We start from the raw sequence: 98,776 nt of genomic DNA, 5'->3' as shown, positions 1-98,776 counted from the left end.
TTGGGCCAGGTGCCCTCGTAGCCGAGCTTGAGCAGCGACCAGCCGTCCTTGGCGTAGTACGTCTCGTCGAATATCACCGCCCGCGGCTTGCCCAGATTCCAGAACCGGATGAAACCGGCCAACAGCGTCACCAGGAGGCACGGCAACCAGCCACCGCCGGTGTACGCGCTGTTGTCGGTGTACGAGGGCACCAACCGCTCGCGCAGCGACGTCGGCGGCCGGTCCCGATGCGGTATTCGGGCCGGCGGCCAGGTCCACCCCCGAACCTCGGCCTCGGCATGTGCGGCACCGGGGGTGCCGGGGGTGCCGGGTAACTCCACATCCCCCTCCGTTGGTTGCTTGCGGGTCGGCTGACCGGTCGCCACGTCACTCGTCACCGGAGCATCGTATTTGCGTACGAACCAGCCGGGGGTGAAGACGAGTTGGCGCGCCTTGCTTCGATAGCCGCTGTCGACCCGGGCCTTGGTGACGCGGAGGCGGGCGGCAGGCGATCGCCGCAGAGTGAATGGAAAACCCGGCGACCCCGCAGGCCGCAGAGGTGCAGCATGCGGCGATGGAACGCGCCGCGTACTGCGTGTCGATCTCGATCTCGACCTCCGGCGGGCACCGCCGGCTCGGGCGGTCGCCCACACCGAACGTGCCCGTGCGGCGTGCCCCACGCACGCCTCACGGGCATGTGTGGCGTTCGGCCTTCACGTTCCGGTCGAAACGCACACGCACGGGCGGCCCCTGCGGCGGTTCGTACTCCAGGGTGCGCGCCGGGCCGGCGGCCCCGGTGGTGGGACGGAGGCCGATCAGGTCGTCGTCCAGCCGGCCCAGGTCATCGTCCAGCCGCTCCAACCGTTCTCCGGGGCGATTACTTCACTGGGCGAGTGGATCACCTCGATCACGTCACCGATCAGCGAGTTCGCGAAGAACCACGCGGCCGGCATCTTGGCGTCGCCGCCGCCCACGACGTCCTTGAGGCCGACGCAGCCGTGGCTGGTGTTCTCCCGCCCGAACGGCGGATTGGCCTTGTCCTTGTACCAGTGGTTGCCGTGCACGTAGGTGCCGGTGTTGCTCAGGCGCATGCTGTGCGGGACGTCCGGGATGTCGTACGAGTCGGCGCCGTAGCCCACGCTCTGGCCGGACATCCGGATCGTGCCCTCCTTGGACATGATCGTCATCTTGCCGTTCCAGGTGGTGAATTCGCTGCTGCCCAGGCTGGCCGGCACCTTGTCCACAACCTTGCCGTCGCGGGTGATGGTCAGCGTGTGCGCGGTGCTGTCGGCGACGCTGGTCTGCGCGCGGCCGACGGTGAAGGTGACGTCTTTCTTCTGCTTGCCGTAGACACCCGGGGAGGTCTGCTTGCCGTCCAGGTTCAGGTGCAGCGTGACCTTCGTGCCGGGTTTCCAGTACTTCTCCGGGCGGAAGTCCAGCCGCTGGTTGCCGAACCAGTGGCCCTTGACGTCGACGGCGGGCTCGGAGGTGACGGTGACCGACTGGTTCACCACCGCCTTGTCGGTAACCGGCTTGGTGAAGTCCAGCGAGACGATCATGCCGACGCCGTACGTCTCGTTCGCGTCGATGTTGAACACGCCGTAGTTGGTGTTCGCCGGGGTGAGCGTGGTGAACGAGGACTGCAGCGCCGAGACCAGCCCGGCGGCGTCGGTCGCGGTCGCCGACACCGCGTACTTGGTACCGGTCTGCAACGCCGCCGACGGCACCCAACTGGCCCCGTCCGCAGACGCCTTGCCTTCGACGGCCTTGCCCTCGGAGGTCTTCACGGTGACCTCGGTCAGCTTGCCGGCGGCCACGCTCACCTTCAGCGCGCCGTCGGTGGCCACCCCGATCGCGCCGTCCTGCGGGGCGATGGTAACCACGGCCTTGGACGTCTTCGGCGCGTTGTCGCCGGCGCCGGGGCCCTTGCTCTGCGCGGTGGCGTCGGCCTTGCCGTCCTGCTTGTCCTTCGTGTCGCCGTCGCTGCTGCACGCGCCCATGCCGAGCAGCGCGACACACAGCGCGAGTACCGGCAGGACCCTGCGTGCCCGCCGCGAAGGGCGTCTCCCGTCGACCGCGCCGGCCGTGGTGCCTCGGGCCATGTTCGCCATGCGTCCCCCTAGATCGCGTTCTCAACGGAATGACAACCTTGTCCACCGCCCAGGTCACGACCTGCGGGCATGATCTGAATCACGACCCGAATCCGGAACCGATCCCGCTCCAACGGAAGTGTCTGCCGAAGGCAGCTCGGCAGGCCGCAGACTTCCGATCGTCTCGGCAGGGGCCACGACACACACGACGGAAACCATCGTCCCGGCCGGATCGCGTTGCGCGGGGCCAGGGCATTTCGAGGGTCGGGCGGTCAGGTTCGAGCGATCAGGGCATAGCGTTCATCCGTTACCGGCCGGGCGCAGTGGCCCCACCCACGGCACCGACACGCTGGAGGAAACGGCCTGCCTCGCCGATCCCGTCCGGCCGCACGAGCAGCCGCTGGTGTTCCCCGGCGCGAGGCGCGATCCCACCCTCGCCGGCCCGGACCGCCCGGCGCACCTGCTTGCCGCCGCGCGAGTGGCCTCGGCGCCAATGTCCCGCGTTGCGGACCGGCGGCGGCACCGGTGCACGCTGAAGGCCGCTGGATTCGGCGCAGCGTCTGACGCTCACGTTCCGGGGTTTCCAGGGCGTTGAACACCGGGCGCGCGGTGCGCAGTCCGCCGTGGCCCGACGCGTACGGGGAGCGGGGGTTCGGATCGGTGTCCTGTCGTGTTCCATGTCGGGTCCATGTGGATTCCAAGAGGGAGGGACGAGTCTTCTCGCAACGACACCGCAGTACTTGGGAGGACACACCATGTCGCTCATCGTTCCCGGCTTCGACGACTCCGTCCTGCTCCGTTCCACCGATGCGGAGGTGATCGGTCGCGCCCCGACCACCATCCGGCTCCTGGCGGACAGCAGTTCCACCGGGGGCGCGCTGTCCACCCAGCGCGTCACCCTCGCCGACGGCGCGAACGGCGCCACGCCGCACCGGCATTCGCGGTCGGCCGAATTGTTCTACCTGCTCGACGGGACGGCGCAACTCCTGTCCGGCGACCAAGTGGTCACCGCCGAGAAGGGCGACGTGGTCATCGTGCCGCCGGGCCTCGACCACGCGTTCGCCGCCGCACCGGGGGAGGACGCGGACATCCTGATCGTGATCACCCCGGGCGTCGAACGCTTCGAGTATTTCCGGCACTTGGAGCGCATCGCCTACGGCAAGGTGCCGCCGGAGAGCCTCCTCGACGTCCAGGAGCTCTACGACACCCACTTCACCACCAGCGAGAACTGGAACCGGTCGCGGAGCCGGGGCTGAGACCGAACGGCGCGCGCCGGCCGGGGTCAACCGCCCACCGCCTCGGCGATGGGCGGTTCCGGTCGGTCCCGGTGCGAGGAACTGCCGGGCGGCGTCGAGCCGGGGACGGAGACCGCGGTCGTGGCGGGCTGCGCGGTCTCCTCCCACCCCACCGGGGCGCAGGCGAACCGCCATCCGTCGACGCACCACGTCACCGACGCTCGACGACCACGGGTGCGGTGCCGGGGCAGCACTCGGTCACCGCGCTGCGCCCATACGACCATCGGCCGGCCGTCCGCGACGCCCTCCCGTCAGGGCCGGCGGGCGCCTAGGCGTACGCCCACCACACCCAACCCTTGACCCCACTGGCGTTGTGCTTCACGTAGTACCACCAGTTGGCCTCCCCGGCGTCCTTCTGGCAGTAGACGGTGACGTCGGCACCTTTCTGCAGCAACCGAAGCACCGTGGAGTTGCCGCTCGGCTTGGATCGCAACCGGACGTTGCTGCCGGAGATCTCCACGACGTGGTCCCTGAAGTCCAGGTCGCACGACGGATGCGACGCGGCCGTCGCGCTGGGAGCCACGACGACCGCGCCACCGGTGAGGAGCAACGCGGCCGCGGCCGCCATGCCGAGTCGACGTCGAAGCGTCGTGGATTGCCCCCGGAGCTCATGGTTTGCCGTACTGGATTTCATCGAATGCCCGTTCCTGCCCGCAGACGTGCGGACGACCTGGGTCGGCGGCACATCGGCCACCGCGTGATCACAGCCGGCGGTTCACGCTAGGTCCACACCCCATGGCCGGCTATCCGTATTGCGCAACCCGAGTACGCGAGGGACAGCGCTCCGCGCATGAACAGCACTGCCCGAGCTTCCGGGCCGACCCCGACCCCTACGGGGTGCCACCCGACATCTCGGCAAAGACGGGCCGGGGTCGGTACTCGTGTCCGTGACGACGAACAACCGCGTCAGCCCAGGCCTGACGGGTCGCCGGAGACTCCGATTCGCCAAGTAGTCGCCAATCAGCGCACCAGACGGGCCTTGCCGGCAGCGACGGACGTTCGACAACGACCGACCTGGACATTCAATCCGAACTGGACGTACAGTCCAAGTATGGGAATCGAGCCGGACCAGGACCCGCGAGTGCGGACATGGGCCCCGGTCTGTCAGGCCGTCGCACTGCTGCTGGGCCCGTACACCGAGGCGGTCCTCCACGACCCGGACACCGACCGACCCCGCTGGAACAGGCCGCATCGGTCCTGGCCGCTTTCGGTGCGCCCACCGTGCGGCGACCGGAGCCGTTGTTCGAGCACGACCGGGCCGACCACGTGCAGCACATCTTCGGCACCTACGTCCGCGAGGCCGGCAAGCCCGCCGAGCGCCTCAGCCGCAGCGACCGCCGGGAGGTCGTCGGCCGGCTGGACGACGCCGGGGTCTTCGCCGTACGTCGTGCCGTCCCGCTGGTCGCCGGCGCCCTGAAGGCTTCACGCTCCACCCTCTACACGCTGCTCGCCGAACACAGAGCTCAAAGGACTTCGTCATGACGCGCCTGCCGGACTTCCGCCTGGAACGATACTTCTCCCGCTGGGAATTCACCGCTCGCCATCACCTGACCGCCTCCGACGCGCAGACGATGACGCTGAGCGAGTTGCTGGCGCTGGCCGACGACGCCGATCGCAAGGATTTCGAGGATCTTTCGCTGGGCTACACCGAGACCTTCGGCGACCCCGCCCTGCGGGAAGCGATCGCGCAGACCTACACCCAAGCGGACGCGGACGACGTCATCTGCTTCGCCGGGGCCGAGGAAGCCCTCTACCTCGCCATGAACGTCCTGCTCGGCGCGGGCGACCATGCGGTGGTCGTGACCCCGAACTACCAGGCGGCGGAAACCGTTCCCCTCGCCCTGTGCGACGTCACGGGGGTGGCCCTCGACGCGGACCGGGACTGGGCCCTGGACCTGGACGCGGTGGCCGCCGCGATCCGTCCCGACACCCGTGTCGTCTCGGTCAACTTCCCCAACAACCCCACCGGCAAGGTCATCGACGCGGCCGACTTCACGGCGCTGGCCCGTCTGTGCGACGAACGCGGCATCCACCTCTTCAGCGACGAGGTCTACCGGGGCCTCGAGCGCGACACCCGGCGCACCCTGCCCAACGCCGCCGACCTGTCCCCGCGCGCCCTGTCTCTGAACGTCACTTCGAAATCCCTGGGTCTACCCGGACTGCGCATCGGCTGGATCACCTGCCGTGACGCCGACCTGCGCTCGCGCCTGGAGCGGGCCAAGCACTACACCACCATCTGCAACGCCGCGCCCAGCGAGGTCCTGGCCCGCATCGCCCTCAAGTCCCGCACCGTCATCCTCGAACGCAACCGGGCCCTGATCGCCGCGAACCTCCCCGCGTTCGACGCGTTCTTCGCCCGGTTCCCCGAGCACTTCGACTGGCAGGCCCCCGACGGCGGTTGCGTCGCCTACCCCCGTTACCTGGGAGCCGAAGGCGTCGAGACCTTCTGCACCCGCCTGGTCGAGGAAGCCGGCGTTCTCCTGCTGCCCGCAAGCATCTACCGCTCCGACCTCACCCCGACGCCCATCGATCGGTTCCGCATCGGTATCGGCCGTGCCCACCCCGAACGGGGCCTGGATGCCTTCGCCTCATGGATGGGCGATCACCGGTGAGCCTCCCCCTCTTCGACAGACCAGCCATCGCCGAGGCCGCACCGCCCCATCTCGTCATGGACACCGTCCGCGAGGCCCTGATCGCCCACGCCGAAGGCCGCACCACCGTCCCCTCGCCCCTGCACCTGGACTTCCCCGACGCCGAAGGGGACTGCCACGTCAAAGCCGGATGGATCACCGGCTCCGACACCTTCACCGTCAAGATCGCCACCGGGTTCTACCGGAACAACCGCAACGGGCTCCCCTCCAACCACGGCCTGGTCTGCGCACTCGACGCCCGCACCGGCCAGGTCCGCGCCCTCCTGAACGACGGCGGACTGCTGACCGCCCTACGCACCGCGGCCGCCGGCGCACTGATCACCCACGCCCTGGCCCGTCCCGACGCCACCACCCTGGCCGTGTTCGGCACCGGCGAACAGGCCCGTCTCCAAGTAACGTGGCTGGCCCGGCTCCGGCCCCTCGCTCGCGTCCTGGTTCACAGCCGCGCCCTGCACCGGGCACAGAACCTCTGCACCTGGCTGGACACGCAAGGACTCCACGCCCGCCCCGCCACCGCCCGCACGGCGGCCGAAGCCGACATCATCGTCACCACTACCCCCGCCACCTCCCCCGTCCTTGAGGCGCAGGCCGTCGGCGAAGGCACGCACGTCACAGGCATCGGCGCCGACATGCCCCACAAGAACGAACTACCCGCAGCCCTCTTCGGCCGCGCACAGCTGATAGCCACCGACGACCACGAGCAGTGCATCGACCACGGCGATTTCGGCCACGCGGTCCGCAGCGGCACCGCAGGCCGGCACACCGACCACCCCGCGGGTCTGCTCCTGAAGAACCCACCCCACCGACCGCTCAACGCGATCACCATCGCCGACCTCACCGGCGTCGGCGCGCTCGACGCCGCCCTCGCCTCCGTCGTCCTGCGCAACCTGCTGCCCTGAGCCAACCCCCTCCTACCTGTGGCGGGTCGCCGAGGGTCACCGTGGCTCGCCGCACCGCGCTCGGCGACCCGATCGCTCGGACCACGTGGCGGTTAGACTTGGGGCGCCCTCGTCCGCTTGGGCGGGGTCTCGGGGACGATGTTGGCGGTACGCCATGACAACACGCAAGAACCCTGCCGAGAAGTCCCGCAACGAGAGCGCCGCCGGCCGCGTCGACGCCGACAACCGCGGCTGGTCCCCCTCCGTGAACGCCAGGCGCCAAGGTGACAACGACAGCGCGCACCGGTCGTTCCATCCGGACGAATTCGCCCCACCTCCGGGACCCGGACGGACCGAGTCGAAGGAGGAGACCGAGGAGGTGCCCGGCGACACGGTGGAAAGCTTGGGACGCCGAGGCGAAGAACAAGGCGCTACATCCGGCGGCAAGGGCACACACGACCGAGGCCCCAAGGGGCCCTCCCGTCGTCCCAGTGGAGGCGAGGACGCCACCGCGACCACCGGCGTCGATCCCCAGGACGCGGACTCCTCCAACCCGCGCTCTCCGCGCCGCGCCTGAGGCCCCGCCACGACAGTGCGCCGACCGGCGGTGTCGGCCGCGCCTCACGCTCGGCACGGACACAGCCGTCGGGCGCCCGGTCAGCGGACGACGTCGAACACGTTCTTCTGTAGGCCGTTGGCGTACGCCTGGTGTTCGACGAGCTTCAGCTTCTGGGTGTCCTTGTCCGTGGCGCTGAACAGCCGCTTGCCCGCGCCGAGCAGGAGCGGGAAGACCAGCAGGTGGTAGCGGTCGATCAGGCCGGCGTCCGAGAGGGCCTGGTTCAAGGAGGCACTGCCGTGCAGGATGATCGGACCGCCCTCGGTCTCCTTCAGCGCGGCGACGTCGTCGAGCGAACGCAGGATCGTCGTCTCGCCCCAGTTCGACACCAGGTCGTTCTCGGTGAGAGTGGTGGAAACGACGAACTTCGGCATCACCTTGTAGTCGGCGAAGTCCGCCATGTCCGGCCACACCGCGCTGAACGCCCGGTAGCTGACCCGGCCCATCATCATCGCGGCGGCCTCCTTCTGCTCCCGGCCCTTGATCTCGAACGCCTCCGGGAGGAACTCGACGTCCTTGAACGTCCATCCGGAGTTCCGGTAGCCGGGCTCCCCGCCCGGGCCCTCCACGACGCCGTCCAGCGAGATGAAGGCGGTGCTGATCAAAGTACGCATCAAAGGTTCCTCGGTGTCTCGTGTCGGGTTCTCGGCTGATTCGGCCAGAGCGCGCTCATGTCGCGCCGCACCAGCCATGATCTTGGACTGCGGATCGCGGGGAAACTCATCGGCCCCCGCCCGACTTCTTCGAACGGCCCGCCGGCCGGCCGGGCGATGATGCCGCGGAGCCCGTCGACGAGGCGCCCGCGCGGTCGGTCAGCGGTGGAGCACGAGGCAGTCGTCGGGCTCCGGGCCCACCTCGGTCCCGAACGGGCGGCCGGCCCGGGTCAGCGTTGTCGCCAGCCACTCGACATCAACGCGTGGGGCGCGCCGGAGACGCATCCTCACGGCCCGCAGGGGCGCCATGCGCAGAGCGGCCAGCTCTCCCGTATCGCGCGCCACGGTGGCGATGTACAGGAGTCGCAGGTCGTCGCGGTAGGACTCGTAGCCACGGATGCCTTCGTAGTCGTCGACGCAGTCGCCGCAGCCGTACAAAATCAGTTTGTTCCGGTACACGTGGATCGCCCGAGGATGGTGCGAGGAGTGGCCGTGCACGACGTCGACGCCACCGTCGATCAGGCGGCGCGCGTACCGAGTCTGCGACCGCTCGATGTCGTAGCCCCAATTCGGGCCCCAGTGGACGGAAGCGACCACGATGTCCCCCGGGAGCTTCGCCCGACCCACCCGTGCGACGAGCTCCGCAGCACCCCGCTCCGACGCGTCGTGGGTGAAGTCGACGCCGGAGCGGTTCTCGGTCGCGGCCCAATCGGGCGGTACCCCGCTGGACGGCATCCCCTGGGAGAAGACCACCACCCGCCCGCCTTCCCCGACGGGCACCACCGCGGGGCGCCGGGCCTCCGCGATGCCGCCCCCCGCGCCGGCGGTGCGCAGCCCGGCCCCGCGTAGCACGTCGAGGGTTTCCGCCAGACCCGCACGGCCGAAGTCGAGGACGTGGTTGTTCGCCAGGACGCAGACATCCGGACGGACCGCCTCCAGGCACGGAATGTTGTCGGGGTGCATCCGGTAGTGCACGGCCTTGAACGGTTCGAAGTCGTCACTCGTGGTGATGCCGGTCTCCAGATTCACGATCCGGACGTCCGGTGCCTCGGCGTCGAGGACGTCCAGTGCGTCGCCCCAGGGCCAACGGAAGCCCACCGGTCGGGGAATGGGCCCGTTGGCCTCCTCCGCCAATCGCACGTAGTCACGCGCGTCGCCGACGAAACCCTCGCGCAGAGACGGATCACCCGGGTGCGGAAGAATCTGGTCGATGCCGCGGCCCAGCATCACGTCTCCGCACAGACACAGCGTCACGTGACGGTTCTTCATACTCCCAGGGTTCCACTGCCGGGCACGGTGGCGCATGTGGCACCCGAGTGACCGGGACGACGGGACATCCGCGAGCCGGACAAAGTCGGCGCAGGCGGGCGGGGCGCGTAAGGACCTTCCTGTCGAGGACCCCTGGCGGGCAAGCCGAAAAATTGTGCCGCTCTTCCGCTTTCACACGGTTCGTTCGGTGAAATTCGGCAATCGGGCGTGGAGGAGGTCGTCCATGACGTGGTCGAGGAGGCCGGCGAGGTCCAGCTTCCGGACCGAAGCATGTGGGCGGTCCCAAGATCCGCCGGCCGTAGTCGCATGTAGCCGATGTCGTGCCGGCGTTGAAGTCGAGGGCCCTCTTCGACGTCTGCGATCCTCGCCGTCGCGGTACGGCTGTTGGCGCCCGACAACCTTCCGGCGAGCTGTGCGGCCACCCCCATGTTGCCCCGACCCGCTGGTGGCCACGGCCGGTAGACACCGGTCGACGGGACCAATGGCCCATGCGGTCACAGGCAGGTTCGACGAATCTGGTGGCTGGGAGCCGCCGAGGCGGTGTCGGGACCGCAGCGTCCCGCATTCGGGTGGCGCTCTCGTCACGACTCGACCGAGAGGTACACGATGCGCGCGCCTGACGACACCGCCGACACGGCACCGGCGCCGGCAGGGGGCCCGGGCGGTCGCGCGTGGATGATGCTCACGCTGGCGACGCTGGGATTCGCGGTCAACTTCTGGGCGTGGGCACTGTTGAGCCCGCTGGGCCCGCGGTTCAAGGAGTCCCTGGCGCTCGGTTCGTTCGAGCAGTCCCTGCTGGTGGCGGTGCCCGTCGTGGTCGGCTCCCTCGGACGGGTTCCGGTAGGGGCGCTGACCGACCGGTTCGGCGGCCGAGTGATGTTCCCTCTGGTGTCGGCCGCGACGATCGTGCCCGTGCTCTACCTGGGCGTTGCCGGACACTCCTCGCTGATCGCCCTGCTCGCGGGCGGCTTTTTCCTCGGCATCGGGGGGACTGCCTTCGCTGTCGGAGTGCCGTTCGTCAGCGCCTGGTTCCCACCGGAGCGACGCGGGTCGGCCATCGGCATCTTCGGAGCCGGGATGGGAGGCACGGCGATCAGCGCGCTGACGACCGTCAAGCTCGTCGACGCTCACGGTATGGCCAATCCCTTCCTCATCACCGCCGCAACGCTCGCCCTGTACGCCGTGCTCGCAGCGGTACTGCTGCGCGACGCACCCGGCCGCACCGTCCCGAGCGAACCGCTCTCCCGGCGGCTGGCAGACACCATGCGGCTGCCCCTCACCTGGCAGGCATCCGCCCTGTACGCGGTCGCGTTCGGCGGCTACGTCGCCTTCTCGGTCTACCTGCCGACCTACCTCAAGACCGGCTACGGACTCGGCCAGGCGGACGCGGCGAACCGGATGGCCGGTTTCGTCCTGCTGGCCGTGGCCATGCGCCCGGTCGGCGGGTGGCTCTCGGACCGAATGGGCCCCACCCGGGTCCTGGCGGGCGCCTTGGCCGTCGTAATCGTGGGCGCGGCCGTCCAGTCGGCCACCCCGCCCCTCGCCCCGGTGGGCACCGTCGCCTTCCTCGCCATGGCCGCAGCTCTCGGCGCGAGCAGCGGCGCCACCTTCGCCCTCGTCGCCCTCCTCGCGCCTGCGAACAAGGTCGGCTCGATCACCGGCGTCGTCGGCGCCGCAGGCGGCCTGGGCGGTTTCGTCCCGCCCCTGGTCATGGGGGTCATCTTCAGCGCCACCGGGAGCTATGCCCTGGGTTTGCTTTTGCTGGTTCTGGTTGCGGTCGCCGCACTCGTGTTCACCGTCACCGGGGTGCGACGGGCCGCCGCCGGCGCCCGGCCCGGCCTCACCCGAACGCCCGCATGATCGCCCCCACATCTCCACGAGGACTCGGCTATGTGTGAATACCGCAGCTGCCGGACGGTGCCTCCATCGAAGAACCCACCCGCGAACACGACACCGTCGTCGATCCGATCGGCCGGGTACACGCCGCCCGCCGCGACGGCGACACACCCCGGAGGGCAAAACCGGGCCGGCGGATCGCCGCCGTGCCGGCCCCACCCACCCGAGTGGAGGAGCACGGTCTCCGTCCCACGACGGCAACGGAGTTCCCCGACCGGATCGTGGTCCTGGAGTCGCCTGCGCCAGGACCGATCACATTCGAACGGGCAGGCGCGCCCGGAAGCGGAGTGGCACGGTGAGTAGCAACCCCGGATCGGGGCAACGAGCGGGTATCGACGGCCGGCTCACGGACGCGCTGGTGCGCAGCCGACGGTTCTTCACCCGAGCCGAAGTGTCGGACGACGGGCGGACTTTGCACCGGATCGGCGGACGCGCGGCGGACGACTTCTACCGAGACCGGTGGTCGCACGACAAGGTGGTGCGCTCCACCCACGGGGTCAACTGCACCGGCTCCTGCTCGTGGAAGGTGTACGTCAAGGACGGCATCATCACCTGGGAGGCGCAGCAGACCGACTATCCCTCGGTCGGGCCCGACCGCCCCGAATACGAGCCGCGTGGCTGCCCGCGCGGGGCGGCCTTCTCCTGGTACACGTACTCACCCACCCGAGTGCGTTACCCGTATGTGCATGGGGTCCTGCTGCAGATGTACCGGGAGGCCAGGCAGCGTCTGGGCGACCCGGTCCTGGCCTGGGCCGACATCGTCTCCGATCCCGAGCGCTCGCGCCGCTACAAGTCGGTGCGCGGCAAGGGCGGTCTGGTGCGGGCCACTTGGGACGAGGCGGCCGAGATGATCGCCGCCGCACACGTGCACACCATCAAGGAGTACGGCCCGGACCGGTTGGCGGGCTTCTCTCCGATCCCGGCCATGTCGATGGTCTCCCACGCCGCCGGTGCCCGCTTCTACTCGCTGCTCGGCGGGGCGATGCTGTCGTTCTACGACTGGTACGCCGACCTGCCCGTCGCCTCACCGCAGGTCTTCGGTGACCAGACGGACGTCCCCGAGTCCGGCGACTGGTGGGATGCCGGGTACCTGATCATGTGGGGCTCGAATCTCCCGGTGACCCGCACCCCCGATGCGCACTGGATGGCCGAGGCCCGCTACCGGGGGCAGAAGGTCGTCGCGGTCGCACCGGACTACGCGGACAACGTGAAGTTCGCCGACGAGTGGCTGGCCGCCCAGCCCGGCACCGACGGCGCCCTGGCCATGGCCATGGGCCACGTGCTGCTCAAGGAGTTCTTCGTCGACCGGCAGGTCGACTACTTCATCGACTACGTCAAGCGCTACACCGATCTGCCCTTCCTGGTCACTCTGGAACAGCGAGACCAAGGCGACGGGGACACAACCTGGGTGCCGGGGAAGTTCCTGACCGCCGCCGACCTCGGCGGCGAGGAAGCCACCGCCGAGAACGCCGAATTCAGGACCGTGCTGCTGGACTCCGCCGGCCGGCCGGTGGTACCCAACGGCACACTCGGCCACCGCTACGGCGAATCCGGTGTCGGCAAGTGGAACCTCGACCTCGGCGACATCGACCCGCTGCTGAGCGCGGACGGCGGCGCCCAGGCGCCCGTCGCCGTCGAACTGCCCCGCTTCGACACCCCCGACGGCAAAGCCGGGCTGCTGTCGCGCGGCGTGCCCGTCCGCCGCATCGGCGACCGGATGGTGACCACGGTCTTCGATCTGCTGCTGGCACAGTACGGCGTGGCCCGCTCGGGCCTGCCCGGCCGATGGCCCGCCGGCTACAGCGACCCGCAGCAGCCCTACACCCCCGCCTGGCAGGAGACGATCACCGGTGTCCCTGCGGAGAAGGCGGCCCGCATCGCGCGGGAGTTCGCCGACAACGCCGAGGAATCGGGAGGCCGCTCCATGATCATCATGGGAGCGGGCACCAACCACTGGTTCCACTCCGACACCATCTACCGGGCCTTTCTCACCCTGACCACGCTCACCGGCTGCCAGGGCGTCAACGGCGGCGGCTGGGCCCACTACGTCGGCCAGGAGAAGGTCCGCCCCATCACCGGCTATTCGGCGCTGGCCACGGCCGCCGACTGGAACCGACCCGCCCGGCAGATGATCCAGACCGCGTACTGGTATCTGCACACCGACCAGTTCCGCTACGACCCGTTCAGTGCCGACACCCTCGCCGCCGCCTCCGCCGGCGGCACGTTCGCCGGCAGGGCGACGGCCGACGTCATCGCGCAGTCCGCCCGCCTGGGCTGGATGCCCTCCTATCCCACCTTCGACCGCAATCCGCTCGCTCTCGCCGCCGACGCCGAGGCCGCCGGGCGGGAGGTGGGTCCGTACGTCGTGGACGAGTTGAAGGCGGGACGGCTGCGCTTCGCCGTCGAGGATCCCGACGCCCCGGAGAACTTCCCCCGGGTGCTGACCGTGTGGCGGGCCAACCTGCTGGGCTCCTCGGCCAAGGGCAACGAGTACTTCCTCAAGCACCTGCTGGGCACCGACTCCTCCGTCCGCGCCACCGAAGCACCCGAGGGCGCCCGTCCCCGCGACGTCGTGTGGCGCGAGCACGCCCCCACGGGCAAGCTCGACCTGTTGCTGTCGCTGGACTTTCGGATGACCAGCACCACCCTCTACTCCGACGTGGTGCTGCCGGCCGCGACCTGGTACGAGAAGCACGATCTCAACACCACCGACATGCACCCCTTCGTCAACTCGTTCAACCCGGCCATCGCTCCGCCCTGGCAGACCCGCACCGACTGGGACGCCTTCAACACCATCGCCAAGACCTTCAGCCGCCTGGCCGTCGACCACTTGGGCACGGTCACCGATGTGGTGGCCGCCCCACTGCTCCACGACACCCCCGACGCCATGGCCACCCCGCACGGCCGCGTCAAGGACTGGAAGACGGGCGAGTGCGAACCCGTTCCCGGCCGCACCATGCCCAAACTCGTCACCGTCGAGCGCGACTACGCGGCCGTGGCCGAGAAGATGACCGCGCTGGGGCCGCTACTGGACACCCTGGGCGCCACCACCAAGGGCGTCACGTTCAAGGTGGACCGCGAGTTGGAGTACCTGCGGCACAAGAACGGGACCGTCCACGGCGGTGTGGCCGACGGGCGGCCCTCGATCGCCCGCGACGTCCAGGCGTGTGAGGCGATCCTCGCCCTGTCCGGCACGACCAACGGACATCTGGCGACCCAAGGTTTCCGCACTCTCGAGGTCCGCACGGGCACACAACTGGCGGATCTGGCAGCCGAACACGAGGGCAAGCAGGTCACCTTCGCCGACACGCAGGCGGCGCCCGTTCCTGTGATCACCTCTCCCGAATGGTCGGGGTCCGAGGCCGGCGGACGCCGCTACTCGCCGTTCACCATCAACGTCGAACGCCTCAAGCCCTGGCACACCCTCACCGGACGGCAGCACTTCTTCCTCGACCACGACTGGATGGCGGAACTGGGCGAGTGGATGCCGGTCTACCGGCCACCGCTGAACATGCACGCCCTGTTCAACGAACCCGAGGTGGGCGACCTGGGCGAGTTGGGCATCGCTGTGCGCTATCTGACACCGCACAACAAGTGGTCCATCCACTCCGAGTACCAGGACAACCTGTTCATGCTCTCCCTCTCCCGCGGCGGGCCGACGGTGTGGATGAGCGACCAGGACGCGGCGAAGATCGGCGTCGCGGACAACGACTGGATCGAGGCGGTCAACCGCAACGGCGTCGTCGTCGCCCGCGCGGTCGTCTCCCACCGCATGCCGGAGGGCACCGTCTACATGCACCACGCGCAGGACCGGCTCATCGACGTCCCCCGCACCGAGACCACCGGCCGGCGCGGCGGCATCCACAATTCCCTGACCCGGCTGCTGATCAAACCCAGCCACCTCATCGGCGGCTACGCCCAGCTGTCCTATGCCTTCAACTACCTCGGCCCGACCGGCAACCAGCGCGACGAGGTCACCGTGATCCGCCGCCGGTCCCAGGAGGTGACGTACTGATGAAGGTCATGGCCCAGATGGCGATGGTGATGAACCTCGACAAGTGCATCGGCTGCCACACGTGCTCCGTCACCTGCAAACAGGCGTGGACCAACCGCAGCGGAGTCGAGTACGTCTGGTTCAACAACGTCGAAACACGGCCCGGCCAGGGATACCCGCGCCGCTACGAAGACCAGGAGACCTGGAAGGGCGGTTGGAAACTCAACGAGCGAGGACGCCTCACGCTCAAGGCGGGCGGCCGGTTCAAGAAGCTGATCACCATCTTCTCCAACCCGAAACTGCCCTCCCTCGACGACTACTACCAGCCCTGGACCTACGACTACGAGAACCTGATCAACGCCCCGCTCCAGGAGCACACTCCCGTCGCCCGGCCCAAGTCGCTGATCACCGGCAAGGACATGAAGATCAACTGGTCGGCGAACTGGGACGACAACCTCGGCGGGGCGCCGGAACACGGACACAAGGACGTCCTGCTCGCCGAGATCTCGCAGAAGGTCAAGTTCGAGTTCGAGCAGACCTTCATGTTCTACCTGCCCAGGATCTGTGAACACTGCCTCAACCCCTCATGCGCCGCCTCCTGCCCTTCGGGCGCGATCTACAAGCGCACCGAGGACGGCATCGTCCTGGTCGACCAGGACCGCTGCCGCGGGTGGCGGATGTGCGTCACCGGCTGCCCATACAAGAAGGTCTACTTCAACCACCGCACCGGCAAGGCCGAGAAGTGCACCTTCTGCTTCCCTCGCGTCGAGGTCGGACTGCCCACCGTGTGCGCCGAAACCTGCGTGGGACGCCTGCGCTACATCGGCCTGGTGCTGTACGACGCCGACCGGGTCCTGGAGGCCGCCGCCACGCCCGACGACAAAGACCTGTACGAGGCCCAGCGCGGCGTCCTGCTCGACCCGCACGACCCCGAAGTCATCCGAGCGGCCGAGCGCGAGGGCATCCCTCGGGACTGGATCGAGGCGGCGCAACGCTCGCCGGTCCACGCCCTGATCAACACCTACAAGGTCGCGCTGCCTCTGCATCCGGAGTACCGCACCATGCCGATGGTCTGGTACATCCCGCCGCTCTCGCCGGTCGTGGACGCGGTCGGCGGCACCGGTCACGACGCCGAGAACCGCCACAACCTGTTCGCCGCCATCGACGCCATGCGCATCCCCGTCGAATACCTCGCCGAGTTGTTCACCGCCGGCGACCCGGCACCCGTCGACGCCGTGCTGCGGCGACTGGCCGCCATGCGCAGCTACATGCGCGACATCAACCTCGGCCGCGAACCCGACGCCTCGGTCCCCGCGGCGGTCGGCATGGGCGAAGAGGACCTGTATGAGATGTACCGGCTCCTGGCATTGGCGAAGTACGACGAGCGCTACGTCATCCCGCCCGCACACGCCGAGCAGGCGCACGGTCTGGAGGAATTGGGCACCGAGTGCAGCCTCGACTACGAGGGCGGACCCGGCATGGGCGGCTCCGGACCCTTCGGAGAGTCCTCCGGCGGCGCCTCCCCGGTCGCGGTGGAGAACTTCCGCATGCTGCATGCCCGCCAGACCACCGACTCCGTCACCGACCCGGCGGACAAGGCAAGCCGCGTCAACCTCCTCGACTGGGACGGCAAGGGCACCCCCAAGGGCCTGTTTCCACACCGTCCCGGCAGCGAGGATGATCCGCCGGCGCAGCTGACGGAAGGCACCGATCCCAACGCCGAGAGCGAGCCGACGCCATGACCCGCCGCACCCCCGTCACGCTGTACGTATCGGCCTGGCAGGTCCAGTCGCTGCTGCTGGCCTACCCCGGCGAGCACCTTCGCGGGCACGCCCGCCTGGCCCGCGAGGCGGCAGCGGCCCTGCCCGGGCCGATCGCGACCCCACTGCACCGGTTCCTCGACCACGTCGAGGCCACCGGTGTCGACGACCTGGCCGCCGAGTACGTCGCCGTCTTCGACCACCGCAGGCGCTGCTGCCCATTCCTGACCTACTACGCCCACGGCGACACGCGTAAACGCGGGATCGCGCTGCTGAGCATGAAGCAGACCTACGCCGCCGCCGGCCTGCGGCTCTCGGACGACGAACTCCCCGACCACCTGGCGGTCGTTCTGGAATTCGCCGCAACCGAACCGGAAGTCGGTCGGAAGCTGCTGCTGGAGCACCGGGCCGGTGTGGAGTTGCTGCGCTTGGCCCTGCGCGACGTGTCCGCCCCATGGGCGGACGTCCTGGAGTCGGTGTCGGCGACCCTGCCGCCGCTGGTCGGGGACGAGCGGGAGGCCGTCGCCCGGCTTGCCGCGGAGGGGCCGCCCGAAGAACAGGTGGGACTGGCCCCCTTCGCGCCGCCCTCGTACATGCCCGACCCGGTGGGAAACCGCCGATGAACGCCATGACGACCACGCCGACGAATCCGGTCCTCCAGCACGCCGCAGCCGCCGAACCGGGCACGCAGGGCGTCCTGTTGTGGGTGATCCTGCCGTATGTGGCCCTGGTGCTGTTCATCGGCGGTCACCTCTGGCGCTACCGCTACGACAAGTTCGGCTGGACCACCCGCTCCTCCCAGCTGCACGAGAGCAGACTGCTGCGCATCGGCAGCCCGCTGTTCCACTTCGGCATCCTGGTGGTGCTCATCGGCCACATCGGGGGCCTGCTGATCCCGCACGGCTGGACCGATGCCGTCGGGATCACCGAACACACCTACCACGTCACCGCCGTCGTCCTGGGAACCATGGCCGGGGTGAGCACGCTCGGCGGACTGGCCATCCTCGTCTACCGGCGCCGCATCGTCGGACCCGTTTTCAGCGCGACCACCCGCAACGACAAACTCATGTACGTCATGCTCACCCTCGCCTTGATGCTGGGCCTGGCAGCCACCGTGGCCGCCAACATCATCGGCGACGGTTACGACTATCGGACCACCATCTCCCCCTGGTTCCGGTCGATCTTCCAACTACGGCCCGACCCCGCGCTGATGACCGGCGTACCTCTGCTGTTCCAGCTCCACGCGCTCAGCGCGCTGGCGTTGTTCGCGGTCTGGCCCTTCACCAGGCTGGTCCACATGCTCACCGCTCCGCTGGGCTACGTCACTCGCCCCTACATCGTCTACCGCAGCCGGGATGCGCGGTTGGGCTCGCGGGCTCCCCGGCGAGGATGGGAGCGCACCCGATGAACGACCACACGGCGTCGTCCCCGCCACCAGGAAGGACCTCGCATAGCCCCCGTGTCATGCCGGGCAGCCAAGCGGCCCCGACCGTCCGACCCCGCACCGCCACCACTCGCGAGAAGCGCTGTTCGCCCTCGCCGGGTCGCCCGCGCAGCGGTGCGCCGACGCGGCGGCGTACCGATCGGCGCAGCGTGCCCTGAGCGCCGACACCCCGGTGGGCGTATACGTCGAGGTGGGGATACGGCGGCGGGGCGGCGTCCGCTCCCGTCCCGATCCGGTACGGGACCCGCGAGCCGTGTACACCGTGGCCGACCTCCAGGTGTGCACCTCGCCCTACGGTGAGGCCCCGGGCTGGCGACCTGGGGCCATCTCTTCGAAGGAGTGCGGCATGGGGGACACGGGGACGACAGACACAGCGGCGGACGGACTGGAGGCGTACCGGGGGGAGCTGACCGGCTACTGCTATCGGATGCTGGGGGCGTACGCCGAGGCCGAGGACGCCGTACAGGAGACCATGGTGCGGGCCTGGCGGAACATCGAGCGGTTCGAGGGCAGGTCGGCGCTGCGGTCGTGGATGTACCGCATCGCCACCAACGTGTGCCTGGATGCCCTTGCCTCCGGCAAGCGGCGGGCGCTGCCGATGGACCTGTCCGGCCCGAGTGAGGGCGGCACGCCGCCTGGGGCTCCATCGAGCGCGACCCTGTGGGTGGAGCCCTGCCCTACCGGCGATCCGGAGGTGAGCGCGACGGCCGGCGAGTCCGTGCGGCTCGCCTTCGTCGCCGCGCTTCAGCACCTACCGCCCAAGCAGCGGGCCACGCTGATCCTCCGAGAGGTCCTGGGTTTCTCGGCCCGGGAGGTCGCCGACCTGCACGGCACCAGCATCGCCTCGGTCAACAGCGCCCTGCAGCGGGCCCGAGCCACCCTGGCCGACCGCCGCGAGAACTCCGGGGGGAGGGCTTGATGTCGCGGTTGACCAGGCCCGCGTGATGGGCGACGGCCAAGGCTTGCGCGACGCCCACGCCGCGGGTCGGTCCGATAAATATTGGTCTCTGAGGCTACGGCGTGCGTCCCTGTGCGCCGCGGGGCGGCCGCTGGTTGGGCGCGGCATGAGCGGGCTGACGGCGCAACAGGCCCTCGAAGGAGAACCGGCCGTGCCTCCAGGCGCGGATCTCGCCGGCCGAGACGGTGCCTAGCGCGAGCCGGTCTTCGACGAACTCGCGGAGCAGCGGGATCCGCAGGGCCGGATCGTTTCCCGCGAGCGGCAGTACGCCTTTTGTCCCGCAACGCACGCGGAGTTCTCGGCGTTCGGGTCTTGCTTCGGCATGTGGGGGCGAAGGGTGGGTAGGGACCCGGGCATTGTCGGGACCGAGCCGGGGAGATTGCATGACGGCACTACCGCGCCGAATACGGCGTCCCCTTCCACGCAGCGGCGGCATCCTCGACGGTCGCTATCGCCTGGGGCAGCTGCTGGGTGCGGGCGGTACCGCCGACGTCTTCCGGGCCGTCGATCTGCGACTGCGGCGGGAGGTCGCGGTCAAGATCTTCCGACCCGGCGCGTGCGCGGTGACGGCGGAACGCTTCTGCCAGGAGGCGGTGTTGCTGGGCCGATTGACGCATCCTGCCCTGGTCACGGTGCACGATGTCGGTTGGCACGAGAGTTGCACGTATGTGGTGATGCGCCTGATCAGGGGCGTCACCCTACGGGAGCACCTACTCGACGGCCCCCTGACGGGTGACCGGGTGGCGAGGCTCGGCGCGCGGCTGGCCTCGGCGTTGGGACACGTACACGCGGCCGGCATCGTGCATCGGGACGTGAAGCCGTCCAACGTCCTGATCGGTCCCGGCGACGCCCCGTACTTGGCGGACTTCGGAATCTCGCGTCTCGTCGACGAACCCACCCGCTCCACACCCGGCACGATCGTCGGCACCATCCCCTACCTCGCGCCCGAACAGATCCTCGGTCAGGGCTCCGGGCCCGCGTGCGACGTCCACGCCCTCGGCCTGGTCCTGCTGGAGGCGCTGAAAGGCGAACGCGAATATCCGGGAGCCTCCCTCGATGCCGCCCTGGCTCGCTCGCTGCGCTCGCCGCACATCCCGTCCTACGTGCCCGGCGAACTCGCCTGCGTGATCGAGGCGATGACGCGAACCGATCCCGCCGCCAGGCCCGGCGCCGCCGAGTGCGTGCGCCTGCTCGAAGCCGCCGCGTCGTCGTCCACGCCCACGTCCGGCGCGCCACCCGAATCGGAAGTCACGACCCACAAGACGCCCGTCGGTGAGATCCCTCCGTCGACCTCGGCCTCGGCTGCATCCGGTACGAAGGTGGTGCGGCGGAGACGACATCGCCTGCCGGCCGCGGGTGTGGTCGCCGGCATCATCCTGGGTGCGACCGGGGCAACCGTGGCGGTCCTCGACAACCACGCCGCCCCGGACGCGGACAACAGCCGCCCCGCACCGACCACCGCGCCCCTCCCGCCTGCCACGCAGCCCTCGACCCCACCCACCGCGCCCTTGACGACGCCTTCCACCCCGACGTCCCCGGCGCTACCCACGCGCGCGACCGCTCCCACTCTGCCCCGGGGAACAACCGCCGCCGCCGACAACCAGGTCTCCTCCCCCGCCGGCGACGAGCCCCCGACCCGAGGCTCGAACAAGGTGCCGAGAAGCGACACCAAGACCAAGGAAAAGAAATCCAAACCCGGCGAACCTCCCAGCAAGCCGGCGAAGTAGACCCATACGCCACCGGACCAAGGTCGTCCGGCCCGCCACGGCGGCTCACCTCGTGGGCACCGTCCGTTACTTCCGTGCCTCGAAGAGAGGCTGGAGATCGGTGCGCAGGTGGTCGAGTGCGCTGCGGTACAGCTGGGGCCCCACGGAGACCCGGGCCACACCGATTGCACGAAGCTCGTCCAGCGACCCGCGTTTCAGTGGAAGACCAGCGTTCACCGGCGCGCCGACCTCGGCGACGATGGCCCGGAGGTCGTCCGGCCCGGCTCCGGGAGGGAACACACAATCAGCGCCGGCCGACCAGTACGCCTCAGCCCTGCTGATCGCATCGGCACGCTTGTGATTCTCGGCCAGAGGCGAGGTGGGGAAGAAGGAGTCGATCCGGGCATTGATGATCAGCGGCACCCCGATACGGTCGGCGGCTGCGCGCATCCGCGCGATGTAGGTGGCGCGGACATCGACGTCGATCAGGCCGCCGTTGGCGTGATCACTGTCCTCGATGTTGCAGCCGACGACTCCCATCCCGCTCAGCAGTTCGACCAGTTCCTCCGGCGCCATCCCGTAGCCGGCCTCGGCGTCGACGGTGACCGGCACGTCGACCGAGGCTGCGATGCGTTGGGCGACGAACATCATCTCCTTGCTCGGGGCGCCCTCACCGTCCTCGTAGCCCAGAGCGGCGGCGATCGCGTTGCTCGCGGTCGCGACCACCGGGAAGCCCGCGTCGACGACGGCGCGGGCGCTGCCCACGTCCCAGGCGTTCGGCAGCACCAGCGGAGCGCCCGGGACGTGCAGGGAACGAAGCAGCTTGGCCTTGTCGGCCTGATCTGACATGGCGGCCTCAGTCGACAAGTGCGCCGGCGGACAGATTGACGATCGTTCCGGTCATGGCTCCGGCTCGATCCGAAGCCAGGAACGCGGCCGTCTCGGCGATTTCAGAGAGCGTGGGCAGCCTCTTGAGAAGAGTCCCCTCCACCATCCCGCCGCCTTCGAGCAATTCCTGGACCGACTGCCCGGCCGCTGCCGCAGTTTGCTTGAAGAGGTCCTTGGTATAGGAACCCGCTGCCGGCGCATCGACGACGGCGTGTGGACGGATGCCGACCACCCGGATATTGCCGGGTGCCAGCTCCGCGGCCAGAACCCGCGAGAAGGCCTCCTTGCCGGCCGCGCTCACACTGTGCCCCAGGATGCCGCCCACAGCCAGTTTGGAACCGGGCTCGGACAACGTCAGGATGACGCCAGGACGCTCGCGACCCATGTGCCGTGCCACGGCCTTGCTGGTGATGAACAGCGTCCGCAGAAAGCCGTCGATCGGCCGCATGAACTCCTCCAGCGAGAGGTCCGCCAGCAGAGTTCCCTGGTCGTGCATGACACTCACCGCGTTGAGGGCGATGTCGATGCTGCCGGCTGTCGCCGCGATCGCATCGGCGTGCTTTTCGACCGCCTGTTGATCGAGAACGTCAACTTCCGCGGTCTCGACTGTTCCGCCCGTGGCGGCGATGTCACGCGCCACCGCGTCGAGCTTCGCCTGCGTCCGCCCGGCGATGAAGACCCTTGCGCCTTCCCGGGCGAATACCCGTGCGATCGCGCCGCCGATGGCACCCCCGCCTCCATAGATCACAGCGTTCTTGTCGCCGAGCAGCAATCCACTCATATGCGTCCTCCGAAGGTGATTTTTGATTCTTCCAAATGATTACGCGCTCGATGGTCCAATCGTCGCCGCCACGAGTTCCGTCGCGTCCGCGATTACCAAGGCTTCAGGAAGCCTGCGGCTCAGGCGATCGGGATGCCGACAACGGTCGACGAGGTCGCCAGGGATCTCTTCCGGCGCCGTGCCTGTTGGTCAGTCTTGTTTCTGACGCTGGATCTGTTCCGCGATGCGCTTGATGCGGTTCAGTCGCGCATCCCAGGTCTTGCCGACCTCGTTCAGTTGCCGGACGGCGCGGGAGAGTTGCGTCTCGTCGACTTCGTAGCGTCGCTCGCGGCCCATCGGTGTCGCGTGCACGAGGCCTGCGCGATCGAGGACGCCCAGGTGCTTGGTGACCGCTTGGCGCGAGATCGGGAGACGATCGCTCAGGCTGGTCGGCGTACCGACCCCTTCCGCGAGCAGCAGGTCGAGCAGGCGGCGCCTGATCGGGTCGCCGATCGCCGACCAGAGTTCGTCGTCGACGGCGACGGTCATTGCGCCACCGCAAAAGGGCCGGAAGGGGCGTAGCTCCGCAGCCTGGGCAGGAACGTGTCCCAGCCGCGCTCGTGGTCGTGGAAGGCCTCCTCCAACACAGCGGCTTCCCAACCCTTCTCCCGCCAGCCGCTCTCGGTCAGGCGCAGAATCGTGCCGTCGCCGGAGGGCTCGAGCTCGAAGGTGATCAGGAGAGAGTTGTCCGCGTCGGGCAGCTGACCATCCGGAGCGATCCAACGGATCGCGAACTTGCGGGGCGGATCCACGTCGACCACCGTGATCGGCTCAACTCCGGCGCGGTCGCCCCACACCAGTTCGCCGACCGCGCCCGGCGCAGGCTCGAACGACGCGTCATCGGACCACCACATCTTGATGTGCTCGGGACGACTCACCACATCGAACACGATCTCCGGTGACGCGTCGATGCGGATCTCGCGTTCCAACTTTCCGAACTCCACAACGACCTCCAATAAGCAACCATCGGTTGCGCATTACGTTAGCCGCGGTGCCCGCGATCCGCAACCTTGTGTTGCGTAATGACCGTGGCGTCGAGTTCGAGGTCGCCCGTCGCCGACGGACCGTTGGCGGTCGGGGCGGGTCAGTGGGCGCGGCGCGCGGCCAACCGCCGTGCGGCGGCGTCCCATGCCCGCGTGCCATGCGGCAGGTAGGTGCGCAGGTGCTGGGTATGGCGGATCAGCGAGCGCAGTTCACCGAGTGTGCCTCCGACGGCTCCGTGCGACCTGGCCTGCACCAGGAGGTTGCCGAGCGCGGCGGCCTCCACCGGTCCCGCGACCACCGGCAGCCCGCACGCGTCGGCGGTGGCCTGGCACAGCAGCGCGTTGCGCGCACCGCCGCCCACGATGTGCACCGTGTCGACGCCGCGTCCGGACAGGCGTTGCGCGTCGATGATCGCCTCGCGGTGGGCCAGTGCCAGGCTGTCGAAGACGCACCGGGCGAGTTCGGCGGGGGTGTTCGGCTCGGGATCGCCCGCGGCCGTGCACGCGTCCGCGATGCGCCGGGGCATGTCGCCGGGGGCAAGGAAGCTCGGGTGGCCGGCGTCGACGATCGATCCGAGTGGCGGCACGTCGGCCGCCGCGGCGAGCAGGGTGGTCAGCTCTTGTGGTCGTCCCTCGTGGGTCCACTGGCGCATGCATTCCTGGAGCAGCCAGTGGCCCATGATGTTGCGCAGATACCGGATCGTGCCGTCGACGCCGAGTTCGTTGGTGAAGTTGGCGCGGCGGCTGTCCTCGGTACGGACCGGAGCATCGAGTTCGAGACCGACGAGCGACCAGGTGCCGCTGGAGATGTAGGCGAAGCGCGTGTCCTCGGCCGGTACGCCGACGACGGCGGACGCGGTGTCGTGCGAGGCGACCGCCGTCACCGAGACCGGCCCGGTCAGGCCGGTCTCGGCCAGCACGTCGTCGCGCAGGAAGCCGGCGTGGTCGCCGGGTTTGCGCAGCGGCGGGAACAGCGAAGTGTCGATGCCCAGGCGCTTGGCCATGTCGTCGGCCCACTGCCCCGCAACCGGGTCGAGAAGCTGGGTGGTGGAGGCGTTGGTGAGTTCGGTCCCGGCTTGGCCGGTCAGCCAGTACGCGAGCAGGTCCGGGATCAGCAACACGCGGCGCGCGGCGGCGAACTGGGCGGTGCCGCGGACGGCGACGAGCTGATGGACGGTGTTGAACGGGGCGTGCTGGATGCCTGTCCTGGCGTAGAGCTCGTCGGGTCGCACCGTCTCGTACACCCTTTCCGGGATGCGGTCGGTGCGTGCGTCGCGGTAGTGCACGGGGTTGCCAAGGAGCGCGCCGGAGGCGTCCAGTAGCCCGAAGTCCACGGCCCACGAGTCGATGCCGACGCCGGCTATCCGCCCGGCCGTCCGTCCGGCCGCGCACAGTCCGTGGAGCACCCCCGCGTACAGATCGAGAATGTCCCAGTGCAGCACGCCGCCGACGCTCACCGGCGTGTTGGGGAACCGGTGGACCTCGGTCAGGTCGACGGTGTCGTGCCCGATCCGGCCGACGATCACCCGCCCACTGGACGCGCCGAGGTCCACCGCCGCGAAGGCGGCGGGCTGATCGGGCTTGGACATGGCGGACCTCGGCAATCGTCTGGGTTCCGGTTTTCCGTGTTGTTCAGCCGTACCGCCGACCGGCGAACCCTCACTCGCCGGGCAGCGGCAGCGACGGCCTTGCGTGTCGCTGGTGCGACTCAGCGCAGGAAGGCCGCGGCAACTCCCGCGTCCACGGGGATGTGCAGCCCCGTGGTGTGGGAGAGATCGCCTCCGGTCAGGGCGAAGACCGCGTTGGCGACGTGTTCGGGGAGCACTTCGCGCTTGAGGAGGGTGCGTTGGGCGTAGAACTCGCCGAGTTTGTCCTCTTCGACGCCGTAGACAGCGGCGCGCCGGGCGCCCCAGCCGGCGGCGAAGATGCCGGATCCGCGCACGACGCCGTCCGGGTTGACGCCGTTGACGCGGATGCCGTGCGCGCCGAGTTCCGCGGCCAACAGGCGTACCTGGTGGGCCTGGTCGGCCTTGGTGGCGCTGTAGGCGATGTTGTTCGGGCCCGCGAACACGGCGTTCTTGGAGGCGACGTAGACGATGTCGCCGCCGAGGCGCTGGTCGATCATCAGCCGGGCGGCCTCGCGCGAGACGAGGAACGAGCCGCGGGCCATGATGTCGTGCTGGAGGTCCCAGTCGCGGGCGGTGGTCTCCAACAGCGGCTTGGAGATCGAGATCCCGGCGTTGTTGACGACCAGGTCCACACCGCCGTAGGCGAGAGCGGCCTCGGTGAACGCGGCCTTGATCTGCTCCTCGTCGGTCACGTCGACGGTGACCGCCACCGCCCGGTCCGCTCCGCCCAGTTCCGCGGCGACGGCGGCCGCGTTCTCGGCGTTCAGGTCCGCGACCACGACGCACGCGCCCTCGGCGGCGAGGCGTTCCGCGATGGCCCTACCGATGCCGGAGCCGGCGCCGGTGACCAGGGCCACCCGGGTCGCGAGCGGCCGCGGTTCGGGCAGCCGGGCGAGCTTGGCCTCTTCCAGTGCCCAGTACTCGATGCGGAACTTCTCGGCCTCCTCGATGGGGGCGTACGTCGAGACGGTCTCGGCGCCACGCATCACGTCGATCGCGTTGACGTAGAACTCTCCGGCCACCCGGGCGGTCTGCTTGTCCTTGCCGTACGAGAACATCCCGATGCCGGGCACCAGCACGATCGCCGGGTCGGCGCCGCGCATCGCGGGCGAGTGCGAGGTCGCGTGCCGGGTGTAGTACGCGCCGTACTCCTCGCGATAGGACGCGTGCAGCTCACGCAGACGCGCGATCACCTTCTCCAGCGGCGCTTCGGGCGCGGTGTCCAGGACGAGCGGACGGATCTTGGTGCGCAGGAAGTGGTCGGGGCACGAGGTGCCCAGGGCGGCGAGGCGGGGGTGTTCCGCGCGGGCGAGAAAGTCCAGCACCACGTCGGTGTCGGTGAAGTGCCCCACCTGAGGCCGGTCGGTGCAGGCCAACCCGCGTAGCAGCGGCGCGAGTTCCGCGGCTCGGGCGCGACGCCGCGACTGGGCCGGCGGCGCGTGCCGCGGCAGCAGCTCTCCGAACGGGTGCCGGGCGGCGTCGAACCGCTCCGCGATGAACGCCTCGGCGGCGCGGATGATGTGCAGCGAGTTGTGCCGGCACTCCTCGGAGGTGTCGCCCCAGGCGGTGATGCCGTGGCCGCCGAGGACACAGCCGATCGCCCGCGGGTTGGCCGCCTTGATCGCCGCGATGTCCAGGCCCAGTTGGAAGCCGGGGCGCCGCCAGGGCACCCACACCACCGCGTCGCCGAAGCACTCGGCGGTCAACTTCTCCCCGTCCGCCGCGGTCGCCAACGCGATCCCGGAGTCGGGGTGCAGGTGGTCGACGTGCGCGGCGTCGACCAGGCCGTGCATCGCGGTGTCGATCGAGGGCGCGGCGCCCCCGGTGCCGTGCGCGCAGAAGTCGAACGCGGCGACCATTTCGTCCTCGCGGTCCACGCCCGGGTAGACGTCGACGAGCGTGCGCAACCGGTCCAGCCGCAAGACGGCCAGGCCACTCTCCGTCAGAGTGCCCAGGTCGCCGCCCGAGCCCTTGACCCACATCAGTTCGACGGCGTGGCCGGTGACCGGGTCGAGTGCGGTGCCCTTGGCCGAGGTGTTGCCCCCGGCGTAGTTGGTATTGCGCGAGTCGGCGCCCAGGGTGTGGGAGCGGTGCAGCAACGCTTCCACCGCCGGGTTCGTCGGTGGCTTCATGAGGCGTGTCCCTTGGGTCGGTACGGAAGTGGTCGGTCGGTCGCGGCGGTCAGGCCCCCCAGCCGGCCGGGGCACCGCCGACCCGCTCGGCGCGGATGCGCTCGGCGTAGCCGGATGCCGCGTAGGCGGCCATCGGGTCCGGCGCCAGGCCCAGTTCGCCGCGCAGGTCGGCGAGCAGCGGGCGGACGTCGGTGTTGTACGCGTCCATCAGCACCGCGTTCGCGCCGAGCACGTCGCCGGATTGCTGCGCCGCCTCCAGCGCCTCGGCGTCGACGAGCAGCGCCTTGGCGGTCGCTTCCTGGACGTTCATCACCGAGCGGATCTGGCCGGGGATCTTCGGCTCGATGTTGTGGCACTGGTCGAGCATGAACGCGACCTCGGCGTCCGCGTCGAGCCCGCCACCGCGCACGACCTCGTGCATGATGCGGAACAGCTGGAACGGGTCGGCCGCCCCCACCATCAGGTCGTCGTCGGCGTAGAACCGCGAGTTGAAGTCGAACGCACCGAGCTTGCCCTCGCGCAGCAGCAGCGCGACGATGAACTCGATGTTGGTGCCCGGCGCGTGGTGCCCGGTGTCGACGACGACCTTGGCCCGGTCGCCCAGCTTGAGGCAGTGCGCGTACGCCGTGCCCCAATCCGGCACATCGGTCGTGTAGAACGCGGGCTCGAAGAGCTTGTACTCCAGAATCATCCGCTGGTCGCCACTCAACCGCGCGTACACCTGCGCCAGGGCCTCCGCCAGCCGATCCTGACGTGCTCGAATGTCGTCCTGGCCCGGGTAGTTCGTGCCGTCCGAGAACCACAGCTTCAGGTCCCGGGAGCCCGTCGCGTCCATGATGTCGACGCATTCCAGCAGGTGATCGGTCGCCTTTCGGCGGATGCGCGGGTCCGGGTTGGTCACCGACCCCAGCATGTAGTCGTCGTCCTGGAACACGTTGCTGTTGATCGCCCCGACGGTCACCCCGTGGTCGCCGGCGTGCCCGGCCAGGGCCGGGTAGTCGTCGACCCTGTCCCAGGGAATGTGCAGCGACACCGACGGGGCGATTCCGGTGAACGCGTGCACCTGGGCCGCGTCGGCCAGCTTCTCGAAGGGATCCCGCGGCACCCCCTGCCGAGCGAACACCTTGAACCGCGTCCCGGAGTTCCCGTACGCCCACGAGGGCGTCTCGATCCGCTGGGTCTTCAGCGCGGCACGCACCGCGGTCGTGGACGCCATCTCGACTCCATGTCCTGAGCAGCCCTGAAACGATCGAATGAAACGTTTCAATTGCGCGCGCAAGCTATCCACGAATCAGCCCGCTGTCAACGGGCGTGTTGCGGGCGGCGGGCGGCGGGCGGCGGGCGGCCACAGGGACCGCCGCGCGGTGGCGACCGGGTCTGCACCTACCATGAACGAACGGTCGGGTACCGACTTGAAACGATGCGGAGGCGGCGCGCGTGAGCGGCAAAGCGGGTATCAAGGACGTCGCGCGTCTGGCCGGAGTCTCCGTCGGGACCGTCTCGAACGTCATCAACAACCCCGAACTCGTCTCCGACGACACCCGGGTCCGGGTACGCGCGGCCATCGAGCAGTTGGGCTACGTCCGCAGCGAGACCGCGCGTCAGCTCCGCGCCGGGCGCAGCCGCATCGTCGCCATGCTCGTCCTGGACTTGGCCAACCCGTTCTTCGCCGAAATGGCCAAGGGCGCCGAACGCGCGCTGCGCGACGTCGGTCTCGGCGTCATGGTCTGCAACAGCGCGGGTAGCCCGGCCGAGGAAACCGACTATCTGTCCCTCTTCGCCGAGCAGCGGGTGCGCGGCGTGCTGGTGACCCCCGCGGACACCAGTGGACGTTCCGTCGAACTCCTGCGGGCCAGGGGCATTCCCTTCGTCCTGGTCGACCGTTCCCTGCCCGCCGATCAAGGCTGTTCCGTCTCGGTCGACGACGTCCTCGGCGGGGCCATGGCGGTTCGCCACCTCGTCTCCTCCGGGCACCGGCGAATCGCCTACGTCGGCGGCCCCACTCACCTTGCCCAGGTCCGCGACCGGTTCGCCGGCGGACTCGATGCCATCCGCGAGAGCGGGCTCGCCGACGACGCGCTGATGTCGATCGACTCCGACCGCACGGACGTGGCCGCCGGCCGCGACGCCGGCGCCCGACTCCTGGGCATGTCACCGCGTCCGACGGCCGTGTTCTGCGCGAACGACCTGCTGGCTCTCGGCATGCTGCAATCCCTGTACGCCGCCGGCGTGCGGGTGCCCCACGACATCGCCCTGGTCGGCTACGACGATATCGAGTTCGCGGCGGCGGCCGCCGTCCCGCTGACCTCGGTACGCCGGCCCGCGGCCCGCATCGGCCGCACGGCCGCCGAGTTGCTGCTCGCCGAGACCGACGGAAACGCCGACGACGACCACATCCATCAGCGCATCGTGCTGCGGCCGGAACTGGTCGTCCGCGACTCCAGCCGCTCCGCAGCCCTCGTCGTCGACCGATGAGCGGCTCTACGACGACGTCATCGAGCAAACCGTGGAGGCCGTCGCGGGGCTCGCTCCCCGACCTCCGCGCCCCGGGCCCCGGACCCGTGTGGTTCTCCGATCCCGGCGCCTGATCGGCAACCGAATCGCCCCTCGGCCATGGGCGCGTAACGCGTCGATCCGGCCGGCGACGTGGTCGATCATGAGGCCGTGGTTGCAGGAGATCGGCATTCCGCGCCCCATCACCCGGTCGGCGCTGGACGGCAGCCGCAGCCCGAAGTGGTACGTGCACTGGGGATGGGTGAAGAAGTGCCCGCCCCGATCCGGCACGCGGCGTCCCAGCAGTTCGAGCAGGCGCCGGGCCTGGGCGCGCTCGCCGGGGGCGGTGGAGCAGTTCCGGGTGGGTGATCCGGCGTGAGGCCGGGTTGTCGTCGGGCACGGCCACACCGAACTCCTCGTCCGCAGGAGCGTTGACGCAGGCCAGAATCTGATGCTTCGTCAGTTCGTATGATGGCTATCATGGTTATGATGACATTCACAAGACGAGGATCCGGCCCGCCATCTGATTTCGTGTAGATGTCACACATAAGTAGGCGGCCGCCATATGTTGCGGGAGCGTCGTGAAAGAACCCCCATGCGCCGGCCGCTACCCGGTCATCTCATCCGGCTGCCATGCCGGCGCCGCACATCGACGACCGCTCGTGTGGCGGCGCGTGTCCCGTACCGACTCCCCCACAGCTTTCGAGGTTTCGATGCGCTACAGCTTCAACACCTTCAACCATTCGACCTACTACGGGCTGCCGCCCACCCTCCCGCAGCAGATTGACGCGGCGGCGTCCGCCGGCTACGACCTCATCGGGCTCGACGTCCTCTCCGTCCTCGCACACGAGCGCGCCGGCCTTTCCACGCGCGACCTCGCCGCGCTTTTGAAGCACCATGGCCTGCCCTGCTACGAACTGGTCTCGCTGTCGATCTCCGCAGACCAGGCGAGCACGCTGCACAGCCTGGAACAGGTGCTTCGGATGGCGACGGTGCTGCGCCCGTCGCAGGTTCTGTGCGTGGTCACCGGCGGGATCGACGACGCCGTGGTGGCGAACACCACCGAGTGCGCCCGGTCTTTGGCCGAAGAGCGGATCGGTCTGTCCCTGGAGTTCCTGCCCACCCGGCACGTCGACTCGATCCCCGAGGCCCTGCGCCTGCTGGATCGGGTAGCGCACCCCAACCTGCGTCTGGTCGTGGAGAGTTGGCACTTCTTCCGCGGCCCGAGCACGTGGGTGGACCTGGCCGCACTGCCGTTGGATCGCGTCGGCTTCGTGCAGTTCGCGGACGCACCCGAGCCGATTTCGGACGACGTGCACCACGAGTCCATGCACCGACGCGTCCTGCCGGGCCGAGGGGTCCTGGACCTCGACCGATTCTGCGCGACGCTCCTGGCGAAGGGTTACGACGGGGTGGACGGGGTGGACGGGGTGGTCAGCGTGGAACTCCTCTCCGAGGCGTGGCGCACCGCCGACCTCCGAGAGTTCGCCGACGCCACACTCGCGTCGTCGCGCTCGGTCTGGGAATCGGCGGCGATGCGCTTCGGGTAGCTGGAGCGAGGTTCTTCGCGCAGCGCACCGGAGTCGGTCCGTGGTCAGGAAAGTGGAAGCAATGGAAGCAGAGGAATCGCACATGTCACCCGTACAGGCAAACCCCCGAACCGGTGCATCCCCCAGCGACGGGCCGGGCACCTTCGACGTCGTCGTCATCGGTGCGGGCTCGGCCGGGTGCGTCCTGGCCGCCCGGTTGTCGGAGCGGGCGGACCGCTCGGTTCTGCTGGTCGAGGCCGGCCCCGATCACGACGCCGACGCGTTGCCGGACGAACTGCGGCACCTGTCACGGCCGGTGGCCTGGCCGTACAACTGGGGCGACAAGGTCGCCTCCACGGGCGGGCGCATCCTCAACTACGCACGCGGGCGCGGCATCGGGGGCTCGTCCGCGACCAACGGCGCGGTGGCGATGCGGCCGGAGCCCGAGGACTTCGCGTCGTGGCCGGAGGGGATGCGCTGGGAGCGGATGCTGCCGTACCTCAACCGGATCGAGCACGACCTGGACTTCGGCGACGAACCCCACCACGGGGATGCCGGGCCGATCCCGATCCTGCGACACCCGAAGGCGGACTGGACACCGTTGCAACGCGGTTTCGTCGACGGATGCGTGGCCGCGGGACTGCCGTACTGCCCCGACCACAGCCTCCCCGGGTCCACCGGTGTGGGCCCGATCCCGATGAACCGGCGCGGCACGGAGCGGGTGTCGAACACCGTCGCCTACCTCGACGCCGCGCGCGGACGGCCGAACCTGACCGTACGCGGCGACGCCCACGTGCACCGCGTCCTGCTGGCCGACGGCCGGGTGGTGGGCATCGAACTGGTCGACGGCGAGCGCGTGTACGCGAACCGTGTCGTGCTGTCCGCAGGCGTCGTGCAGAACCCGTTGCTGCTGTGGCGCTCCGGCGTGGGACCGGCGCGCGACATCGCCGCGCTGGGCCTCGAACCGGTCCACGAACTGCCCGCGGTGGGGCGCAATTTGAGCGACCACATGGTCGTGTCGTACCGGGCGGCGGTCCACCCGGACGCGGTGCCCGACGGCGGGCCGACACTCCAGACGATCGCGCGCACCACGGCCTGTCCCGGCCGGGGGCGCACGCACGACCTCCAGCTCACCCCCGTCGCGCGGCGCAATCCGGACGGTACGCGCGAGATCGAGATCAGCGTCGCCCTGCAACTGCCCGAGGGCTGCGGATCGGTCGTCCCCACGGGCGCCGCGCCAGACGCGCCGGCCCGGATCTCCTGGCCGTTCACTGCCGACGGCGACAACCTGGCGCGCCTGGCGATCGGCGTGCGCCTGGCCGCGCGCGTGGTGGCCGCCTCCGGCCTCGCCCTCGACCCGGACGCCGCCCGGGCCGTCCTGGCCATATCCGACGACGTCCTGTGCGCCTCGTTCGCCGAGTCCCACTACGCCTTCTACCATGGCGTCGGCACGTGTCGGATCGGCACCGACTCGGCGTCGAGCGTCGTCGACGCGAACCTGCGGGTGCACGGACTGCGCGGCCTGCACATCGTGGACGCCTCCGTCGTGCCGACCGTGCCGCGCGCCAACACCCACCTGCTCGCGACCGCCCTGGGCGAACTGGGCGCGGAGCTGATCGCGGCGGCCGAGTAGCCGACGGCTCCCGGTGCTCGAATGGCTCCGGTCGCGGTCGGCCGGCCTCCGGTGTCGGTCACCCGCGTTCCGGACGCGGATGTCGCGCACCTACAGCCCCCCGACCCGCATGCCCCCTGCCCGCCCGAGCGAAGATGTCTGACGCAGCGTCAAACTCCGTGAGCCGGCAAGGAGATGACCAACAGGTTGCCGGCTGCCCCTGATGTGATGGCCAACGCGCCCAAAGTGCTATCCCCCACTCCATTGTGATGCCTCGGCCGCGATGACACCTTGCATGCAACGCCACATTTGGCATGTGACATTGCATTAGGGAGTCCTGCTTATGCGTCATCTCTTGTCCCGATCACTCGCCGTGGGTGCCGTCGCCCTGGCCACCGTCACCGGAGTGATCTCACTGCCCAGTGCCGCCGCGCAGACGGCCGAAAGAACCGCGTCGACCGTCTCGACCCCGCCGACCAGACCGGACCCGGATGGCGTGACCGACCCACGCTCCGATCGCGCGGACGTGCGCAGAACGCCACTCAAGAAAGTCCGGCCCCAGAGCCCGTCGCCGGACACGAAGCGGGCCCCCGTCGCCCCCAAGGCTCTGGCCGCACAGTCCTGTACCACCGCGGACTTCGCGTCCCGCTCCGGCTCGGCGCTGGTGTCGTTCGTGAAGGCGTCCGAAACCGGCGCCTGCCTGTACACCCTGTTCAACCTCTCGGCCACCGACGGGAAGTCCGTCTTCACCGAGGCCCACATGTCCACGATCGCCGACGCGATCCGAAGCGCCGCGACGGCCCACCCCGGCGACAACTCCACCAAACTGCTGCAACTGCTGCTGTTCGAGCGGGCCGGGTTCTTCGTCCAGTACAAGAACCCGTCGGCGATGCCCGCTTGGAGCACTGCTCTGGTGTCGGGCGTCTACTCCGCGCTCGACACCCTTGTCGCAAGTCCGCGCTTCCTCGACGTCAACGACGACAACGGCAAGATCGGCCACGAGGCGCTGTTGCTCACCGAGTACGACCTGCAGCATCACTACCTCGGTGCCTACCAGAAGGTGCTCAACGCGTACAACAGCGCCTGGGAAGACTCCTGGGACATGCGCAACTTCGTCAACTCGGTGTTCGACGCGCTCTACCTCTCCGACAGCGACCCGAACTGGCTGCCCGCGCTCACCGCCGACCCGAGCCTGCTCGACACCCTGCACGACTTCACGGTCGATCACCTCGCCCTGGCGGCCGGGGACAACTCCTTCCTGCCCGCCAACTCCGCCACGGAGATGAGCCGCTCCGTCCAGTACCCGGCGCTCCGGGCCAAGGTCCGACCGCTGATGCGCGACCTGCTCGACCGCTCGAACATCCCCGGCCCGACGGCGCCGGTCTGGGTCGGCGTGGCAGGCATGGTCGACACCCACGACAAGGCCGACTGCTCCACCTACAACGCCTGCGACTTCGTGAACAAGCTCAAGGCGGCCGGCCAGTCCGTCACCTACAACTGCGACGCGACCCACAGGATCGTCTCGCAGAAGATGACCGCCGCCGAGAACGCCGCCGCGTGCGCCGGCATTCTCAACCAGGACGCCTACTTCCACAGCCTGGTCAAAGACAACGGCCCGATCCCCGGCGATTACAAGGGCTCGATCGAACTCGACATCTTCGGCACCCGCAGCGAGTACAAGACGTACTCCTCGTGGATCTACGGCAACAGCACCGACAACGGCGGCGAGTTCCTGGACGGCAACCCCGCCGACCCGAACAACCACCCGCGCTTCATCACCTTCCAGGAGCTCAACCAGCCCGACGGACCATGGGCCGCCGACATCCGCAACCTCAACCACGAGTACACGCACTACCTCGACTCCCGCTACGACACCAAGGGCGACTTCACCACCCAGATCTCCGTCCCGGACGTGTGGTGGCTGGAGGGTCTGGGCGAGTACGTGTCCTACGGCTACCGCAACGTCACCGACGCCTCCGCGATGGCCGAGGCCGCCAAGCACACCTACCGGCTGAGCACCCTGTGGGAGACCACCTACGACAACTCGAACACGACCCGAACCTACCCGTGGGGCCACCTCGCGGTGCGGTACATGTTCGAGAAGCACCCCTCGGACGTCCACGCGATCCTCGCCAAGTTCCGGGCCGGTGACTACCAGGGCGCGTACGCGTACTACAGCACCGGCATCGGCACCCGCTACGACGCCGACTTCGACACCTGGCTGGACGCCTGCGCGGCCGGCGCCTGCGAGGCCGGGGGCGGCACCGGCGCGCTGCCTACCTGCACGGGCAGTTCCCATGTGATGGGCCAGAACTGCTCCCGCGCCAACCTCTCGGGCGCGGCGAACGACCTGAACTACCTGACCGTCTACGTCCCGGCCGGGGCCACCCTCACGGCCACCATCTCCGGCGGTACCGGCGACGCGAACCTGTACTACAACCCGGACACCTGGGCGACCAACACCGCCTACACGGCGTCCTCGACCCGGAGCGGCAATTCCGACGGGATCACCGTCTCCAACGCGACCGCGGGCTGGCGCTACATCAGCCTGTACGGCGCCGGCGCCTACGGCGGCGTGACGATCAGCACCCGGTTCTGACGAACTCGGCACACCGGCGGACCGAACAGGCGGGCGGCCCGGACCCATCCGGGCCGCCCGTCCCGAGGGCCTGCCGAGGGCCGTAGGGTGCGATGTTCGCAAGCGCCGTCGACATCGCCGCCACTGACGCCCGAAGGAACCCCCTCGGGCGCGCCTACCGTCCGTACGAGACGGAGGGCGCGCCCGTGCGGGCTCGCCGATCATCCATCAACGTGCCGACAGGGAGTATCGGGAGTCGACGGAGGATCAGCCGATGGTCCAGTGCTGGAAGGCCGAGCCCGTATCCGGCTGCTGGGTGACCAGGGCACCGTCCGTACCGGAAGCGGCGGTCAGCAGCAGACCGCTGAGTTGGGACTTGATCGTGTAACTCCCGTCGGAGCGGCGGGTGAGCAGCCAGCGCTGGTTGCTGCCGCTGCCACAGGCCCACTGGATGACCTTGCCGCCGGGTGCGGTGGAGTGGTCGGCGACGTCCGCGCACAGCTGCGAGTGGCCGTTCGCGATCCGGTAGCTGCCGTCGGACTGGCGGGTGAGGACCCAATTCTGGTTGGTACCGCCGTTGGGGGCCCAGGTGATGAGCTGGGTGCCCTCGGCGGTGGAGAGGTTCGGGTCGTCGAGGGCCTTGCCCGAGGCCACCAGGGTATGGGTGCCCTCCACCGGGTCTCCGGGAACCGACCCGCTCGCGGTCAGGATCAGGGTCTGTTCACCCACGCCGCGAAGGCTTCCGGCCTGGCTGTTGGTGGTGTCGCTCCAACTGCGGGTCGGGGTCGTCTCGGCGAGCCGCCCGGACTCCCCGGACATGCCGATGACCAGGCCGCTGTAGCGGTTGACCAGACGGAAGGTGCCGGTGGCCGTGTTGTCGGAATTCTTCGTCGCGACGACGAACCACTGCTGTCCGACCGTGGGCCCGCCCGGGCCCGCCGCGACGGCGGTGGGCCTGGCGCCCCAGGCGCGCCCGGCTTTCGTGCTCGAATCGACGCCCAGGAGGTGGCCGGTGGCGGCGTTGGCGATCCGGTAGGAACCGTCGCCGTTGGCGGTGAAAACCCAGGATTCCAGGCCGTTTGCGGTGGTCGAGGCCACCGAGGTGGTCGCCGACGTGCCGGAGATCTGGGCCAGCGCCCGGCCGCCCGCGCTGCTGATCCGGTACGCCTTCGTGACATCCACCGGCGGGGCGGCGGGCTTGGCGGAGGCGATGGTGAGGTCGACGTATTCGCCGGAGGCGTTGTTCTGGCACTCGAACGCGCAGTAGGAGCGGAACGTCTTGCCGACGATCGTCGAGTTGGTCCGGTTCGCGCCGTCGAGGAACCATCGGTACCAGGACCGGTTGGTGTAGCTGCCGGTGTCGCCGATCAGATGCCACTTCTGGGTGGTCAGGTCGTCGGTGACGTACAGCCGCTGCGGGGCCGCGGGCCCGACTGCCTCGGGGGTGCCGAGATACAGCCCGAGGTAGGCGTTGTAGGTGATGTTCATGACGAACAGCGGGGACTTCGGCGGGAGTTTCCCGGCCGCGATCTGCCGGCTCACCGAGCCGCTGTTGGCCGGGTTGTAGTCGTTGGCGATGGGCGTCCAGCCGCTCTGGTCGGCGCTGTCCACCGGCACCGTGTTGCTCTCCCGGCCGCCCACGCCCGGCTGCGACCAGGCGCCGCCGTACCACTTCTGCCACGAACCGCGCGCCATCTTCTGTGCGATCGGCGCGCGGGCCACGTGCGCGAGGCTGTCCTCCCAGTTACCGTCCTTCGCCACGATCCGCGAACCGTAGTAGACGTAGAAGTAGCCGGAGGCGGTGTCGACGAACAATCGCTGGTCGCCGTTGCCGTAGTTGTACGTCTCGTTCGGGAACTGGGCCACGTCACCGCGCTTGGTGCTCCACGGCGAGGTGATGACATGGTCCTTGATGGTCCACGTCCGGCCCTGGTCCTTGGAGACCGCGTAGTCGATCGCGTCGTAGTGGATGCCGTCGCCGAACGGCTGGGGCGTGAACTCGTTGTGGACCAGGCCGTACCAGTCACCGCTGTCCGGGTCGACCCAAACCCCGGACAAATCGCAGTAGTTGCGCTGCGAGTAGCCCGAACCGGAAGGCGCGTACGTCGCCTCGACGCCGGTCGGGCTGTTGTTGCAGCGCGAGGTGGTGTCGTTGTTGCGGTCCCGGGAGTCGGCGGGGTTCACCGCGTCACTGATCGCGCTCGACCTGGTGGCGGTGTCGAAGTCGGTACCGGTGAAGAAATCCCAGTAGCGCACGTCGTTGGCGCCGTACAGCGCGGCGGACTGCTGGAAGTAGAAGGTGCCGTCCTTGTCGATGTACGTCGAGGCCGGAGTGTCCGTCGGATGCGCGTACCGCACCGGGGATCCCACGGTGACGGTGTATGTGGCGGCCGGCGGCGCGGCCGAAGCCGGAACCGGTGCGGTACCGGCCAGCGCGAGCAGGAGCGCGGACACCAGCGCGGCGGAAACCGCTCCCGGTTTCCGCCTCGGTCGTGGGAAGGGCATGGACTCTCCTTCTGTGACAACGCACATTCGTGGGGGTGGTGGGGCCGCGCACGTTCCCTGCCCTGCGCCGGCACGAGGCCCGGCCCTGGGAGCGGTCTGGGAGTGCGGGAGCACGGAACACCTGCAAGAAGGGGCGTGCCGCTCGGGCGCACACCGGACCGCACTTCATTGCGGGTATCGCTCTTCGCTCTTGACCCGAGTGTGCCCACCGGCCTCCCGGCGGGTCCACGACAAAGCGTCGGCCGGGCTTGGACTTTTATGCCGCGCCGACCGCTTCGCCGGCCGCAGGTTCGGCCGAGGGTCTGCCCGCCCCCGCCTGGCAGGCGGCCGGCCGAGCAGGCGTCCGACCAGGTGTTGAAGTCGGCGTCGTATCGGGTGCCGATGCCGGTGCCCGACCCGTGCGCCGCACCGGTCAGGGCGAGGTGTAGGTACGCGACATCCAGGTTTGGAAGTGCGGGGCGCGTGCGATGAGTTCGCGGTAGGCGTCCACCGCCGAGAGGTACAGTGTCTCGGCGATGTCACCGGCCCGCCCCTCACGGCGCCACACCAGCAGGTACCGGGCCCACAGCGGGGTACCGGTCAGCGGTTTGACGACCACTCCTGGGATCGGCTGGATCGTGGCCTGCACGACGGAGACACCGATACCCTCGGCGATCATCCGCTGCAACTGGGCCTGGTCACCCAGGAATTCGTGTACCGCCGCAGGCGCGAACCCGGCCGTTTGGCAGGCTGCGTGGAAGACGCCCGGCCAGCCGGCTCCGTCGTCGGGGGTCAGAAACCAGGCCTCGCCCGCGAGTTCGGCGAGCGCGATATCGGTGCGGTGCCGGAGCCGGTGACCGGTGGGCAGGGCCAGGAAGACCGGCTCGACGATGATCCCACGGTGCTCCAACGCGTCGGAGTGCGCAAGCTCCCGGCCGGGGTAGTCCACTCCGATGGCAACGTCGATCTCGTCGCGCTCCAGCAGTTCGACGATGTCCGAGGATGCGTAGACACTGCTCACGGTCAGCGTGAGCGCGGGCAGGACATCACGCAGCCGTCTGACCAGTCCGGGCAGGATGGGCGTGTTTGTGGCGGCCAGCCGCAGCGCACAATCGGGCTCGGTGCCGTCCACCGCCGTCGACCCCCCGATCCGCTCCGCCGCGGACAGCACCTCACGCGCCTGGGCCAGCACCTGCGCCCCGAACGGCGTCGGCCGGACACCGGCGGCAGTGCGCTGGAACAGTTGTCTGCTGAAGTGCCGCTCCAGGCGACCCAGTTGAGTACTCACCGCAGGCTGGCTCCGGCCGAGCATCACCGCCGCCCGGCCCAAGCTGCCGGCCTCGGCTATGCAACAGAGGGTCCGCAGATGGCGAAGTTCCAATTCCATGCGTGCACCTCGGCGTTGCTCGGATCGACCGCCGTGCGGCCCGGACAAAATCCCGATGCCCGGCGGCGGTAGCCGACGGCGTATCCGGCGGACCGCCGAACGCATCCGGCCTCCGTCGAGCCACCTGCAGGGAACGACCCGGGAAACATCGGACCTCCAGCCCGGAGGCTATGGGAGATTCGCCGCGTCGCCAAGAGGCGCACGTGCCCTTTCCGGACCGGGCCGGCCCGCCACCGCGCCCTCCGAACCCGAATAGAAAATTCCTGTTATCCACCCGCACCGGCCGGATCTCCGACAGGGGTAGGTCTGTACCAAAGAGATCCAAGGGTTGCCGAGCGGCCGGGACACACCGCCCGGAACTCAAGCCACAGCCGGTGAGGTTGGGGGGCGGGGCAGGGTGACCACTGCACGCACGGCGCGGACCCTTCCCTTCGACCTCGCTCGATCGTGATCGGCGCCGGCGCAGGAAGGGGCCACCGGGGCCCGGTCTCGGGGTCGCCCGCCCAGACAGACGGGCGTTGACGCCGTCCGCGTCCACGCTCGTGTCGAACAGCACGTCCGGCAGCGCCAGGCACCGCACCCGTGACACCCAACCTCCCTGCGGTTGTTCGGGCTTGGGCTCGCCGAAGGCCCAGCGGCGTGCCCGGTTGCCGAGTTGCCGGACGAGCGGTTCGAGTTCCCTACCGGCGGGCGTCAGCCGGTGCGCGGAAGGCCACCGGTGTCCCTGCGACACTCCGCTCGCGTGGATGGTCGGGCGGAAAGCCCCGCCCGCCGGGCACCAAGTAGCCCACACCCCAAATGCTCACACACAGTGATGCGACCTTATGTGACCGTCCGATTGCGCAATGTCATGAGCCGGGTGACGGTTGTGGAACCCCCGTTCATTTCGATGGAAGGCATGTCTGTCATGCGCAAGACTCGGATCATCGCCATTCTGACCAGCGCCGCGCTCGCGAGCGGAGCCGGTACCGCAGTCGCCATCGGCGAAGCCGGCACATCCCCGGCGGCTGCCGGCGCCCACGTCGCGTCTCCGGCACAGCCCGCCGCGCTCTCGATGGAGGCCGCGACGAAGCAGATCGAACAGCTCGGATCGATGGGGGCGCTGGCCAAGGCGTCCGCCGACCTGCTCGCGGCAGCGCAGCCGCAGGAGGGAACCGTCGCGGACACCTCCAAGGTCAAGGAGCACCTGACGGCCGTACAGAACGCGGGCAAGGATCTGCTTGCCAAGGCTCCGACGGACAAGACCTCCACCTCCGCGACCTCGGCGGCGCCCTCGGCCACCATGACCCAGGCGGTGTCCACGGTCGTCTCGAACGCCGAGGCACTGGCGGCGGCGATCACGAGCCCGGACAGCAAGCCGGTCACCCCGCCGGCTGCCAAGGGCAGCAGCGACGTTCCCGACATCGCGAACCTGGTGAACGCACTCGCCAAGAGTCTCCTCGACCTGATCGGCTCCCTCGTCGGTACCCTCACGGGCCCCGGCGGTTCCGCGATCTGAGTCGGCCACCGGCCCGGGTCGGTGTACATGCCGACCCGGGCAGGCGTGCCACCGGTGGCACGTCACGTGTAGTCGCACCGTCGCGGCAAGGCACGGTGTGACGGGCGGGCCCCCTCCTCGACCATGAGGAGGTGGCCCGCTTTCGTGCACACGCACACGCGAGGCGGTCCCATCACGCCCAGGCGCGGGATCCTGCCGTGCGAACAACAGGTGCGGGAGCGCGTCGGTATCACCCGGCCGGCATTCCGCGCTCCCAGGACCTCATCAGCCCACGGGCAAAGACCACGCCCCGGGGCTCGGGCGGAACGTCTCCGCGACACCAAGGACTACCGCCCCGCGCGCTCGATAGGCGTAGGCCACCGGTGTCGTGTGGGACGTCGGGGTGGGGACCCCGGTGCGTCTGAACGATTGTCGGTGCGGGTACACGCCGTCGTCCGGCGGCCGGGAGCGTGTCGGGTACTGGCGCGATCCGGCCGCGTTTCCGCGTTTCCGCGTTTCCACCATGCAGGGAGAAAGTCGTGACCTTCGCATCCGATCCCGAACCACCGACGACGGCGCATTACAAGCCCGCGGCGCCGGCCGCGCGTACCGAAATGTGGGCGGCCCCGCCGGGGGCGCCCGCCCAGCCTCCGCAGCCCGCCTCGCCTGCGACCCGCCTGGGGTGGGATGCGGCGCCTTCGCTGCCCGCCTCCGCGTCGGCCGCCGCACGTTCCGCGCCTCGGGCGCATCCGGCACCGGACACACTGGAGTCGCCTGCGCCGGGCAGGCCGATCGACCCGATCGGGGAACGCTTCGACGACGCAGCGCAGGCGCCGGCGGACGACGCGGCGAAAAGCCTGTTGCGTCTGGCGGCCGCACATCGGCCGATCCCGGACGTCGCGCGGATGATCGCGATCCTGCGGGACTCTTCGCAAAAGGCCGCCGACGACGTGTTGCAGGCGGCGGCCATGACGCGACCGGTCAGCGACCTCGTGCTGTTGGCGGAACTGTTGAGAGAACCCACACATCCCGCGCACCGCAGGCGCACCGCCGCGGAGCCCGACGCGCCGCAGTAGGCCGACCGACCCACCGCAGTGAGCCGACCGGCCCGGCGGGCAGGGCGCCGCCCGCGAGGAACCGTCGGCCCGCCCCGCAGGCGGGGGCGGGCCTGCGGTGGGCCACGGCGGTGACCCGGGCGGTGTCCGGATCGGCGTGGGGCAATGCCTTCCCGCGAGGTTGCGGGCGTACCCGCTGGTCTGGACGTCGTCGTCCTTGCGTGTCCGCACCCCACGCGCCCCGCCCGCGACAACCCGCACATCCGACCGGGTGAACCACGAACCGCAGATTGTTCGGCGGCACTGCGATGAGATCGACTATGCCGAAGTGGTGGCTCTGATCGCCAACGCGGACGCCACCGAGGCTGAGGATCTCGCCTGCAAACAGGCACACCACCCGGCCGCTCCCGAAAGTCGCGAGAATCCGGCCAAGGACGTGGCGGCGTTCGCCGACACGTGTAATTGCCTTGTCGAGACCTTCAGGGCGTCAGTAGTACGGCGCGGGCGTCGACGTTGAGAACGTGCCCGCCGGTCGATGTGACGACGGGGGCGTTCCAGTGGACGTGTCCGCAGATCGTCAGGGCGGGTGGTCCGAGCCGGACCGGGCGCCGATCTCGGCCCGCCCTAGGCGGTCGTCGGCGCCCGGTCCGGGGGCCCCTCGTGCAGGATCAGCACCGAGGGATCCTCGCCCAACACCCGGCCGAGCAGGTCGAGTTGGGCGCGCTCGGTGCGGCGGCCGGGTCGGGCCGGGTCGCCGATGATGCGGCCCACCCCGCCGAAGCGGACCCCGCCCAGGTCCACACAGTCTCCGTCGAGCAGCGTCACGTGCCCACCGGCCTCGGCCAGTTCCGCCGCCGACACCAGGTCGTGATTGCCGGCCACGCCGACCACGAACGGACAGCCGGCCGCCGCGAACGCCCACCACACGTCCCCCCACCACCTCACCCACAGCCCCACGCCACTGGGCCTCGACGTCGGCTGTCGTCGGGGACCGAGCCAACGGCTCGGCGGCACGCCGCGTCGCACCTGCTGCCCGGCCGCCGGTCGGCTGCTCAGGAGGCGGCGGGATCGACCACGACGAGTTCTTCGATGTGCTCGCTCAGTTGGTCGCGCGCTTCCTGGGGCAGGCCCGTGTCCATGATCAGCGTGTCCGCGTCGCCGAGTTGTGCGATCGTGCTGATCCCGATCAGGCCCCACTTGGTGTTGTCGGCGACCACGACCAAGCGGCGGGCGGCTTGTACGAGGGCATGATTGGTCTCCGCCTCCAGCAGGTTGGGAGTGGTGAATCCGACGCGCGGGCTGATGCCGTGCACGCCCAGCATGAGCATGTCGACGTTGAGACTCCGCAACGCCGCGACCGCGACGGGACCCACCAACGCGTCCGACGGCGTGCGCACGCCACCGACGATCACCACGGTCTGGTCGGAACGGCCGGATTGGTGGAACACGTCCGCGACCGGGATCGAGTTGGTGACCACCGTGAGCCCGGGGACGTCGACGAGTTGCCGGGCCAGTGTCCATGTCGTCGTCCCCGCCGACAACGCGATGGCACTGTTCGGCGCGACCATCGCCGCCGCACGTCGGGCGATCGCCTCCTTCTCCGCGGCCTGGAGCCCGGACTTGGTCACGAACCCCGGCTCCTCGGTCGAGCTGCCGTCCCTGGAAGTGGCCCCACCGTGCACCTTGGCGATCAGCCCCTGCCCGGCCAGCACTTCGAGGTCGCGTCGAATGGTCATGTCCGAGACCCCGAATTTCCGCACCAGCGTCGCGACACGGACGGACCCCTGATCGGCGATCATTTCCAAGATCGTGTTTTGGCGCTGACGTGCCAGCATTCCCGATCCTCTCGCCCGTAGGTAACCAACATATTCCAACATAGCAGTGTTCGTTTTCCCGCACCGCGCTTTGCCACCGGGAAAGATCCTTATGCACGCGGCCTTTCCGGCCCGGACGAAGGCGCTGCGGCAGGAGTGTTACCAAACCGAGTCTTGTTGGTTAATGTTGGAACTGCTAGATATGTGAGTCGCATTACGAGCGAATACCGCGCATCCATGTTCGATTTCAAGATCGTCCTTTCTCGTGCGCAAGGAGATTCCGATTACGCAAATCCGGCCCTCCCGCAGGTCGGAGCGCTTTCGTCGACGGGAGCGAAACATGACGGCCGGGCATGTCGACGCATCGACCATCGAACACACGCGGTCCTCCCGGGCCGCCGACATTCACAGGGGCTGACCATGACGCACCGCAGACGCACCCGGCAAAGGGCCGCGATGGTGGCGGCGTTCGCACTCGCCGTGGCGCTCACGGCCTGTTCGTCCGGCAAGGATGAGAACAAGTCCGGAGCGCCCTCGGGCGCACCGGTTTCCTTATCCGGCACGATCAAGATCGCGTATCTGCAGAAGCAGGGAGACCAGCAGTACTTCGTGGACGAGGCGGACGGCGCCCGCGCGAAAGCCAAGGAACTCGGAGTCGATCTCAAGGTCGTGAACCTGGGCAACGACACCAACAAGGCCGTCAGCGAGGTCCAGGCGGCAGTGGCACAGAAGTACAACGGTGTCGTGATCGTCGTACCCGACCCCGCCGTGGGACCGCAGGTCGTCGACATCGCCACGGGTGGTGGCGCACCGCTTCTCGCGTCCGACGACCAGATCTGCGTCGGCGGGGCCGACCCGACCAAATGCGCCAAGGACAAGCTGGTCCCGCGCGTGGGCTTCAGCGGCCCCCAGATGGGCACGCAGGTGGGCCAACGTGCGGCCGAGGAATTCAAGAAGGCGGGCTGGGTTCCCGCCGACACCGCGATCATCGCCGCCTGGAAGCAGGACGTGACGGTCTGCACCGATCGGGTCGAGGCCGCCCACGAGGCGTTCAAACAAGCGACCGGCGTGGACGTCAAGGTACTCAAGGTCGGCACCGACAACACGCCGCCCGACGCCCAGAACAAGACAGCGGCCACGATGAGCGGCAACCGATCGGTGAAGCACTGGATCGTGTGGGGCTGCAACGACGAGAACGTGAGTGGCGCGGTCACGGCGCTGCAGAACGGCGGCTACGGATCCAACGACGTGATCGGCGTCGGACTGGGCGCCTATCTGGCGTGCAAGGACTGGGGTTCCGGCAAGCCGACCGGGATGAAGGCCGCGTTGTTCATCAACGGCCACGAGGTCGGCGGTCTCGCCGTGCAGACCATGGTCGACCGGCTCAGGAACGGCAAGCCCTTCCCCGCCGAGGCGTTCGCGACCACGAAGATGGTCGACCCGTCGAACTGGCAACAATCCGGCCTCAAGTGCACATGACCCGGCCGGGCCCGCGGCCGCGTCGACCCGCCCGCCGGCGCCCTTGACCGCACCGTCCGGCACGAGTCGCGGCGACCCGGGCGCCCGCATGGGTCGCCGCGACCTCCCGAACCGCCCTGGAGGTCCAGCCATGACGAAAAGCCCACCTCTCGACCTCCCGGGCCCCGCGCTCGCCGTCGAGAACATCCACAAGGACTTCGCCGGAGTCCACGCACTGCGCGGCATCACGCTGGACTTCCCCCGCGGCACCGTCACCGCGCTCATGGGGGAGAACGGCGCCGGCAAGTCGACCCTCATCAAGATCATCAACGGCGACCATCGACCCGGCGACGGCCGTGTCCTCGTCGCCGGCACACCGCGCGAACTCCACAGCCCCGCCGACGCACGCAGGCACGGGATCCGGGTGATCGCGCAGGAGCCCGAGATTGTCCCCCATGTCAGCGTGGCCGAGAACGTCTACATCGGCGCACTGCCGCGCAGGAGTGGCCGCCTGCTCGACCGAGGCACGCTGTATCAGCGCATGCGCTCCGACCTCGAACGCCTGGGATTCGCACACGCCATCGCCCCCGAGGCGCTCGGATCCCAACTCTCGCCCGCGCAGCGCCAGCTTGTGGAGATCCTGCGCGCCCTCACCACCGAGGCCGCCGTCCTGGCCTTCGACGAACCGACCTCGTCGCTGTCCGAACACGAGGTGGAAGCGCTCTTCGACCTCATCCGGCGGCTCCGCGACCAAGGCCTCGCCATCATCTACGTCTCGCACCGCATGCAGGAGATCTTCCGCCTCGCCGACCGCATCGCGGTGCTGCGCGACGGAGAGCTTGCCGGCGTACGCGACGCCTCACAGGCCGACGAAGGCGAGGTCGTGCGACTGATGGTCGGACGCGACCTGTCGGCGCTGTTCGCGCGCGGACGCAGCGCCGGCGACCGCGTCGTCCTCGACGTACGCGACCTCACCACCGAACACGTGTCCAACGTGCACCTCGATGTACACGAGGGAGAGGTCGTCGCCCTGGCCGGCCTGGTCGGCGCCGGGCGATCCGAACTGGCCGCCGCCCTCGTGGGAGATCTGCCGATCCGCTCCGGCGAGGTGCGCGTCGAGGGCCGGCCGCTTCGGCTGCGCATCCCCCGGGACGCCGTTCGGGCGGGCATCGGCTACGCGCCCGAGGAACGCAAGGCCCAGGCGTTGTTCATGACCGGCTCGGTCCGTCACAACATCAGCGTCGCCGTCCTCGACCGCCTGCGTCGCTTTCGATTCGTCAGCTCGCGTCGCGAACGACGCCTCGCCCACGAGTTCGTCGACCGCCTCGAAGTGCGCACCCCGTCGATCGACCACGAGGTGCGCAAGCTGTCCGGCGGCAACCAGCAAAAGGTCGTCCTCGCTCGCTGGCTCGCCCGTCGACCCAAGATCCTGATTCTGGACGAACCCACCCGCGGCATCGACATCGGCGCCAAGGCGGAGATCTACCGCCTCATCGACGAGTTGGCCGAAACCGGTGTCGCCATCCTCGTCATCTCCTCCGAACTGCCCGAGGTGCTCGGTCTCGCGGATCGGATCGTCGTGATGCAAAACGGCAGAATCACCGGCGAACTCGACCGCGCGGACGCCGACGAGGAGGGCATCCTCGCCCTCGCCATGGCTTACGACCTCGCCGAACCGACCCAGGGGAACCCGTCATGACCACCACGACCAACGCGCCGCCACCGATACCCGCCACCACCGCCGGCGCCCACGCCCGGACGTTACCCCGTCGCGTAGCCACGGCTGTCGGCGCGCAGAACACCAGCCTCATCGGTGCGCTCATCGTCGTCGTCGGCACCTTCGCCTGGCTCGACGACGGCTATCTCACCACCGCCAACATGACCGTGATCGGCGACACGGTCGCGGTGACCGGCCTCCTCGCGGTCGTACAGACCGTCGTCATCATCTGCGGCGCGCTCGACATCTCCGTCGGCTCGCAAGCGGGCATCGCCTCCGTCGTCAGCGCCATGGCGTTCACCTCGACCGACGGCAACGCGGCCCTCGGCGTTCTCGCCGCGATCGGCGTCGGCATCGCGGCGGGCGTGGTCAACGGCATCGTCATCGTGTACGGGCGGGTCAACCCCGTCATCGCCACACTGGCCACCCTCGCCGCGTACAAGGGTGTCGCCCAACTGCTGGCGGGCGGGCGCGCACAGGGCTACGTCCTCGGCGACGACTTCTTCATCTTCGTGGCACGCGGCAAGATCCTCGGACTGTCCGTCCAGATCTGGACGTTGTTCGTGGTCGCCGTCGCCGTACACATCCTGCTCAAGTACACCGACATCGGCCGCAACATATACGCCATCGGCGGCAACGACACCGCGGCCCGCCTGGCCGGCATCAACATCAACAAGTACCTCGTATCCGTGTACGCTCTCGCCGGCGTCGTAGCGGCGATCGCCGGAGTCATCCTGACCGCGCGCACCGGCTCCGGCCAGCCGACCTCCGGCAGCGAAGGCCTGGAGCTCAAGGCCATCACCGCGGCCGCACTCGGCGGCTGCGCCCTCAAGGGCGGCAAGGGCGGCATCGGCGGCACACTCCTCGCCGTCTTCCTGCTCGGCGCCCTCGAAAACGGCCTCAACGTCGTCGGCGTCAATTCCTTCTGGCAAAACGTCGCCCAAGGGGCGCTCCTCGTCGTCGCCGTCGTCATCCAACAACGGCGCAACGGGGAACGCGCCGTCGGATTGCCCACGTAGGAAGCGGCGTTCACGATCGAGCAGTCGGTCCGGGGGCCTCGGCGCCCCGAACAACCCGACATATATCAACATCCCAACATCCCGAGCGTTTGCAGCAAGTGCCGTGCATTGCCGCGATTTGCCCTCTTGACACACTCGCTGTCGCAACGATGGGATGTTACTTCCCGTTGAAATACGTTCGAACTTGATGATTTCACGGGTCCGGAAGTACCCATCGCACCACTCTGCACCTGCGCTCTCTCGAATCCCCGAGCTCTGGAGCCGTCCGTGCATACGGTACGAACCACCCTCGCCCGCCGCCTTGCGGCCACTCTCACCGCGCTGCCACTCCTGATCCCGACGGTGGGCACGGTCGCACTGGCCGGTGCGTCCGTCGTCGCCGCCCCGTCGGCCGCCGCGGCGCCCGACGGCCAGGCGGCGCTCCCCCCGATGGGGTTCAACAACTGGAACTCGACCCACTGCCGGGCCGATTTCAACGAGGCGATGATCAAGGGCATCGCCGACCTCTTCGTGTCGAAGGGGCTCAAGGACGCCGGCTACCGGTACGTCAACCTCGACGACTGCTGGGCGTTACCGAACCGGGATGCCTCGGGCAATCTGGTCGCCGACCCGGTCCGCTTCCCACACGGCATCAAGGCCGTCGCGGACTACGTGCACGGAAAGGGTCTCAAGTTCGGCATCTACACCAGCGCCGGTACCAAGACCTGCAACCCCGCCGGATTTCCCGGCGGCCTCGGCCACGAACGGCAGGACGCGAACCTGTTCGCCTCCTTCGGTGTCGACTACCTCAAATACGACAACTGCAACAACCAGGGCGTGGACGCCAGAAAACGCTACACGGACATGGCGAACGCCCTGCGCGACACCGGCCGGCCCATCGTCTTCTCCCTCTGCGATTGGGGCGAAAGCAAGCCCTGGGAGTGGGCAGCCCCGGTCGGTCACCTGTGGCGCACCACGGGCGACATCGGGGACAACTGGTCGTCGATGATCGGCATCGCACACCGGAACCAGCCGCTCGCCCCGTACGCCGGCCCCGGCCACTGGAACGACCCGGACATGCTGGAGGTCGGCAACGGCGGTATGACGGGCGCCGAGTACCGCACCCACTTCACTCTCTGGTCGATGATGTCCGCGCCACTGTTGATCGGGACCGATCTGCGCACGGCGAGCGCCGACACCTTCGGGATCCTCTCCAACGCCGATGTGATCGCCGTCGACCAGGACCCCCTGGGCAAGCAGGGCACAGTGGTCGCGAACAGCGGAGGTCTGGTGATCATGGCCAAGGAGTTGGCGAACGGAGACCTGGCCGTCTCACTGACCAATGAGACCGGGGCCACCGCCACCGTCTCCACCACCACGGACGCCCTGGGCATCGCCAACCGCGGCCCTTACCAACTGAAAGACCTGTGGACCAAGGCCGTCTCCACGAACACGACCGGCACGATCAGCGCCTCCGTACCCTCCCACGCCACCGTCGCCTACCGGATCACACCCGGTTCGCTCCCACTGCCCCCCTCCGGCACGTCCCACCTGTCCGACGTCCCCTGGACGGGCATGGCCAACGGCTGGGGACCGGTGGAGAAGGACCGGAGCAACGGTGAGCGAGCAGCCGGCGACGGCAGGGCCCTGACGATCAACGGCGCCGTGTACGCCAAGGGCCTCGGCGCGCACGCCGCCGGCAGGATCACCTACCACCTCGGTGCCCGGTGTACCGGCCTGACGGTGGATGTGGGCGTCGACGACGAGAGCGCCTACATCGGGGCGGTCGCCTTCCAGATCTATCGGGACACCACGAAGGTGGCGGACAGCGGCGTGATGACCACGTCGGACCCGTCCAGGAGACTCACCGCCGATCTGACCGGTGGCCGGACGCTGACCCTCGTCGTCACCGACGGGGGCAACGGCATCGACTACGACCACGCCGATTGGACGACCCCCAGGCTCACCTGCAACTGACCCACCGACGGCCCGATCGGCCGGCTTCCGGAACGCTTCCCGCGTCATGATCGACCTCACCGCGACGGGGATTCGACACTTTCCGGAAGTCGGCCGTCCCCCCGCCCGCCCCGGTGCCCGCCCCCATGCACCGCCGCGAGCCGACCGACCCGGCGACCTCGACCCCCGGCAGGCCGCCCCTCGTCGCCCCGCGCTCAGCGGCCGGCGGTCCCGACCCGGCACAGGTCGGTCATGCCGCCATTGCGGAGGTGGATGGCGGGCTCGTCCGCGTCGACCACGGGGAAGGCCAGATTCGGATTCTCGCCCGGTTCGAGGCCTACCTTGATCGGCCAGGTGGTGATGCCGACCTCGGCGAGCGCGCGTTCGGCCCGGGCACGGGCATAGGCGAAGGTCATGCATCGGGTGCTCCCCAACCCGGGGCCGTTGAGCATCGCATTCAACCGACGAACCTGCTCGACGGTGGCTCCCCCATACAGCGCGCTCTCGTCGGGGCGGGTCATGCCCAGTGCGGAACACGCCTCCTGTGGCGTGGTGCCGGCCGGCTGCGGCATGACGAACACGTCGTGGTTCCCCGCTTTCTGTGCACAGGCGACCAGCGGTGGCGTCGCCGGGTGCGCGACGGTCCGGTCCGGGCTGTCGGCGGGCAACTGGGTGCGGGCCGTGTCGGTCATCGCGTCCCAGTACACCGCGCACGCCGCTTCCGGCGTCTGCCCCGGCCCGATGTGCGCCGCGTACAGGAACTTCGGGGTCTTCGTGTACTCATAGGAACACGAGGCCGCTTCGGGGAAGGACACGCGCGCGGGCGAGTCGTCCACGAGGATCGCCGCCGCGGTGGCGCCGGCCACGACCAGGACCGCGGCCGGCACGCCGATCCGCCGGATCAGCCGCCGGCGCCGGGGCCGGGGGGCCGTCCCGGCCTCGGCGTCATTCGCGTCCCGGAAGGCCCGGTCCAGGGCCGAGCGCATCTGCAGAGCCCGCTCGGGCGGGAGCTCCCGCTCCGCAGGTACCGGCATCAGCGCGGCGAGGTCCGCGATCGTCGCGTCGTCGACCTCGATTGTCCGGTTGTTCATCGGGCTTCCTTCCTGGTGCGCAAGGGGGCGTGGATTCGGGCGACGGTCTCGGGGCGTCGGGGTTCGCCGGCGTGGTCGAACGGCACCCGCGCTTCCGCACTCGGCGGCTGCTCGCGTTCGGCGAGCCTCCTGAGCTTGGCGCGGGCCCTGGACAACCTGGACCGGACCGTGCCGACCGGTATGCCGAGTGCTTCGGCGGCGGCGGCCGAATCCAGGCCGGCCCACACGCACAAGGCGATGACGTCGCGTTCATGGCGGCGCAGCTCGCCGAGCAGCGACTGGACCCGTGCGATGGTGCGGGTGTCGTCGATCCGTTCGACCAACAGGTCGGCGAAGTCGGGTACCACCTGCTCGCGCGGCATTTTGGCGAGCACCGCCTGATGCCGTCTGGTCGTCCGGCGGCTGTTGTGGGTGACGTTGGTGGCCACGCCGAGCAGCCACGGCCGCAGCGACCCGCCGTCCTCGGCGACCCTGCCGCGCAATTGCCACGCCTCCAGGAAGGTCAGGGCCACCACGTCCTCGGCAGCCGCCCAGTCGCCGATCAGACGAAAAGCGTGGTTGTAGACGGATCCGGAGTGCTCGACGAACAACTCCTCGAAGGCGCGCGGGTCTCCGGCTCTTATCCGCGCTCTCATACTTGTTTTCACACCCTTAGCTGTCCGGCAACGCCGTGCGCGCTCCCGCCACATGACGCGGCTCACATCCATACTGTCGGCGCGGATCAGCCGTGGGCGGGATCGACCGTCGACGGCGCCCCCCGCCGGTCTTGGAACGGGCCCGTCCGGTGGGGGTGATGGTGCGTCGGACTGGACGGCCCGGCAACCGGGCCGGCGTAGCGACACGGTGCCGATCGCCGGGGCTCGATGTCGCGCAACCGCCGTCGCCTCGAAGCGGGCGTCAACTGCCCTGACGCTTGGGTGGTCGTCCAGGACAGCGTGGCCGCGAGCCGACCGCCGGCACGGTCTCCGGTGCCCTTCTTCGGCTCCGCGCACGTGTTCCAGGTGGCTTCCGTGCAGTTGCCGAACCCTGATCGGCTGCTGCCGCCGAGGTCGTAGGCGAGGATCACGAGCGTCCCCTCGACGACGGGGCGACCTGTCCCTCGACGCACTCGGGGATTCGGGCGTCGTGGCGGAGAAGCCGTGCGGGGCGGGCGACGAGGGACAGCGGGCGCTTCGGCCGTGGACATCGGAGAATCGAAGGAGCGGGGGAGACGGATTCGACAGTCGGTTCCCGGCCGTTTCGGCAGTCGGTTCCGCGCCGCCCGTACGTCCGGATCCAAGCCGCTGCGCCGATGGGAGCCGATGCGCACGGTGGGCCGAATGCCGTGGCCCGCCTGTCGCAGGCCGATATCCCGGGCGGCGCCGGCAGGAGACCAGGTCGTGCCCGGAAGGGAAAAAGTCGTGCTTTTCACCGATCGTGTCGACGCGGGACGAAAACTGGCCGAGCGCCTGGCGCCCTTCGAGGACCAGGACGTGATCGTGCTCGGCCTGGCCCGGGGAGGAGTGCCGGTGGCCGCCGAGGTGGCCGATGCGCTCCGCGCCCCGCTGGACGTGTGCCTGGTGCGGAAACTGGGCGTTCCCTTCCAACCGGAGCTGGGAATGGGCGCCGTCGCCGAAGAGGGAGTCACCGTCCTCAACGACCACGTCGTGCAGGCCTCGGGCATCTCCCGGACCGAATTGGAAGCGATCGAACGGCGGGAACGGGAGCTGCTGGAACGGCGTGCCCGCCGCTACCGGGGCGAACGGCCACCGTTGGAACTCGGCGGCCGAACCGTCGTGGTCGTCGACGACGGCATCGCGACCGGATCCACCGCCCGCGCGGCCTGTCGCACCGTCCGCGATCGAGGTGCGGCGCGCGTGGTGCTCGCCGTACCGGTGGCGCCCGCCGGCTGGGGGCAGGGACCGGATCCGAACGCCGACGAGGTGGTCTGCCTACACAACCCTGTCGGTTTCATGGCGGTGGGGCAGTTCTACGCGGACTTCTCCCAGACCACCGACGAGGAGGTCGTCGAGCGCCTCGATCGGGCCGTCGCTCGCCGCCCGGAGTCGTCGTCGGAGGCGGAAGCGGGGGCGGGGGCAGGTGCGAGGACGGGTAGCGGATCGACCCGGTCTTCGGGATCCGCGCCCACGGACAGGGACATCGAACTGTCACTCGAAACCGTGCGGCTTCCGGGGCACCTGATCGTGCCCGCAGGAGCCGAACGGATCGTCGTCTTCGCGCACGGCAGCGGCAGCAGTCGACACAGCCCGCGCAACCGCTTCGTGGCAACCGCGCTGAACCGAGCCGGCCTCGGCACGTTGCTGTTCGATCTCCTCACCGAGCCCGAGGAACACGCCCGATCGAACGTCTTCGACATCGAACTGCTGGCCCGACGCCTGATCGACGTCACACGCGAGCTCCGGGAGCGGCCCGAAACCCGAGGGCGGGCGGTGGACTACTTCGGAGCGAGCACCGGCGCGGCCGCCGCACTGTGGGCGGCGGCCGAACTCGGTGACGACGTGGGCGCGGTCGTCTCCCGGGGCGGCAGGCCCGACCTGGCGGAAGCACATCTGCCCGCCGTCACGGCCCGGACATTGCTCATCGTCGGCGGCAACGACCACGTGGTCCTGGAACTCAACAACCGCGCGCGTACCTTCCTCCGCTGCGAAAGCCGCCTGGAGGTCGTCCCCGGCGCCGGCCACCTGTTCGAGGAACCGGGCACCCTCGACGCGGTGGCCGACCTGGCCCGAGACTGGTTCCTCGGCCGACCGACCGCCGGCGCGAAGGCGCATTGAGCGCGGGCGACGATGTCGTCGCGAGCCCGAGGGTCCGCACGCGGGCTGCCCTCGCCGCAGGGCACGAGACGCTGAAACCTCCTCGCGTGCGACACGGCCCCGCACCCCGGCGACCGCCTCGCACCCCCGCGCTCGACCGGCCCCCGGCGCATGGCGATCCTCGAAGGTGACTCGACAGCCACATAGAGTGACTGTGGGTGTCATTTCGTGGGTCGCGACGACGCCGTCCCGCGCTCGGCATGCGCCGGTGTGCCCGCAGCCGAAGATGGGTGGAACCGCAGCGACCGGGTGAATCCGAGGCGACATCCAGGTTCGTTGAGAGCGGGTTCAGCGGTGAGCGTAGAGACTGGCGCGGACACCGACCGGCAATCGGCGGGAGGGCCACGGCGGCATCGCCCCGAGTCGGAAGGCGCCCACATCGCCGCCACCGTGCAGATGCCCGGTGGCCTCCCGCTGGTCGGTGTGGCCGTCCGCGTCATCCTCGGGGATCCTCGGTCGCCGCGCGGAACCCTCCGCTTCCCGACGGCGGCCCGGCGCCAGGGGAGGCGAACGCCGACGAGCGGACGGCGAGGGATGCGGGGCCGTCGACCCGGCCGGCCATCCACGGCTCGTCGTCCCCACCAGTCGTGCATACGAATGACCCCGGTGTTGCCGAGGTCGCGATACGGAGGAGCCAATGGGCATGTCGGCCGATACACCCGCCGCAGCACCGGCAGCGCCGCAGGATCCCTTCCGCCTCGTCCGCAGCCCCGAGTACCTGAAGCTCCTGGTGGTGGCGGCGATTCTCGGGGTTCCCGTCTCCGCGGCGGCGTACGGATTCCTGGCCCTGGTCGGCGAGCTCCAATCGTGGACCTACACCGACCTGCCCGAGGAGATCGGCTTCCAGCGGACACCGCCTTGGTGGCCGCTGCCCCTGCTCGTGGTGGCCGGCCTGCTGGTCGGGACGACCATCCGCCGTCTGCCCGGCGAAGGCGGCCACAAGCCGGCCGAAGGTCTGAAGGCCACGGGCGTCGCCCGTCCGATCGACCTTCCCGGAATCTTCATCGCAGCGTTGGCGACCCTCAGCCTCGGGGCGGTGCTCGGCCCCGAGGCACCGCTCATCGCGCTCGGCGGCGGGCTGGCCGCCGGTGCGCTGCGCTTGATGAAGCGGAACACCCCGCCCAACGCCGTGGCGGTCGTCGGCTCCGCCGGGAGTTTCGCGGCCATCAGCACCCTGCTGGGGTCCCCGCTCCTGGGCGCATTCCTCCTGATGGAAGCCTCGGGACTCGGCGGCCCACTGCTCGGGATGGTCCTGGTGCCGGGCCTGCTCGCCTCGGGTGTCGGCACGCTGGTCTTCATCGGTCTGGACGCATGGGGAGGGCTGGGTACGTACTCCTTGACCCTCATCAACGTCCCGCCCGTCTCTCGTCCCGACACCGCCGAGTTCGGCTGGGCCCTGGTCATCGGCGTCGCGGCGGCGGTGTTCGGTGCCGGAATCCATCGGCTCTCGCTGTGGCTGCAAGCCCGTGTCGAATTGCGGACCGTGCCGGCGACCGTGCTGATGGGCCTGGTGGTGGGCGGGTTGGCGATCGCCTACGCGGAAAGCTCCGGTAAGGAGGCGGCCGACGTGCTGTACTCGGGCCAGGACGCGCTCAACCCCCTGCTCGCCGGCCGTGCCTCGTACTCCGTGGGCGTGCTGGTGTTGCTGCTGGCCTGCAAGGGGTTGGCGTACTGCGCGTCGCTGAGCAGCTTTCGCGGAGGCCCGATCTTCCCCGCGATGTTCCTCGGAGGAGTCGGCGGCATCGTGCTCTCCCACTGTCCCGGGTTGCCGGTGACCTACGGGTTTGCGATGGGCATCGGAGCGATGAGCGTGGCGATGCTCAAACTCCCGATGGTCTCCGTGTTGCTGGCCACGCTGCTGCTCGGATCGCCGGGCCTCACCGTCATGCCGGTCGTCATCGTCGCGGTCGTGGTCTCGTACGTGGTGTCCCTGCGACTCGCCCCGACACCCCCCGGCTCCCCTCCTCCGCCACCCGAGGCACCCGAGGCACCCAAAGCACCCAAGGCACCTGACCGGACGACGTGAGGGCCCGAGCGGGGCCGGGATCCAGGAAAATTGCCCCTGATCGTAACGTTCCGCCCGACTCGCACTCCTGCCTGCCGCACTGTCGGCCGCAGCGCCGAGCCGACCGGCCTGAGATGCTCCTGCGGCCCGGCAGGCCTAGGGTCGAAAGGGGGCCCGGTGAGCCGGGCGGCGACAGTGGCGCCCGGCAACCACGAGACTCGTGAGGAAGCTGATCATGACCACATCGCAAGACACACCCGTGTTGGACACCCTGGCTGCCATGACCCTCGACTCGCTGGAACGATGCGGCATGGCCCCGGACACCCTGGTCCTCACCCGCATTGCCGCGCTCGTCGCCATGGACGCACCTCCGGTCTCCTATCTGGCCCATTTCAGGGCGGGTTCGGCGACCGATCTGACGCCGGAGCAGATCCAAGACGTCCTCGTCGCCATCGCGCCGGTCGTCGGCACCGCGCGAGTCATGGCCGCGGCCAATCACATCGCCAAGGCTCTCGGTATCGAGATCGCCGCCGCCGAACTGACGCCCGACGCCTGAGGTACCGGCGTCGACGCAGTCCGGTTCAGGGTGCGGGCCTTCAGCCGCCCCGGCGCGTGGCCGGCGGCACTGGGCGCCCGTACCCGGCTGATGCGGGCGGCGGATGACGGAGCAGTACATCGCGGCCGCACGGAGGCCGGCGGCCCGAGCCCGGCGGGGTCTTGGTCCGGCCCTGCGGCGCCGGGTTCAGTCGCCGGAGGGGAACAGCGCTGAAGCGATTCAGGCAGCCGGCATGGTCGGCGCCATCCAGGCGGTCCGCTGCGGCCAGGGGCGGGAGGTGGGCATCGGCGGTTCCACCGGCGTCGCCGCGGTCACCCCGACGATCGGTATCGCGGATGCCTTCGATCGGCGTGGCCGGGAGGCTCGGCGGCGCCGGGGGCCGCGCGGCAAGGGCAAGGCCTATGTCTGGCAGGCCACCGAGCCTGCCGCCGCGAACACCTGCGATGTGGACGGTGCTTGCGGTGCCGAGGGGCGGCGGTGACGGACGGCAAAACGGCCGGGGCCGCCCCGGCCCGGGCCGCCGCGCCCGAAAGTGACCCCATTGACGTCAGCGGCGTCGCGGAGCGGGCGCGCGTCATCCGCGGCCGCTGGGCCATCGCGGCGGTGTTCGCCGTGCACGGCGCGGTGACCGGCAACTTCGCCACCCGCGTGCCGTGGATCCAGGACCACGCGGGCATCGGCCCGGGGCAGTTGGGCGTCGCGCTGGCGTTCCCGGCGATCGGCGCCTCGCTCGCGATGCCGCTCGCCGCCGCGATCAGCCACCGGCTCGGCGCACGCCTCGCGCTGCGGATCCTGTTGTCGCTGTGGACACTCGCCCTCGCGCTGCCGTCGCTCGCGCCGAACCTCGTCGTGTTGTGCGTGACGCTCAGGCCATCACGGGCGTCGCGACGGTCACGTACACCTCGGGCCTGGTCGCCCCGTCGCTGATCGGGGGGTTGGCGCACGCGACGTCGCCGGTGGCCTCGTTCGGCGTGGTGACGGCGCTGTCGTTCGGCCTGATCGCGGGCGCGAACGTGCTCCGGGCAAAGACGAAGAGCTAGCGCCACTCCCGGCAATTCACCTGGTCCTCGTGCAGCTACAGGCGAGCGACGTCCTCGACATCGCGCTGCCCGCCCCGACCACGCTGTCGAGCGGGCAGGCCGTCGAGCTTCCCGTCGAGTCCGGCTCCGTCACGCGCACGGCTCTGCTCTTCACCAAGAGCCGCGGAGTCACCTGTGTCATCGCGGCCGGTAACGCCGGGACCGACCCGGACACCGTGGGCTCCTTCCCCGATTCCGGCGCAGTGGTCGTCGGCGGGATCATCCGCGACCAGCCGCCGGCGCCCGTTTCCTTCCACGTGGGTTCCCCCTCCAACACCGGGTCGCGCGTGGACTGTTGCGCCTGCGCCGGCGAGACGACCATGCTCCCCCGCCTGGCACCGGCCACCGTGCGGACGGTCGGCGAAGCCGACGCCGGGACATCGGTCGCCACCTCGATCGTCAGCGGCGTGGTCGCAGCGATCCAAGGCCGCACATGAAGCCCGTCAGGTCCGCGGATCGGCGGCCCTCGGCGCCATGGCATCGACGCGCTTCGGCGGGCGCAGTGCGACCATGCGGCGGGTGCCCCACAGCCGGTCATAGGCGTACGTCACGTGGATACCGGCCTTCAGCGCCAGTCGCCGGCCGCGCGACCAGCCGAGGAGGCGACCCATACAGTCCATTACCGCGAGGCTCACGTCGCGGTTCACCTTGATCTCGGCGCGGGCAGTCTTGTGCAGGGCTCGTCGGATGTCGATCCGCCAGCCGCGCGCGGACAGACGCAGCAGCTCCTCGTGGCAATACGCGAGGTGGTTCTCCTCGTCGTCGCAGATCATCCGAAGGCTGCGGCCGATGTCGGGCTCGTCGCCGAGGTATCGGCGCAGCATCCGCATGTCCTCGGCGGCGCGCTGCTCGGTTACCCGGCTGTGCACCAGGTATTCGACGATGTCGGCCTCGGTCATCGGCTCGTCGCGGCGCAGCCGGTCGTGGGCGAGGCCGATGCCTTGGCGTTCGAGCAGCATGCAGTAGTCCGTCTCGGGTGGGACGTCGACTGGATCGAGCCCGCGACGGTGCAGCATGGCGTTGAAGATGCGCCCGTGCTTGTCCTCGTCGGCGCCGTGCCGCGCGACCTTGGGCGCCAGTTCCGGGTCGGAGACCAAGGCGGCGATCCGCCCGTTCTCCCACCCTCCCTGGCTCTCGCCTTTTGCGGCGATGCTACAGAACAGGCGGAACGCCTCGTCGTTTCGGTGGATCTCCTGAAGAATGCCACGGGGGCTGAGCATGACCGGGCCTTCCTTTTCCGCAGGCACCGCGTATGCCGCTGAACTCGGTCACTGGACCAGGTACCGGAACGATCGTCGGATAAGCACGGGTACCACCTCTCGGTGAAGCGAAACCGGGTGATCGATCTACAGCAGTTCGGGAACGGCCGCAGCGTCACCGTGTGGTGCGAACGACTGGGTCCGGTGGCCTCGGGCGCTACGGGAATCCGCGACGGCTCTCCGAGGGGTAGGGCGTATGCGGGATCGCCGGGGTGACGCGAAGGGGGTTGCCGTGCCTCGGCCCGCCGGCCGGCCGGGGCAGCGACCTTGAGAGTGTCGCGGGCGCGAGCCGCCGGGCCCGGGCATGGGACGCCGTACCTCGCGCAAGGCGCGACGAGGGCGGCCCATGCCCGGGATGCGGCGGCCCCTGAGCCGCCACGCACCGGAACGGGTCTCGCGGATGAAGGCGGGTGATCGACTGCGCGAGGCTCGCCTACTGCTGTCCGAGCCACAAGTCGGGGCCGAAGACCTCGTAGTGGATCGCCGCAGCGGGCAAGCCGCGGCGCAGAAGATCGCCGCGAACGGCGCGCATGAAGGGCATCGGTCCGCACAGATAGGCGGTCAGGCCGTCCGGAAGCGCGAGGGCGCCGATGTCGACTCGGCCGATGGATGCGGAGCCGTCACCGTCGCCGAGGATGTCGATCCCCGCGTCCTCGTACCACAGATGCAGGGTGGCATCCGGCAACGCGTCGACCAGCGACCGTTGTTCGTCACGGTGGGGGTGGTCGGTTCGGCTGCGGTCGGCGTGCACCACGGTCACCCGGCGGGTGGATGCGGTGGTCGCCAGGTGGGCGAGCATGGCCAGCATGGGCGTGACACCGATACCGGCGGACGCCAGGAGCAGCGGGCCGTCGCCGTCGGGGAGAACCAGGTCACCGAAGGGCGCGGACACGGTCAGCAGGTCACCCACTGCGGCGTGCCGGTGGAGCCATGTCGAGACTTCGCCGTCCGGAGCGCCGCCGTCGCTGACGCGTTTGACGGTGATCCGCCAGTGCGGACGGCCCGGCGCGGAGGACAGGCTGTACTGGCGGATCTGGTGTGCGCTGTCGGGCAGTTCGGTCTGCACACTGATGTACTGCCCGGGTCGGAACGCCCCGGCGGGGCTGCCGTCGGCCGGTCGCAGGCTGAACGAGACCACGTCGGGGGTCTCCTCGTGTCGTTCGATGATCTCCATCCGTTGCCATGTCCGGCCGTCGGGGAATCCGGCTTGCCGGTAGAGCGCGGCCTCGGCGGCGATCAGGGTGTTGGCCATCAGCCAGTAGACCTCCTCCCAGGCGGCGGCGACCTGGGGGGTGACCGCGTCGCCGAGTACTTCGGCGATCGCCGCGAAGAGGTGATCGTGAACGATCTTGTACTGGTCCGGTGTGATGCCCAGGGCTGCGTGCTTGTTGGCGATCCGGGAGAACATCGCGTCCGGTCGGGCGTCCGGCCGCTCCACAAGCATGCTCGCGAACGCGGCGATGGATCCGGCCAGTGCCTGTCGCTGCTCTCCGTTCGCCTGGTTGCCTCGGTTGAACAGGTCGCGCAGCAACTCGGGGTGGGCGTCGAACATCCCGGCGTAGAACCGCCCGGTGATCTCGTCGAGGGCGGCGCCGACGGCGGGCAGGGTGGCACGGATGACCGGTATGGATCGCTCGGACAGCATGAATCCTCCAAATTGGTAGATGATCTTCATATTTAAGCGTGGACGTCGACCCCCTTCCCCTGCTGGGAAGGGTTTTCAGCCCTGGTCGCGCAGACCGAGTTGAATCAGCAGCGGACCGGTCGGCCGTGACACCAGGTCGGCCACGGTCAGCGAGTCGAGCGAGGAGTAGAAGGCGTCCTGCGCCTGGCGCAGCGCGCGCCGCAACCGGCACGCACCGCGCAACGGGCACGGCGACTCGCCGTCGCACACTACGACTTCACCCTCCCCCTCAAGCTCACGCACCAGCCAACCCACCGAAGCCCGGTGCCCGAGGACGGTCAACTCCAGGCCGCCACCGCGCCCACGCCGCGCGTGCACGACACCGAGTTCGCCAAGACGCGAGACCGCCTTGGCCATGTGGGTGTACGGCACCTCGACCGCCTCCGCGACTTCGCGCGTGGTCAGCGCCTGGTTCTTCTCGGCGACCGCCAAGCGCATGACGGCGCGTAGCGCCAGATCGGTGAATCTCGTCAGCTGCACGAGGGTGACGCTATCAAATACGCATCTGAGATGAGTATTCAGGTCACCTCGCAGGGCCGAGCGGGTCGGCGGCGGCCAAACCCCGGCGACGCGCGGGGGAACGGACACGCGAGGGGGGTCGACACATGTCGACCCCCCTCCGCGCACAGCTCTCAGCCGGACGTGATGGCCGCCTCGGTGTCGCGCGACTGCGGCACCGGCGCGCCGACCGTCTCGTCCGCCTCGCCGAGGTCGACCAGGTCGCGGCCGCGCGTCTCCTTGGCGGCCAGGAGGGCGATGGCCGTGACCACCGCAGCCAGGGTGATGTACAGGGAGATCGGCGTCGAGTCACCGTACGAATCGAGCAGCGCGACGGCGATCAGCGGAGCGGGCGCCCCGGCCGCCACCGAGGCGAACTGCGCACCGATGGATGCCCCCGAGTAGCGCATCCGGGTGGCGAACATCTCGGAGAAGAAGGCGGCCTGCGGGGCGTACATGGCGCTGTGGAAGACCAGACCGACGGTGACGGCCAGCACCAGCGCCGGGAAGGACCGGGTGTCGAGGAGCCCGAAGAACACCCACGCCCACGCTCCGACACCGACCGCTCCGGCGAGGTAGAGCGGTTTGCGCCCGATGCGGTCGGACAGGGCGCCGAAGAGCGGTATCAGGCACAACTGCACGGCGGACGCGATGAGGACGGCGTTCAGCGCCTCCTGCTTGCGGATGTCGAGATGGCCGACGCAGTAGGTCAGGACGAATGTGGTGATCACGTAGTAGGAGATGTTCTCCGCCATCCGGGCGCCCATGGCGACGAGGATGTCGCGCCAGTGGTGGCGCAGCACGGCCGGCAGCGGGGGCTGCTCGGCGTCGCCCGCGGCCCTGCGCTGTTCGGCCTTGGCCAGGGCGTCCCGGAACACCGGCGACTCGTCGACGGACAGGCGGATCCACAGGCCGACCATGACCAGCGCCGCCGACAGCAGGAACGGGATGCGCCAGCCCCAGGCGACGAACGCCGCGTCGCTTTGCACGGTCGTCATCAAGGACAACACGCCGACCGCGAGCAGGTTCCCGGCGGGTGCCCCCGCCTGCGGCCAGGATGCCCAGAAGCCACGCCGTTTCGGGTCGCCGTGTTCGGAGACGAGCAGGACCGCGCCGCCCCACTCGCCGCCCAGGGCGAAACCCTGGACCAGACGCAGGGTGGTCAGCAGGATCGGCGCCGCGATGCCAATGCTGTTGTAGCCGGGGACACACCCGATCAGGGCGGTCGCGCCGCCATCAGCAGCAGACTGACCACGAGCAGCCGTTTGCGGCCGAGCCGGTCGCCGAAGTGGCCGAAGACCAGGGCGCCCACCGGGCGCGCGGCGAAGCCGATCGCGTAGGTGAGGAATGCGAGCAGGGTGCCGGTGAGCGGGTCGGACTTCGGGAAGAAGACCTTGCCGAAGACCAGGGCGGCGGCGGAGCCGTACAGGAAGTAGTCGTACCACTCGATGGTCGTGCCGATGAGGCCGGCCGCGACCACCTTCCGCACGACCCGGGGGTGCTGGGGCTGGGTTTGGGGTTCGCGGTGGTGCGGGGGTCGGCCATGAGGATCACCGTCTCGGTGGGGGCGGGAAGGAGGAGCCCGCGTGGGGCAGCGGCCGGCTCACATCGACCCGCCCCCGCGCCGCCGCCAAGGCGGCACGCAGGTCGAGGCGCGTGCCCGGTGTCACGGCGCCGATGCGCCCAACGGGCATCGACGCGGCGTGCGGCTCGGCCTCGTGCGCGGCTTGTCCGAGGCGCCGACCATTGATCCTGGAAATCGACAGGTCGGCGAACCCCCCGCGCCGCTCCGATAACATGATCGACTCACGACGATCGCCCGAGTGTCGTTCCCCACCCAGAAAACAATGCAATATAGCGCAAAGGGTGATCTATCTACTAAAATCTAACAAATCGGCCAAGTAATTGATATCAATAACATTGCGAATATTTTCGCGAATAAGTCGCAAAATCATGGTTTCCGTACGACCTCGGTCGCGGGCGATTCTGTGGGCCACTACGGGTGTGGCAGCCCTCGGATTTCTCATCACCTTGGAAATCGCCGCACGTCGCTACGGCCTACCGGGGCCGATCACCAACCAGGCGCGGGAGGTGATACTCGCTCCCGCTTCGGGGCCGCTGCTGTATGCCGGTTTGGCATTGATGATGGTTGTGCTCACCTGGCGGGAACGGTTTATCGCGGCCGGTGCCGCGATCGGCATCGATGTCGCATTCTGGCTGGCGCGGTGGGTGGTCGACGCCAGAATGAACTTCGGTAACGGCGCGTTGTGGGTGGTTTTGGGCTGCGCGGTCATTGCCGTCACGCGCCGTACCGGCCGGGAACGTGTCCTGCTGCTGAAAGGCGCCGGGCTGGGACTGCTGCTGGTGGCAGGCCACAAGACGGGCGATACCTGGCTGCTCATCACGTCGATGACCCGCCCGGCTGTGCTCGACCAGTACGTGGCGACCGCCGATCACGCGCTGGGTGACCCGTCGTGGCTGGCCGGCCGAATGGTCGAGGCCACCGGTCCGATCGGCGCCCACATTCTCGGCGGCGTCTATGGTCAGCTCCCGCTGGCAGCGGCCATCGTCGCGCTGTACCAACTGCGTGGCGTGGCGGTCGAGCGCCGCTTCCCGGGCCATCACCTGGTGCGCACCTTTCTGGTCATCGGTCTGCTCGGGCCGGGCATCTACATGATCTTCCCGGTGGTCGGGCCGATCTTCGCCTACGGCGCCGACGGCGGGCATTGGGCGGCGGCCAACCTGTGGCCGGATACGCCGCCGTCGATCGATACCCCGCATCCGATACGATTCGACGAGATCACCCCTCGCAACTGCATGCCCAGCTTGCACACGGCGTGGGCTACCACGATCTTCATTCATTCCCGCCGGGGCCCGCGGTTCTTCCGCTTCGCGGGAGCGTTCTGGCTGATTGCCACGCTCGGGGCCACGCTGGGATTCGGCTACCACTACGGCGTGGATCTCGTGGCCGGTGTGGTGTTCGCGCTCACGATCGAGGCAGCGATGCGCTCGCTCGACCGCGGCTGGGACCGGTCGGGAATCCGACTGGTCACCTACGGCGCGACGGTTTTCGCCGTGCTCTTGGTGTCGTATCGATATCTGCCGACGGAGATGGCCAGATATCCCTGGGTGTTTGGACCACTGCTTATTCTGGCGATGACCTCGGTCATCTACAGCTACGTGCGGACGACCAGGCTGTGGGACCCCGAGGCCGCGCCGGCGGAGCAACTGGAATCGCGACTCCTGCCGGCGTGATCGCCGTGCGCCCACGACCGCCCGATACGACCCGACCCGACCCGCTCTTCTTGCCGGCTCAGCGCCCAGGAGCCGCTCACCTCGGCGGTGGTCGAGGCGCCGCGGGGATTCGTCCCCGAGGCGCGCCGGCCGCCCGCACAGCCTGCCCAGGGCCGGGCGGAAGGCAGTCGCGGTCGTCACCGTGTCGACGCCGAGTGGTGAAGTCCCGCCGTCCCCGAAGGCGGCGCCGGTGACGGTCACGCGCGCCGGCTTCGCGGCGTGCCGACGAACTCGCGGTGCACGGCGCGGCCGGTGGGTCCCACACACCCGGTCGTCGGTCCGTGCACCGCTCGGGCCCTGTCGCCGGCCGCGCGGCGTCGAAGCCTTTCCAAATGTTTGGTCGATCCGGCGGCGGGCTACTCGAGTGCAGGCGCAGTGGGCGCGACAAGAGGAGGCCCTCATGGATCGCCCCGGCCGAGAGGCCCTCGCCGTGATCGGCACGGCCTGTCGTCTGCCCGGTGGCCTTTGCGAACCGGTGGCCGAACCGATCCGAATCCGCCGAGGGAGTGGGAGATGCCCGTCGAGACGACGCTGTCGTCGAAAGACGACCCGCCCAAGCTCGATGTCCGAAATCGCCTGTCCCCCACTCCCTTCGCCGTCCGCCACCGTGTTCTGGTCTCGGCTCTCGCCCTGCTCGTGACGGTCCTGGCCGGCTTCGTCGGTCACGATGTCGCGAGTCTCACCTCCTCGGGCGGACTCGTGCCGCCGGACGCCGAGTCCCTGCGCGCGGAGGAACTCCTGAACCGGGGCTTCGGCGCCGGCACCCCCGATCTGATCGCCCTGGCCCGGGTGCGGGCACCGGGCCGGGACGTGGACGCGCCCGAAGCGGCGGCAGCCGCGCGTCTCGTCGAGGAACGACTGGGCTCCGACCGCGAAGTGACCCGGGTGAGTTCATACTGGAGCACCGCCTCGGCGAACCTGCGCTCGGCGGACGGGCGCGCCGCGCTGATCCTCGCCTGGTTTCGCGGCGACGAGGCCGAGACGGCCCGAATCGCCGACCGGCTGACACCGCGCATCGCAGGGCGGACGGGACCACTGACGGTGTCGGTCGGCGGCGAAGCCGCCGTCCGGGCAATGGTCGACCGTCAATCGGCCCGGGACACCCGCACGAGCGAACTCGTCGCGCTGCCGGTGACCGCCACACTCCTGCTGCTGGTGTTCGGCTCGATGGTGGCCGCCGCGCTCCCGGTGGCCGTCGGCGTCTTCGCCGTCCTGGGCACCACCGCGGTGCTGCGCGCACTCTCCGACCACACCCACGTGTCCGTCTACGCACTGAGTATCAGTGCCGCGCTCGCCTTCGCGCTCACGATCGACTACAGCCTCTTCCTGGTCAGCCGTTTCCGCGAGGAGCGCCGCAAGGGGCAGGATTCGACACGGGCCCTGCACACCACCATGCACACCGCCGGACGAGCCGTGGCCTTCTCCGCCGCCACCGTCGCGTGCGGCATGGCCACCCTTCTGGTCTTTCCCCATCCGATGCTCCGCTCGATCGCGTGCGGCGGCGTCGTCGTAACCGCGATGGCCGCCCTCGGCAGCCTGGTGGTGCTGCCCGCCGCGCTCGCGCTGCTCGGTGACCGCCTCGAACGCTTCGACGTGTTCGCGCGTCGCCGCCGCGCGTCCGCGACCACGCGACCCCAGGACCGCGAGCCGTTGGGCGCCTGGGGTCGGATCGCCATGGTGATGATGCGCCACCCCCTGGCGGCGGGCATCCCCGTCGTCTGCGTCGTCCTCCTTCTGGCCGCCCCATTCACCCAGGCACGCTTCAGCGCGTTCGACGACCGCGTGCTGCCGGTCGGTGCCGACTCCGGACGCGTCGGCGACGCACTTCGCGAGGACTTCCCCGACGGGGCGCTTCGCGCGACCACCGTCGTGCTCCCTCAGCTCGACGGCCGAACCCGCGCCGGGGAACTCGACGACTACGCGCGCCGGATCTCCCTCCTGGGACGGGTGGCCCGGGTGCACACCGCGACCGGCGTCTACCGCGCCGGGAGCAACGTCGCCGCTCCGACCCCCGAATCGGCCCGGTTCCTCGCGACACCCGGCGCGTACCTGTCCGTCGTCACCCGAGGCGACCCGACCGACCCGGAGGTGGCCCAGGCGATCCGGAAGCTTCCCTCACCCGCCCTGATCCGGGTGGGCGGCCCCGGCGCCAGGGTCGCCGACGTGCGAGGTCCGATCGCGGCTCGACTACCCCTGGCCCTGACCCTCGTGGCGCTGACGATGTTCGTTCTGGTCCTGGCACTCACCCGCCGGCCGGTCCTCGCGATCAAGGCCCTGGCGCTGAACACGCTCAGCCTGTGCGCGACGTTCGGCGCGCTGGTGCTCGTCTTCCAACAGGGGCATCTCCGGTGGCTGGTGGGCGACTTCCCGGTCACCGGCACGATGGACGTGCTGCTCCCGATCGTGGTGTTCTGCATCGCCTTCGGGCTTTCCATGGACTACGAGTGCATCCTGCTGTCCCGCATCGTCGAGGAACACCGGACGGGCGCCGACACGGTGACCGCCGTCGCCCGCGGAGTCGACCGCACGGGCCGCCTGTTCACCTGGTCCGCCACCATCCTCGCCGCGGTCATGGTCGCCTTGGCAACCTCCGGCCTGATCTTCCTCAAGGCGGTCGGTGTCGGGCTGGCCCTGGCCGCACTCCTCGACGCGACCGTCGTCCGCGGCCTGCTGGTCCCGGCGGTCATGCGCCTGGCCGGTCGCGCCAATTGGTGGACGCCCACCCGTCCGCGCAAGGCAAAGACCGCCGGTAGCGTGCGCGACCGCCGGTGGTGGATCGGGCGCGTGATGGGGTCGGACATGGCGGCGAGGAGCGCACTTGTGAAGTCGACGGCCACGCGACTCGGACGCGCGAACCGCAGGAGCTCCGCATAGGGCGGTTCGGCGAGTCACTCCCCTCGGGTGGTGCGCCAGGCTCACCGGCCGCGGGACAACAGCGGCTTGGGCGGGTGCAGGTGCTCGGGCAACAGGTCGAGATGCTGCCTGGCCTGCTCGGCAACGGGGCTGCGGGGAAAATGCTCGACGATGTGCTGCCAGATGTCCCGGGCGTGGTCGGTGTCCCGGCGCCGATGTCGGAGTCGGAGGGACCGCGCTTCCAGTGCGCACGCGAGGTGTGCCCATTCCTGAGCGTCACCCCCGGAATCCTTCACGGCCTTCTCCAACAAATCGACGGCCTCGCCGATCCGGCCCTCCCGGTAGGCGACCCACCCACCGGCGTCCTCGCACACCGCCTGTCCGCCGAGGTCCAGGACGCCCGGCGCGCTCGCCAGGGACTCGTCCGCGAGTTCGTGCGCTCTGGCAAGGTTGATGCCATGCTCCGCGTAGAACATCGCGAGGCCTGCCGTCAGGCTGACCAGCGCGGCGTGCAGCGTGTACTCCTCGTCCGCGCCGTGTGACCCCTTCAGCCGGGCCGAGCAGGCCTCCCGAGCCTCGATCAGCTCCTGCTCCACCTCCCGCGGCTGCTCACTTCCGGCCATCAGGTGAGCGATCCGCTCGTGGTGCTGCGAGGTATTCGGCTGCTCGGTCGTGCCACCAATGGCGCGCAGGGCGACGATGGCCTCGTCCGAACGGCCCAGGAGATCCAGCACGGTGGCCAGCTCCTCGTGCATCCACGCCTCCAGGTCCGCGCTCAGCGACGCCTCGCGCGTGGCTTTGACCAACTCCTCCCGGGCCCGGTCGAGGAGCCTTTCGCTGTCGCCGTCCGGCGACGTCTCAGCCTGTTTGCGGTAGGTACGCACCAGCTCCAGCCGGGCGAGGTCCCGTTGCTCCCCGGCGGGCAGGAGCTCGATCAGCCGGAGCAGCGTCTGATTCGCCAGGTCGTACTGGGCCCGCTGGTCCCGGTACAGCAGAGCCAGTGTGAAACGCGGATAGGCGTACAACGGGGCCAGTTTCAGGGAATCACGACAGTCCCGTACGGCATCGCCGACGCGGCCCTGACGCGCGTACACCGCCGCCCGCCCCGCGATCGCACGCGCACGCGTGGGCAGGTCCGGCGGTTCGGCGGACAGTTCCGCCAGCCGCTCCCAGCCCTGGAGTCCGGTGCCGTATCGGGGGCGGACGGTCTTGGGTGACGTGTTGATGGCCACGCTGTAGCTCCTGACGGCCTGTCCGTAGTTGTCCAAGGCGTCGTCTCGCGCCCCGCTTCGGACTGTGAGTCGGCGAGAGCAGCGCGTGCGTCGGCGAGTTCCACGTACCACAGCGGGGGATTCTCCAACGTCGAGGACGGCTCGTGTCCGACGGCCTTCGTGAGGTGATCGACCGCTTTCCGCCAATGGGCGCGCTGTTCGTCGGAGGGACGGATCATCGACGCCATCGATGCGTACAGCAGTCCGATCTCCCTGGCGACGAAGGACACTTCGGGCCGCGTTCCGCCGCGCTCGCCGCGCAGCTCCTCGACGGCGTCCAAGCCCTCACGCAGATGTACCCCATTGCCTGCTTGTTGCGCCTCGCGGGCATCGTTCCACGCCTGCGCCCAGCGCAGAGTGAAGCGCTTCTCCCAGCCGGGGGCGCCAGGAGCGGGGCTTTCGGGCGACGGCCACTGCTCGTCGACGATCCGGCGCACGTCCTCCCTACCCGGTTCCAGGGCCAACGCCTTGCCCGCGAGCGACCGGGCGGCGGTCGCGTCGGGTGCGACCAAAGCGAGCAGGAGCCAGGCCACGGCGTCGTCGGGATGCTGGTGCGCCGCCAGGATGAAGAGGTCGGCGGCCTGTTCCCGGGCCTCGCCGTCGGTCCCTGTGATGGCGGTGAACAACACACCGATGTCCTTGGCCGTGCGTGATGGTTCTGGGGATCCCGCTGCACGGCCTCCAAATACGCGAGCCGCGCGGCGTCGTTGTCGCCGTACTTCAACAGCATGCGGCCCCGAAGCACATGGAACTCCGGCACGTCAGGGGCCCAACGGATCGCCATATGGATGAGGCGCTCGGCCTCTTCGACACAGTCCCACCGGGTCCGGCCGCACGCGCCGCCCGCGAACTCGAACCAGCACTCGGACTCCAAGCCGACGACGTGGGCGATCCGCTCGGTCAGCGGCCGCACCGCGGTCGTGTCCCCCTCGCGCACCAGCCTTCGGGCCCGCTCGTCGATCAGATCCTGTTCCGCGCGGCGGAAGAGCCGCAGCGCCTCGCGCACCATGTGGTTCGGCTTCCCCCCGCGCGTCGTGCGTTGCCGCTGCCGGCGGCCCTGCTTCAGTAGCGCGACCCCGAGCCAGTACGAGGCGAGGGCGCTCTCCATCGGATGTGTGCCGGAAGGCTGCTTGAGCGCGCTACCGGCTGACTGGATCGCCTGCTTCAGGAGGTCGGACCGCTTGTTCGCGTCGACATCCGGACGGTCGGCCTGCTCGATGAACGCTCTGGCCAGTTGCACGCGGGCCGGCGCCATCGTCGGGTCGAGGGCGATCGCCTTCTGCCACATGAGCGGCGGCCCGCACCACACCGCCTCCGACATCTCAAGGCCGATGTCCGTACGGACGCGCCGCTGCTCGCGGTAGACCAGGCCGAGGTTGTGGTAGGCGGCGGCGTACCCCGGACTGTGCGCCAGGGCCGCGCGAAAATGGTCCTCCGCCTCGTCGAGGTGTTGCAGTACGCCTTCCTGCTGGAAGGTCTTGTGACTGTCCAGGCCGTCCACCAACCGCTGGAAACTGTCGACGTCGGCACCCGACGCCGAAGCCCCCGGCCGCTCCAGTTCGATGCGATGGGCCAGTTGCCACGCAAGGCGCCCGCCGGCTCGGCGGGCGTCGCCGTCGGTCGTCACCTGCGCCGTCCAGGTACGCCCGCGCAGCCCGGACTGGGACGCGACGACCCGCAATACCCCATCCGCCTCCACCAGCGATCCCTGAAGCGTTCGGCCGGGCCCTCTCGAGCCAGGTCAGCACGGTACCCACCTGAAGTTGCAGCGGGCCCAGGGTGACCGTGCCGACCTCCGTGGTCCTGGCGTCCCCGTGCAATCCGGTGGCCACCACCCCGGTCTTGAACAGAGCCCTGGCCGAGGACCGCCGAACCATGTCGCCCCGCTGCCCGGCCGGGTTGAGCACATCGGCAGCCGTCATGAACGGCTCCTGCCGGACCAGTTCCGCAATCCGCTCGATCTCGCCGTCCAGGAGTTCGGCGAACCCCGCCGCGACCCGGTCCGCCTGCCCGGTACCGTCCTCGTCGACCAGGTTCTTGAAGGGGAGGATCCGCACCGGCCGGGCGTCTCGGCGGACAGCCGGCAGCAGGATCACGGCCAAGCCGACAGCGACCCACATGCTCAGGGACATGTTCCGGGACAGGAATCCCACGGCTCCTGTCACCGTCAGCGCGACGAGCACGGCGGCGATCACCAGGATGCATACGTTGGTGCTGCGCGCCGCCCACAGCAGCCGCGCTATCCGCCGTCCCCGACGCGCTCCGGTCAGCGGCCGGGACCCTGCGATGCGGAAGGACTCCCTGACGAGATGCTTGACCGAGGGCATGATCATGCCCCCTCTCCCGCTGCCCACTCTTCGTCAATGCTCCTTCTCTTCCAGCGTGCACCGGGAACGTGTCGGGAGCAATTCCGGCACCACGGGCGACGCGCAACTCGCGGTCGACGTAGCCGACTTCGAGACGTGGCAGGCGTTCCGCACGGGTGTTGTAGTGGCCCGCGCGACCCCTGGCCGCCGCCAACGCGCCGATGACGCGTCCGCCGTGACAGTCCGCGATGCGCGGCGGGCGCGGCGGATTCCATCCGACTGGCCACGTAGAGTGCCCGTAAGTGTTCAGTGGGCGATCGGGTGCGGCCTCCTTGTCGATACCCGCCGGGCAGGCGGGAGTCGGGCACTGGTTGACTGGGGTGCGTGAGTACAGACCTTTGGCAGATAGGTGGACTCGACCTCGACGGCTACCTCGCGCGGCTCGGCCTCCCGGCGCGGCCGCCGGGGCGGGAGGCATTGGACGAGTTGCACGAAGCGCACGTCCGGGCATTCACGTTCGACAACATCGACGTCTTCCTCGGGCAGCCCGGCGAAGTGGAACTGGGGGCTGTGCAAGAGAAGTTCGTGGGCCGGGGTCGGGGCGGCTACTGCTTCGAGCACTCGACGCTCTTCGCGGCCGTGCTGGAGCGGCTGGGCTACGACGTACGCCGCCATCTCGGGCGCGTCGGCGACCCGGCCGACGGCGGCCTGCAGGGCCGGACCCACATGGTCGTCGAAGCAGTGCTGGACGGGCAGCGGCTGCTGTGCGACCCGGGATTCGGGATGAGCGTGCTGCGCCCGATCCCGCTGGCGGACGGCACGCAGGACGACCACCTCGGCTGGCGCTACCGCATCGACCACTCCGACGGCGGGTGGGAAATGCGCCGCCTGCGCGACGACGGCTGGCTGATGATGCACTCCACCGACGAACTGGCCGTGCTGCCCGTCGACGTCGAGATCGGCCACTACTACACGAGCACCCATCCGACGTCGCACTTCAAGCGCACGCTGATGGTCACCCGCCACCTGCCCGACCGGCACGTCACCGTCACTCACGCCACGCTCACGGTGCGCCGGGTGGACGCGCCCACCGAGCACCGCCCGCTCCGCGACGGCGAACTCGCCGACTGGCTGCGCGTCCTGGAGGTCCCGCTCACGACGGACGAGGAACAGCGCCTCCTCGAGCGAGCCGCCGAGGCGGCCGCGCCAACGCCGTGAGCGCACGCCTGCCCGCGCCGACGTGGCCGCGCTCGGATAGCCGGAAGCTGTCGGCCGTGTAGCCGATCCGCGCGCATCGCCGACGGCATCGCCACGTCCCGCGGCAACATCGCGACGTCCACCGCCGTGTCCGAGACCAGGGTGAGCCGGAACGGGCAGGCTGCCTCCCTATTCGGAGTGCGGAGGGCTCAGCCGGCGCGCACGCTTGAGACAGGGCAACACGATGCCGACCCGGGGCAGGAAGACGCCCAGGTACGTGCGGGCTGTCGCGGGACCGGGAAAGAGGTCGGGAAGCCCCGATGGCCCCCCGCTGAGGCGGCCTGCGGTACGACGTCGAGGCACCGACCCCCGCCGGCAGGCCGCAAGAGGCGCAATACGCCTTCGTCAGGATGCCGACCTACGCCAACCGCGTAGGCCCGTTCGCCGAGGAGATCGGCCCGCCGGGCGAGCAACCGGGCAGCTGCCCCTGAGGTGTTCACACCTCGTATTGACCGCCGCGGCCATCGCCCCCGGCAGGCAGCTCGACAAGGCAGAAGGAGGCGACACGGGTGACTGAAGCGGACGCCGCAGGACGAACGTCCAGTACGCTGCGCGGCGTACTGGTCCCGCTCGCCCTCGCGCAGTTCATCTGCAGCTTCGCCGGTTCGAACATGAACGTGATGATCAACGACATCAGCACGGACCTGGACACGAGCGTGCAGGGAGTGCAGGTCGCGATCACGATCTTTCTTCTGGTCATGGCGGCGCTGATGATCCCGGGCGGCAAGCTGACCGACCGCTACGGCCGCAAGCGGTGCTTCCTGGTCGGTCTCGTCGTGTACGGCGTCGGCGCCTTGCTGAGCGCGGCCGCCCCGAACCTGGGTGTCCTCATCCTCGGCAACTCGATTCTCGAAGGTGTCGGCACGGCGCTGCTCATCCCGCCCGTCTACATCCTCGCGACGCTTCTTTTCACGGAAATGGCCTCACGCGCCCGCGCGTTCGGGGCCATCATGGCGCTGGGAGGCATCGGCGCCGCCGCAGGACCGCTGATCGGGGGACTCATCACCTCGGGCATCAGCTGGCGGGCCGCCTTCGTGTTCCAGGCGCTGGTGATCGCATTGATCATCATGCTGAGCCGCCGGATCAAGGACCCTCTGCCGCCTGATCCCACGCGCCGCTTCGACACCCTCGGAGCGATCCTTTCGGCCGTCGGCCTGATCCTCATCGTCATGGGGATCCTGGCAGCCGACAACAACGCCTGGTTGATGGTCGGTCTCCTCGTCCTGGGCGCACTCGTACTGCTGTTGTTCTTCCGCTCGGTCCGGGCCAAGGAGCAGGCCGGTGAGGAGCCGCTTCTGTCGACGAGCGTGTTCCGTAACCACACCTCCAACCTCGGGCTCATCACACAGAACATCCAGTGGTTGCTGCTCATGGGCACGTCGTTCGTCGTCGCGGCCTATCTCCAGGTCGTGCGCGAATACAACGCGATCCAGACCGGTGTGATCTTCACGGCGGCCACGCTCGGCCTGCTCGTGTCGTCACTGGCCGCCGAACGTCTGGCGAAACGGTACGCACAGCGCACCCTCATCATGACGGGCTTCGTCGTGACGATCGCCGGGATCGGGGTCCTGCTGGCCACGGTGAGCGGCTCTCCGAGCGCCTGGGCCTTCGCGCCCGGGCTGCTGCTGATCGGCCTGGGTCTCGGTGTGATGCTGACCCCGTCGGTCAACGTCGTGCAGTCGAGCTTCTCCGAGGAGCGGCAGGGCGAGATCTCCGGGCTCTCACGCAGCGTGTCCAACCTCGGGTCATCGCTCGGAACCGCGGTCGCCGGCACCATCCTCGTCTCCGGCCTCACCGCCCATGCCTACGCCGCCGCGATGATCACACTGGCAGTCCTGGGGCTCGCCGGGCTCGCCGCCGCGGTGTTCCTCCCGCACGGCCCGATCGCGAGTGCCACTGCTCCTACGCCGCACGAACCCGCCTGAACCGTCTTCGCATCCGACACGCATGGCGGCACCGGCGGGAACCAGGACGGAGGGGGCGGGTCGTGGAGGTGTAGCCGGCCGTGGCGACGGGGCGGGGAGTCGGCACGACGTTCGCGGCGCCGGATCCGGTCCGCGATCGTCTCGATCCGCCGGTCGACCAGCGCACCCCGGTCGCCGGAACCCCCTACTCCAGCGGTTGCGGAGCAGCGCGGGCCGGGGTGCACTGGCAGAAAGGACAAGATCGTGGGGCCGCGCGTGGCCCGGGCCGAGCGCGCATGTCCTGTGCGTCCCCCGGTCGTAGCCCTGCACGATAGGAGTCACCCGAATGGACGACTACCCGCTCCTCAACGCCTTCCTGACGATGTTGTGGCTGTTCCTGTGGATCCTGTGGTTCTTCCTGCTGTTCCGGATCATCACGGACGTTCTCCGCGACGACAGCCTGAGCGGCTGGGCCAAGACCGGGTGGATGGTCTTCGTGATCCTGCTGCCGTTCCTGGGTGTGTTCGTGTACGTCATCGCCCGCGGTACGGGCATGGGCAAGCGCGACGTCGCCCACGCCAAGCAGCAGAACGAGGCGTTCCAGGCGTACGTTCGCGAAGCCGCCGGCACCAATCAGGGGAACAGCCGCGTCGAGGAACTCTCGAAGTTGGCGCAACTCAAGAGCAACGGCGACATCTCCGCCGAGGAGTTCGAACGGGCCAAGCAGAAACTGCTTGCCTGACCCGCCCCGGGGATTGCGAGTCACGAGATGCCGCCTCTCCGACAGGCGGCGGCCCCTCCGGCCTTCTACCGTGGGATGGTGTCCCATCTCACCGGCTCGTCCGACAGATCGCGGGGCCGCGGCGCGCCCCGCACGTCCCGGACCGACTACGCCGGTGCTGTGTACGGGTCTTTGCTCGCGGCCTCCGTCGTGGCCACCGCCGGGACCCTGGGCCAGTACCCGCGACTCCAGCTCGTCCTCCTGCTCATCGTCACGGGTCTGGTGTTCTGGGCCGCGCACGTCTACGCGCACCTGGTGGGTGAGCGGCTGGTCGGTGAAAGCTGGACCTGGACGGAGGTACGCCGCGTCGCGGGCCACGAGTGGTCCATCGTCGAAGCCTCCGCCCTGCCTGCCGCGGCAGTGGCCGTCAGCCCCCTTTTCGGGCTGGGCCTGAGCAGCACCGCGTGGCTCGCCCTCGGCGTCGCCGTGCTCCAGCAGGTCCTGTGGGCGTCCCTGGGGGCCGCCGCGGCCGGCGCCGGTCGCGGCCAGGTGGCAGCCGAGGGCGCGGTGAATCTCGTACTCGGTCTGATCATCGTCGTCGCCAAAGCGGCGCTGGGGCACTGACCACGACGGTGTGGGGCGGCGGGGCGGGCGCGGTCGCCACTACGGCTTTGCCGAGCGGGGCTGGGTTGTCGGGATCCGCCCGGTGAAGAACATGGCGAGAAGCGCGACAAGGGCGAGGACGGCGAGTGCGGCGCGCAGGCCGTCGAGCCTGGCCGCGGTATTCGCCTCGACGGCAGCCCGCGCCACCTCCGGCGTCGTGCCGGCCTTGTCGAGGGCAGAGGTGAGCTGGTCGTCCGACAGAAACGGCAAGCCGCCCTCGAGTTCCACGGTCGCCCGGCTCGTGACCGCGGCGGGGATCGCCTGGTTCTGCTCGATGCTGGTCAGAAACGACGTCGTCATGGCGGCGATCAGGATCGACCCGGCGAGTGCCGTGCCGATCGAGGCGCCGAGGTTGGTGACGGCGTTCTGGACGCCGCCGACCTCCGTACTCTGTTCGTCCGACACCGCGGACACGGTGACCGATCCGAGCTGCGACGCCAACGCGCCCATGCCGAATCCGATCAGCAGCAGGGGCACGGTGACGATCTCGGCGCCCGCGTCCGCGTCGAGCGCGGCCATCAAGGCCACCGCGCCGGCGAGCAGCGCAAGGATTCCGATCCGCACCACGCGCCGCGGCGAGACGTTCGGAAGGAACCGCGGGATCAGGATCGCGGCAGCCAGCAGCGTGAGCGACAGAGGCAGAATGCGTGCTCCGGTCGCCAGCGCGGACAGGCCCAAGGCGATCGACAAGTAGAGCGGTACGACGAAGAACACGCCCATCTGCACGAGGTATTGGAAGAAGAACATCGTCAAGCCGCCGGTGAACTGCCGATTGCGCAGCACGGACGGATCCACGAGCGGCTCCCCGCCCCGTGCCGTCAGACGGGCCTCCCAGGACAGGAAGAGCCGGATGAGGGCCAGGCCGGACAGCATCAGCCAGACGACCATCGAGATCCCGAGCCAGGCCGGCGCGTCGGGCTTCGGCTGGAACCATCCCCATTCGGCCGACCGGAGCACGCCGAAGACGAAGGTTCCGAGCCCACCGGCGGACAGCACCGCCCCGACGACGTCGATGCGCGCGCGTCCCCCGGTCGGCGCATCGGCGATCCGGCCGCCGAGCACCAGGATCACCAACACGATGACGACCTCGCCGGCGAAGACCCAGCGCCAGGAGAAGTACGTCGTCGCCACACCACCGATCAGCGGCCCCACCGCAATCGCCGCAGCCCCCGCAGCCGCGACGAGCCCGTATGCGAAGGGGCGGCGCTCCACCGGGAAGTTGCCGGCCACCAGCGCCACGATCGCGGGCAGGATGAGCGCCGCCCCGACTCCCTCCAGGAGTGCCCACCCGAGCAGGAGCACCGGCAGGTTCGGGGCGACCGCCGTCGTCAGGGAACCACAGCCGTAGATGCCGCAGCCGATCATGAACGCGCGCCGACGGCCGATGAGCCCGCCGACCTTGCCTCCGGGAATCATGAGCATCGCCATCACGAGCGTGTAGGCCGTGATCGCGCCTTGGATCCCGGTCACTGTCGTGCCCACGTCCTCGGCCACCGTGGCGATCGAGACATTCATGACGGAGCTGTCGAGTGCCATCAGGAACTGCCCCAGGACAAGCGGCAGCAGAACCAGTCCCGGCCCCGTCGGAGGCCCCGGTTTCCCCGCGTCGGCTGCCATGAACAGATCGTCCCAACGGCACGCGCGAGCACAGGCCTGCCCCGCCGCAATGTCAACCGGATGGAGGCGCCGTCACCGCCGGGCACGGTGGCGGCGCCCGATTCGCGGTCGAACGATGGTTTCGTCGCTCCCCGGGGCCGATCGGCGGCCGAGATGCGCCCCCACCCATCCGCTGGTGCAATGGCGGAGGCGACGGTCACCGGTCGACCCCGACCCCCGAACCATCCCGCGCACCTCGCAAGCGCAGGGGCGAATGGAACCGGCACACCGCTCCCATGAGCCGACCAGACGAGGAGCCGACGTGAGCGACGAACCCATCGAGCCCGGACCGATCGACTACCTGGTGATCGAGTTCCCGGGAAGTCGGATGACCGGCGAGGGGCTGCCCCTCCTGATCGATCTGGTCGACCGGGGCATCATCCGAATCCTGGACCTGATCTTCGTCACGAAGGGCTTGGACGGATCGGTCCGAGGCGTCGAACTCGCCGATCTGGCCGGAGACAACCACCTCGACCTCGCCGCCTTCGATGGGGTCTCCTCGGGCCTGCTCGGCCAGGACGAGATCGAGGACGTGAGCGCGGTCCTGGAACCCGGCAGCTCGGCGGCCATCCTCGTCTACGAGAACGTGTGGGCAGGCCCGCTCGCGGCCGCCCTGCGCCGCAGCGGAGCCCGGCTCGTCGCCGACGGGCGTATCCCGGTCCAGGAGATCCTGGCCTCGCTCGACGCCACCGAGTCCAAGGCCTGAATCGTCGCCGAGCACCTCCCCCAAGCCGGTCAAGGAGATAAACCATGCCAGGGCTTCTTCGCGGCGTCGCCCGCACCGCCGTCGTCGCCGGGACCGCCACCGCGGTCTCCAACCGAGTCTCCCGGCGGCAGGCCGGGCGCTGGTCCCAGCAGGAGCCACAGCCTGCCGCACCCCAGCCCGCCTACCAGGCCGAACCCGCCCCGCCCCCACCCGCGCCGGCAGACGACATGAGCAGCAGGATCGCCCAGCTCAAGGAGCTGGGCGAGCTCAAGGACCAAGGCGTGCTCAGCGAAAGCGAGTTCGAGGCCCAAAAGGCCAGGGTCCTCGGCTCCTGACCATCCAGATGGACCCAGCTCGACGTGCGCACTTCATCACACTGTGTACTCATTGAACTCATATGGCAGTTTCGTCGTAGCCACCCGGGAGTGATATGAGCACGCAGGCCAAGCCGCCCGACGACGCGTCCGCAGGGGCTCCCCGCACACGGGCCGGGAGGGGCGGCTCGCGTGCGGGACGGATTGCGATGAGCACGATTTCGGCCGTACTGATCACGCTCACCTGCATCCTGGTACCGGTCTCGCTGCTCACGGTGTGGGTGCACGACATCGTGCTGGACACGGACCGATACGTCGAGACGGTCGCCCCGCTCGCGTCGAACCCCGCGATCGAAGCGGCCGCGGCAAAGCGCATCACCGAGGCGGTCGACGTCCGGGTCGACGGCGTCCAGGTCACCTCCGACGTCGCGACCTGGCTCGACTCCCAGGGTCTGCCGCCGCGAGTGGGACAAGCCGTCAAGGGGTTGGCGCCGCAGTTGAACGACGCGGTCACTCAAGTCGCCGACAAGGCGGCGACCCGCTTCGTGCAAAGCAACCGGTTCGAGACGGTCTGGACGGATGCCAACCGGGCCGCCCACTCGGCCCTCGTACACGTGCTCACCGGTAAGGGTCGGGGCGCGGTCGAGGTCGACCAGGGCACGGTCACCCTCGACGTCGGCACCGCCGTGGAGAGGGTCAAGCAGGATCTCGTGTCCGCCGGGGTCAGCCCGGCCGACAAGATTCCCGACGTCAACAAGCAGATGGTGCTCATCCACTCCGACAAACTGCGGAAGATCCGGGGCGCGGCACATGCGCTCGACGTGCTGGGCAACTGGTTGCCGATCATCGCCGTGCTGCTCGGCGCGATCGGAGTATTCCTGGCCCGGCGCCGCCGCCGCGCCCTGGTCACCACCGCCTTGGGCGCCGCCGCCGCCTGCCTGATCATGGCCATCGCCCTGGCGATCGCGCGCCGCTTCTATCTCGACCACCTGCCCGCGCAGGTACAGTCCCCCGCGGCGGCCTCGGCGATCTTCGACACGCTGCTGCGCTTTTTGAAGAACAGCGTCCGCACCGGGATCGTCCTGGGCCTGGTCGTGGCCATCGGCGCATACCTGTCCGGCGGGGGCCGACTGCCACGGGCCCTGCGCGGGTCGATGGAGCGGGCCGCCGACTCCGTCGCGCGCTGGGCCGGCGGCCACGGGCTCGACACGGGCAGGGTGGGCACCTGGGTGGCCGCCTACCGGCGGTGGCTCGCCACCGGCGTACTCCTGATCATCGCCCTGTGGTTCGCCCTGTGGAACAACCCGACCGCACTGACGATCCTGCTGCTCGTGGCCGTGCTCCTCGTCCTGCTCGCAGTCATCGCACTGTTGGCCGCGACCGGACGAACGACACCGTCGAGCGACCACGCCCCAGCGGGACGGCCGGGCCCGGTCAATGGCAGTGCGCCATGATCCATTCGGCGCCGCGATCGGCGGCCACGCAGCGGCGTCGGACCCGCTCCGACCTCGGATGCGGTGTGTCCTCGGGCGGGTAGCCCGCCGCCTCGGTCAATGCGTGGGCACGGTTGCGGAGTGCGAGCAGCAGGCGCGAATCCGGTCGCGGGGACGCCATCAGCTGCTCGTATGCCCTCTCCACCGCCACCAGCGCCGCGCACAGTTCCTGCTCCCTCCGCGGCTGCTTCGGCTGCGGTCGAACAAGCGTGGCCATGTCTCCTCCTCAGGTGGGTCGGTCCGGCAACTGCCGCATTTCGATCACACTCAGGCCCAGGGACTGGAAACGCATCAACAGCCCGTACAGATGAGCCTCGTCCGTCACGCCGCCGTAGAACAGCGTGTGCTCGGGCATCGGAGTTCGGTCGAGTTCGGGAAAGGCCTCGCCGAGTGGCTCCGAAACGGCGCCGGCGACGCGAAACTCGTAGCGCATGCGGCACTCCTCCGGGCCGGAAACCGAGGACTGCCGCCGCTTTCGCGTCTCGGCGCGCATGCCGAACACCCCGGAATCCTCGACCGGCAACATCGGCTTCCGCTGCGCGGGTCCCGCGGATCAGCTGACGAGTCCGTAGGTGCTCGACCCGACGAGCCACAGCCCGATCAGCAGTGACAGAACGACGATGGCCTGGTCCTGGTGTTCGTCGATCCCCACGCGAATCCGCTCGAGCCCCACCTCTGCCTTGGCCGGTGCGAACGTCGCGTACAGCTCCATCACGAGCAGGCTCGCGCTGGCCAGCAGGAAGTAGCTCACCAGAGCCACGAACGTGACGGCGGAGGACAGATCCGCCTTCACCACGGTGGCGCCACCGGCGGCGACCATCGCCCACGGCTGCAGCAGGACGGCGAGACCGGCAGCCGTCCATCCGGAGACCCGATCCAGCCGTGCCATCCACTTGGGCTTTCCCCGGGGGCGGGTAGGCCCCCGGCGCCGTCTGCGCTCGCCGTAGAACACCAGCGCGACACCCAGGGTCAGCTTCACCGCCAAGGCCGCCGTCGAGGGTGTGCTCTGGCGCGAAGGAGGGTCGCCACCGGTCAACAGCAGCACGACCGCGACCACTACGACCAGTTCGGCGAGCCAGGTGAGGAGGAAGACGATTCCCTTCAACAACCCCCTGTTCGCGGAAAGCAACAGGATGAACGCGGAGTTGTGCAACGGCCCCAAGGTGATGGCCGTGCCGATGACGACCAGATCAAGAACCATGGCTGCCACTCACGACGGTGCCGATCCGCCGGTCACTCGACAGCGTGCTCACGTGCCCTCGCCTTCACACACCAGGAGGCCGTCCTCGGTGTCACCTCGTGCCCTGTCGACCGCCCAACGCGGCCGGATCGACCCTGCGGCGTCGTGAGCGCCACGCTTCCGTTCTTCTCGGGGGGCGGCAACTCGACCCACGATGAGTTGCGCCGGACGTGTCGATCGGGGCGCCGGCGTCCGGCGCAGGCGACCGGGCCCGCCATGCTCGGGCCGAGAGACGACGACGAGCGCGAAGTGATCGACCATATGAAAACCTGCTATTGACCCAAATGCGGAGCCGACGACAAACCTTGATGCAAGACTCGGGACACCCGACCGGAGAATGTCGCCGGCGTCTCCGGCGGGCAGCCTGAAGACGCGCAGCGCTGCCCATCACCTCTGCATGAACCGCGCGTCGTTCGGGCTCTCCAACAGTCTCATCGGCGAGAAACCCGGAGAACACGTATGTCCTTACGGCGGAGTCTGTTCGCGCTCGTCACCGCGGTGTCGGCGATGCTGGCCGTCACCGTGGCCGGTTCGCCCGCGCAGGCGGCAGGTTTCAGTCCGATCAACGTCTGGAATTCGAGCCACTGTCTCGATAACGCCACCGAGAACGCCGCGAAGCTCCAGATGTGGTCGTGCAGTGGTGCTTCCGAGCAGAAGTGGCTCGAAGGGTTCAACACCCAGACCGGCCTGTTCACCTTCACCAACCAGCGCACGGGGCGGTGCATCACCGCGCCGGCCTCCGGAGCGGGCACGGTCACGATGGCGTTCTGCAACGCGGCCGCGACGACGCAGCAGTGGCGCGTCTACTACGCGGACAATCCCTCGGGGCCGCCCTCGGGCTGGTACGACGTCTGGCAGAACGTGTCGAGCGGCCTGTGCCTGTCGACGCCCAGCGTGGCCAACGGAACCCTCGTGAAGACGACGCCCTGCGACCCCTCCGACCTCTACGACAGGTGGCACCAGCAGTAACGCCGCACGCCAGGGCCGGGCACACACACGGCCCCGCGGCCACCGCGCCGGGGGCGGGTGCGCGGTCGGCCCAGCCGGCCGCGCACCCTGATCCACCGCGAAACCCGCGGACGACACGCGCCGTCGACGCACCCGGGGCGGTACAAAGGAACATCGAGTCGATCGTTACGACGAGAGGACAACCACATAGGGGAGCCGGGAAGTCTGGTCGGCAACCGGCACAACCATGCCGGGACGCGAAAGCACGCCACCCCGGGGGCCTCATGTCCGACCGTCACGACGACTCGCCCGCAGGCCCCCGCATGCCGGCGGCCACCGGCGAGTGCCACACGATCTCGCCCGCGACCGCCGCCACCCGCTCGATCGACTTCACCGGCGCCGCAGGGACGGCTGCGGCCGCCCGCCGCGCCGCGCGGGCCTTCGCCACGACCCATTCGCCGGCAGATCACCGTGCCCTGGTCGACGCGGTCGAACTGGTCGTGAGCGAACTCGTCACCAACGCCGTGCGCCACGCCCCCGGTCCCTGCGTACTCGATCTCGAACACACCGGCACCGAGGTGCGCGTGGCCGTCCACGACACCAGCCGCGCCCACCCGACTCCGCGCACCCGCGACCCCCACCGGCCGGCCGGCCACGGCCTCGAACTCGTGCGTTCACTCAGCGTCCGCTTCACCGTCACCGCCACCCATACGGGCAAGACGGTCACGGCTCACATCCGCCTCCCCGAGCGCCCCACGCACCCCACACGGGAGTGAGAGACCTCGCGCCGTTTCCCGCGACGCGCGACGCGCGACGTCACCCGAACGAGACCGGGATGGTCGAAGTCGACATCCGTCCTCGGGGATCAGTCGGGCAACATCCTCGAATGCCGGACGCCTTGGTCTCCGTGGTCCTCCCGAGTCTGGTACAAGTCCACCAGGACTCCCAGCAGATCGTGGTCGGTCAGTACGCCGACGGCGCGGTCCGTCGCGTCCACGACGAGGAGGGCGTCGATACCGGCCTCGAGAAGGCGCCTACTCGCGCCGATCACGTCGATGTCGGGGTCGACGAACGGGGGTTCGGGTCCGATCACGTCGCGCGCCGTGCGGTGCTTCAACCCGAGCGGGTCGAGGGCCCAGACCGATGCGAGATCGCGGTCGCCGAGCAGACCCACGGCGCGACCGCCTTCGGTGACGGCGACGTGGCGCAGGTGGGCTGTGAGCATGCGATCCATCGCCTGCCACAACGTGTCGTGGGCGGCGACCGCGACGACCGGGCCGTGCATCACCTCGCGAGCCGTCGGAATGTGCGTCGATTTCCCTGGGCGTGCGTTTGTCGTAAACATGGTTCACCGGCTCTGGTCGGGTGCGGTCGTGCGCATGATCCCCGGATGGGCCGAACACATTCGCTCCGGGTGAGGCGTATGCCTTCGGGCGCTGGCGGGCTCGCGTTGCCCGGCTGTCGGCTCCTCCTTCGCTGCCTTCGCTGTCTTCGCTGTCGAGGACTCCAGGGTCGGTCATCGGGCGATCCGTGCCCAGGGTCGATCAGCCCGCCGGGACCGGATTCGATGGGGCCGTTCGGCCCTGACCGGGTGAACCGAAATCGGCGACCGGTTCCTGGCGGTGCCGAGGAGATACGGGGCGGGGACTTCGCTCGCGCGGTCAATCCGCGATCAGGACTGCCGCGCCGCGAACGCGATCGGCGGCCAGGTCCGCGAGTGCTCGGTCGGCACCGCTCATCGGGTAGCGCGTCGTCGTCACCCGGAGGTCGATTTCCGTCGCCAGGCGGAGGAACTCGACGCCGTCGCGCCTGGTGTTGGCGGTGACGCTGCGCAGATTGCGTTCGAGGAACAGGTGTCGTTGGTAGTTCAGCGACGGAATGTCGGTCAGGTGAATGCCCGCGACGGCTACGGTTCCGGACCGATCGAGCGCGGCCAGGGCCGTCGGCACGATCTCGCCGACCGGGGCGAACACGATGGCGGAGTCCAGAGGTTCGGGTGGTGTGTCGTAGGTGTCTGCGGCGGAGGCGGCGCCGAGTTCCAGGGCCAGTCGGCGGGCCTGTTCGGAGCGGGTCATCACATGGACGGACGCGCCTCGCGCGAGCGCGACCTGTGCGGCGAGGTGGGCGGACGCGCCGAAGCCGTAGATACCCAGCCTGCCCCCGGGCGGCAGATCGGCGCGCAGCAGGGCGCGGTAGCCGATGATGCCCGCACACAGCAGCGGTGCCAAGTGCTCGGCGTCGCGGTCGGCGGGCAGCGCGTAGGCGTAGTCCTCGGGTGCCAGAGCCCGGTCGGCGAACCCGCCGTCGGCGTCCCAACCGGTATACGTCGAGTCGGGGCACAGATTCTCGGCGCCGGCCCGACAGTAGCGGCATTTCCCACAGGTGTGGCGCAGCCACGCGATGCCGACTCGATCGCCGGACGCGAAGCGCGTCGAGCCCGTGCCGACAAGCTCGACCTCGCCCACCACTTCGTGACCGGGAACGGTGTTCGCCCTGTGTGGCGCCAGGTCACCCTCCGCAAGGTGCAGGTCCGTACGACAGACGCCACAGGCCTGCACCCGCACCAGGATTTCGCCCGGGCCGGGCTCCGCCGGGCCGCGTTCGACGAGCGTGAGGGGGTGGGTGTCGATCGGCCCGGGGCGGGTCACGGCCCATGAGCGCCCTGCGCGGTGCCCGCTCGGTGAGGTGTCGACGCTCATGTCCTTCGCCCCAAACGGTGAGAGGGTCGGGCCCGGCCTGGCCCAATGCCTTCCACTTTCACCGTCGCGCGCGCAGTCACCGGACCACAGGGCCGAGTGGCGCCCGGTCAGGGCCGACCGGCCCGGGGTACCGCCGACTTTTCGACGCGATGTGGGGAATCGCCGAAGCGGCACGGCGGGTGCGGAGCCGAGCGGCCTGCCGTCGGGGGATATGAGCCGACGGAAGCGGTGGATCGACGATTTGTGGCGATGGGACGGAGGCCGGGAGGCGGTCCGCGTCGTCGCCCGCGACGGATGGGTCTTCTCGACCGCGTGCGAACGGTGGGCCCTTCGCCGAACCGACCGGGCCGAACGGCCCTGCCCGACGCCGGGTGCCGAGAGCAGAGTCGGGCGAGAGGGCCGGCACACCGGGTCGGCTCGCCCGGAAAGAGGTGCGTCGTGACCGCCTTCGAGGAGTCGGCGCCCATGGTCGTCGGGGTCGACAACGCCGACGCCGCCCGAGTTGCGGTCCTGTGGGCAACCGTCGAGGCCGGGCGTCGCGAACTCCGGCTGCGTCCGGTGCACGCTTTGGACCGGCCCGTCGGCGCCGCACACCGCTCCTCGGCGTTCGGCCGCGATGATGGGCCGTAGGGAGAGATCGACATGACCAACGCATCCCTGAGTCCCGCCGACCTGCGGAATCTGGCCAACGCAGGCGGTGCGGCACCCTCGCTGCACAACAGCCAACCCTGGTTCTTCCGGCCTACGATCGACGGCCGGGGAATCGCGGTGTACGCCGACAGGACCCGTGCGGTCCCGCTCACCGACCCCGACGGCAGGGCCATGCACATCTCCGTGGGCGCGGCCGTGTTCAACCTGCGCGTCACCGCCGCCCAGCTGGGCCGGGACCCACGGGTGACCCTGCTGCCGCACGACGCCGATCCGCGACCGGCGGCCGTGCTCGACCTGAGTGGATTCGCCCACACCCCGCATCCCTATGGCCCCGACCTGTACCCGGCGATCGCCCAACGGCACTCCAGCCGGCTGCCGTTCGCCAACCGTGACGTGCCGGAGCGCGTCGTCGGTGAACTCGTCGCCGCCGCCGCCGCGGAGGGCGTGGTCCTGGCCGTACTGGAGGAAGCCGACGCGCGCCGCGTCCTGAACCTGACGGCGGAAGCCGAACGACGAACGGCCGCCGACCTTGCCCGGCAGGCGGAGACCCGCGGGTGGCTGCGCGTGGAGGAGCCCGCGATCGACGGCATCCCCCGCACGGCCCTGGGTCCGCAGGATCACGACGCCCGGGTACCGGTCCGCGCCTTCACCGGACACCCGCCCGCAGCTCCCGCCTCGACACAGCGCTTCGAGGCGCTGCCCCAGGTGGCGACGCTGACCACCCGCTTCGATCGTCCCGAGGACTGGTTGCGCGCCGGCCAGGCCATGGAGCGGGCATGGCTGTTGGCGACCGTCCACGGCCTGCGCATGTCGGTCCTCCACCAGGCGGTGGAATGGCCCGACACCCGCGCGAACCTGCGCGATCCGCAGACCGGTCCCGGCTATGTCCAGATGGTGCTGCGGATGGGATACGGACCTCCCGGAGCGCCCACCCCTCGCCGCCCGGTGGAGGAGACACTCGAGCCGGCCGACCCTGGGGTCGACGAGACGGCCGCCAACCGAGCAGGCGCAGGTACGGGACCGCCCTTCGCAGCGGATCGGCGGTGAGGATCCGACCGGCACCGGCGGGGGAAGGTCCGGGAGCCGCCAGGCGGCCGACCGGCAGGCAGGCCCCGGGGCGCGCGAGAAGAGGCACAACGCGGGCTCCATCGCCGGAACGGGGCGATGCTCGACGACATGATCGCCATCATGCGCGACGCCTCCTACGGCCCGGCCATGGGGTCGTGGTGGATCCGGGTCAGGACGCGTGCCAAGTCGTGGCCGGTGACGATTCCGAGCGGTATCCGGGTCCGATCGCCGACGATCAACGCGTCGACCTCGGCGTCGAGCATGTATTCGACGGCGGTGAGTGCGTCGACCTCCGGGCGGACGATCGGCGCGCAACGCCGGACGAGTTCGGTGACCGTACGCGGGCCGCATCCCATGTGGCGCAAAGCCCGCGCATCGGCGAGCTCACGATCGCGCAGCACGCCCACCGCCACGCCGGTGTCCGGGTCGACGACCGCGAGGTGGCGAAGTCCGAGCGCAAGCATCAGCTCTCGGGCCCGGCGGGGCGTGTCCGTCAACGTCACGTGCACGACCGGCGCGCTCATGACATCGCAGACCTTCGGGACCATTGTCGGCGGCGCCGAACGCCGATCTCGCGTTGCCATGTGTGTCCTCGCGGAGTTCACGTCGCCCTCCGTCGGTCCGTCCGCCTCGGGCGCCCCCGTCGGCGGCACGGGCACCGGCGCCGTCCCCGGGTGGGGTGGGCGGATGCCCGCTCACCCCACTGTCCGGATCGGCGGCCTCGCCCGGGAGGGCCGGTCGGCCCGGGCCGCCGGGTCGGATGGCTCCAGCGCTCGTCCACGACCCGACGCACCATGAAGGTGGAGTGGAAGTCGGTTCGGCGTCCGGAGAAGGTGAGGGCAATGGCAATGGCAATGGCAATGGCTCCGGCCCTGGCGGCGATGCCCGCGCGTCGCGTCGGGCACATGTACGAGGACGACAGCTGGAGGTGGGTGTGGGGGTCGGTCCTGATGCTCGCCTTGATCGCCGTGCTCGTCGCCGCGGTGTGGGTGTTGGCGCGAAGCTCCTCGCTCGGTCGGAGGGACTCGGACCCGGGCGGCTCGTCGGCCACCGAGATGTTGGCTCAGCGGTACGCCCGGGGCGAGATCGACACCGAGGAGTACCAGGAGCGCCTGGCGGTCCTGACCGCGTGGCCGAGCGCACCCCGCGGGGGCAAGACTCGCGGTCGGGACAGGCCGGACTCGCCGAGCAGTTGATCGCGGAAGCGAGCAGCTGCTCGCGGACGGGGCAGTCAGAGGGTGAAAGTGTGGCTGCCCCCGGGCGGGATCTCGACCACGGAGCTGCGGAATCCGACCGGAATCGAGCCCTGCCGACCCGGACGTAGGCTCACGGTCGCCGTGCGTCGACCAACCGTCACCACCACGCCCCAGTGCCCCCGGTAACACAACTCGACCTGCAGATGGCCGAGTCGGGCGGGAAGACGGGGGTCGAGCCACAGCACGTCCCCGCGTGTGTCGAGACCGGTGTAGCAGCGCTGCAACAGATCCACCGTCCCGGCCATGGCACCGAGGTGGATCCCTTCGGCGGTGGTGCCTCCCTGCACGTCGAGAACGTCGCCGCCCAGCGCGTCGCGGAAGTAGCGCCACGATCGCCGGCGATCGGTTCGGGCCAGCACCCAGGCGTGTACCACCGAGCTGAGCGTCGATCCGTGCACGGTTCGCGTCCGGTAGTAGTCGACCGTGCGTTGCGCCAGTTCGTGCCCGGCCGGGTAGCCGAGGCGACGCAACAGGTCGCGGATCTCCCGGGCCGGGAAGAGGTAGTAGAGCATCAGCACGTCGGCTTGTTTGGAAGCCTTGTAGCGGTTCACGCTGTCGCCTTCGGCCTCCAGGATGCGATCGAGGCGCCGGTTGTTCGGGTATCGCCGCCGGTATTGCTCCCAATTCAGCTCGGCGAGGCGCTCGTACCCGGCGAACTGGCTCGGCACGCCGTCGTGGAACGGGACGTGGAGCCGACGGGCGACGGTACGCCAGCGATCGCGTTCCTCGGGGTCCACGTCGAGCCGTTCGATCAACTCCTCGCGCCGGTATCCGGGCAGCGCGTCGAGCGTGTCCAGTGCGCGGGCGAGCACCCAGGAGGCCAGGACATTCGTGTACGTGTTGTCGTCGATGCCGGGACGGTCGGCCCACGGGTAGGCGTCGTGGTACTCGTCCGGGCCCATCACACCCCGGATCCGGTACCGCTCCATGGTGGGGTCGTAGCACGCGGTGTCGGCCCAGAAGCGGGCGATCTCCAGCATCATCTCCGCGCCGGCGGTGTTCAGGAAGTCGAGGTCACCGGTGGCCTGGTAGTACTGCCAGGTGTTGTAGGCGACGGCCAGGCCGACGTGGCGTTGCAGGTGTGTGCGGTCCGGGAGCCAACGTCCGGACATCGGGTTGAGGTGGGTGCGCGGGGCCTGCTCGGTGCCGTCGGAGGCGCTCTGCCACGGGTACATCGCCCCCCGCCGACCGACGTCCAGGGCGGCCTGCCGGGCCGCGTCCAAGCGCCGGTGCCGGTAGCGGAGTACGGCGCGGCTGATCTCCGGCACGCGCAGGTTCAGCGTGCGGAGCACGAACAGCTCGTCCCAGAAGATGTGACCCCGGTATCCCTCGCCGTGCCAGCCGCGGGCCGGCATCCCGGCGTCCAGGTCCACGGTGTGCTCGGAGTAGGTCTGTGCGGTGTGGAACAGGTGCAGATGCACGGCGTTCGTCTCGCCGGCCCGATCGGTGAACTGGGCCTCCGTGCGGAACCGGCGCCACAGTTGTGCCCAGCGCGTCGCATGGGCGCGCAGCAGGGCGGCGAAGGGTCCCGCGCGCGAGACCGCGCGAACGGCGGCGGGCTGTGGATCGTCGACGGCCGGGTCCCGGGAGGTGTAGAGGGACGCCGTCTTCTCGACGGTCACCGGCCGGCCCGCTACGGCGTCGACGGTGAACACCTGCGCGGGCCGGCCCGTCTGCGTCTCGAACGCGGGCTCGACCTCGATGGCCGCGCCGTCGCGGAGGAGGCGGGTGCGCGACGCGACGGCGATCTGGAGCGGGGAGCCGGTGGCTCGCACGCGCAGCCACAGTGTTTCCGCGTCGTGTCCTTGACCGGCGGGCGTCAGGTGCCGGCCGACCAGACTCCGGTAGCGGGCGACTCCGGTGTTGGTGACGGTGCCGTCCAGCGCCGAGCTGACGTGCAGCAGGCCGGACCAGTTCTCCGGGGTCAGCACCGTCTCCAGCGCCACGATGTGTGGATCGGCAAGGCTGGCGATCCGTCGTTGCACCAGCCGCGTGCGTCGGTCCGCCGCGTCGGCGATCAGGGCGTCGCGGGTCAATACCCCAAAGCGCAGGTCGAGTTCCAGGCGCTGGGACACGACCCGCGTGGTGGGGTCCTCGCCGAACCATGCCTGCGCGTCGGCGGCCCGGAAGGTGAGCGGCAGCCAGTTCGGGCAGTTGATCAGATCCTCGTTCTCCACCCGGTGGCCGTCGATCGTCGAGACGGCGCGGTCGTAGCGGCCGGCCAGGTAGGTGCCGGGGTAGTGGACCCCGTCGGCGCGGGACTCGGGGGCCGCGCCCCTGGTCACCAGATAGCCGTTGCCGACCGCGCACAGCGCCTCACGCCGGCCCTCGTCCTCGGCGTCGAAGCCCTGGAAGGTCAGCACCCAGGGATCCTGTGGCGGTGGGCGTAGGGGTCCGCTCATCGGATCGACACCCGCTCTCCCGGGCGGGTGCCGTTCATGGCGCGGCGGCGGGAATCGGCACGACGGCCACCGGGCAGGACGCGTGGTGGAGCACTGCGTGGGTGGTGGGCCCGAGGCGCATCGGGAAGGGGCCATGGGCCCGGTGGGCGGCGACCACCAGCAGATCCGCGTGCGCGGCGACGCCGATCAGCGCGTAGGCGGGCGTGCCGGTCGTGACGATCGCCTCGATCGTGACATCCGGTGCCTGGGCCCGAATCGGGTCCAGGATCTCGGCCAGGAGGTGGTCGTGGGTTGCCGCCATGTCGAGCGGGTCGCCGAGCAACGGCGCGACCACGCCGGGAAAGTAGCCCGCCATCGCAAGTGTCCACACGTGTACGGGCACCACCCTGCCGCCGATGCGGCGTGCCCGCTCCACGGCGAACTCGACCGCCGGCGTATCGCTGTGGTCCGCGACGCCCACGACGACGCTCGCGGTATCCACGTGGTCGGCCGCCTCCGGCACGACCACCACGGGGCAGCTCGTGTGCGCACACACGCGCAGCGACACCGATCCGAGCAGCAGCCCGGCGAAACCGCCGTGGCCTCGGGTGCCGAGCACGATCAGCTCGGCACGTCGACTCGCCTCCAGGAGCACATCCGCCGCCGGGCCCTCGACCAGCGACGTCTCGACCGTCAGGTGCGGGTGGGCCACGCGGCTCCGGTCCCCCGCCTGCTCCAGCAGGGCGCGGGCGCCTTCGCGAACCTCGGCCGCGTGAGCGTGCCGGCCGAGGGCGCCGGCCGGGATGGCCATCGCCAGGTACAGCGGTGCCTTCGCTTCGGCGGCGGCCCGGGCGCCCCAGGCGAGCGCACGTTCGCCGTCGGGCGAGCCGTCGTAGCCGATCAGGACGCCGAGGCCGGGAAGGTGGGTTCCGGTGCTCATGAGCTTGTCCAATCGTCGCGTGCCGACGGCTCGGGCGGCGGGACCGGCACCGCGACGTGCGATTGGTCCCTCACCCTCAGCGTGCGCGTGCTCCGCCGTCGGGCACAGGGCCGCCCGGTACCGGCGGCCCGGGACCTTCGGCCCGGCCGACCATCCCCACCGGCCCTGTGTTCGAGGCCGCGGACGTTCCATGGTGAGGAACAGGTGAACCGCGCGATTGCGGACGCCGATGCACAGGAGGTGAGCGCGATGAGGACGAGCGGCGGGACCACTGCGGGCAACGGCTCCTCGACGACGCACCGGCGGGCGTCGGTGGGTGAGCGCACCGTGGCCGACGTGATGAGCACGGCGTTGCTGACCGTCGCCGGCGACGAATCCTTGTTGATGGCCTGGGAGCTGATCCAGCGCACCGGGTTCCACCACCTCCCCGTGGTGGACGAGGACGGCCGCTGCGTGGGGCTGTTGGAGCGGAGCGAACTCGCGGTGGCGTGCGCGCTCCCGGCCATCTCGCTCGCCGAGCGGTACGTGGGCGACCTGCTGCCCGGCGGTTCCCAGCCGCACGTGCCGAGCTCCGCTCGACTCGCCGAGGTGGCCGAGGTGATGACCGACCACGCGGTCGACGCGCTCGCGGTCACCGACGACAGCGACGCGATGGTCGGCCTGGTGACCGCCCGGGATCTGGTCTCGGCACTCGCCGGGCGCAAGCCCGCGCACGGCCCCACGGACCACGGACCGGTGCTCTTCCGGCTGGAACCGGTGCTTCCCCCGACACGACGCCCCTGATCGGCCCCGTCCGAACCTTCGACGTTCGGCGTTGATCGCCACCAGGACCACACCAAGGAGTTCGACATGGAATCGCTCGGTACCCACTTCGACCGGGAAACGATCGGCGTGTCCCCTCGGCAGGGCACCGTCCCCGCCGACGAGACCACCGGGAACCGGCCCGAGGGCCGGATCGTGGTGGGCCTGGACGGCTCCTTCGGATCCGCGCTCGCCCTGCGCTGGGCCGCTCGTGAGGCCGCCGAACTCGGCGTGGTCCTGGACGTGGTCGCGGCGTGGACGGAGGCCGACCCCGAGCGCCCGACCCTGGACCGGCCCGAGGCCCCGCTGGCGGTGGCGCGCGAGCGTCTGGAGCGCGCCTTGGCGAGTCTCGTACGGGCTCCGATCCCACCGGAGCGGATCGTGGCTACCCCGTTGCACGGCACGGCCGGCGAGGTCCTGGTCGTCCGCGCGCGAAACGCCCGGCTGCTCGTACTGGGCACCAGCGGCATCGAGTGCCCCACGATCCCGGGCCCCACCGGCGTGTACTGCCTGCGCCACAGCACCGCGCCGGTGGTCTTCGTTCCCGCGCCGGACGCCTGATCCCGCACACCACCCGCGCCGCCCGAGCCTGATCATCAGGCTCGGGCGGTCGGGCGTGCGGCGGATCCGATACCGCGTCGCGAAGCGGACCTCCAGGAGGTTGCGTCGGGGAGGTCGCGGACGACATCGGCGCCGACGACTTCCGGAAGGGTTGGTGGGCCGACGGCAGAGCGCGATTCGCGCGCGATGAGCGGGGGACCGACCCCATCCGGGATCAGATCAGAGCAGAGCCGTCCCCGCGTACGCCGCCGGGGCGAGGACGGGGATGCGCCGGCGACACCGGGCGCACCGCGTCGGGGCGTGCGTGGGACCGTGAAGCGGCACACGATCGTGCGGTGGAGGCGCACCAGGCGGATGACGCGGGCCGGTTGGCCGCCGATGCCGGTCAGCACGAGCGTGGTGTGGGCACGCGCGCAGCGGTGGTGCAATCGCAGGAAGAGGCTGATGCCGGAGGTGTCGCAGAAGGCGAGCGCGCTCAGGTCAAGCCGGAGCTCGGCGGGCCCGCTGCGGGCCAGGGCGGACAGGGTGGGTTCGATGATCGCCGTGCCGTCCATGTCCAGTTCGCCGCGCAGTTCGACGGTGACGTGCGTGCCGGGTGACGCCGCGCCGCGGGACTTGGCCGGGGTCGTCGCGATGGTGATCACAAAGCGCCTCGCTTCATGGACTGTCGGATCCGCCGCGGCGGCTGCGCGACCAGTCCAGCGGGATCCGCTGCCGGTGCCCAGGGCCGACCGGCTCCCGGGCGGGGCCGAAGGTCCCGCCCGGGAGCGTCGAGGAGGTGCGGCTCACGCCCGCCGGGGTGCTCAGGCGGCACACCCTCGGGGCTTCGGGGTGGTGTCCGACGCGTCGGGCTGCTCCGAAGGCGCGGCTTCGGCGGGCATCGTGCGCTCGCCGTATTCGCCGCGGTCGCGCTTGAGCAGGATGTAGACCGGGACGCCGAGGAGTACGGCGAACAGCCCGTAGTAAACGGTCTGGTAACCGCTGCCCTGGATCGACCAGTAGGAGAACGCCAGGGCGGTGCCGGCGACCAGCACATCGCGGACGAAGCGGCCCCGGCTCGCCTGGCGGGCGTGGGTGAGCAGCCAGTACAGCTGCGCGGCGGCGGAGAACAGGTAGGGTATCGCCGCCGTCAGGACGCTCAGCAGCACGATGGTGGTGAAGACGTGGTCGAAGCTCGTGTAGGCGGCCACGGTGATCAGCGAGGCCAGGACGGTGGCGGCGAGGATGCCGAACACCGGGGTGTCACCGCGTTTGCGGGCGAATGCCTTGGGGAACAGGCCCTCTTCGGCGGCGGCGTACGGCATCTCGGCGCAGATCATCGTCCAGCCGCCCAGCGCCCCGATCCCGGACACGATCGCGGCCACCGCGACCGCGTTGCCGGCCCAGGAACCGCCCGCCATGTGGTCGGCCGCGGCGGTGAACGGGGCGGTGGAGGAGACGAGTTCGGCGTGTGGGACGGCGCCGAAGACGGCGAGGGTGCCGAGCAGGTAGACCGCCGCGCAGGCAAGCGTTCCGTACACGGTGGCACGCGGCACGTTGCGGCCGGGCTCGCGGACCCGGCCGGCGGCGACCGAGACGGTCTCCAGTCCGATGTAGCTGAACAACGCGATGGCCGCGGCGGCGGAGATAGCGCCCATCGGCGATCCGCCCCGGGCGTTGAAGGTCCCGAAGTTGTCGGTGTCCAGGAAGAAGAGGCCGACGGTGCCCATCAGGATCAGCGGGACGAACTTGAGCACGGTGGTGACGACCTGGAAGGCGCCCATGCTGCGCAGCCCGGCGAGGTTGACCGCCGCCGGAAGCCACAGGCCCACCAGCGCGATGGCCACCGAACCCCATTTGTTGTGACCGGTGTTGACGAAGACCTCGACGTAGCCGACCCAGGCCACCACGATCGCCGCGTTGCCGGCCCACGCGGTGATCCAGTACGACCAGGCATTGAGGAACCCGGCGAACTCGCCGAACGCCTCCCGGGCATACACGTAGGGCCCGCCGCTGCCGGGCACCCGCTGGGACAGCCGCCCGAACGTGATCGCCAGGGCGAGGGCGCCGACGGTGACGATGGCGAAGGCCACCAGGGAAATGGGGCCGTACGGGGCGAGCGCGGACGGCAGCGCGAACACGCCGGTGCCGATGATGCTTCCCACCACCAGCGCCGTGGCGGTGGGCAGGCCGAACGTGGCGGCGGAGCGACGTGCTCCGTCGGCACGCGGACCCGATTGCGGGTCCGGGACGTGGGTCGGGGCCGTTGTCTTCCCGAGCATGGCGAAATCCTCGTCGTCGCGATGGGGTTCGACCGGGCAGGGCGGTGTGCCGTGAAGGGACTCCGTCGGCCGAACGTTTGCAGCCTGGCCGCTGCGGCGGCGGCGCGCCGGTGCCGAAGGTCCCGGCGCGAACGCCGATGGTCACCGCGCCCGATCGGGTCGAACGGCAGGCCTTGCCGGCGCACGTGCCGGACCGGGCCGAACGGCCCGGCCCACCGGGCAACGCGGCCCTGCCGGCGCGCCAGGATCGGCGACACGCTCGTGGTGTCCGGCCGAAGACGTCGACCTCGACGCCTCGGCGACTCGTTGTAGCCGGCCAGGGGGTTCGCATGTTGCACCGGAAGATCGAGGACGTCATGACCCGCGACGTCGCCACCGTGGGGCCCGACGCCGAGTTCCAGGACATCGTCGCCGTGTTGGACGCTCGGCGGATCAGCGCTCTGCCGGTCGTCGACGACGAGTGGCGGATCCTGGGCATCGTCTCGGAGGCCGACCTGCTGCGCGCCCAGGTGGAGCAGGCCGAGGACGCCCACCTTCTGCCCGGCCTGCGCCGGCTGACGAACCGGCACACCAAGGGTGCGGGCCACACCTCGCGCGACCTGATGACCTCACCCGTGGTGAGCGTGGAGCCCTCGTCGAGCACGCTGCGCGGCGCGCGTCTGATGGACCGTCACCACGTCAAGCGCCTCCCGGTGGTGGACGTCGGCGGTCGCCTGGTGGGCATCGTCAGCCGCTGCGACCTGCTGCGCACGTTCCTGCGCCCGGACGCGGACATCCGCGCCGAGATCGAGCAGGACGTGCTGCGTACCGCGCTGTGGCTGGAGCCCGGCACGATCGAGGTGGACGTACGCGAAGCAGTGGTGTGCTTGTCCGGGGCGGTCGACAACCGCAGTCTCATCGACATCGTGCTGCGGCTGTGTCGGGCCGTCGACGGCGTCGAGAGCGTGACGCACACCATCACCTTCGACTTCGACGACAGTCACATCAGGCCCGGCCCGGCACACTTCACCCGCCGCGTGCCCGGCCGTTGAGGAGGACGCCGTGTCCCACTCCACCGGCCGGATCGGCCGCATCCCCAAGGAACACCTGGACCGGCTCATGGCCTTCGGCCGACCGGTCACGTTCGAATCGGGCACCCGCCTGTTCGAGGAAGGCCGGCCCGCCCGCAACTTCTGGCTCGTCGAAGGCGGCTCCGTCTGCCTGGACGTACACGTCCCCGGCAGCCACGCGGCGACCGTGGAGACGCTGGGGGCGGGTGAACTGATCGGGTGGAGTTGGCTGTTCCCGCCCTACCGGTGGCACCTGGGCGCCCAGGCCATCGGGACCGTCCGCGCGGTGGAGTTCGACGCCGGGGCCGTGCGTGCCGAATGCGAGCGCGATACCGACTTCGGGCGCGCGATCACCCTCGTGTGCGCGCAGGTGATCGCCGGCCGACTCCAGGCGAGCCGACTTCGCCTGCTGGAGCTGTACGGACCACTCGGCTCGGCAGAGAACGACTCCGCGGAGAGCTGAATCACCGCAGGCCCCGGACGCCGGCAGCGCGTCCGGGGCCTGCTCCCGTGCGCACAAGCCCTGGCGCCACAACCTCACTCGACCCTTGGAGGAAAACGTGAACGACAACACCCCGGCCGGCGAAACCACCGAACCCGATGACGGGCCCGCGCGCGGACACGTCGTCGTGGCCGTGGACGGTTCCCCGGTCTCGGACCTCGCGACCGATCGGGCCGCGGACGCGGCGGCCCGCCGACACGTGCCCTTGGAGGTGCTGCACGTCGTCGAATGGGCGCCGACCCACGAAGCGGACCGCAACGCCGCCCGGTTGCAAAAGGAAGCGGGCGCCCTGGTCGGCAAGGCCGCCGAGCGGGCCCGCCTTCGGCACCCCGACCTGGGGATCGTCACCACCGTCGCCCTCGCACGCACCATCCCCACCCTGGAGGAGGCCACCGACCGCGCCGCGCTCGTCGTTCTCGGCAGTCGCGGCCTGGGCGGCTTCGCGGGCCTGCTGATGGGTTCCGTGTCCCTGTCCGTCGCCGCCGCCGCGCGCTGCCCGGTCCTCGTCGTCCGCGAGCGGCACACGAACGCCCCGAAAGACGAGCCGGGCACCGTCGTCGTGGGCGTCTCCGCGATCGACTGTTCCCTCGCCGTCGAAGCCGCGTTCGCGGAGGCACAGGCCCGTGGTGTGCCGCTGCGTGCCGTCTACGCCTGGTCGCCCCCGGTGTCTCCCGCCGCGCCCTACGCGGCTCCGCTCTGGGACGCCGACGACGGGCGCAAGGCCGCCGAGGCAAACCTCGCCGCGGCGCTGGCTCCCTTCCTCGACGAGTACCCCCGTGTTCCGCTCACCGAGCAGGTCGTCTGCGACGCCCCCGCCCACGCACTGATCGCCACCAGCGACGAGGCCGATCTGGTCGTCCTCGCCGCGCATCGCCGCCACGCCCGCTTCGGCGCCAACCTCGGCCACGTCACCCACGCCCTGCTCCATCACTGCAAAGCGCCCGTCCCGTGCTCGGTGACCAGGATGTCGTCCTCGATCCGCACCCCGATGCCGCGGTACTCCTCGGGCACCGTCAGGTCGTCGGCCTGGAAGTACAGCCCGGGCTCCACCGTCAGGCACATGCCCGGCTCCAGCGCACCGTCGACGTACGACTCGGTGCGCGCCACCGCGCAGTCGTGCACGTCCAGGCCGAGCATGTGGCCCGTGCCGTGCAGCGTCCAACGGCGCTGTAGGCCCAGCTCCAGAACCCGCTCCACCGGCCCCTCGACGATTCCCCAGGCGACCAGGTGCTCGGCGAGTACGCGCTGCGCCTCGTCGTGGAACTCGCGGTACTTGGCGCCGGGACGCACGGCGGCGATGCCCGCCTCCTGCGCGGCGAACACCGCGTCGTAGATCCGCCGCTGGAATTCGGTGAACCGACCCGTGATCGGCAGCGTCCGGGTCACGTCCGCCGTGTAGAGCGTGTGCGTCTCCACGCCCGCGTCCAAAAGCAACAGGTCGCCGGCGTGCACCGGGCCGTCGTTGCGGACCCAGTGCAGGGTGGTCGCGTGCGGCCCCGCCGCGCAGATCGAGCCGTATCCGACGTCGTTGCCCTCGACCCGCGCACGCAGGAAGAAGGTGCCCTCGATGTAGCGCTCGGAGGTCGCCTCGGCCCGGTCCAGGACCCGCACGACATCCTCGAAGCCGCGCACGGTGGAGTCCACCGCGGCCTGGAGCTGGCGGATCTCGAACTCGTCCTTGACCAGTCGCTCGTCGGCCAGGAAGATCCGCAGTTCCTCGTCCCGCTCGGCGTTCAGCCGCTCGCCGAGCGCACTCTCCAGCCCGGCGTCGTGCCCACGCACGATGCGCACGTCCGCACCGGCCCGCGCCACCTCGGTCGCGGCCTCGCGCACGTCGCGACACGCCAGCCCGTACAGCGCCTCGCCCTCGCGCAGACCGGGCCGCCGGCCGACCCACAGCTCGCCCTGACCGTCCAGCCAGAACTCGCCGTTCTCCCGGTTCGAGCGCGGCAGCAGATACAGCACCGCGTCGTGGCCGTCGGCGATCGGCTCCAGGACGAGGACCCCATCCTGGGTCAGGTCGCCGGTCAGGTAGGCGTACTCGGTCGACGCCCGGAAGGAGTATTCGGTGTCGTTGGATCGGGTCTTGAGGTTGCCCGCGGGAATCACCAGGCGCTCGCCCGGGAAGCGGGCCGACAACGCGGCCCGTCGACGGGCGGCGTTCGGGGCCTGTTCGATCGGCGCGAGGTCGGCGCGCTCGGTGTCGGCCCAGCCGGCGCGCATGTTCGCGGCCAGTTCCTCCGAGACACCCCGGTACAGGCCGTTCTTGCGCTGCTTGATCGGCTGCGCCTGCTCTGCGGACTGCCCGTTCTCGGCACCCACGCCTGCCTCCTCGGCTCGACTCTCGGCTACGTTTCGATCGCGCGCGCATCGTGTGCGCCTCGATCGTGTGTACGCGCCCATTGTTGCCGACCCGTGTTCGGCCGCCGGCACGGCGGGGCGCTCGGGACGCGCCGCCGGTGGGCCCGGTTCGTCCCGCGGGCACCGGTCGACCGGATCGGAGCGCGCTCGCGCGCCGTCGGAGGCCGATGGATCCGCCCGCGGATCCGACTCGAACGAACGTCCTGGTTCGGATCGGGGCGGTAATGGGCATCAGACGCCGCCATGGGCTGTGTGGATTCGATGACGTTCCTCTCACGGCGAGTGCTCACCCGCTGCGGTGTCGCGCTGGGCCTGTGTCTTTGCCTCGCCGCCGCCGGGTGCGCGGACTCGGGGACCGCGCCGGTCAAGGCTGCGGGCCCGGCCCCGCAGCGACCGGCGGGCAGATGGGGAGAGCACCAGTCTGAACACCTCTCACC

General features: G+C 69.9%; 83 protein-coding genes and 5 pseudogenes. 50 read left to right on the top strand and 38 right to left on the bottom strand.

The window, feature by feature from the left end; translation table 11 throughout:
- Together ABZS54_RS06645 and ABZS54_RS06640 are read right to left on the bottom strand one after the other, a co-directional pair.
- Positions 1–377 (bottom strand): annotated as a pseudogene (locus tag ABZS54_RS06645) (phospholipid carrier-dependent glycosyltransferase); the annotation flags it as partial.
- Positions 378–794: 417 nt separating this feature from the next.
- Positions 795–2,090 (bottom strand): Ig-like domain-containing protein, encoded by a 1,296-nt coding sequence (locus ABZS54_RS06640; protein ID WP_355531753.1) that lies wholly within the window; start codon positions 2,088–2,090, stop codon positions 795–797.
- 118 nt (positions 2,091–2,208) lie between these two features.
- On the opposite strand from ABZS54_RS06640, the gene ABZS54_RS06635 reads away from it, so the two are divergent.
- Together ABZS54_RS06635 and ABZS54_RS06630 are read left to right on the top strand one after the other, a co-directional pair.
- Positions 2,209–2,664: an asparaginase domain-containing protein gene (locus ABZS54_RS06635; RefSeq protein WP_355531751.1), complete on the top strand. Its 456-nt coding sequence runs from the start codon at positions 2,209–2,211 to the stop codon at positions 2,662–2,664.
- 160 nt (positions 2,665–2,824) lie between these two features.
- The gene (locus ABZS54_RS06630; RefSeq protein WP_355531749.1) at positions 2,825–3,325 is read left to right on the top strand and encodes a cupin domain-containing protein; all 501 of its coding nucleotides are present in this window, start codon (positions 2,825–2,827) and stop codon (positions 3,323–3,325) included.
- Positions 3,326–3,632: 307 nt separating this feature from the next.
- Here ABZS54_RS06630 and ABZS54_RS06625 read toward each other — a convergent pair whose 3' ends face one another.
- Entirely contained in the window at positions 3,633–3,932 is a 300-nt protein-coding gene (locus ABZS54_RS06625; RefSeq protein ID WP_355531747.1) for an SH3 domain-containing protein, read from the bottom strand.
- Positions 3,933–4,585: 653 nt separating this feature from the next.
- Here ABZS54_RS06625 and ABZS54_RS06620 point away from each other — a divergent pair.
- From ABZS54_RS06620 to ABZS54_RS06605, 4 genes are all read left to right on the top strand, one after another.
- A complete protein-coding gene (locus ABZS54_RS06620) occupies positions 4,586–4,846 on the top strand; it encodes a helix-turn-helix domain-containing protein (RefSeq protein ID WP_355531745.1) in 261 nt (86 codons plus the stop codon).
- Positions 4,843–5,976 carry an aminotransferase class I/II-fold pyridoxal phosphate-dependent enzyme gene (locus ABZS54_RS06615; protein WP_355531743.1) on the top strand — a complete coding sequence of 378 codons (1,134 nt, stop codon included), beginning with the start codon at positions 4,843–4,845 and terminating at the stop codon, positions 5,974–5,976. Before ABZS54_RS06620 ends, ABZS54_RS06615 begins: the two co-directional genes overlap by 4 nt.
- 56 nt (positions 5,977–6,032) lie before the next feature.
- Positions 6,033–6,914, top strand: coding sequence for an ornithine cyclodeaminase family protein (locus ABZS54_RS06610; protein ID WP_355531741.1), 882 nt, complete (start codon positions 6,033–6,035; stop codon positions 6,912–6,914).
- Positions 6,915–7,068: 154 nt separating this feature from the next.
- Positions 7,069–7,470, top strand: coding sequence for a hypothetical protein (locus ABZS54_RS06605; protein WP_355531739.1), 402 nt, complete (start codon positions 7,069–7,071; stop codon positions 7,468–7,470).
- An 80-nt stretch (positions 7,471–7,550) separates the two neighbouring features.
- Here ABZS54_RS06605 and ABZS54_RS06600 read toward each other — a convergent pair whose 3' ends face one another.
- Positions 7,551–8,123 carry a dihydrofolate reductase family protein gene (locus tag ABZS54_RS06600; RefSeq protein ID WP_355531737.1) on the bottom strand — a complete coding sequence of 191 codons (573 nt, stop codon included), beginning with the start codon at positions 8,121–8,123 and terminating at the stop codon, positions 7,551–7,553.
- A 198-nt stretch (positions 8,124–8,321) separates the two neighbouring features.
- On the bottom strand, positions 8,322–9,431 hold the full coding sequence (locus ABZS54_RS06595; protein WP_355531735.1) for a CapA family protein: 1,110 nt from the start codon (positions 9,429–9,431) through the stop codon (positions 8,322–8,324).
- 606 nt (positions 9,432–10,037) lie between these two features.
- Here ABZS54_RS06595 and ABZS54_RS06590 point away from each other — a divergent pair.
- The 6 genes and pseudogenes from ABZS54_RS06590 to ABZS54_RS06565 form a co-directional block, all read left to right on the top strand.
- A complete protein-coding gene (locus ABZS54_RS06590; protein ID WP_355531733.1) occupies positions 10,038–11,291 on the top strand; it encodes a NarK/NasA family nitrate transporter in 1,254 nt (417 codons plus the stop codon).
- A gap of 331 nt (positions 11,292–11,622) precedes the next feature.
- Entirely contained in the window at positions 11,623–15,342 is a 3,720-nt protein-coding gene (locus ABZS54_RS06585) for a nitrate reductase subunit alpha (protein WP_355531731.1), read from the top strand.
- Positions 15,342–17,063, top strand: coding sequence for a nitrate reductase subunit beta (narH, locus tag ABZS54_RS06580; RefSeq protein WP_355531729.1), 1,722 nt, complete (start codon positions 15,342–15,344; stop codon positions 17,061–17,063). Before ABZS54_RS06585 ends, narH begins: the two co-directional genes overlap by 1 nt.
- Positions 17,060–17,704 carry a nitrate reductase molybdenum cofactor assembly chaperone gene (narJ, locus tag ABZS54_RS06575; RefSeq protein ID WP_355531727.1) on the top strand — a complete coding sequence of 215 codons (645 nt, stop codon included), beginning with the start codon at positions 17,060–17,062 and terminating at the stop codon, positions 17,702–17,704. Before narH ends, narJ begins: the two co-directional genes overlap by 4 nt.
- Positions 17,701–18,489: a respiratory nitrate reductase subunit gamma gene (gene narI / locus ABZS54_RS06570; protein WP_355531725.1), complete on the top strand. Its 789-nt coding sequence runs from the start codon at positions 17,701–17,703 to the stop codon at positions 18,487–18,489. Before narJ ends, narI begins: the two co-directional genes overlap by 4 nt.
- Before the next feature lie 382 nt (positions 18,490–18,871).
- Positions 18,872–19,414, top strand: a pseudogene (locus ABZS54_RS06565) (RNA polymerase subunit sigma-70); the annotation flags it as partial.
- Between the two features lie 124 nt (positions 19,415–19,538).
- On the opposite strand, the gene ABZS54_RS06560 reads toward ABZS54_RS06565, so the two are convergent.
- A complete protein-coding gene (locus tag ABZS54_RS06560; protein WP_355531723.1) occupies positions 19,539–19,772 on the bottom strand; it encodes a hypothetical protein in 234 nt (77 codons plus the stop codon).
- Positions 19,773–19,866: 94 nt separating this feature from the next.
- Between ABZS54_RS06560 and ABZS54_RS06555 the strand changes: the two genes are divergently transcribed.
- The gene (locus tag ABZS54_RS06555) at positions 19,867–21,210 is read left to right on the top strand and encodes a protein kinase (RefSeq protein WP_355531721.1); all 1,344 of its coding nucleotides are present in this window, start codon (positions 19,867–19,869) and stop codon (positions 21,208–21,210) included.
- A 66-nt stretch (positions 21,211–21,276) separates the two neighbouring features.
- Here the strand turns inward: ABZS54_RS06555 and ABZS54_RS06550 are convergent, their stop codons facing one another.
- From ABZS54_RS06550 to rhaI, 7 genes are all read right to left on the bottom strand, one after another.
- Positions 21,277–22,038, bottom strand: coding sequence for an isocitrate lyase/phosphoenolpyruvate mutase family protein (locus tag ABZS54_RS06550; RefSeq protein WP_355531719.1), 762 nt, complete (start codon positions 22,036–22,038; stop codon positions 21,277–21,279).
- A gap of 7 nt (positions 22,039–22,045) precedes the next feature.
- Positions 22,046–22,858, bottom strand: coding sequence for an SDR family oxidoreductase (locus ABZS54_RS06545; protein ID WP_355531717.1), 813 nt, complete (start codon positions 22,856–22,858; stop codon positions 22,046–22,048).
- A gap of 189 nt (positions 22,859–23,047) precedes the next feature.
- A complete protein-coding gene (locus ABZS54_RS06540; protein WP_355531715.1) occupies positions 23,048–23,386 on the bottom strand; it encodes a helix-turn-helix domain-containing protein in 339 nt (112 codons plus the stop codon).
- Positions 23,383–23,841, bottom strand: a complete 459-nt coding sequence (locus ABZS54_RS06535; protein WP_355531713.1) for an SRPBCC family protein — start codon at positions 23,839–23,841, stop codon at positions 23,383–23,385. The genes ABZS54_RS06540 and ABZS54_RS06535 overlap by 4 nt, the downstream gene beginning before the upstream one ends.
- Before the next feature lie 140 nt (positions 23,842–23,981).
- Positions 23,982–25,469, bottom strand: coding sequence for a rhamnulokinase family protein (locus ABZS54_RS06530; RefSeq protein WP_355531711.1), 1,488 nt, complete (start codon positions 25,467–25,469; stop codon positions 23,982–23,984).
- Between the two features lie 119 nt (positions 25,470–25,588).
- Positions 25,589–27,640, bottom strand: a complete 2,052-nt coding sequence (locus tag ABZS54_RS06525) for a bifunctional aldolase/short-chain dehydrogenase (RefSeq protein ID WP_355531709.1) — start codon at positions 27,638–27,640, stop codon at positions 25,589–25,591.
- A gap of 49 nt (positions 27,641–27,689) precedes the next feature.
- Positions 27,690–28,856, bottom strand: a complete 1,167-nt coding sequence (rhaI, locus tag ABZS54_RS06520) for an L-rhamnose isomerase (protein ID WP_355531707.1) — start codon at positions 28,854–28,856, stop codon at positions 27,690–27,692.
- Between the two features lie 221 nt (positions 28,857–29,077).
- Here rhaI and ABZS54_RS06515 point away from each other — a divergent pair, with 221 nt between their 5' ends.
- The 5 genes from ABZS54_RS06515 (at position 29,078) to ABZS54_RS06495 (ending at position 35,873) form a co-directional block, all read left to right on the top strand.
- Positions 29,078–30,115 (top strand): LacI family DNA-binding transcriptional regulator, encoded by a 1,038-nt coding sequence (locus tag ABZS54_RS06515; protein ID WP_355531705.1) that lies wholly within the window; start codon positions 29,078–29,080, stop codon positions 30,113–30,115.
- Between the two features lie 181 nt (positions 30,116–30,296).
- The gene (locus ABZS54_RS06510) at positions 30,297–30,512 is read left to right on the top strand and encodes a hypothetical protein (RefSeq protein WP_355531703.1); all 216 of its coding nucleotides are present in this window, start codon (positions 30,297–30,299) and stop codon (positions 30,510–30,512) included.
- A 334-nt stretch (positions 30,513–30,846) separates the two neighbouring features.
- Positions 30,847–31,683 (top strand): sugar phosphate isomerase/epimerase, encoded by an 837-nt coding sequence (locus ABZS54_RS06505; protein WP_355531701.1) that lies wholly within the window; start codon positions 30,847–30,849, stop codon positions 31,681–31,683.
- An 82-nt stretch (positions 31,684–31,765) separates the two neighbouring features.
- Positions 31,766–33,295, top strand: coding sequence for a GMC family oxidoreductase N-terminal domain-containing protein (locus tag ABZS54_RS06500; protein WP_355531699.1), 1,530 nt, complete (start codon positions 31,766–31,768; stop codon positions 33,293–33,295).
- Positions 33,296–33,617: 322 nt separating this feature from the next.
- Positions 33,618–35,873: a collagenase gene (locus ABZS54_RS06495; protein ID WP_355531697.1), complete on the top strand. Its 2,256-nt coding sequence runs from the start codon at positions 33,618–33,620 to the stop codon at positions 35,871–35,873.
- A gap of 246 nt (positions 35,874–36,119) precedes the next feature.
- On the opposite strand, the gene ABZS54_RS06490 is transcribed toward ABZS54_RS06495, so the two are convergent.
- Both ABZS54_RS06490 and ABZS54_RS06485 read right to left on the bottom strand, forming a co-directional pair.
- On the bottom strand, positions 36,120–38,357 hold the full coding sequence (locus ABZS54_RS06490) for an RICIN domain-containing protein (RefSeq protein WP_355531695.1): 2,238 nt from the start codon (positions 38,355–38,357) through the stop codon (positions 36,120–36,122).
- 412 nt (positions 38,358–38,769) lie between these two features.
- Complete coding sequence (locus ABZS54_RS06485; RefSeq protein WP_355531693.1) at positions 38,770–39,723, bottom strand: LysR family transcriptional regulator; 954 nt, start codon at positions 39,721–39,723, stop codon at positions 38,770–38,772.
- 898 nt (positions 39,724–40,621) lie between these two features.
- On the opposite strand from ABZS54_RS06485, the gene ABZS54_RS06480 reads away from it, so the two are divergent.
- From ABZS54_RS06480 to ABZS54_RS06470, 3 genes are all read left to right on the top strand, one after another.
- The gene (locus tag ABZS54_RS06480) at positions 40,622–41,221 is read left to right on the top strand and encodes a hypothetical protein (RefSeq protein ID WP_355531691.1); all 600 of its coding nucleotides are present in this window, start codon (positions 40,622–40,624) and stop codon (positions 41,219–41,221) included.
- Positions 41,222–41,739: 518 nt separating this feature from the next.
- A complete protein-coding gene (locus ABZS54_RS06475) occupies positions 41,740–42,276 on the top strand; it encodes a hypothetical protein (protein ID WP_355531689.1) in 537 nt (178 codons plus the stop codon).
- A gap of 250 nt (positions 42,277–42,526) precedes the next feature.
- The gene (locus ABZS54_RS06470; protein WP_355531687.1) at positions 42,527–42,772 is read left to right on the top strand and encodes a hypothetical protein; all 246 of its coding nucleotides are present in this window, start codon (positions 42,527–42,529) and stop codon (positions 42,770–42,772) included.
- A 107-nt stretch (positions 42,773–42,879) separates the two neighbouring features.
- On the opposite strand, the gene ABZS54_RS06465 is transcribed toward ABZS54_RS06470, so the two are convergent.
- Both ABZS54_RS06465 and ABZS54_RS06460 read right to left on the bottom strand, forming a co-directional pair.
- A complete protein-coding gene (locus ABZS54_RS06465) occupies positions 42,880–43,200 on the bottom strand; it encodes a hypothetical protein (protein WP_355531685.1) in 321 nt (106 codons plus the stop codon).
- A 107-nt stretch (positions 43,201–43,307) separates the two neighbouring features.
- The gene (locus tag ABZS54_RS06460; protein ID WP_355531683.1) at positions 43,308–44,090 is read right to left on the bottom strand and encodes a DeoR/GlpR family DNA-binding transcription regulator; all 783 of its coding nucleotides are present in this window, start codon (positions 44,088–44,090) and stop codon (positions 43,308–43,310) included.
- A gap of 153 nt (positions 44,091–44,243) precedes the next feature.
- Here ABZS54_RS06460 and ABZS54_RS06455 point away from each other — a divergent pair, with 153 nt between their 5' ends.
- The 4 genes from ABZS54_RS06455 to ABZS54_RS06440 all read left to right on the top strand — a co-directional run bounded on the left by ABZS54_RS06455 (position 44,244) and on the right by ABZS54_RS06440 (position 50,219).
- The gene (locus ABZS54_RS06455) at positions 44,244–45,548 is read left to right on the top strand and encodes a substrate-binding domain-containing protein (protein WP_355531681.1); all 1,305 of its coding nucleotides are present in this window, start codon (positions 44,244–44,246) and stop codon (positions 45,546–45,548) included.
- Positions 45,549–45,678: 130 nt separating this feature from the next.
- Positions 45,679–47,226, top strand: coding sequence for a sugar ABC transporter ATP-binding protein (locus tag ABZS54_RS06450; protein ID WP_355531679.1), 1,548 nt, complete (start codon positions 45,679–45,681; stop codon positions 47,224–47,226).
- Complete coding sequence (locus ABZS54_RS06445; RefSeq protein WP_355531677.1) at positions 47,223–48,263, top strand: ABC transporter permease; 1,041 nt, start codon at positions 47,223–47,225, stop codon at positions 48,261–48,263. Before ABZS54_RS06450 ends, ABZS54_RS06445 begins: the two co-directional genes overlap by 4 nt.
- Before the next feature lie 429 nt (positions 48,264–48,692).
- The gene (locus tag ABZS54_RS06440) at positions 48,693–50,219 is read left to right on the top strand and encodes an NPCBM/NEW2 domain-containing protein (protein ID WP_355531757.1); all 1,527 of its coding nucleotides are present in this window, start codon (positions 48,693–48,695) and stop codon (positions 50,217–50,219) included.
- A 194-nt stretch (positions 50,220–50,413) separates the two neighbouring features.
- Here ABZS54_RS06440 and ABZS54_RS06435 read toward each other — a convergent pair whose 3' ends face one another.
- Both ABZS54_RS06435 and ABZS54_RS06430 read right to left on the bottom strand, forming a co-directional pair.
- Positions 50,414–51,289 carry a hypothetical protein gene (locus ABZS54_RS06435; RefSeq protein WP_355531676.1) on the bottom strand — a complete coding sequence of 292 codons (876 nt, stop codon included), beginning with the start codon at positions 51,287–51,289 and terminating at the stop codon, positions 50,414–50,416.
- On the bottom strand, positions 51,286–51,924 hold the full coding sequence (locus ABZS54_RS06430) for an RNA polymerase sigma factor (protein ID WP_355531674.1): 639 nt from the start codon (positions 51,922–51,924) through the stop codon (positions 51,286–51,288). Before ABZS54_RS06430 ends, ABZS54_RS06435 begins: the two co-directional genes overlap by 4 nt.
- 765 nt (positions 51,925–52,689) lie before the next feature.
- Here ABZS54_RS06430 and ABZS54_RS06425 point away from each other — a divergent pair.
- From ABZS54_RS06425 to ABZS54_RS06400, 6 genes and pseudogenes are all read left to right on the top strand, one after another.
- On the top strand, positions 52,690–54,063 hold the full coding sequence (locus ABZS54_RS06425; RefSeq protein WP_355531672.1) for a phosphoribosyltransferase family protein: 1,374 nt from the start codon (positions 52,690–52,692) through the stop codon (positions 54,061–54,063).
- 682 nt (positions 54,064–54,745) lie between these two features.
- A complete protein-coding gene (locus tag ABZS54_RS06420; RefSeq protein ID WP_355531670.1) occupies positions 54,746–56,128 on the top strand; it encodes a chloride channel protein in 1,383 nt (460 codons plus the stop codon).
- 214 nt (positions 56,129–56,342) lie between these two features.
- On the top strand, positions 56,343–56,663 hold the full coding sequence (locus tag ABZS54_RS06415; RefSeq protein ID WP_355531668.1) for a carboxymuconolactone decarboxylase family protein: 321 nt from the start codon (positions 56,343–56,345) through the stop codon (positions 56,661–56,663).
- Between the two features lie 232 nt (positions 56,664–56,895).
- Positions 56,896–57,144 (top strand): hypothetical protein, encoded by a 249-nt coding sequence (locus tag ABZS54_RS06410; protein ID WP_355531666.1) that lies wholly within the window; start codon positions 56,896–56,898, stop codon positions 57,142–57,144.
- Positions 57,145–57,203: 59 nt separating this feature from the next.
- A pseudogene (locus tag ABZS54_RS06405) lies at positions 57,204–57,521 on the top strand (MFS transporter); the annotation flags it as partial.
- A 211-nt stretch (positions 57,522–57,732) separates the two neighbouring features.
- Positions 57,733–58,179, top strand: a complete 447-nt coding sequence (locus ABZS54_RS06400) for a hypothetical protein (protein WP_355531664.1) — start codon at positions 57,733–57,735, stop codon at positions 58,177–58,179.
- Positions 58,180–58,185: 6 nt separating this feature from the next.
- Here ABZS54_RS06400 and ABZS54_RS06395 read toward each other — a convergent pair whose 3' ends face one another.
- From ABZS54_RS06395 to ABZS54_RS06380, 4 genes and pseudogenes are all read right to left on the bottom strand, one after another.
- Positions 58,186–58,962 (bottom strand): ferritin-like domain-containing protein, encoded by a 777-nt coding sequence (locus ABZS54_RS06395; RefSeq protein WP_355531662.1) that lies wholly within the window; start codon positions 58,960–58,962, stop codon positions 58,186–58,188.
- A gap of 472 nt (positions 58,963–59,434) precedes the next feature.
- Entirely contained in the window at positions 59,435–60,646 is a 1,212-nt protein-coding gene (locus ABZS54_RS06390) for a globin domain-containing protein (protein WP_355531660.1), read from the bottom strand.
- Positions 60,647–60,721: 75 nt separating this feature from the next.
- Positions 60,722–61,165 (bottom strand): Rrf2 family transcriptional regulator, encoded by a 444-nt coding sequence (locus tag ABZS54_RS06385; RefSeq protein ID WP_355531658.1) that lies wholly within the window; start codon positions 61,163–61,165, stop codon positions 60,722–60,724.
- A gap of 152 nt (positions 61,166–61,317) precedes the next feature.
- Positions 61,318–62,672: pseudogene (locus ABZS54_RS06380) on the bottom strand (MFS transporter).
- A 464-nt stretch (positions 62,673–63,136) separates the two neighbouring features.
- Here ABZS54_RS06380 and ABZS54_RS06375 point away from each other — a divergent pair.
- Together ABZS54_RS06375 and ABZS54_RS06370 are read left to right on the top strand one after the other, a co-directional pair.
- Complete coding sequence (locus ABZS54_RS06375; protein ID WP_355531656.1) at positions 63,137–64,438, top strand: phosphatase PAP2 family protein; 1,302 nt, start codon at positions 63,137–63,139, stop codon at positions 64,436–64,438.
- Positions 64,439–64,990: 552 nt separating this feature from the next.
- Positions 64,991–67,351 carry an MMPL family transporter gene (locus ABZS54_RS06370; protein ID WP_355531654.1) on the top strand — a complete coding sequence of 787 codons (2,361 nt, stop codon included), beginning with the start codon at positions 64,991–64,993 and terminating at the stop codon, positions 67,349–67,351.
- A gap of 41 nt (positions 67,352–67,392) precedes the next feature.
- Here the strand turns inward: ABZS54_RS06370 and ABZS54_RS06365 are convergent, their stop codons facing one another.
- On the bottom strand, positions 67,393–68,562 hold the full coding sequence (locus ABZS54_RS06365) for a hypothetical protein (protein WP_355531652.1): 1,170 nt from the start codon (positions 68,560–68,562) through the stop codon (positions 67,393–67,395).
- Positions 68,563–68,776: 214 nt separating this feature from the next.
- On the bottom strand, positions 68,777–70,228 hold the full coding sequence (locus tag ABZS54_RS06360) for a tetratricopeptide repeat protein (protein WP_355531650.1): 1,452 nt from the start codon (positions 70,226–70,228) through the stop codon (positions 68,777–68,779).
- Positions 70,229–71,291: 1,063 nt separating this feature from the next.
- On the opposite strand from ABZS54_RS06360, the gene ABZS54_RS06355 reads away from it, so the two are divergent.
- Positions 71,292–72,125, top strand: coding sequence for an arylamine N-acetyltransferase (locus tag ABZS54_RS06355; protein ID WP_355531648.1), 834 nt, complete (start codon positions 71,292–71,294; stop codon positions 72,123–72,125).
- Between the two features lie 475 nt (positions 72,126–72,600).
- On the opposite strand, the gene ABZS54_RS06350 is transcribed toward ABZS54_RS06355, so the two are convergent.
- Complete coding sequence (locus tag ABZS54_RS06350) at positions 72,601–72,798, bottom strand: hypothetical protein (protein ID WP_355531759.1); 198 nt, start codon at positions 72,796–72,798, stop codon at positions 72,601–72,603.
- Between ABZS54_RS06350 and ABZS54_RS06345 the strand changes: the two genes are divergently transcribed.
- The 3 genes from ABZS54_RS06345 to ABZS54_RS06335 all read left to right on the top strand — a co-directional run bounded on the left by ABZS54_RS06345 (position 72,776) and on the right by ABZS54_RS06335 (position 75,413).
- Positions 72,776–74,089: an MFS transporter gene (locus ABZS54_RS06345; protein WP_355531755.1), complete on the top strand. Its 1,314-nt coding sequence runs from the start codon at positions 72,776–72,778 to the stop codon at positions 74,087–74,089. The genes ABZS54_RS06350 and ABZS54_RS06345 overlap by 23 nt on opposite strands.
- 325 nt (positions 74,090–74,414) lie before the next feature.
- Positions 74,415–74,810: an SHOCT domain-containing protein gene (locus ABZS54_RS06340; protein ID WP_355531646.1), complete on the top strand. Its 396-nt coding sequence runs from the start codon at positions 74,415–74,417 to the stop codon at positions 74,808–74,810.
- Positions 74,811–74,969: 159 nt separating this feature from the next.
- A complete protein-coding gene (locus tag ABZS54_RS06335) occupies positions 74,970–75,413 on the top strand; it encodes a hypothetical protein (RefSeq protein ID WP_355531644.1) in 444 nt (147 codons plus the stop codon).
- 39 nt (positions 75,414–75,452) lie between these two features.
- Here ABZS54_RS06335 and ABZS54_RS06330 read toward each other — a convergent pair whose 3' ends face one another.
- Positions 75,453–77,069: an MFS transporter gene (locus ABZS54_RS06330; RefSeq protein ID WP_355531642.1), complete on the bottom strand. Its 1,617-nt coding sequence runs from the start codon at positions 77,067–77,069 to the stop codon at positions 75,453–75,455.
- Between the two features lie 301 nt (positions 77,070–77,370).
- On the opposite strand from ABZS54_RS06330, the gene ABZS54_RS06325 reads away from it, so the two are divergent.
- The 3 genes from ABZS54_RS06325 (at position 77,371) to ABZS54_RS06315 (ending at position 79,582) form a co-directional block, all read left to right on the top strand.
- Positions 77,371–77,814: a DUF6325 family protein gene (locus tag ABZS54_RS06325; protein WP_355531640.1), complete on the top strand. Its 444-nt coding sequence runs from the start codon at positions 77,371–77,373 to the stop codon at positions 77,812–77,814.
- A gap of 44 nt (positions 77,815–77,858) precedes the next feature.
- Positions 77,859–78,149, top strand: coding sequence for an SHOCT domain-containing protein (locus tag ABZS54_RS06320; RefSeq protein ID WP_355531638.1), 291 nt, complete (start codon positions 77,859–77,861; stop codon positions 78,147–78,149).
- Positions 78,150–78,337: 188 nt separating this feature from the next.
- Positions 78,338–79,582, top strand: coding sequence for a hypothetical protein (locus tag ABZS54_RS06315; protein ID WP_355531636.1), 1,245 nt, complete (start codon positions 78,338–78,340; stop codon positions 79,580–79,582).
- On the opposite strand, the gene ABZS54_RS06310 is transcribed toward ABZS54_RS06315, so the two are convergent.
- From ABZS54_RS06310 to ABZS54_RS06300, 3 genes are all read right to left on the bottom strand, one after another.
- Positions 79,563–79,838, bottom strand: a complete 276-nt coding sequence (locus tag ABZS54_RS06310; RefSeq protein ID WP_355531634.1) for a hypothetical protein — start codon at positions 79,836–79,838, stop codon at positions 79,563–79,565. The genes ABZS54_RS06315 and ABZS54_RS06310 overlap by 20 nt on opposite strands.
- Positions 79,839–79,847: 9 nt before the next feature.
- Positions 79,848–80,054, bottom strand: a complete 207-nt coding sequence (locus ABZS54_RS06305; RefSeq protein ID WP_355531632.1) for a hypothetical protein — start codon at positions 80,052–80,054, stop codon at positions 79,848–79,850.
- 120 nt (positions 80,055–80,174) lie between these two features.
- A complete protein-coding gene (locus ABZS54_RS06300) occupies positions 80,175–80,822 on the bottom strand; it encodes a GAP family protein (protein ID WP_355531630.1) in 648 nt (215 codons plus the stop codon).
- 498 nt (positions 80,823–81,320) lie between these two features.
- Between ABZS54_RS06300 and ABZS54_RS06295 the strand changes: the two genes are divergently transcribed.
- A complete protein-coding gene (locus tag ABZS54_RS06295; protein ID WP_355531628.1) occupies positions 81,321–81,830 on the top strand; it encodes a ricin-type beta-trefoil lectin domain protein in 510 nt (169 codons plus the stop codon).
- Between the two features lie 263 nt (positions 81,831–82,093).
- Positions 82,094–82,585 (top strand): ATP-binding protein, encoded by a 492-nt coding sequence (locus ABZS54_RS06290; protein ID WP_355531626.1) that lies wholly within the window; start codon positions 82,094–82,096, stop codon positions 82,583–82,585.
- A gap of 89 nt (positions 82,586–82,674) precedes the next feature.
- Here ABZS54_RS06290 and ABZS54_RS06285 read toward each other — a convergent pair whose 3' ends face one another.
- Entirely contained in the window at positions 82,675–83,094 is a 420-nt protein-coding gene (locus ABZS54_RS06285; protein ID WP_355531624.1) for a CBS domain-containing protein, read from the bottom strand.
- Between the two features lie 376 nt (positions 83,095–83,470).
- Complete coding sequence (locus ABZS54_RS06280) at positions 83,471–84,508, bottom strand: zinc-dependent alcohol dehydrogenase family protein (RefSeq protein WP_355531622.1); 1,038 nt, start codon at positions 84,506–84,508, stop codon at positions 83,471–83,473.
- A gap of 438 nt (positions 84,509–84,946) precedes the next feature.
- On the opposite strand from ABZS54_RS06280, the gene ABZS54_RS06275 reads away from it, so the two are divergent.
- Together ABZS54_RS06275 and ABZS54_RS06270 are read left to right on the top strand one after the other, a co-directional pair.
- Positions 84,947–85,138, top strand: coding sequence for a hypothetical protein (locus ABZS54_RS06275; RefSeq protein WP_355531620.1), 192 nt, complete (start codon positions 84,947–84,949; stop codon positions 85,136–85,138).
- Between the two features lie 12 nt (positions 85,139–85,150).
- Positions 85,151–86,206 (top strand): hypothetical protein, encoded by a 1,056-nt coding sequence (locus tag ABZS54_RS06270; protein WP_355531618.1) that lies wholly within the window; start codon positions 85,151–85,153, stop codon positions 86,204–86,206.
- A gap of 155 nt (positions 86,207–86,361) precedes the next feature.
- Here the strand turns inward: ABZS54_RS06270 and ABZS54_RS06265 are convergent, their stop codons facing one another.
- The gene (locus ABZS54_RS06265; protein ID WP_355531616.1) at positions 86,362–86,751 is read right to left on the bottom strand and encodes a CBS domain-containing protein; all 390 of its coding nucleotides are present in this window, start codon (positions 86,749–86,751) and stop codon (positions 86,362–86,364) included.
- Positions 86,752–87,069: 318 nt separating this feature from the next.
- Here ABZS54_RS06265 and ABZS54_RS06260 point away from each other — a divergent pair, with 318 nt between their 5' ends.
- Positions 87,070–87,423 carry an SHOCT domain-containing protein gene (locus ABZS54_RS06260; protein WP_355531614.1) on the top strand — a complete coding sequence of 118 codons (354 nt, stop codon included), beginning with the start codon at positions 87,070–87,072 and terminating at the stop codon, positions 87,421–87,423.
- Between the two features lie 35 nt (positions 87,424–87,458).
- On the opposite strand, the gene ABZS54_RS06255 is transcribed toward ABZS54_RS06260, so the two are convergent.
- Positions 87,459–89,885: a glycosyl hydrolase family 65 protein gene (locus ABZS54_RS06255; RefSeq protein ID WP_355531612.1), complete on the bottom strand. Its 2,427-nt coding sequence runs from the start codon at positions 89,883–89,885 to the stop codon at positions 87,459–87,461.
- A gap of 34 nt (positions 89,886–89,919) precedes the next feature.
- On the bottom strand, positions 89,920–90,804 hold the full coding sequence (locus tag ABZS54_RS06250; protein ID WP_355531610.1) for a universal stress protein: 885 nt from the start codon (positions 90,802–90,804) through the stop codon (positions 89,920–89,922).
- 249 nt (positions 90,805–91,053) lie between these two features.
- Here ABZS54_RS06250 and ABZS54_RS06245 point away from each other — a divergent pair, with 249 nt between their 5' ends.
- Positions 91,054–91,587 (top strand): CBS domain-containing protein, encoded by a 534-nt coding sequence (locus ABZS54_RS06245; protein ID WP_355531608.1) that lies wholly within the window; start codon positions 91,054–91,056, stop codon positions 91,585–91,587.
- Positions 91,588–91,653: 66 nt separating this feature from the next.
- On the top strand, positions 91,654–92,166 hold the full coding sequence (locus ABZS54_RS06240) for a universal stress protein (protein ID WP_355531606.1): 513 nt from the start codon (positions 91,654–91,656) through the stop codon (positions 92,164–92,166).
- A 35-nt stretch (positions 92,167–92,201) separates the two neighbouring features.
- Here ABZS54_RS06240 and ABZS54_RS06235 read toward each other — a convergent pair whose 3' ends face one another.
- Positions 92,202–92,810, bottom strand: a complete 609-nt coding sequence (locus ABZS54_RS06235; RefSeq protein ID WP_355531604.1) for an STAS domain-containing protein — start codon at positions 92,808–92,810, stop codon at positions 92,202–92,204.
- A gap of 159 nt (positions 92,811–92,969) precedes the next feature.
- Complete coding sequence (locus ABZS54_RS06230; protein ID WP_355531602.1) at positions 92,970–94,427, bottom strand: amino acid permease; 1,458 nt, start codon at positions 94,425–94,427, stop codon at positions 92,970–92,972.
- A 329-nt stretch (positions 94,428–94,756) separates the two neighbouring features.
- Between ABZS54_RS06230 and ABZS54_RS06225 the strand changes: the two genes are divergently transcribed.
- The 3 genes and pseudogenes from ABZS54_RS06225 to ABZS54_RS06215 form a co-directional block, all read left to right on the top strand.
- Entirely contained in the window at positions 94,757–95,458 is a 702-nt protein-coding gene (locus ABZS54_RS06225) for a CBS domain-containing protein (protein ID WP_355531600.1), read from the top strand.
- 10 nt (positions 95,459–95,468) lie between these two features.
- The gene (locus ABZS54_RS06220) at positions 95,469–95,939 is read left to right on the top strand and encodes a cyclic nucleotide-binding domain-containing protein (RefSeq protein WP_355531598.1); all 471 of its coding nucleotides are present in this window, start codon (positions 95,469–95,471) and stop codon (positions 95,937–95,939) included.
- A 97-nt stretch (positions 95,940–96,036) separates the two neighbouring features.
- Positions 96,037–96,864, top strand: a pseudogene (locus ABZS54_RS06215) (universal stress protein); the annotation flags it as partial.
- Positions 96,865–96,905: 41 nt separating this feature from the next.
- Here the strand turns inward: ABZS54_RS06215 and ABZS54_RS06210 are convergent.
- Positions 96,906–98,300: an aminopeptidase P family protein gene (locus ABZS54_RS06210; protein WP_355531596.1), complete on the bottom strand. Its 1,395-nt coding sequence runs from the start codon at positions 98,298–98,300 to the stop codon at positions 96,906–96,908.
- Between the last annotated feature and the right edge of the window lie 476 nt (positions 98,301–98,776).

It is taken from the genome of Embleya sp. NPDC005575 (genome assembly GCF_040605455.1).
In the GTDB taxonomy this organism is placed as follows: domain Bacteria; phylum Actinomycetota; class Actinomycetes; order Streptomycetales; family Streptomycetaceae; genus Embleya.
Note: the sequence above shows the minus strand (reverse complement) of the source record. Positions and strands in the feature narration are given on the sequence as shown.

Excerpts from the sequence above, each read along its gene's own strand:
- ABZS54_RS06430 (WP_355531674.1), bottom strand. The coding sequence starts at position 51,924 with ATGAGAGCGCGGATAAGAGCCGGAGACCCGCGCGCCTTCGAGGAGTTG.
- ABZS54_RS06480 (WP_355531691.1), top strand. The coding sequence starts at position 40,622 with ATGTCTGTCATGCGCAAGACTCGGATCATCGCCATTCTGACCAGCGCC.
- ABZS54_RS06250 (WP_355531610.1), bottom strand. The coding sequence starts at position 90,804 with ATGAGCACCGGAACCCACCTTCCCGGCCTCGGCGTCCTGATCGGCTAC.
- ABZS54_RS06640 (WP_355531753.1), bottom strand. The coding sequence starts at position 2,090 with ATGGCGAACATGGCCCGAGGCACCACGGCCGGCGCGGTCGACGGGAGA.
- ABZS54_RS06320 (WP_355531638.1), top strand. The coding sequence starts at position 77,859 with ATGCCAGGGCTTCTTCGCGGCGTCGCCCGCACCGCCGTCGTCGCCGGG.
- ABZS54_RS06420 (WP_355531670.1), top strand. The coding sequence starts at position 54,746 with ATGTCGGCCGATACACCCGCCGCAGCACCGGCAGCGCCGCAGGATCCC.
- ABZS54_RS06330 (WP_355531642.1), bottom strand. The coding sequence starts at position 77,069 with ATGGCAGCCGACGCGGGGAAACCGGGGCCTCCGACGGGGCCGGGACTG.
- ABZS54_RS06545 (WP_355531717.1), bottom strand. The coding sequence starts at position 22,858 with ATGAGTGGATTGCTGCTCGGCGACAAGAACGCTGTGATCTATGGAGGC.
- ABZS54_RS06370 (WP_355531654.1), top strand. The coding sequence starts at position 64,991 with ATGCCCGTCGAGACGACGCTGTCGTCGAAAGACGACCCGCCCAAGCTC.
- ABZS54_RS06295 (WP_355531628.1), top strand. The coding sequence starts at position 81,321 with ATGTCCTTACGGCGGAGTCTGTTCGCGCTCGTCACCGCGGTGTCGGCG.
- narJ (WP_355531727.1), top strand. The coding sequence starts at position 17,060 with ATGACCCGCCGCACCCCCGTCACGCTGTACGTATCGGCCTGGCAGGTC.
- ABZS54_RS06505 (WP_355531701.1), top strand. The coding sequence starts at position 30,847 with ATGCGCTACAGCTTCAACACCTTCAACCATTCGACCTACTACGGGCTG.
- ABZS54_RS06485 (WP_355531693.1), bottom strand. The coding sequence starts at position 39,723 with ATGGAATTGGAACTTCGCCATCTGCGGACCCTCTGTTGCATAGCCGAG.
- ABZS54_RS06460 (WP_355531683.1), bottom strand. The coding sequence starts at position 44,090 with ATGCTGGCACGTCAGCGCCAAAACACGATCTTGGAAATGATCGCCGAT.
- ABZS54_RS06605 (WP_355531739.1), top strand. The coding sequence starts at position 7,069 with ATGACAACACGCAAGAACCCTGCCGAGAAGTCCCGCAACGAGAGCGCC.
- ABZS54_RS06410 (WP_355531666.1), top strand. The coding sequence starts at position 56,896 with ATGGTCGGCGCCATCCAGGCGGTCCGCTGCGGCCAGGGGCGGGAGGTG.
- ABZS54_RS06290 (WP_355531626.1), top strand. The coding sequence starts at position 82,094 with ATGTCCGACCGTCACGACGACTCGCCCGCAGGCCCCCGCATGCCGGCG.
- ABZS54_RS06260 (WP_355531614.1), top strand. The coding sequence starts at position 87,070 with ATGGCAATGGCAATGGCAATGGCTCCGGCCCTGGCGGCGATGCCCGCG.
- ABZS54_RS06610 (WP_355531741.1), top strand. The coding sequence starts at position 6,033 with ATGGACACCGTCCGCGAGGCCCTGATCGCCCACGCCGAAGGCCGCACC.
- ABZS54_RS06630 (WP_355531749.1), top strand. The coding sequence starts at position 2,825 with ATGTCGCTCATCGTTCCCGGCTTCGACGACTCCGTCCTGCTCCGTTCC.
- ABZS54_RS06245 (WP_355531608.1), top strand. The coding sequence starts at position 91,054 with ATGAGGACGAGCGGCGGGACCACTGCGGGCAACGGCTCCTCGACGACG.
- ABZS54_RS06225 (WP_355531600.1), top strand. The coding sequence starts at position 94,757 with ATGTTGCACCGGAAGATCGAGGACGTCATGACCCGCGACGTCGCCACC.
- ABZS54_RS06255 (WP_355531612.1), bottom strand. The coding sequence starts at position 89,885 with ATGAGCGGACCCCTACGCCCACCGCCACAGGATCCCTGGGTGCTGACC.
- ABZS54_RS06450 (WP_355531679.1), top strand. The coding sequence starts at position 45,679 with ATGACGAAAAGCCCACCTCTCGACCTCCCGGGCCCCGCGCTCGCCGTC.
- ABZS54_RS06510 (WP_355531703.1), top strand. The coding sequence starts at position 30,297 with ATGAGGCCGTGGTTGCAGGAGATCGGCATTCCGCGCCCCATCACCCGG.
- ABZS54_RS06265 (WP_355531616.1), bottom strand. The coding sequence starts at position 86,751 with ATGAGCGCGCCGGTCGTGCACGTGACGTTGACGGACACGCCCCGCCGG.
- ABZS54_RS06350 (WP_355531759.1), bottom strand. The coding sequence starts at position 72,798 with ATGTCGTTGATCATCACGTTCATGTTCGAACCGGCGAAGCTGCAGATG.
- ABZS54_RS06555 (WP_355531721.1), top strand. The coding sequence starts at position 19,867 with ATGACGGCACTACCGCGCCGAATACGGCGTCCCCTTCCACGCAGCGGC.
- ABZS54_RS06500 (WP_355531699.1), top strand. The coding sequence starts at position 31,766 with ATGTCACCCGTACAGGCAAACCCCCGAACCGGTGCATCCCCCAGCGAC.
- ABZS54_RS06310 (WP_355531634.1), bottom strand. The coding sequence starts at position 79,838 with ATGGCCACGCTTGTTCGACCGCAGCCGAAGCAGCCGCGGAGGGAGCAG.
- narI (WP_355531725.1), top strand. The coding sequence starts at position 17,701 with ATGAACGCCATGACGACCACGCCGACGAATCCGGTCCTCCAGCACGCC.
- ABZS54_RS06240 (WP_355531606.1), top strand. The coding sequence starts at position 91,654 with ATGGAATCGCTCGGTACCCACTTCGACCGGGAAACGATCGGCGTGTCC.
- ABZS54_RS06550 (WP_355531719.1), bottom strand. The coding sequence starts at position 22,038 with ATGTCAGATCAGGCCGACAAGGCCAAGCTGCTTCGTTCCCTGCACGTC.
- ABZS54_RS06280 (WP_355531622.1), bottom strand. The coding sequence starts at position 84,508 with ATGAGCGTCGACACCTCACCGAGCGGGCACCGCGCAGGGCGCTCATGG.
- ABZS54_RS06445 (WP_355531677.1), top strand. The coding sequence starts at position 47,223 with ATGACCACCACGACCAACGCGCCGCCACCGATACCCGCCACCACCGCC.
- ABZS54_RS06440 (WP_355531757.1), top strand. The coding sequence starts at position 48,693 with ATGGGGTTCAACAACTGGAACTCGACCCACTGCCGGGCCGATTTCAAC.
- ABZS54_RS06305 (WP_355531632.1), bottom strand. The coding sequence starts at position 80,054 with ATGCGCTACGAGTTTCGCGTCGCCGGCGCCGTTTCGGAGCCACTCGGC.
- ABZS54_RS06490 (WP_355531695.1), bottom strand. The coding sequence starts at position 38,357 with ATGCCCTTCCCACGACCGAGGCGGAAACCGGGAGCGGTTTCCGCCGCG.
- ABZS54_RS06595 (WP_355531735.1), bottom strand. The coding sequence starts at position 9,431 with ATGAAGAACCGTCACGTGACGCTGTGTCTGTGCGGAGACGTGATGCTG.
- ABZS54_RS06415 (WP_355531668.1), top strand. The coding sequence starts at position 56,343 with ATGACCACATCGCAAGACACACCCGTGTTGGACACCCTGGCTGCCATG.
- narH (WP_355531729.1), top strand. The coding sequence starts at position 15,342 with ATGAAGGTCATGGCCCAGATGGCGATGGTGATGAACCTCGACAAGTGC.
- ABZS54_RS06625 (WP_355531747.1), bottom strand. The coding sequence starts at position 3,932 with ATGGCGGCCGCGGCCGCGTTGCTCCTCACCGGTGGCGCGGTCGTCGTG.
- ABZS54_RS06340 (WP_355531646.1), top strand. The coding sequence starts at position 74,415 with ATGGACGACTACCCGCTCCTCAACGCCTTCCTGACGATGTTGTGGCTG.
- ABZS54_RS06315 (WP_355531636.1), top strand. The coding sequence starts at position 78,338 with ATGAGCACGATTTCGGCCGTACTGATCACGCTCACCTGCATCCTGGTA.
- ABZS54_RS06435 (WP_355531676.1), bottom strand. The coding sequence starts at position 51,289 with ATGAACAACCGGACAATCGAGGTCGACGACGCGACGATCGCGGACCTC.
- ABZS54_RS06270 (WP_355531618.1), top strand. The coding sequence starts at position 85,151 with ATGACCAACGCATCCCTGAGTCCCGCCGACCTGCGGAATCTGGCCAAC.
- ABZS54_RS06540 (WP_355531715.1), bottom strand. The coding sequence starts at position 23,386 with ATGACCGTCGCCGTCGACGACGAACTCTGGTCGGCGATCGGCGACCCG.
- ABZS54_RS06590 (WP_355531733.1), top strand. The coding sequence starts at position 10,038 with ATGCGCGCGCCTGACGACACCGCCGACACGGCACCGGCGCCGGCAGGG.
- ABZS54_RS06525 (WP_355531709.1), bottom strand. The coding sequence starts at position 27,640 with ATGAAGCCACCGACGAACCCGGCGGTGGAAGCGTTGCTGCACCGCTCC.
- ABZS54_RS06230 (WP_355531602.1), bottom strand. The coding sequence starts at position 94,427 with ATGCTCGGGAAGACAACGGCCCCGACCCACGTCCCGGACCCGCAATCG.
- ABZS54_RS06390 (WP_355531660.1), bottom strand. The coding sequence starts at position 60,646 with ATGCTGTCCGAGCGATCCATACCGGTCATCCGTGCCACCCTGCCCGCC.
- ABZS54_RS06285 (WP_355531624.1), bottom strand. The coding sequence starts at position 83,094 with ATGCACGGCCCGGTCGTCGCGGTCGCCGCCCACGACACGTTGTGGCAG.
- ABZS54_RS06615 (WP_355531743.1), top strand. The coding sequence starts at position 4,843 with ATGACGCGCCTGCCGGACTTCCGCCTGGAACGATACTTCTCCCGCTGG.
- ABZS54_RS06395 (WP_355531662.1), bottom strand. The coding sequence starts at position 58,962 with ATGCTCAGCCCCCGTGGCATTCTTCAGGAGATCCACCGAAACGACGAG.
- ABZS54_RS06495 (WP_355531697.1), top strand. The coding sequence starts at position 33,618 with ATGCGTCATCTCTTGTCCCGATCACTCGCCGTGGGTGCCGTCGCCCTG.
- ABZS54_RS06345 (WP_355531755.1), top strand. The coding sequence starts at position 72,776 with ATGAACGTGATGATCAACGACATCAGCACGGACCTGGACACGAGCGTG.
- ABZS54_RS06300 (WP_355531630.1), bottom strand. The coding sequence starts at position 80,822 with ATGGTTCTTGATCTGGTCGTCATCGGCACGGCCATCACCTTGGGGCCG.
- ABZS54_RS06530 (WP_355531711.1), bottom strand. The coding sequence starts at position 25,469 with ATGTCCAAGCCCGATCAGCCCGCCGCCTTCGCGGCGGTGGACCTCGGC.
- ABZS54_RS06375 (WP_355531656.1), top strand. The coding sequence starts at position 63,137 with ATGGTTTCCGTACGACCTCGGTCGCGGGCGATTCTGTGGGCCACTACG.
- ABZS54_RS06600 (WP_355531737.1), bottom strand. The coding sequence starts at position 8,123 with ATGCGTACTTTGATCAGCACCGCCTTCATCTCGCTGGACGGCGTCGTG.
- rhaI (WP_355531707.1), bottom strand. The coding sequence starts at position 28,856 with ATGGCGTCCACGACCGCGGTGCGTGCCGCGCTGAAGACCCAGCGGATC.